An 85447-nucleotide genomic window follows, 5' to 3' on the forward strand; every position below is an offset into this window, starting at 1 on the left:
GGCCCGAGCCGCCGGACGGACCCCGGCCCGCCGCCTCCCCGCTCCCGCCGTCAGCGGCCGTGGCGGGCGCCGCCGGCCGCCCGGCGCCGGACCGAGGCGAACAGCGCCGCCGCGCCGACGGCCAGGGCGGCCGCCCCGCCGACCGCGACGTACCGGGTGCCGGCGTCGCCACCGGTCTCGGCGAGGTGCTGCGAAGCACCGTCCGCCGCGGGCGTGTTGGCCGTGTCCGCGACGGGCTCGGCGTCGTCCGCGCCGGCGGCCGCGGTCGGCTCCGCCGACGTACCGGCGTCGTCGTCGCCGTGACCGCCGTGCTCGACGGTCGACTTGTCGGCACCGTCCTCGATCTGCTCCTCGGAAGGCGCGGACGCGCTCGGGGCGGGTGCGGAGCCGCCACTGCCCGCGGAGCCGTCGTCCGCGCCGCCGCTTCCGCCACTGCCGGTGCCGGTGCCGCCGAACGCGACGTCCGAGCAGGAGTAGAAGGCCTCCGGGCTGTCCGAACGCTGCCAGACCGCGTACAGCAGCTGCTTGCCGGAGCGCTGCGGGAGCGACCCGGAGAAGGTGTAGAAGCCGTTCTCCGCGGCCGGGTCGGTCTTCGTGGCCACCGGGTGCTCCAGATCCAGGTCGCCCCAGCCCAGCGGCTTCGACGGGTCGTAGCCCGCCTTCGTGATGTACACCGTGAACGTCCCCTTGTGCGGGGCGGTCACCCGGTACCTGAACGTGTACGAGCCACTGCTCACGCCCGTCGCGGGCCAGTCGGCCCGGGCCAGGTCCAGGCCGTTGAACTCCTCGTTGCCCGCGCTGCACAGCTCGCCGTCCGCGATCAACTCCCGGTGCCGGCCGTTCGCGTCGCCGATCCGGATGCCGTTCCAGTCGTACAGGGCCTGCGTGCCGCCCGCCGCCACCGCCGCCTTGCACGCGGCCGACTTCGGGCTCTCCGGACCCTCCGCGTAGCACTGCGACACCCGGCTCACCGGATCGCCCATCGTGCCGTGCGCGACGGCCGGCGCGGTGCCGAGCGCGGTCAGGGCGAGCGGGACGGCACCGACGGCGGCGAACACGGCGGCCTTGCGGCGAGCGGGCATGGAGCACTCCTCGAAACGGTTCCTGAACGCTGGGGGCGATCAGCAAGCTAGCCCGGGAAATCCGCGAAATCGCCTGCTGGGAGCGGGGGCGGGCGATCTTTATGGTGCGGTTAAGGGAGTGCTCAGGCTGCGATCAGGTAGGTACCGTCTCCGGCATGGCTGACGAGGCGAACGGTGCCGGGGCGTGGGAGATCCGCAGGGCGGGGATCGCGGACGTGGAGGCCGTCGAGTCCGTGACCGATGCCGCGTACCGGCCGTACATCGAGCGCATCGGGGTGGTGCCGGCGCCCATGCGGGCGGACCACGCGGCACAGGTGGCGGCCGGGCGGGTCTTCGTCACCGGGGAGCCCGTCACGGGACTCGTCGTGATCGAGGCGCGCGCGGACCATCTCTTCCTCGACAGCATCGCCGTCCACCCCGACGCCCATGGGAAGGGCGTGGGGGGACGGCTGCTCGCCTTCGTCGACGCACACGCGCGTGCGCTCGGGCTGTCCGAGGTCAGGCTCTACACCAACGCCATGATGTGGGAGAACCAGAAGATCTATCCGAGGTTCGGCTACGAGGTAGTGGAGCGCCGTGTCGACGGCCCCTATGACCGCGTCCACTACCGAAAGCGGCTGCTCTGACGCTCTGCGGAGTCAACGGGGGCGGTCGACGGTGGATGGTCTCGCGGGTCGGAGGGGGCGACGGCGCGGCTCAGCCGTCCGGCCACCAGGTGCGGTGGATGTCCTTGCGGACCTCCGGGCGCTCTCGCGGGCGCTCGTCGGCCTCGTCCCGCACACGACGGGAGTCCGACCTCTTCAGGGGCTTCTGCACGGTCACACGGCGCATGGCTGCCTCCTTGTGCCTACCGGGTTCCGCGATTCCACGGAGGTAGACCCTTCTGGGGAGCGTTCCTCATCGGTCGGGATCTGTCAGTGGCGGTGGTCACGATCCGACGGTCCGTCGGACTGTCAGTGGTGGGTGTCACCCTGGCCACATGACCATTAACAGCGACAGCCAAACGTCCGGCGTCGATTGGGAAGCGGAGTCCGCCACCTTCGACGACGAGCCGGATCACGGTTTGCGCGATCCTCTGGTGCGCGAATCCTGGGCCGCCCGGCTGCGGGGGTGGCTGCCGGAGCGGGCCTCGGACGTCCTCGATCTGGGCTGTGGCACGGGCAGCCTGTCACTCCTGGCGTCCGAGCAGGGGCACCGGGTCACCGGTGTCGACCTCTCTCCGTCCATGGTCTCCCATGCCCGCGCGAAACTCGCGGGACGTGACGCCGCGTTCCTGGTCGGTGACGCCGCGTCCCCGCCGGTCGGCGAGGAGCGGTTCGACGTCGTCCTCGTCCGCCACGTGCTGTGGACCCTGCCGGAGCCCGGCCGGGTACTGCGTCACTGGCGCGGCCTGCTGCGTCCCGGCGGCCGGCTCGTGCTGGTCGAGGGCGTGTGGGGGGCGGTCGACCCGGTGGGGATACCCGCCGACCGGCTGACCGCGCTGCTCCAGCCGCTCGCCGAGGACATCCGCGTCGAGCGGCTGTCCCAGGACGCCCGGCTCTGGGGCCGCGAGGTGAACGACGAGCGGTACGCGGTGGTGGCGGTGCCCCGGTAGCTCCGAGGCGCGCCCCGAGGGCTCGTCCAGTGGGCGTCGAGCGGACGTCGAGCGAGCGTCGAGTGGTTCCCGTGTGCTCCTCCGGTGACTCCGGTGGGAGCGTCGAGTGAGCCCCGAGTCGCCGTCGAGTCGTTCGTTGCGGCGCGGCGCGGCGCGGCGCGGGCCGGGGCGGCACGCACGGCACGGGCTGCGGCTGCGGCCAAGGCCCGGTGCGGGTCCGGGTGTGGACTCCGCGCGCGTCGGCGTGCACCCGGCGGTGTCCCGGACCCGGGCGTCACGCCCCCGCGAGCAGCCCCTCGAAGTCGCCCTCGCGCGCGAGGTGTTCGAGTGCGTCGAGGGCTTCCTCCGCCGCCGCCGCGGCCACCGGGTCCGTCGTCGTGAGACCGCTCGCCGCGAACTCGTCCTCGTCCAGGCGCAGTACGGCCGTCCCGTCGGCCGAGCGCCACAGGTCCAGGTCGAGATCCTCCACGACCAGTTCGCCCTCCCGGACCACCGCCGGACGCGTGACGTCGCAGTACCAGCCCTTCAGGGCGCCCCCGGCGTCGCGCACCTCCTTCACGGCGTACCAGCGGTCCCGCCAGTAGTACTCGGTGAAGACGTCGCCCGGCTCGAACCGTACGAAGCCGAAGTCGCGCACGCCCTCGCCCGCCCAGGGCGCGCGCACGGTGACCCGGGTGCCGTCGTCGCCGAGCAGCTCGGCCGGGTAACGGACCTTCACCCGGCCCGACTTGACGAGGACGACCTCCACCTGGCGTCCCGGTGCCGCGGGGCGCGGGTCAGCCGAGGTCGCGGACATGGTGCACCTCCGTCGCGCAGATCTCGTAGCCGAACCACCTGTTGATGGCCAGCATCGGCTCGTTGCCGCTGTCGTTGCCCGTGAACGCCTGCGTGAAGCCGGCGGCGCGGGCGCGGTGCAGCGAGTCGTTCTTGGCGAGCTTGGCCAGTCCGCGCCCGCGGTGGGCGCGGCCGGTCCCCGTCATCGCGGTCCCGTAGCGGGTGTTCCCGTCGGTGCGCGCCGCGCTGAACGCCGCCGGACGGCCGTCGACGACGGCGACCGAGGTCAGCTCGGGACTGAACAGGGGGTGGTTCCAGGTCTCCGCGAGCCACGCGTCGTAGTCCGTGAACTCGTGCGCGATGTCGCCGGGCTCGTCGGTCATCGTCTCCGCGTCCAGCAGGAAGAGGGGCCGCGGGTCGTCGGCGTAGTCGGCGCCCCTGCGCAGCTCGACGCCCGGCGGGGGCTCCTGGAGCGGCGGCAGAGGGGCCTTCGCCAGGTCGAGCCGGAGGAAGTGCGCCGAGCGGCTCGCGCGGTAGCCGTGCCGCTCGGCGAACGCGCGGTTCGCCGGTTCGTCCAGCACCCAGGCGAACAGCCGGGTGGCGCCCAGGGACGCCAGATACTCCTCGGCGGTGCGCACCAGCAATGAGCCCGCTCCGCGCCGGACGTGCTCCGGGTGCACGTACACGTTGACGTAGCCCTGCCCCGGCTGCGGGCTGTCGTGCACGAGGCCGACCTGGGCCGTGCCGACCGGCTCGCCGTCGACTTCGGCGAGCAGGGGCCGGAAGTGCGCGTCGGGATGCACATGGACGGCGTCATGGGCGACGGACTCGGCGGTGGACAACATGTAGGGGAGTGCGAGACTCCGGATCCGGGCGAAGGCCTCGGTGTCCCGACGGTCGTCCGGGCGGACGTCGCGAACGATCACTGTCATGGAGCCGCACGCTACGCGCGGGAGGGCCGGGCTGCCTCTCATTTTCCGCGCCGGGGCACACCACGCGGCGAGCGGCCGCCGGTCACACGCCGGGGCGACCGGACCCGTACGCGGCGCCCGTGCGCGACAATCACCCCGTGACCCTGAAGATCCATATCGATGCGGGGGCCGCGCCCTACGAGCAGGTGCGCGCCCAGATCTCCGAGCAGGCCAGGTCGGGCGCGCTGCCGGTCGGCTACCGGCTGCCCACGGTGCGCGGTCTCGCCGAGTCCCTCGGCCTCGCGGCCAATACGGTCGCCAAGGCGTACCGGGCCCTGGAGGCGGACGGGGTGATCGAGACCCGCGGGCGCAACGGCACCGTCGTCGCCGCCGCGGGGTCCGCCGCCGAGCGGGAGGCCGCCGCGGCGGCGCAGACCTACGCCGAGCGCGTCCACCGCCTCGGACTCGCCGAGGACGCCGCCCTCGCCGCCGTACGGGACGCCCTGCGCGCGTCGTACGCCGACCGCGGCCAGGGCGGCTAGCGCGGGACGACCGGTTACCGGCTCGGGACCGGGGCGGCCGGCAACTGCCGGGGCGTGCGCGTGACGGTCAGGCCCGCCGCCGTGGCCGCCCTCGCGAACACCACCGCGTCCAGGACCGCCGCGGCGTGCGGGTCGTTGTTGAAGTAGGCGAACACGTCGTGGTCGTCTCCCCAGGTCTCCGCGATCCGCCGTGCCCACGTCATCAGGGACTGCCGTCCGTAGTGCGGCCACTGCCGGGTACGTCCGACGTGGAAGCGCACATAGCCCCAGTCGGCGGTCCGCCACAGCGGCGTGACCGGCCGGGCCAGTACGTCGGCCCAGCAGAGCGCGGCGCCCCGGGACTCCAGGACCTCGCGCACGGCGGGGGTCCACCAGGAGTCGTGCCGCGGTTCGACGGCGACGCGGGTCCCGGCGGGGAACCGGGCGAGGCAGTCGTCCAGGAGGCCGGCGTCGCAGCGCAGCGTGGGCGGCAGCTGGAGCAGCACCGGGCCGAGCCGGTCGCCGAGTCCGGCGGCGTGGCTCATCAGCCGCTCGACCGGCTCCTCCGGGTCGCGCAGCCGCTTGATGTGGGTGAGGAAACGGCTCGCCTTGACGGCGACGACGAAGTCCTGCGGAGTGCGGTCCCGCCAGTTCTCGAAGGTCTCGCGGGCCGGCAGCCGGTAGAAGGCGTTGTTGATCTCGACGGTGGCGAAGCGGGCCGCGTACGCCTCCAGCCAGAGCCGCGTGGGCAGCCCGGCCGGGTAGAGGACCTCGCGCCAGTCCTTGTACTGCCAGCCGGACGTGCCCAGGAACACGGTCATACACCCATGAAAGCACCCGCCGCTGCGGGAGACCCGTGCACGGACAGGCCCCGTGAGCCGTCCGGACGGAGCGGCGGGCCCGCACCCCGGCCAGGGGCACGGGCCCGCGTCCGGGTCACAGATACAGGCCCGCGTCCGCGCCCTCCCGCTGGTCCGGCACCGACGTCGGTGACGTCCCCCGGCGCAGCGCGTACAGCTCGGCCAGCGTCGAGCCCTCGCGTCCGACGCCCTCCTCGGTGCCCAGCCAGCCCACGGCCTCCCGGCGGGTCAGCGGTCCGACCTCGATACGGGCGAGGCACCGGCCGGGGCGGACGACGGCGGGGTGCAGCCGCTCCAGGTCCTCGTTCGTCGTGACGCCCACCAGCACGTTGCGGCCCTGGCCGAGCAGGCCGTCGGTCAGGTTGAGCAGACGGGAGAGGGCCTGGCCCGCGGTGTGCTTGGCCTCGCCGCGGATCAGCTCGTCGCAGTCCTCCAGCAGGAGCAGCCGCCAGCGGCCCTTGCCGGTGCCGTCCTCCTCGCCGATCGCGATGTCCATCAGATAGCCGACGTCGCTGAACAGCCGCTCGGGGTCCAGGACGCAGTCGACCTGGCACCAGTCGCGCCAGGAACGGGCCAGCGTGCGCAGCGCGGACGTCTTCCCCGTGCCGGGCGGGCCGTGCAGCAGCAGCAGGCGCCCCGCGATGTCCTCCGGCGTCGTCTTCATCAGCTGGTCCATGGCGTCCGCCACCGGCGCGGTGTAGTTCGGCCGCACCTCCTCCCACGTGCCCGCGGAGATCTGGCGGGTGGTGCGGTGCGGGCCCCGCCTCGGGGACACGTACCAGAAGCCCATGGTCACGTTCTCCGGCTGCGGCTCGGGCTCGTCGGCGGCGCCGTCCGTGGCCTGGCCGAGGATCTTCTCGGCCAGCTCGGGGCTGGTGGCGGTGACCGTGACGTCGGCGCCGCGGTTCCAGCGGGACACCAGCAGGGTCCAGCCGTCGCCCTCGGCGAGGGTCGCGCTGCGGTCGTCGTCGCGGGCGGAGCGCAGCACCCGGGACCCCGGCGGGAGCAGGGTCGCCCCGGAGCGGACGCGGTCGATGTTCACCGCGTGCGAGTGAGGCTGCTCGCCCGTAGCGAAGCGGCCGAGGAACAGCGCGTCGACGACGTCCGACGGCGAGTCGCTGTCGTCGACGTTGAGCCGGATCGGCAGAGCGTCGTATGGGTTGGCAGACATGCCGCCATGATCCGTCACGCGGACCCGCCGTGCACCCGCTTTCCGCAGTGCGCCCCGAGTGCCGGGTCCGCCCGCTCCTTCCGGTGTGTCCCCTCCGTCCTGTCGCCGGACCGTGTGCCGACGCGCCTGGCCCCATCTGTCGCTGCCACTCCTGATGGAACGTCAAACAAGCGTTCCCTCAAGTCCGTCACCCGCCCGGCTCAAGAGGTCAGGGCCGCGAGGTGTCCGCGCAGCGGTAGTTGATTGCCCGTCAGGTGAACGGAGGCCGCCGTTTCTCGCAAGGGCCGAAAAGCATTGGCATGGACACTTCCTGTCAACACGCGTAGCTGCTACCAAAGTCATGGCAGAGATCCTGCTAAACGGAGGTTCCATGAGACGTTCCCGAATTACGGCATACGTGACCTCACTCCTCCTCGCCGTCGGTCTCGCCCTCACCGGGGCAGCGACGGCGCAGGCGTCCCAGACCGCGGCGGCCACCGGGTATGTGGCCCTCGGCGACTCCTACTCCTCGGGCGTCGGCGCGGGCAGCTACCTCAGCTCCAGCGGCGACTGCAAGCGCAGCACGAAGGCCTACCCGTACCTCTGGGCGGCCTCCCACTCACCCTCGTCGTTCGCCTTCACGGCTTGTTCCGGCGCTCGTACGGGTGATGTTCTGGCCAACCAGCTGACCCCCCTCAACACCGGCACGGGACTCGTCTCGATCAGCGTCGGCGGCAACGACGCGGGATTCTCCGACGTCATGACGACCTGTGTCCTCCAGTCCGAGAGCTCCTGCCTGTCCCGGATCGCCACGGCCCGCGCCTACGTCGACTCCACGCTCCCCGGCAAACTCGACAGCGTCTACTCGGCGATCACCGCCAAGGCCCCGTCGGCCCACGTGGTCGTCCTGGGCTACCCCCGCTTCTACCAGCTGGGCGGCAGCTGCATCGCCGGCCTCTCCGAGACGGAGCGGTCCGCGATCAACGGTGCCGCCGACTACCTGGACAGCGCGATCGCCAAGCGTGCCGCCGCGCACGGTTTCACGTTCGGCGACGTCAGGACCACCTTCACCGGCCACGAGATCTGCTCGGGCAGTGCCTGGCTGCACAGCGTCAACTGGCTGAACATCGGCGAGTCGTACCACCCGACCGCGGCCGGCCAGTCCGGCGGCTACCTGCCGGTCTTCACCGCCGGGGCCTGAGCCCCCGGAGTCCGGCCCGGCGGCGCCGCCCGGCGCCGCCCTAGGGAGAAGCGGAAGAGGAGGCCCCGCCCGTCGGGGTCTCCGTTTCGCACGTCACCGAGAACGGCACCCAGCCGGACGTCGTGTGCACGGGGTCGCGGACCTCCACCCTGATCGCGTTCTCGTACGTGCTCCCGGCCTCGTACGCCGTCACCACCACCGACCTCTGCCGGGTCTTCCCGCCGTCCGCGGGGAACGAGAGGGTCTTCCAGCCGGGATCGGACACCTCGCCCTTCCTGGTCACCCACCGGTAGTCGACCTCCACCGGCACGACGCCCACCGTGAACGTCGCGGTGAACGCGGGCGCCTGCCCCGCGGGCGGCGGGCAGGACCCGGAGTAGTCGGTGTGCGCGCCGGTGACGGTCACCCGGACCGACTGGGCGGGCGGCGTGGTCGTGTGCTTGCCGCTCGGTGTGTCGCCGGGGGAGCCGGTCCCGCCCGTGCCGCCCTCACCCTCACCCTCACCCTCGCCGGTGCCGCCGTCGTCCTCCCCGCTCTGCCCGCTGGTGCCGCCGGAATCGCCGCTGCCGCTGCTCGACCCGGCCGAGCCGCCGCCCCCGCCTCCGTCGTCCCGCTGGTACAGCGCGTACAGCAGACCGGCCAGCGCCAGCGCCAGCGCGGCCAGGCCGGCGATCACGGCGAAGGCGGCCCGGCGACCGCGCTCGGGCCGCGCCCCCGCCGCCGTACCGGTCGTGGACGCCGTCGTGGCCCCCGCCGGGCGGGCGGGCACCGGCCGGGGCGGCGGGCCGGGCGCGTCGTACGGCAGGGTGGCGACGGTCGGCGCGTAGGGCGCCGGGGACGAGCCGGTCCGGGGGGTGCCGCCCGCGCCGACCAGCCGCAGCTCCTGCTCGGCCCGCTCGGCGGGCATACGGTCCGCCGGGTCCTTGCGCAGCAGCTGCTCGATCACCGGGGCCAGCGGACCCGCGCGGCGCGGAGGCGGCAGCTCCTCGTCCACGACGGCCCGCAGGGTGCTCAGCGGAGTGTCGTGCCGGAAGGGCGAGTTGCCCTCCACCGCCGCGTACAGCAGCACCCCGAGGGACCACAGGTCGGACTCGGGCCCGGGGGTGCGGCCCAACGCCCGTTCCGGGGCGAGGAATTCCGGCGAGCCGATGACCTCGCCGGTCATGGTCAGCGCGGAACTGCCCTCGACGGTGGCGATGCCGAAGTCGGTGAGGACCACCCTGCCGTCGTTCGACAGCAGCACGTTCCCCGGTTTCACGTCGCGGTGCAGGACCCCGGCCGCGTGCGCGGCCCGCAGCGCGGACAGTACCTCGGCGCCGATGAACGCGGCGCGCTTCGGCGGGATCGGGCCCTCGGCGTCCAGGAGGTCAGAGAGGGCCAGCCCGCGGATCAGCTCCATGACGATCCAGGGTCGGCCGTCCTCGGTCGCCACGTCGTAGACGGTCACCACGTTGCGGTTCGCGACCCGGGCGGCGGCCCATGCCTCCCGCTCCAGGCGCGCGTACATCCGCTCGACGTCGCTCGACGGGATCCCGGCCGGGGCCCGCACCTCCTTGACGGCGACCTCGCGGTTCAGCACCTCGTCGCGGGCCCGCCAGACGGTGCCCATCCCGCCCTCGCCCAGGGGGGACAGCAGTCGGTAGCGACCCGCGATCACCCGTTCACCGCCGGACACCTCGGACACGGGCGTTCCCCCTTCGGATCCGCACGATCTCCTCCCAAAAGTAGCTCAGCCGAGTGCGGATGCCGCCCCCTTGAACACCAATCCGGCTCCGAGGGCCACGACGACGCACGCCGAACCGAGGGGCGCCGCCCTGCGCATGAGGGCCGCCGCCGGGCCGCCCGTCCACCGAGGGCGCCGCGCCAGCATCCGGGCGACCCCGCCGCCGAGCCTGACCACGGCGAAGCCCGCCGCCGTGAGGGTCAGGGCGAGCCCGGCGCCGTAGGCCAGGACGAGCAGGAGGCCGAACCATGCCTTGCCGAGCGCCGCCGCCCCCACGAGCACGACGACGGCGGACGGACTGGGCACCAGCCCGCCGGCGAAGCCGAGCAGGATCGTGCCGCGCAGGGTGGGGGCCGTGGGGTGCGTGTGGGTGAAGCCGCCGTGCGTGTGCTCGTGACCGGGGGCGGGCCCGTGCTGCGGGGAGCCGTCGTGCTCGTGGTGCCCGTGGGGGTGCTCGTCCGGGTGCCCGTGACCGGGGGAGTCGTCGTGCCTGTGGTGGTGCCCGTGGGCGAGCGCTTCCGGGTGGGTGTGGTCGAGGGAGTCGCCGTGCTCGTGGTGGTGCCCCTTGGTGTGCTCCTCCGGGTGCGCGTGACCAGAGGAGTCGTGGGGCCCGTGATCGTGCCCGTGGCCGTGCGCGGGTGCGTGGTTGCGCCAGGCGCGGCGTACGAGGGAGGCGCCCGCGAGGGTCACCAGGACGCCGCTGGTGACGCCGAGCCAGGCGATCACGGACGGCGCCGCGGCCGAGCCCGCGGTGATCAGGAGCCCCAGCGCCACCACGCCCAGGGTGTGGGTGACCGTCACCGACGCCGCCAGCGGCAGCACGTCACGCAGGGTGGCCCGGCCGCGCGCGGCGGCGGTCGCGGCCATCAGCGTCTTGCCGTGCCCGGGCGCCAGCGCGTGCAGCGCGCCGAGGGCGAGGGCGACGACCAGGGCGAGCCCGGCGAAGCCGAGGGTGAGGTCGTGCCGGGCCACGAGCCCGTCCAGGGCCCGCGTCCAGCGGTCGGCCCCGCGCGGCAGCACGGAGGCGGCGGGCGCGTCCCGCTCGTCGCCCCCCGCGAGGGCCGGGCCCCCCGGGCGGACCCGCAGCGACGCGGACGCGGTGTCCGCGGGCGACGACAGCAGCCGCTCCGGGTACTCGGTCAGCCGCCGGGACAGGGAGCGCGTGGGGACGTCGGACCGGGTGAGCGTCGTGCGGTCGCCGCGCGCGGTGACCTCGCGCCAGCCGGGTCCGGAGCCGACGGCGGCTTGGAAGCGCACGGCGACGGCCCGCCCGGGCAGGGGCGCCGTCAGCCGGCACTCCACGCGCAGGGTGTCGAGCCCCGCCTGCCCGGGCCGCACCCGTGCCCCACTGCCCTCGACGGTCAGCGGGACTCCGCGTCCGCCGACGGTGACGCGGCTGTCCCGGGCCGCCGTCGCGCACCGCTGCCGCGCCCACGCCGTCCTGCCCAGCCGCTCGATGTCCGGCCCGGCCTGGGTCGCGGGGATCTCGGCGAGGTCCTCGACGTGGTCGATCCGCAGCAGTCCGGGGGCGGTGACGAGACCGTCGTAGCGGTTGACGGTGAAGTTGCCCAGCGGGTGCGCGCTCGCGCTCGTGCCGCCGGCCAGCACCAGCGCGCAAGCGGCGGTCAGGACGGCCGCGCCGGAGGCGAACGCGCGGCGGAGCGCCGTACGGGAGGTCACCGGGCCTCCCCGAGGGCCTTCAGGGCCGCGCGCGCCTCGCGGGCACCCGAGGGCGAGAAGCCGGGGTTGAGCTCCAGGGCCCGGGACAGCGTGGACCTGGCCTGTCCGGGGTGGCCGGTCGCCCGCTCGATGATGCCGCGGTGGTGGAGGAAGGCGGCGTTGCGGTAACCGGTGGCCGTGGCCCGGCGGGCGTAGGGAAGGGCCTCCTCGTCACGGCCGTTGACGTGCAGGGCCCAGGCGAGAGCGTCCGCGGTGTGCACGGTACGGCGGCGGGACCACTCGGCGCGGGCCGCCGTGAGGGCGGCGGCGCGGTCGCCGTGGTCGGCTGCGGCGAGGGCGGTGTCGAGATCGGCGTTGACGCCGTTGGCGCGGGCCAGCGCGGTCCAGGCGTCGACGAGGCCGTACTGCTCCCGGGCCCGGCGCGCGTCGCCCTTCCCGCCACGTGCCTCGTACAACTCGCCCAGCAGGGTCAGGACTTGCGGCAGTGGTGAGCGCGCCACGACGTCCTCCATGCCCCGGATCGCCTGCTCGTTCTCGCCCGTGGCCGCCAGGGTGCGGGCCCGGCCCTCCAGTGCGGGCAGGTACGCCTCGTCGGCGGCCAGCGCCCGGCCGTAGTAGGTCAGCGCGGGACCGTATTCGCCCTGGTTCCAGCGGAGTTGGCCCAGTGCCGTGGCCACGTACGCCACGTCGCCGCGCGACGTCGCCGTGCCCAGGGCCTGTTCGAGGACCCGGCGGGCGGTCTTCACGTCCCCGCGCAGCTCGTGCACGTACGCGTAACGCGTGAACACCGGTACGCCGGGGCGACGCGAGTCGGCCAGGTCGGCGGCCTCGGACGCCTCGTCGTAGCGGCCGAGTTCGACCAGCGCGTCGATCCGGGAGGACAGCGCGCGCTCGCTGTACGGGTTCTCGGCGAGTGCCCGGTCGGCCCACTTCAGAGCCTCGGGGAAGCGGTGCCGGGCGGCGGCGAGGGCGGCGCGGCCCGCGAGCGCCGGGTCGTTGTCCGGGCGCAGCCGCAGGGAGCGGTCCAGGGCGCGCTCGGCCTGCGGGTAGCGGGAGGGGTCGCCCTTCGTGCGGGCCTGCTCCACGTAGGCGAGTCCCAGGGTCGCCCAGGAGCCGAAGTCCCTTGGCTGCGCGCGGAGATGGGCCTGGAGGGAGCGGATCCCCGCGTCGAGGTCGGCGCTCGCGAGCAGCTGGGGCGAGACCCCGGTGCCGGGTACGGCCGCCACGGGCGCCGTACGGTCGTCGCGGGCGCCCAGGACCACGCCGCCCGCGGTGAGGGCCACGGCGAGCGCGACGACGCAGCCGGTGAGCTGCGCGGCCCGCCACCGCCGTCCCGCCGCGGCCACCCGCCGCACGGCCGCCACCCGGTCGTCGGCCACCCCGGCCCCCGCGGCGACACCCGCCGGCACGGTGGGCGCTCCGCCAGTACCGGTATCCGCCGCCTGCGGGCGACCGGACCCGGCTTCAGTACGGGTACCGGCATGGGCCGCGTGCGCGTGACCGGGCCCGGCCTCGGTACCGGTATCCGCCGCGTGCACGTCACCGGACCCTGGCTCGGCACGGGTACCGGCGTCCGCTGCCGGCGGGCCATCGGGCCCGGCCTCGGTACCGGTATCCGCCGCGTGCGGGCGACCCGACCCGGCCTCGGTACCGGTACCGGCATCTGGCGTGTGCCCGTCACTGTGCCCTGGACCGGCGCCGGTACCGGTATCCGCCGCCTCCGGCGCACCGTCAGCCGGCTCGGCGTCGGTGCCCGCGCGTGTCGCCTCGGCGGGCCGCGGCTCCGCGTCCGCCGGGGCACCGGCGGTGCCGCCGCTCGCGGGGAGGCCGTCGCCGCCGACGTCCGTCGGCGCGCTCTCGTTCGTACCCGGGGACATGCCCTCTCCTGGAAGTCCGTGGCCGTGACGGTCGTCGTGGGGGTGGGAGGGCGCGGCCCGCGCCGTGGGGGATGGGTTCACGCGGGCCGCGCCGGTCGGTGTGCCGGGTCAGTAGGCCCGGTGGTGCATGCGGCGGCGCCACCACAGCAGCCCGGTGCCGATGAGCAGGAAGCCGGCCGCCCCGGCCGCCGCGGAACCCGCGATCAGCACGGTGTCGGTGCCGCCGTCCGCGCCCGCCGGGACCAGCCCGCCGCCGAGCTGGTTGCGCACGCTGTTGCCGCCCTTGGCGGTCGCCCCGCGGGAGCCCGACGTCGGCTGGGCCAGGTACGGAAAGGAGTGGCCGAACTTCTTGTCGTTCTTGTCGACCGCGTCGCCCAGGTCGTTCTTGGAGCCGACCAGCTCGCCCTCGACCACCTGGAGCGCGGCGTCGATCACGTCGTCGGTGAGCCGGCGCCCGTTCGGGAAGCCCGCGTTGTCGCCGTCGAGGACACCGAGCCGCTTGGGGTGCTCGGCCGGCTTGATCGACGTGTTGAGCCGCAGCTCCTCCGCGGGCCGGACGTGCGGGGGCTGGTTGAGGCCCTCGACGCCCTTCAGGAACACGTCGACCAGGTCGTTCCTCGGCTCGGCCGGTGCCTTGATCTTGTAGATGCCCTCGATGAGCTTGGGGAGTTCGGGGTTGGTCACGTTCTTCAGGAAGTCGGCGTCGTTCCAGGGCGCCGACGCGTTGAACTTGTCCTTGTCCTTCTGCGGGTTGACGACCTCGTTCACCAGCGGCATGCCGAGCCGGGAGACCTGGGTCCAGTGCCCGCGGGCGTCCCTGCGCTGCGTGGTGGACCAGATCCCGACGATCGGCTGCTCTGCCGACTCCTGGATCGTCTCCGTCGGCACCTGGAGGGCGATGGAGTTGACGTTGTAGCCCTTGAGCGTGTCCCGGCCCACCTCGGACAGGTCGCCGCCGTACAGCAGGTCGAAGACGCGCAGGTCCAGGAAGAACGGGTCGTCCGCCTGGCCGGCGAACGTGGTGGAACCGCCGGCGAGCTTGTACACCGCCTGGTCGCGCAGCTTGCGGTAGTCCGGCATGGACGCCTTGCCGACGTTCGACGGCGCCACCGGTATGTCGTCGGCGACCTTCGTGCGGGAGACCAGCTTCTGGTCGTCGAGACGCAGCAGGTCGATGTCGTACGTCTGCGTGATGTTCAGGTCGGGGTCGTCGAGGCTGGTGACCGGACCCGTGTTGTAGAGGAAGGTGTCGCCGTTCTTGCGGTGCGTCCTGAAGGTGTAGCGGTAGACCAGTTCGCCCTGCGCGTCGCCGTCGCTGTCGATGTGGAGGTCGTACTGGGCGTCCTCGGCGAACGTGAAGAAGTTGGGTCCGCCGGCCGGTTCCTCGAACGGGATCCAGTTCGCCACGATCGTCGTGGTATCGGGCTTGTCCGGGCTCACGAACGCGTACACGTCCGTGTTGTCGTACTGCGGCTGCCCCGAGATCAGCGGGGCCTCCCGGTGACTGGAGGCGGCGGCCGCCCCCGGTTCCAGCACGGTCGCACCGGCGGCTGTGAGCCCCCCGGCGGCCAGTGCGCCACAGACGAGGGCCGCGAAACTCCTGCGTCCCGCGCCACTCCTGGAGATAGGTGTCATGCCGTCCGTCCTCAAGTCCAACTTGCCTGACGCACGCCATTCGGAGCGCTCGCCGGGGTGGATTGGTCGAATCCCAAACGTTCTTACGTGGGCTTTCGCCACTCGACTCAGCGGGCCGCCCGCGCATCGCGCTCGTTTCGTCGGCCGGGGACCCGCGTTTTCACCCCGGCGATCCGTAACCCATCCGGAGGCGCGCGCGCCGCGAACACATGGGTCAAGTGACGGGCCGTACACGGCCGGAGAGGGGGAGGGGTGGAGGCGGACGAACTTCTGGTGCTCGTGGCCGGAGGTGATCAGCGGGCCTTCGAGGAGCTGTACGGACTGGTGTCCGGGCCGGTGTTCGGTCTGGTGCGCCGGGTGGTGCGGGACCCGGCCCAGACCGAGGAGGTCGCTCAGGAGGTGCTGCTCGAACTCTGGCGCTCCGCGGGGCGGTTCGACCCCCGCCGGGGCAGCGCCCTCTCCTGGATCCTCACGCTCGCCCACCGCCGCGCGGTCGACCGGGTACGCAGTGCCCGCGCCGCCACCGAGCGCGAGCAGCGCGAGGGACGGCGCTCGCACGCGCCCGCCTTCGACCAGGTCGCCGAGGAGGTCGAGGCCGGACTCGAACGGGAGTGGGTGCGCCGCTGCCTCGACCGGCTCACCGCCCTGCAGCGCCAGTCCGTCACCCTCGCCTATTACGACGGCTACACCTACCGTGAGGTCGCCGAACGGCTCTCCCTGCCGCTCGGCACCGTCAAGACCCGTATGCGCGACGGACTGACCCGGCTGCGCCACTGCCTGGGAGGTGCCGCGTGAGCGACCTGATACCCGTCGGCGACACCCCGGCCCGTCCGGGAGGCGGCGCATGAACCTCCTCGACCGGCTGTTCCGCCGCGACCTGCACTCCCTCGCCGCGCCCTACGCGCTGGACGCCCTCGAAGCCGGTGAACGGCGCCGCTTCGAACGCCATCTGCGGCACTGCGACCGCTGCTCCGCCGAGGTGCGCGCGCTGACCGAGGACGCCGTCCGCCTCGCCTGGTCGACGGCTGCCCCGGCGCCGCCCGCGCTGCGGGACCGGGTCCTCGCGGCCGTGCGCACGACCCCGCAGGAGGCGCCGGGCGGGCACCCGGACACCGGCCCGCAGCGAGCGCGGCCGGCCCGCCGGCCCACCCGCGCGCGGACCCCCGGCTTCCGCCCGCTGCTCGCCCCGTTCGCCACCGCCACGGCCGCCGCCGCGCTCGTCGTCGCCTCCCTCTTCGCGGTCCAGGCGGCGCGGACCCAGGACGAACTGGACCGGGAGCGCGCCCAGGCACGTGAGATCGCGCACGTTCTCGCCGCTCCGGACGCCCGTGCGACCGGTGACCTCGACGGGCGGGGACGCGGTATCGGCGTGGTCGCCTCCGCCGCGCAGCGGCGCGCGGTCGTCACCGTGAGCGGTCTCGGCACACCCTCCGGAGGGCGCGTGCATCAACTGTGGCTCATGCGCCCCGGCGTGCGACCACGCTCCCTCGGGCTGCTGCAAGGCGACACGCCCTTGGTGGCGAGCGGTCTGAACACGGCTGCTTCCTCACTCGCTGTGACCGTCGAACCGGACGGTGGATCAGCGCAGCCCACGACAGAGCCAGTTGTCCAACTCGCCCTGGAATCTGTCGGATTCGGAGAGTAATCGTCAACGCCCTTACGGGGTAGGTGAATCCTGTGCCCGCGATACACGAGTGCCATGAGGGAGCGATAGGGTTAGCCTGCCCGGGCCGGGTGCCCTCGTACGGGTGGGGAGTGACATGGAACAGATAACAGTGCGCAGCAGGGCTCGAGTCCCTGCGATCACGTGTGGGAGCAGCGCGACCAGCTCGCGCCTCGACCGCCATCTCGCGGTGCTGGGTGGTCCTGCCATCCCGCAGCGGGAGACGCTCGAGGCGACGTCGCTGATGCGTGAGCTCACCGCGCGTGACACCGCGCACGACCGCAGTGGTCTGGGCGCACGGGTGAGGCGGGTCTCGCTCTTCGCCCCGCTGCGGCGGCTCAGCCGTTCACTGTTCGGCGGTCGCTGAGCAGCGCGGGTCAGGCGGTTCCCGACCCGCGCTCAGGCGGTCACACCGTCCCGGCGCAGTGCTGCGATCTCATCGTCCGCCATCCCCACGGCACGCAGCACCGCCTCGGTGTGCTCCCCGAGCGCGGGTACGGCTCCCATCCGTGCGTCGTCCCCGCCCGGCAGCTCGATCGGCGGCAGCAGCGCCCGCAACGGCCCCACCGGTGACTCCACTTCCCGCCACCGGTCCCTGGCCGCCAGCTGCGGATGCTCCGCCACCTCCCGTACGTCCCTCAGGCGTGCGCACGCGATGCCCGCCTCCTCCAGCCGGGCCACCGCCGCGTCCGCCGTCAGCGCGGCCAGCGCGGTGCCGACCAGCGCGTCCGTCCGCTCCCGGTGCGCGACCCGCGCCGCGTTCGTCGCGTACGCCGGATCGGTCCCCAACTCCGGCCTCCCCAGCACCTGTTCCGCCAGCCTGCGCCACTCCCGGTCGTTCTGCACCGACAGCAGCACCCGCCCCCCGTCCGCCGTCGGATAGGCGTCGTACGGGGCGATGACGGCGTGCGCCAGACCGCTCCGCGCCGGGGGCGTACCGCCGTGCATCGCGTGGTGCAGCGGGTGTCCCATCCACTCCGCGAGCGCCTCCAGCATCGACACCCGGACCGGACCGCCGCGCCCCGTCGTGCCGCGCCGCACCAGCGCCGCGAGCACCCCGGAGAAGGCGTACATGGCCGCCGCGATGTCGGCGGCCGGGATGCCCGCCTTCACGGGCTGCTCCGGCGTCCCCGTCACCGACACGAGGCCCGCCTCGCACTGCACGAGCATGTCGTAGGCGCGCTTGCCCGCGTACGGGCCCGACGCCCCGTATCCGGAGACGTCCACGGCGATCAGCCGCGGGTGCGCCGCGCACAGCGTGGCGGCGTCCAGGCCGAGCCGGGCCGCCGCCCCCTGCGCGAGGTTCTGCACGAACACGTCCGCGTCCGCGACCAGCCGCCGCACCACGTCGAGGCCCCGCGGGTCCTTGAGGTCGAGGGCGATGGACTCCTTGCCCCGGTTGCACCATACGAAGTGCGAGGCGAGACCGGCCGCCGCGGTGTCGTAGCCGCGGGCGAAGTCCCCGCCGTCGATCCGCTCGACCTTGATCACCCGGGCGCCCAGGTCGGCGAGCTGGCGGGTCGCGAAGGGGGCCGAGACGGCCTGCTCCACGGCGACGACGGTGATGCCTTCCAGAGGCAGGGGGAGTGGCTGCATGCCGTGGATCATGTCCTGGCCACCACGCCTTTGTCATGCGCGGTGCGACGGCAGGCTCCGGCGCGGCACGACCACGCGGACGCACCGCACCGCACCGCGCCGCCCCGCCCGTCCCGGACGCACCGCGCCGCCCCGCCCGTCCCGGACGCACCGCGCCGCCCCGCCCGTCCCGGACGCACCGCGCCGACCCGCCCGTCCCGGACGGCCCGCGTCAACCCGCCTGTCGGCAGGGCTCCTACGGTGCCGCAGTGCTCGTACGCGGTGCGGCCGGGCTCCTGTGCAGTGCCGCAGGGCTGCTCCTGCGTAGTGCGGCAGGGCTCATGCGCGGTGCGGCGAGGCTCCGCGGTGCCGCAGGGCCGGGCGGGGGCGTGGACCGGCCGGTGCGGGGCCCGGTCACCGGCCGCCGGTCGCGTACCGCCGGACGGCGAGCGGCAGGAACACCCCTATGAGGACGGCGCACCAGATCAGCGACCCGGCCACGGGATGGGTGACGGGCCAGGCACCCTCGCTCGGCGCCGGCGCGTTCCCGAACAGGTCCCGCAGCGCGGTGGTCACGGCGCTGACGGGGTTCCACTCGGCGAGCGTGCGCAGCCACCCCGGGAGGCCGCCGGTCGGGATGTACGCGTTCGACAGCAGCGGCAGGACGAAGGTCGCGCCGCCCAGCTGGCCGGCCGCCTCCTCGCTGCGCGAGACGAGACCCAAGAGGATGCCGACCCAGCTCATCGCGAACCGGAACAGCAGGAGCAGTCCGAGGGCGCCTGCCGCGCCGAGCGCCGACCCCTCGATCCGCCAGCCCACGGCCAGGCCCACCAGCAGCAGCGGCACCGTGCCCCCGGCCGTGACGACGAGGTCCGCGCCCGCCTGCCCGAGCGGTACGGCCGCGCGGCTCACGGGCAGCGTGCGGAAGCGGTCCGTCACCCCCCGGTGCGAGTCCTGGGCGGCCTGGAACATCCCGGTCATGATCCCGTTGGCGGCCGTCGCCACCAGGAGCCCCGGCACCAGGAACGCGCGGTACTCCTGCCCGGGGTGGGCGAGGGCGCTGCCGAAGACGTAGCCGAAGAAGAGCAGCATGGTGACCGGCATGGACTGGGTGAGGATCAGCAGGCCGGGGTTGTGCCGGATCCGCCGGAGGTGGCGGCCCGCCATCGCCGTGCCGTCGTACGCCAACGCGCTCATGTCACCAGCTCCTTGTCGCCGGCCGGGTGTCCGGTCGTGCCGTCCGCCGGGGTGTCCGGGGGATCGGCGGTCAGCCGCAGGAAGACGTCGTCCAGCGTCGGCGCCCGCAGGCTCGCGTCGACCAACGGGACGCCCGCGGAGTCGAGTTCGCGGACCAGCCGCGGCAGCGTCAGCGTCCGGTCGGTGGTGACGGCGCCGACGGCACGCCGTTCGCGGTCGAACGCGGGCTCGCCGCCCGTCAGCCGGTCCAGCACGGCCGCCGCGCGGGTCATCGCCTCCTCGTGGGCGACGACGACCTCCGCGTACGCGCCGATCAGTGCCTTGAGTCCGGCGGGCGTCCCCGTGTGGGCGACCCGGCCCCGGTCGACCACCACGATCTCGTCGGCCAGCCGGTCGGCCTCCTCCAGGTACTGCGTGGTCAGCAGCACGGTCGTGCCCTCCTGCCTGAGGGCGCGCACCGCTTCCCAGATCCGGTTCCGGCTCGCCGGGTCGAGGCCGGCGGTGGGCTCGTCGAGGAAGAGCACCTCGGGGCGGCGGATCAGACTGGCCGCCAGGTCGAGGCGGCGGCGCATGCCCCCCGAGTAGGTGGAGGCCGGCCGGTCGGCGGCGTCGGCGAGACCGAAGCGGTCGAGGAGTTCGCCCACCCGGTCCGCCGGGCCGCGCACCCGGTACAGCCGGGCGAACAGCCGCAGGTTCTCGCGCCCGGTGAGATCGCCGTCGACGGAGGTCCGCTGCCCGGTGACGCCGATCGCCCGGCGGACGGCGGCGGCCTCCCGTACGAGGTCGTGTCCCGCTACCCGCGCGGACCCGGCGTCCGGGCGCAGCAGGGTCGTCAGCAGTCGTACCGCCGTCGTCTTGCCCGCTCCGTTCGGCCCCAGCACCCCGCACACGGTGCCCTCGGCCACCGCCAGATCCAGGCCCCGCACGGCACGGACGTCCCCGAAACGTTTCTCCAGACCCTCACTAAGTACAGCGTACGTAGTAGTCATGGGGTGACCATAGCGCACTACGTACGGTGTACGTAACTAGGATGGTCGAGAGGTGATCGACCAATGGCAGGGCGCAGCGCCGTACCCGAAGTGATCTGGGCTCGTCCCGAGCGTGCGGGCCGCGGCCCGCGGCCCGCGTACAGCCGCACGGACATCGCGGCGGCCGCCGTACGGATCGCGGACGCGGAGGGACTCGACGCGGTCTCGATGCGGCACGTCGCGGCCGCACTCGGCTGCGGCACGATGTCGCTCTACAACTACGTGCCGCGCAAGGAGGACCTGTACGAGCTGATGTTCGACACCGTCAGCGGCGAGCACGACCTGCCGGAGCCCTCCGGCGACTGGCGCGCGGACATGCTCCGGGTCGCCCGTGACACCCGCGCCCTGATGCACCGCCATCCCTGGGTGCCGCGCCTGATGTCACCCGTCTACGGCTTCAGCCCCAACGCCCTGCGGTTCCTCGAACACTGCCTCGCCTGCCTGGACCCGCTCGACGTGTCCTACGGCACCCGCATGGAGCTGGTCGCCATGCTCAACGGCGTCGTCACGACGTACGTCGCGAACGAACTGGCCACCGCCGAGCGGACCCGCTCGCTGCCCTGGTCCGAGGAGCAGGAGAACGCCGTCCGCATCGGCTACCTGGGGAGCCAGGTGGCGAGCGGGGCCTACCCGCGCCTCGCCGCCGCCTTCATGGAGGACTCCGGGCCGATCGACCTGGAGGCGGTCTTGGAGCGGGCGCTGGAGCGGGTGCTGGACGCCTTCGACCCCCGGGTGTGAAGGACCTCCGGAGCCGGGCCCGGGGAACGAGCCGGCGCGCCCGCCGGATCAGGGCCGACCGCCCGTCAGATCAGGGCGAACTGCCCGTCGGGGCCCTCCTCGTGGTGGTCCAGGACCGACGCGGGCCTGCGTGCCGCGTCCGGCACGGGGAGCACGCCGGCCCCGCGCAGCTCGGTCCGGGTGACCGGTGACTCCACGGTCAACTCGGCGAGCTGCGGCCGCAGTTCCGCGAGCAGCGCCAGGACGGTGATGAGCTCCAGCAGCTCGGACGTCCAGGCCTGCGGCCAGGCGGTGGGCCGGATCGCCTCCAGAGTGCCCGGCTCGGGCGGCTCCGTCCTGACCGTGAACCACCGCTCCAGCACCCGCACCCCGCCCGCCTCGAAGTCCCATGCCTCGGGCGGGACCGGCGAGATCCGGCCGTCGTCGACGTGCAGGACCTCCTCGTCGCGGTCGTAGCGCAGGTCGAGGACGGGCGTCGCGGTGCCCGCGCGGACCCGGGCGCGGGGGAGCCCGGGAAGGGGGGCGCGCACGTAGGGGCGACGGCCGCCGGGAAGCCGGGGACGCTCGCCGTCGCGGCGCATCAGCCACAGCATCCGGCGTCCCAGCTCCACACCCCGCTCCCACAGCTCGGCGTCACCGGTGAGCGGCACCGCGCAGCCCTCGCGGCCGGGACGGGCCACCACCACCGACCAGGCGAGGACGTCGACGGCGCCGGGGGAGCGGCCGAGGCGGGAGCCGAGGTGGTCCAGCAGGCCCGGCGCCAGATTCGGTTCTAGACCGCCGGGGCGGCGGAACAGCGGGCGGACGCGCCCGCCGCGTCCGGCTCCCACCGGCAGCGCGGAGGACACCAGCAGGGCCGGACCCGACGGCTCGGGCACGGCCGGCTGCTCGACGGCGAACAGCTGCCGCTCGTCGGCGACCCGCCACAGCTCGGGGCGCGCCGCGTCGATCAGCCGGTGGTCCGGTATCAGCCACTGCTCGTCGAAGGGGCCGCTGAGCACCCGTACGGGCTCGGGGCAGGGCGCCGTCTCCCGCGCCAGCCGGCCCGTTCCGCTGGACTGCCCCGGCAGCTGGGCCACCGCCGAGTGCAGGGTGCGCGAGCGGGTGGGCCCGAACAGCGCCTCGCGGTCCGGCCCCTCGGCCTTCAGCAACGCGTTCCACCGGGCCTTCAGGGACGCGGGATCGGGCGCCGTCGGCCACCCCCGGCCCGGCCGCACGGGTGCGACCGACCACGGCATGAGGTCCGCGAGCAGCGGAGCGTCGTCGTGCGTCACGCACCGCATCGTACGACGTGGCCCCGCGGTGCCGTCCGTACACGGAGGACGGGGCCGGTCAGTGGGCGTCCAGGGTGACCGTGAAGGAGAAGCGGTCGCCCCGGTAGTGGATGCGGGCCACGTCCAGGGCGCGCCCGTCCTCACCGTGGACGACACCCGTGTAGTGCAGGATCGGGCTCAGCAGCGGCACCCGCAGCAGCCGCGCCGTCTCCGGGTCCGCGAGCCGGGCCTCGACGGTGTCGGTGATCCGGCTGATGCGCACGCCCACCACGTCGCGCAGCACCTTCGTCATCGGCCAGCGGACCAGGTCCTCGGGGTCGATGAGGGCCGCCAGCTCCGGACGGACGTAGTTGCGGGCGTGGTTGGTGGGCTCGCCCGTCTTCTCCTCGCTGCGCAGCCGGTGGTACGCCGTCACCTCGGCCAGGTCCGGGAAGTGCTCGGCGAGTCCGGCCGGCACGGCTTCCGGGCCGTGGGCCAGCAGCTCCGTCCGCATCCCCGACTGCTGGGCCACGATCGCGTCCACCGAGCCGAGCAGCCGCACGGGAGCGCCCCGCCGCGCGCTCGGCTCGATGAACGTGCCCCGTCTGCGGTGCCGGGTGATGAGCCCCTCGGTCTCCAGCTCCTTGAGCGCCTGGCGCATGGTCAGCACGCTCACCCCGTAGTGCACCGCCAGTTGCTCCTCGGTGGGCAGCCGGAGCGGGTCCTGCGCGGACCGCCCGAGTATGGAGGCGCGCAGGGACTGCGACACCTGATACCAGAGCGGCAGCTTGCGGTTCAGGACGATCGAGTCCGGGGCGAAGGAGGTCACGAGGGTATCCGTACCGGTCGCGGGCGTTCAGTGCAACGGGCGGTGGCGCTCAGTCCGCCGGGCGGAAGTGGCGTTCGAGGCCCTGCCACACGTCGTCGTAGCCGCGTTGCAGGTGCTCCGCGCGGGCCGCCTGTGCCGTCGCGGTCACCGGCCAGCGCGTCTCGAACATGAAGGCGAGGCCGTCGTCGATCTTCTGCGGGCGCAGCTCGGCGGCGCCGGCCCGGTCGAAGGTCTCCCGGTCCGGGCCGTGCGCCGACATCATGTTGTGCAGCGAGCCGCCGCCCGGCACGAAGCCCTCGGCCTTCGCGTCGTAGGCGCCCTCCACGAGCCCCATGTACTCGCTCATCACGTTCCGGTGGAAGTACGGCGGCCGGAACGTGTCCTCGCCGACCAGCCAGCGGGGCGCGAAGACCACGAAGTCCACGTTGGCCAGGCCGGCCGTGTCGGTCGGCGAGGTCAGCACCGTGAAGATCGAGGGGTCCGGGTGGTCGTAGCTGATGGTGCCGAGCACATTGAAACGGCGCAGGTCATAGACGTACGGCACATGGGTGCCGTGCCAGGCGACCACGTCCAGCGGCGAGTGGGTGTATGTCGCCGTCCAGAGGTTGCCGCAGAACTTGTTCACCACCTCCACCGGCCCCTCCACGTCCTCGTACGCGGCGACCGGGGCGAGGAAGTCACGGGCGTTCGCCAGCCCGTTGGCGCCGATCGGACCGAGGTCGGGCAGCTGGAAGGGCGCCCCATAGTTCTCGCACACATAACCTCGCGCGGAACCGTCCAGCAGCTCCACACGGAAGCGGACACCACGCGGGATCAGCGCGACATGGCCGGGCTCCACATGCAGCAGCCCGAACTCGGTGCGCAGCAGGAGTCCGCCGCGTTCGGGCACGATCAGCAGCTCGCCGTCGGCGTCGCTGAACACTCGCTCCATCGAGGCGTCGGCGTGGTAGAGGTGCACGGCCATGCCGGCGCGCTGGGTCGCGTCGCCGTTGCCGCCGAGGGTCCACAGGCCGGCGAGGAAGTCGGTGCCCTCGGCGGGCGCCGGCAGGGGGTTCCAGCGCAGCCGGTTGGGGTCGGGGACGGTCTCGGTGAAGGGGGCCGAGCGGATCGTGCCGTTGTCCGTGCGGGTGAACGCGGGGTGCGCGGCCGAGGGCCGGATCCGGTACAGCCACGAGCGGCGGTTCTGCGCCCGCGGCTCGGTGAACGCCGTACCGCTCAGCTGCTCCGCGTAGAGCCCGAGCGGCGCCCGCTGGGGGGAGTTGCGGCCGTGCGGCAGTGCCCCCGGGACCGCCTCAGAGCTGTGCTCGTTGCCGAATCCGGAGAGATACGCCAGCCCCTCGGCGGTCTTCCGCGCTCCCTCACGCTCGAACCCGCTCGCGTGGGCGGTGCCCCCATCGGTCATGTTCGCTCCCTCGTTCCCGATTCCTATGCATCACCGTAGGATTCGCGCTTTCCCCGCGCAAGGGGCAGCGGACGCCCGGCAGGACGTACTCCTTCCGGAACCGGCCGGGGTCCGCCCGGCGCCCGGACCCGCTCCGGACCCCCGCAGGGAGTACGTCCTGGGACCTGCGGACGACTCGAGAACCCGACTTCAGGGGGATCCGGCGGGCGGAGCGCGTGTTCTAACCTCCCGGCATGTCGTGGACGCGCGGACTGCTCGCCGCGCTCGCGGTCTGCGCGCTGCTCGGCGGATCGGCGAGCTGCGGCACCGGCGACGCGCACGGGCGTGGAGGCGGGGTGTCGGCCTCGCCCGTGGGCACGGTGCTGGACGACACCGACGAGAAGGGACGGCACTACCGTGAGATCGACAAGGACGGCGCGCCGCGGGTCGCCATCGAGGTGCAGCCGGCCGCCGACGACGGCTGGGACGTGCGGCTGACCGTGCGGAACTTCCGGTTCTCGCCCGCCGGCACGCGCGCCGTCGCCGTGCCCGGACGCGGCAGCGCCGTGCTCTTCCTTGACGGGCGCACCCTCACCGGGCTCCGCACCGCCGGGTACCACGTCTCCGGCGAGCTGATCCCGCGCGGCACCCACCACCTCACGGCCCGCCTGTACGCGGACGACCGCACGGTGTGGGCGGTCGACGGGGAGCCCGTGGAGTGCACGGCGGACATCACGGCGTCGGGCGCCCGCTGAAGCCGGACGGCACGACCGGGCCCGCCCCCGGGGCGGGCGACGGCACGCGGCCCGCGCCGCGAACGGACGGTCGCGTCGGGCCGCGGCGCGGACGGGCGGCGGGACCGGGTCGGCCCCCGAGGCGGGCGACGGCAGGCGGCCGGCGCCGCGAACGGACGGTCGCGTCGGGGCGCGGCGCAGACGGGCGGAGACGCCGGTCCCGGCCCTGGGGCAGGGGCTGCCGATGACGCCGGGGTGGCTGCGGAGCTGGGCGCTGGTACCGGGCCGTGCCGGGACGGAGGGAGCGGACCGGTTCCCCCAACGAAGAAGGGCAGGACCCCGCGGAAGCGCACGGTCGGACCTGTGTGAGCCACCGGCGGGAAGGGGCGGCGGACCCCGCCGGAAGCGGACCGCCGGACCGGTGTGCCCCACCGGCGGAAAGGGGCGGCGGACCGCGCCGGAAGCGGACCGCCGGACCGGTGCCGGCCCCCGGCGGTGAGTGTCAGGGGCACCGATTCGCGTACAGACGGGCAAGGTTCACCGGACCCCGGCGGAAAGGCATCATGAACACCGTGCCCCAAGCGACCCCGCTGCGCCGTGCGCCCGTCCAGCGGCGCAGTGCCGAACGACTGACGAGGATCCTCGACGCCTGCGCCGAACTGCTCGACGAGGTCGGCTACGACGGCCTCAGCACCCGGGCGGTGGCCCAGCGCGCGGGTGTCCCGATCGGTTCCGTCTACCGCTTCTTCGGCAACAAGCGGGCCATGGCCGACGCGCTGGCCCAGCGCAACCTCGACCGCTACGTGGAGCGCGTGACGGCGCGTCTCCAGGAGGCGGGAGCTGCCCGTGCCCCCGGCGAGGACGCGGGCGGCGCGGGGGTCCCGGCCGGGGGCGGCTGGCGCGCGGCCATGGACGCCGTCCTCGACGAGTTCCTCGCCATGAAGCGCACCGCGCCCGGGTTCACGCTGGTCGACTTCGGCAACCAGATCCCGGTCGGCTCCGGGTGCGCGGAGCCCAACACCCGAGTCGCCGACCGCCTCACCGAACTGCTCTCGGCGTTCCTCTCCCGGAAACCCGACGACGACCTGCGCCGGGCGTTCCTGGTCGCCGTGGAGACCGCCGACACGCTCGTCCACCTCGCCTTCCGCCTCGACCCGGCCGGTGACGAGCGGATCATCGAGGAGATCCGGACGCTCCTGCGCGCCTATCTGTCCCGCGTCCTGGACTGACCCGGCGCCCGGCCCCGCCCCACGGCGCCCGGCCTCCGAGCCCGGCGGCGGCGGACGGTTCCGTGTCCGAGCGCGGCCCCGGTCTGCCGCGTCGAGGCGTCGCGGATTTCCGCCCCGACCCCGTCAGCCTCTCCCGGAGATGCATACCGGTCGGTATGCTCGGCGCAGCCCCTGCGTCACCGCTGCCGCCGCAACCCGGGAGGACCCCGTGTCCCGCACCACCGGTACCACCCCAGACTCCCGCACCGCCCTGCGGATCTGCCCGCTCTGCGAGGCGACCTGCGGGCTGACGCTCACCATCGAGGGCACCCGGGTGACCGGCGCGCGCGGAGACCGCGAGGACGTCTTCAGCCAGGGCTTCATCTGCCCCAAGGGCGCCTCGTTCGGCGCGGTCGACGCGGATCCCGACCGGCTGCGCACGCCGCTCGTGCGCAAGGACGGAGAGCTGCGGGAGGCCACCTGGGAGGAGGCGTTCGACGCCGTGGCCGCCGGACTGCGGCCCGTGGTCGAGCGGCACGGCCCGCACGCCGTCGGCGTCGTCCTCGGCAACCCGAACGTGCACACCATGGCCGGGGCCCTCTACCCGCCCGTCCTGCTCTCCGCGCTGGGTACGCACAGCCTCTTCACCGCGTCCACGGTCGACCAGATGCCCAAGCACGTGTCGAGCGGTCTCCTGTTCGGCGACGCCCTGGCCATCCCCGTACCGGACCTGGACCACACCGACCATCTGCTGCTCATCGGCGCCAACCCCCTGGAGTCCAACGGGAGTCTGTGCACCGCCCCCGACTTCCCCGGCAAGCTGAAGGCGCTGCGGGCGCGCGGCGGCACCCTCACCGTCATCGACCCGCGGCGCACGCGCACCGCCCGGCTCGCCGACCGGCACGTGCCGATCCGCCCCGGCACCGACGCCCTGCTGCTCGCCGCCATGGCCCACGTCCTCCACGAGGAGAAGCTCGTCGACCTGGGCGACCTGGCCGACCGGGTCGAGGGAACCGACGAACTCGGCTCCGCCCTGCGGGACTTCACGCCCGAGGCGGCCAGCGGGGCCTGTGACGTGCCCGCCGCCACCATCCGGGAGCTCGCCCGGGAACTCGCGGCCGCGCCCACCGCCGCCGTCTACGGCCGCATCGGCAGCTGCACCGTCCCGCACGGCACCCTCGCCAGCTGGCTGGTCGACGTCCTGAACATCCTCACCGGCAACCTCGACCGGCCTGGCGGCGCCCTGTTCCCCCAGGCCGCCACCGACCGCGCACCCCGGCCCGCGGGACCCGGCCGCGGGTTCGACCTCGGACGCTGGCACAGCCGGGTCGGCCGCCACCCCGAGGCCAAGGGCGAGCTGCCGCTGTCGGCGCTGGCCGAGGAGATCGACACCGCCACGGACGAGGGCACCCCGGTCCGCGCCCTCATCGCCGTCGCCGCCAATCCCGTACTCTCCGCCCCGGACGGCGACCGCCTCGACAAGGCCCTCGGCACGCTGGACTTCATGGTCAGCGTCGACCCGTACCTGAACGAGACGTCGCGCCACGCGCACGTCGTCCTGCCGCCGCCCCCGCCCTCGCAGAGCGCGCACCACGACTTCGCCTTCAACACGTTCGCCGTGCGCAACCAGGTGCGCTACACCCGCGCGGCGATCCCGCTGGAGCCGGGCCGCATGGCGGAGACCGAGATCCTCGCGCGGCTCGTCCTCGCCGCGACCGGCATGCACGGCGCCGACCCGTCCGCCGTGGACGCGATGGTCGTCGACAGCACCCTGGCCAAGGCCGTCGCCGACCCGAACTCCCCGGTGCACGGCCGTGATCCGGGAGAACTCGCCGCCGCGCTGACCGGGCTGAACGGTCCCGAGCGCCGCCTGGACATGATGCTGCGCCTCGGCCCGTACGGCGACGGCTTCGGCGCCCGGCCCGACGGCCTGCACCTGGAGAAGCTGCTCGCCCACCCGCACGGCATCGACCTCGGCCCGCTGCGCCCGCGCCTGCCGCAGGTGCTCAAGACCCGCAGCGGGCGCGTCGAGCTGCTGCCGGGCCCCATCGCCGGGGATCTGCCGCGGCTGCGGGACGCGCTGCGCGAGCGCCCGGACGGGCTGGTGCTCGTCGGCCGCCGCCATCTGCGGTCCAACAACAGCTGGATGCACAACATCCCGGCCCTCACCGGCGGTTCGAACCGCTGCTCGCTGCACGTCCACCCCGAGGACGCGGCCCGTCTGGGGATCACCGACGGAGCGCCCGTACGCGTCAAGGGCGCCGGGGGAGAGGTCACGGCCCCGGCCGAGATCACCGACGGTGTGCGGCGCGGGGTGGTGAGCCTGCCGCACGGCTGGGGGCACGACCGGCCGGGCGCCCGCCTCGGCCACGCCGCGCTGGACCCGGGCGTCAACGTCAACCAGCTGCTCGACGGCAGCCTGCTCGACCCGCTGTCGGGGACCGCCGTCCTGAACGGCATCGCGGTCGAGCTGACGCCCGTGCGCTGAGCAAAGCTGTGACCTGGAGTTTTGCGCTTATTGCTCGCACGTCAACATCTTGTTAACGCTTGTGGGATCGACCTAACGTCACTCGCACCGCCGGCCCTGGCGGGAGTTCAAGGGCGAACGTTAGGTGTCCCTCCATGCTGACCATCCTCGGCTTCGCCATGATCGCGACCTTCCTGGTCCTGATCATGCTGAAGAAGATGTCGCCGATCGCGGCGCTCGTGCTGATACCGGCACTCTTCTGTGTCTTCGTCGGAAAGGGCGCCCGGCTCGGTGACTACGTCATCGACGGCGTCACGAGCCTCGCCCCGACGGCGGCGATGCTGATGTTCGCGATCGTCTACTTCGGGGTGATGATCGACGTCGGACTCTTCGACCCGATCGTGCGGGGCATCCTGCGCTTCTGCAAGGCCGATCCGCTGCGGATCGTGGTCGGCACGGCCGTGCTCGCCGCGATCGTCTCGCTCGACGGCGACGGCTCGACCACCTTCATGATCACGGTCTCGGCGATGTACCCGCTGTACAAGCGCCTGAAGATGAGCCTGGTCGTGATGACCGGCGTCGCCGCGATGGCCAACGGCGTCATGAACACCCTGCCCTGGGGCGGACCGACCGCCCGCGCCGCCACCGCCCTGAAGGTCGACGCCGCCGACATCTTCGTGCCGATGATCCCGGCTCTCGCCGTCGGACTGCTCGGCGTCTTCGTCCTCGCCTACGTCCTCGGCCGCCGCGAGCGCACCCGGCTCGGGGTGCTCGCCCTGGACGAGGTGCTCGTCGAGGAGAAGGAGCCGAAGTCGCAGACCGTGCTCGTCGGTTCGGGCGGCTCCGCCGACGCGCCCCGCCCGGCCGGAAAAGCGGGCGGCGCCGGGACCGGCACGGATGCCGAAGGAACCGGGCGCCCCGAGAACCCCGGGACCGCCGACGAGGACGACGACAAGGGACTCCAGGTCCTGGACCCGACCCGCGCCACCCTGCGCCCGCGCCTCTACTGGTTCAACGCGCTGCTGACGGTCGTCCTGCTCACCGCCATGATCATGGAGTGGCTGCCGATCCCGGTGCTGTTCCTGCTCGGCGCCGCGCTCGCCCTGACCGTCAACTTCCCCAAGATGCCGGAGCAGAAGGCCCGCATCGGCGCCCACGCCGAGAACGTCCTGAACGTCGCCGGCATGGTCTTCGCCGCGGCCGTCTTCACCGGCGTCCTCCAGGGCACCGGCATGGTCGACCACATGGCCGAGTGGCTCGTCGGCAACATCCCCGACGGCATGGGTCCGCACATGGCCTTCGTCACCGGCGTCCTGAGCATCCCGCTCACGTACTTCATGTCGAACGACGGCTTCTACTTCGGCATCCTCCCGGTCCTCGCCGAGGCGGGCCAGGCCCACGGCGTCTCGACCCTGGAGATCGCCCGCGCCTCGATCGTCGGCCAGCCGCTGCACATGTCGAGTCCGCTCGTGCCCGCCGTGTACGTCCTGGTGGGCATGGCCAAGGTCGAGTTCGGCGACCACACCCGCTTCGTGGTCAAGTGGGCGGCCCTCACCTCGCTGGTGGTGCTCGCGGCCGGGATCCTCTTCGGCATCATCTGATGCCCGGTACGTCCAACCGCGAGCGGCCCGGCAGGAGTTGGCTGCTGCGCCTCGTCATCGCCTTCGGCTTCGCGCAGGGGGCCGTGTCGATGGCGCGGCCCGCCGTCTCCTACCGGGCCCTCGCCCTGGGCGCCGACGAGCGCGCCGTCGGGGTGATCGCGGGCGTCTACGCGCTGCTCCCGCTGTTCGCCGCGGTGCCGCTGGGCCGCCGCACCGACCACGGCCGCTGCGCGCCCCTGCTGCCCCTCGGGGTGGTGTTGATCGCCGGCGGCTGCGCGCTGAGCGGTACGGCCAACTCGGTGGCGGTGATGGCGGCGTGGAGCGGTGTGATGGGACTCGGCCATCTCTGCTTCGTGATCGGCGCCCAGTCGATCGTCGCCCGCCAGTCCGCGCCGCACGAACAGGACCGCAACTTCGGGCACTTCACCATCGGCGCGTCCCTCGGCCAGCTGGTCGGGCCGATCGCCGCGGGCGCCCTGATCGACGGCCGCGACATGGCGGGCAGCAGCGCGCTGGCCCTGCTCGTGGCGGGCGCGGTCGCGGCCGTCTCCTGCGCCTCGCTGTGGCGCATCGAGCACCGTACGGCGCCCAAGTCCCGTACGGAGCAAGGTGATCGCGTACCGGTCCGGCGCATCCTCGGCGCCCGGGGCGTGCCCGCCGGCATCTTCGTCAGCCTCGCCGTGCTGTCCGCGACGGACATCCTCACCGCGTACCTGCCGGTCGTCGGCGAACACCGGGGCATCGCGCCCTCCGTGATCGGCGCGCTGCTGAGCCTGCGCGCCGCGGCCACCATCGCCTGCCGCCTGGTGATGACGCCGATGCTGCGCCTGCTCGGCCGGACCGCGCTGCTCACCGCGACCTGCCTGCTCGCCGGCGTGCTGTGCGCGGGCATCGCCCTGCCGGTGCCGGTGTGGGCGCTGGCCGTGATGCTCGCGGTGCTCGGCTTCTGCCTCGGTGTCGGCCAGCCCCTGTCGATGACGACGGTCGTCCAGGCCGCCCCGGACGGCGCCCGCTCCACCGCCCTCGCCCTGCGGCTGACCGGCAACCGGCTCGGCCAGGTCGCCGCGCCCGCCGCCGCGGGACTGGTCGCCGGCCTGTCGGGGGTCGCCGCGCCGTTCGTGATGCTCGGCGCGCTGCTGCTGCTGTCGTCGGGGATCGCGCTGCGCGCCCCGGGGAGACCCGCGCCGCCTCCGGACCCGGGCGGCGCGCCACGGCGGTCCCGGGCGCGATTGGGCCGGGCGAGGGATATCTGACGCGCCGTCCGGCGCTGCTCACGTGTCCGGTGGTGCGGATGTGAAAGAGAGTCAGGAGAAAGAGCGATTTGTATGAAAATCGTCTCGTCTGACTCGGAGGAAACGCATGCCCACCACGACCGTCCCACGCCGTGCCGCCGTCCTCGCGGCGCTGACCCTTGCCGGCTCCGCCCTGGCCGGTGCGCAGGCCGCCACCGCCGCTCCCGCCCCGGCTGTCCCCGGTGCCGCCGGTGACGTCAAGATCCACAAGGTGGGCACGCCCTTCAGCGACCCGCGCGACGAGCCGAAGGTGTGTGAGTTCTACCTCGACGCCACGAACTTCGACGTGGCCCCGAGCCTCACCTACACCATCCAGTCGCAGCCGCCGTCGGCGAGCGGCGCCACCCTGAACGGCACCGTCCAGCTCGCCTCCGGCGGCGGCCACAGCGACCCGCTGGCGCTGCCGGACGGCCAGTACAAGGTCACGGTGACGGGTGGCACCGGCGCACCCAAGGAGAAGGTGTTCCGCGTGGACTGCGACAAGGACGCGTCGCCGGCGCCGTCGAAGGCCCCGCACGGCGGTGTCCACGCGGGCGGCGGCGGCCTCGCCGAGTCCAGCGCCATCTCGCCGTTCGCCGGTGCCGCGGCCGTCGGGCTGGTCGTCGCCGGTGGAGTCGTGTACTTCCGCCTGCTGCGCCGTCGCCCCGATGGTGCGGCGTAGGCGCCGCAGGCCCTGGTACCGGACGCGCGCGTACCGTCTCACCAGGACGACGGTGCTCACCGTCGTCCTGGTGACGGTCGGCATCCAGTGCGCTCAGGACGACGAGCCCACGGAGCCGGCCACCGTCGGCGCGGCGGGGCACGGAGGCGCCGAGGCGTCCTCCCGCCCCGCCCCGGCCGCCCCGGACGCGCGCGGCGCGGCCCGGCCTCGTCCCGAGCAGCCCCGGCAGACCCGGCAGGCCCCCGCACCCCGGCCCACCCCCAGCCCCACCCGGACCCCCGCGGCCAAGCCCACGCCCACCCCCAAACGCACCGTCGCCCCCCGGCCGGCCCCCGCGCCCCGGCCGCTGCCCCGGTCGCGGCCGACCACGCTCGACATCAGGTATCTCCGGCTGCACGCACCGGTCATGGACCTGCGGCTCGACCGCCGGGGACAGCTCACCACCCCGCCGGTCGACAACCCGAAACTGGTCGGCTGGTACGCGGGCGGACCCTCGCCCGGCGAACCCGGCACCTCCGTCGTCGTCGGCCACCGCGACACCAGGACCGGCGCCGCCGTCTTCGCGGGGCTCGCCGCGCTCCGGCCGGGCAAGGTCGTCGAGCTCCGCCGCGCGGACGGGCGGACCGCCGTCTACACGGTCGACGAGGTGCGGACGTACGAGAAGTCGCGCTTCCCCGACCGCAAGGTCTACGGGCCGAGCAGGCGTCCGGAGCTGCGCCTGATCACCTGCGGCGGCACGTACAGCGCGAAGACCGGCTACGCGAGCAACGTCGTCGTCTTCGCCCACCTCACCGCGACGCGCTGACCGCTCCCGGGCGGCCCGGAACCGGCCGCCCGCGCCCCGGCCGGGGACGGGCCGGCGGCCGGCGCGCCGGGCGCGGGGCCCGGCCGGCAGTGCGCGGACGCGGGCCCGCGCACCGGGGCCGAACCGGAACGTCCGGTTTCTCCTCTGTCGAACGGTCCGTCAGATCCGCCGCACATCTTCCCCTGGGCGTGTGCGGTCCGTTAACTTCCGTGACTCATACGTCCCGTACGACCCGCACGGGACGTTCCGCCGCGGAGCACCAGCGCCCTGTGAGCCCCCGGGGGCACCAGTCATGACACGCGCCATCTCCCTGCACCAGGTCAGCAAGTCGTACACCCGCGGCGTCCGCGTGGTGGAACGGCTGTCGCTCGACATCCGTCCCGGCGAGTTCCTCGTCCTGCTCGGTCCGTCCGGCTGCGGCAAGTCGACGGTCCTGAGGATGATCGCCGGACTCGAGGAGGTCACCGAGGGCGAGATCCGGCTGGACGGCGAGTACGCCAATGAACTGCCGCCCTCCGGACGGGACATGGCGATGGTCTTCCAGAACTTCGCCCTCTACCCGAGCATGACCAGCCGCGACAACATCGGCTTTCCGCTGCGCATCGAGAGCCCGGGCGCCGACCACCGTCCGCGCGTCGACGCCACCGCCCGGATGCTCGGCATCGAGGACCTGCTCGACCGCTTCCCGAGCCAGCTCTCCGGCGGCGAGCGCCAGCGGGTCGCGATGGGACGCGCGATCGCCCGCCACCCCTCCGCCTTCCTGATGGACGAGCCGCTGTCCAACCTCGACGCCAAACTGCGCAACCACCTGCGCGCCGAGATCGCCAAGCTCACCCGGGACCTGGGCGTCACCACCGTCTACGTCACCCACGACCAGGCCGAGGCGATGTCGCTCGGCGACCGCGTCGCCGTCCTGCGCGGCGGTGTCCTCCAGCAGCTCAGCACACCGCGCGACGTCTACGCCCTGCCCGCCAACGTCTTCGTGGCCGCCTTCATCGGCACACCGCGCATCAACCTGCTGCGCGGGTTCGTCCGGGCCCCGCTCGACGGCGCCATGTCGATCAGCCTCGGCCGGCAGTACCTGCGGCTGCCCGAGCCCCTCTCCCTCGACCACCAGTTGCTGCGCGTGCAGCAGGGGCGCGAGGTCATCGTCGGACTGCGCTCCGAGGCCGTACGGATCGCCAAGCCCGCCGCGGCCCGCCCCGGCGAGGTGGCGATCACCGGACTGGTCGAGCACGTCGAGTTCCAGGGCCACGAGGTCCTCGTCCACTTCAACACCGGCTCCCGGCCCGCCGTCGTACCGGAGCTGGAGGCGCCGCGCCCGCTCCGGCCGGTGCGGCGCCGCCGCCGGGACGGCACCGTCCTGACCCGGCTGCGGGAGCGGGCCGGTTCGCTGCGCGCCGGGCCCGTCGTGGTCCTGGAGCACCCCGGGGACGCCGATCCCGTGACCGCGGAACCCGCGCCGCCCGACGGACGGCTGCCCGGTGACCTCGTCGTCCGCACCACCCCGGACATCGAGCTCCGGCACGGCATGCAGGTGCCGCTCCTCGTGGACCTCGCGCACCTGTTCGTCTTCGACCAGCACGGGGAACGGATCTGCCCCGCCCCGGCACGGCTGCCCGACCTGGAGGAGTGAGTCCCGCCGGGGGACGCCCCGCCCGCTCACGCCAACCGCGTCGGGCCCCGCGGCACCCGCGCGCGGGGACGCGGCCGGTTCCCTGATCCCCGCGGACGGCGACCCGGTCCGGTCCCGCGATGCCCGCCCCCGGGAACCCGGTCCGGACCCGTCGTGCCCGCACACGGAACCCGCGATGCCGGGACGCGGGAGCCCGGTCCGATGCGCGATGCCCGCGCCGACGAGGTCCGACGGCGTCCGCCCCGTGCGACGAGTGCCGCGCGGGGCGCCTTCACGTGCCGGGGCGGGCCCGGCGCGGGCCGGCGCGGGGCGGCACCGGGCGGGATGAGTCGACATGCCGGGCCTTCGCGGCCGAGGATGCCTGTGGGGTCCGAGGGGTCCCGGGGCAGGATCCCTCTGGCGCCCGAAAACTATCATCGCTAGTTTAGGGTGCGGACGACGCGGCCCCTCCCGGGAGGAACACGATGAAGGCACATGACGGCATGTACATCGACGGTGCCTGGCGCCCCGCCGCCGGCGCGGACACGATCGAGGTCGTGAACCCCGCCGACGAGCAGGTCGTCGGCCGGGTCCCGGCGGGCACCGTCGAGGACGTCGACGCCGCCGTACGCGCCGCGCGCGCCGCCTTCCCGGGCTGGGCGGCGACGCCCCCGGCCGAGCGGGCGGCCCGCTTGGCGGCCCTGCGCGACGTGCTCGTGGCCCGCAAGGACGAGATCGCCGAGACCGTGACGACCGAGCTGGGCTCGCCCCTGCCGTTCTCGCAGGCGGTCCACGCGACCGTGCCGATCCTCGTCGCCGGCTCCTACGCCGAGCTGGCCGCCACGTACGCCTTCGAGGAGAAGGTCGGGAACTCGACCGTCTACCAGGAGCCGGTCGGGGTCGTCGGCGCGATCACCCCCTGGAACTACCCGCTCCACCAGATCGTCGCCAAGGTCGCCCCGGCGCTCGCCGCGGGCTGCACCGTGGTGCTCAAGCCCGCCGAGGACACGCCGCTCACCGCCCAGCTCTTCGCCGAGGCCGTGCACGAGGCGGGCGTACCGGCCGGCGTCTTCAACCTCGTCACCGGCCTCGGCCCGGTGGCCGGCCAGGCCCTCGCCGAGCACCCGGGCGTGGACCTCGTCTCCTTCACCGGCTCCACGGCCGTCGGCCGGCGCATCGGCGCCACCGCGGGCGCGGCGGTCAAGCGGGTCGCCCTGGAGCTCGGCGGCAAGTCCGCCAACGTCATCCTGCCGAGCGCCGACCTCGCCAAGGCCGTGAACGTCGGCGTCGCCAACGTGATGTCCAACTCCGGCCAGACGTGCAGCGCCTGGACCCGGATGCTCGTGCACACCTCCCAGTACGAGGAGGCCGTCGAGCTGGCCGCGGCCGCCGCCGCGAAGTACGGCGAACGCATCGGCCCCGTCGTCAACGCCAAGCAGCAGGAGCGCGTGCGCGGTTACATCGAGAAGGGCGTCGCGGAGGGCGCGCGGCTCGTCGCGGGCGGTCCCGCATCCCCGCGCGAGCAGGGCTACTTCGTCCAGCCCACCGTCTTCGCCGACGTCACCCCCGACATGACCGTCGCGCAGGAGGAGATCTTCGGCCCGGTGCTCACCGTCCTGCGGTACGAGGACGAGGCGGACGCCCTGCGGATCGCCAACGGCACGGTGTACGGGCTCGCGGGCGCGGTGTGGGCCGGCGAGGAGTCGGAGGCCGTCGCCTTCGCCCGCCGTCTCGACACCGGCCAGGTCGACATCAACGGCGGACGCTTCAACCCCCTCGCGCCCTTCGGCGGTTACAAGCAGTCCGGAGTGGGCCGCGAACTGGGCGCGCACGGATTGTCCGAGTACCTCCAGACCAAGTCCCTGCAGTTCTAGTCGAGATCCGGGAGCCTTCCTCATCATGGTCCGCGCCGCTGTACTGCCCGCCGTGGGTGCTCCGCTGGAGATCACCGAGATCGAGCTGCCCGACCCCGGGCCGGGCCAGGTCCGCATCCGGCTCGCCGCCGCCGGGGTGTGCCACTCCGACCTCTCCCTGTCCGACGGCACCATGCGGCTGCCGGTCCCGGCCGTCCTCGGCCACGAGGGCGCCGGCACCGTCGTCTCCGTCGGCGAGGGCGTCACCCACATCGCCCCCGGCGACGGCGTCGTCCTCAACTGGGCGCCCTCCTGCGGGATCTGCCACGCCTGCTCCCTGGGCGAGGTCTGGCTGTGCGCCGACGCGCTGGCCGGCGCCGCGCACGTGTACGCGCACCGCGCCGACGGCACGGAGCTGCACCCCGGCCTGAACGTCGCCGCGTTCGCCGAGGAGACCGTCGTCTCCGCCGCCTGCGTCCTGCCGCTGCCCGAGGGGGTGCCGCTCACCGACGCGGCCCTGCTCGGCTGCGCCGTGCTCACCGGCTACGGCGCCGTCCACCACTCCGCGAAGGTCCGGCAGGGCGAGACGGTGGCCGTCTTCGGCGTGGGTGGCGTCGGCCTGTCCACGCTCCAGGCCGCCCGGCTGGCGGGCGCGTCGAAGATCATCGCGGTGGACGTCTCGCCCGAGAAGGAGGCGCTGGCCCGGGAGGCCGGGGCCACCGACTACGTCGTCGCCTCCGACACCACCGCCCGCGAGATCCGGGGCCTCACCGGCAAGCAGGGCGTCGACGTGGCCGTGGAGTGCGTGGGCCGCGCCGTCACCATCCGCACCGCCTGGGAATCCACCCGCCGCGGCGGGCGCACCACGGTCGTCGGCATCGGCGGCAAGGACCAGCAGGTCACCTTCAACGCCCTGGAGATCTTCCACTGGGGCAGGACGCTGTCCGGCTGCGTCTTCGGCAACTCGGACCCGGCGAGGGACGTGCCGGTGCTGGCCGAGCACGTGCGCGCGGGCCGCCTCGACCTCGGGATGCTGGTCACCGAGCGGATCGCCCTCGACGGCATCCCGGCCGCCTTCGACAACATGATCGCCGGCAAGGGCGGCCGGGCGCTGGTGATCTTCTAAGGGAGACGGGGGCCGGACCGATCCCGGCCCGCCGGTGCCGGCCGCCCGCTCGACGCCGGGCCGCGGCCTCCGTCCCCGCTCCCTCAGGCCCGCTCGTTCCCGGCCTCCGTGCCCCGGTCCGGCCGCGCCGTGGCGGCCGGCTCCGGGGACGGCGCCGTGGCGGCGGCCGCCGCGGCCCGCGAACGCGGCCGGGACCGGGAGACCGCCACGCCCGCCAGGCACAGCAGTCCGCCGCCGAGGGTGAACAGGCCCGGGACCTCGTCGAGGAACAGCCAGGACATCAGCACGACCAGGGCGGGCACGGCGTACGTGGTCGCGCCCATCCTGCTGGCCGTCGTACGGGCCAGCGCGTAGGCCCAGGTCGTGAACGCCAGCGCGGTCGGGAAGACGCCCAGGTACAGCATGTTGAGGGTGGCCGAGGCGGGGGCGTCGGCCGCGTCCCGCACCAGCTGCCCGGCGAACGGCAGACACACGACGGCTCCGACCAGGCACCCGAAGGTCGTCACCTGGAGGGGGCTGCCGCTGCCCAGCGCGGGCTTCTGCGCGACCACGCCGGCCGCGTACGCGCCCGCGGCCAGCAGGCACAGCACGACGCCCAGCACCGACGAGCCGCCGCCGCCCGACATGGACAGCCCGACCGTGACGGCACCCGCGAAGGACACCGCCATGCCGGCGAGCAGCCGCGGCGGCATGGCGTCACCGAGCAGCCGCGAGCCGAGCAGGGCGATCAGGATCGGCCCGATGTTCACCACCAGCGCCGCCGTGCCCGCGTCCACCTGCTGTTCGCCCCAGTTGAGCGCCACCATGTAGAAGCCGAACCAGAGCAGCCCGGATATCGCGATCCCGCGCCAGGCCGCCCGCGGCGGCAGTCCCTCCCCGCGGACGAGCCACAGCACCCCGAGGGTGAGGGCGCCGGCCAGCAGCCGTCCGAGGGCCAGTCCTCCCGGCGCGTACGCGGCACCCGCGCTGCGGATGGAGACGAAGGCGGAGGCCCAGAGGACGACGGTGACCGCGGCGGCACCGGCGGCGAGCAGCTCCGCGCGGCGACCGGGGGCGGCGGACGGGGAAGTGGACATCATGCTCCTGAGGCTAGGGACGACGGCGGGAAAGGGCTCGCGGATTATGGCCCTCGTGGTCATGAGGGGGAGGGGCGACGGAAGTTCTCGGGCGGGTCCGGCAGGGGCCAGGGGTGACGCGGGCCTCCGTTGTCTCCGAGGTGCGGGGCGCCTCCGCCCTCGTACGGCCGTCCCGGAGCCGGACATCGGGGAGTGCGGCGTGGACGCCCGGGGGCCGGTGCTCGGCGGGCGGTGGTCAGCGCAGGGCCGTCGGGGCGATGCCCAGCAGCTGCGCCAGCATCCGCTCGCCCCGGTCCGTGACCTTCACCGCCCGTTCCGAGCCGATGCGCACGCACCAGCCCGCGTCCAGGGCGTGGCGGCACAGCGCGGCGCCCGCGACACCCGCCAGGTGGGGGCGCCGCTCGGTCCAGTCGAGGCAGGCCCGCGCCAGTGGCCGGCGCCCGGTGCGGGCGAGGCCGATGCCCGCCGCCGCGAACCAGTGCAGTCCGGCGTCCGTGAGCGCGAACCCGGTGTCCTGGCGCAGCAGCCGGCGCTCCGTCAGCGCGTCCGTGACGGCGATGCCGAGCCGCCCGGCGAGGTGGTCGTAGCAGGTGCGGCCCCGCGCCATCGCGGCCCCGGCACCCGCCTGCCCGAGGGTGCGCGGCGGTTCGGCGGGGCCGGGGGCGACCTGGGCGGCGAGGTCCTCGACGAGCTGCGCCACGCGCGCGTCGGCGAGCCGCACGTAGCGGTGCCGCCCCTGGCGTTCCTCGGTGAGCAGGCCGCCCGCGACGAGCTTGCCGAGGTGCTCGCTCGCTGTGGACGCGGCGACCCCGGCGTGCCGGGCCAGCTCGCCGGCGGTCCACGCCCGCCCGTCGAGCAGTGCCAGCAGGCACGCGGCCCTCGTCTCGTCGGCGATCAGCCCGGCGAGCCGGGCCAGCCCCGGTGCCTGGGCGTCCCGTGACCCGCGTCGGCCTGTCGTCGTCATGCGCTCCAGCATCCCGCACGGACGGTTCGGCGGGCACCGAACCGTGCCCTACGCGCCTCTTCCCACCTGCTCGTACTGCTGCGACAGCCCGTCCAGCAGCGCGGTGAGGCCCGTCTCGAAGGCCCGCTCGTCGATCTTCTCCTGCTGCTCGGCGAGGAGGTGGGCCTGCCCGAGGTGCGGATAGTCGGCGGGGTCGTAGGCGGTCTCGTCGTCCACGAAGCCGCCGGCGAACGAGCCGAGCGCGGAACCCATGATGAAGTACCGCATCAGCGCGCCGATCGAGGTCGCCTGGGCGGGCGGCCAGCCCGCGTCGACCATGGCGCCGAAGACGGCGTCCGCGAGACGCAGCCCGGCGGGCCGGCGGCCGGGCCCGCGGGCCAGCACCGGGACGATGTTGGGGTGGTCGCGCAGGGCGGCGCGGTAGGAGACGGCCCAGTCGTGCAGGGCGGTCCGCCAGTCCCGCCCGTCCTCGAACATCGACAGGTCGACCTGGGCGCTCACCGAGTCCGCGACCGCCTCCAGGATCTGGTCCTTGGTGCGGAAGTGGTTGTAGAGCGAGGGGCCGCTCACCCCGAGCTCGGCGGCGAGCCGGCGGGTGGAGACGGCCGCGAGACCCTCCGCGTCGACGAGCGCCCGCGCCGTCTCGACGATGCGGTCGGTGCTCAGCAGGGGCTTGCGCGGTCGGGCCATGGCGCACATAGTAGGGCTGCGGACGGAAACTAGCAGTGCTAATTTAAATGTCCGGTATTCAAGCTCGGTAGCCGAGTACGGCCTTCCATGTGGGGTGACGCGTCATGAACCTGGAGCTCAGTGAGGAGCAGACCGCGGTCCGGCGGCTCGCCAAGGACTTCGTGGACCGCGAGATCGCCCCGAACGTCATCGCCTGGGACCGCGCCGAGGAGGTCGACCGGTCCCTCGTGAAGAAGCTCGGCGAGGTCGGCTTCCTCGGGCTCACCGTCGACGAGGAGTACGGCGGCTCAGGCGGCGACCACCTCGCCTACTGCCTGGTGACCGAGGAGCTGGGCCGGGGCGACTCCTCGGTCCGGGGCATCGTCTCGGTCTCCCTCGGCCTGGTCGCCAAGACGATCGCGCACTGGGGGAGCGAGGAGCAGAAGCGGCGGTGGCTGCCGGGACTCACCTCGGGCGACCTCGTCGGCTGCTTCGGCCTCACCGAGCCGGGCACCGGCTCCGACGCGGGCAACCTGACCACGAGGGCCGTACGCGACGGCGACGACTACGTCATCGACGGCACCAAGATGTTCATCACGAACGGCACCTGGGCCGATGTCGTCCTCCTCTTCGCCCGCTCCACCGACGCCCCCGGCCACAAGGGCGTCTCCGCCTTCCTCGTCCCGGCCGACACCCCCGGCCTCACCCGGCGCACCATCCACGGCAAGCTCGGCCTGCGCGGCCAGGCCACCGCGGAACTGGTGCTGGAGGGCGTGCGCGTCCCCGCCGACGCCATGCTCGCCCCGGAGGGCAAGGGCTTCTCCGTCGCCATGTCCGCGCTCGCCAAGGGCCGCATGTCGGTCGCCGCGGGCTGCGTCGGCATCGCCCAGGCCGCGCTGGACGTGGCGGTGAAGTACGCGACCGAGCGCGAGCAGTTCGGCAAGCCGATCGCCCACCACCAGCTCGTCCAGGAGCTGCTCAGCGACATCGCCGTGGACGTGGACGCCGCGCGCCTGCTCACCTGGCGGGTCGCGGACCTCATCGACCGGGGGCAGCCGTTCGCGCCCGAGGCGTCCAAGGCCAAGCTGTTCGCCTCCGAGGCGGCGGTGCGGGCCGCGAACAACGCCCTGCAGGTCTTCGGCGGCTACGGCTACATCGACGAGTACCCGGCGGGCAAGCTGCTGCGCGACGCCCGCGTGATGACCCTCTACGAGGGCACCAGCCAGATCCAGAAGCTGCTCATCGGGCGCGCGCTGACGGGCGTCTCCGCCTTCTGAGTACGCCCTCGCGGATCCCGTGAGTATCTCGGCGGATGTGGCCCCGGCCGCGTCCGCCGAAGCTGTTCCCATGAGTGAGACACCGGTCAAGCAGCAGTCCACGGCGGCCTTCTACGGCCAGGCCGTGGCCTCTTTCGCGGTCGCCATCGCGGCCACCGCCCTCGGGATCTACCGTCTGGAGGCCAACGCCTGGGTGCGCGGCTTCCTCGGGATCGCCGTCCTGTACCTCGTGACCTCGTCCTTCACCCTGGCCAAGGTGATCCGCGACCGCCAGGAGGCCGGGCAGATCGTCAGCCGCGTCGACCAGGCGCGGCTGGAGAAGCTGCTCGCCGACCACGACCCTTTCGAGCAGCGCTGAGCGGCGCTGGGCGGCGCTGACCATTTCGCGCACCGCTGAGCGGGCACTCTAAGCGCCCGCTCAGCTTCAGGGGTATGGTGTTCGTCCTGCCACTGGAAGGGGCGCGAGCGATGACTACGGCGGAGGAGACGGCCGGCGGCGAGACGCAGCCGTGGGGCGAGGTCACCCCGGACGCGGCCCGGCGGCTGCTCGTGGCCGCCGTGGAGGCCTTCGCCGAGCGCGGTTACCACGCGACGACCACCCGGGACATCGCCGGCCGCGCGGGTATGAGCCCCGCCGCGCTCTACATCCACTACAAGACCAAGGAAGAACTGCTCCACCGGATCAGCCGGATCGGGCACGAGAAGGCGCTCGCCATCCTGCGGGCCGCGGCCGACGGCGAGGGCGGCGCGGCCGAGCGCCTGGAGGTGGCCGTGTCCTCCTTCGTCCGGTGGCACGCGGCCCAGCACACCACCGCACGGGTCGTGCAGTACGAGCTCGACGCCCTCGGCCCCGACGCCCGCGCCGAGATCGTCGGCCTGCGCCGTCAGGTCGACGCCCAGGTCCGCGGGATCATCCAGGACGGGGTGGCGGCGGGCACCTTCGACGTGCCGGACGTGCCGGGCACCTCGCTGGCGGTGCTGTCGCTCTGCATCGACGTGGCCCGCTGGTTCAACGTGAACGGTCCGAGGACGCCCGACGAGGTCGGCGCGCTCTACGCCGACCTCGTGCTGCGGATGGTGGGCGCCAGGAAGTGACCGGCTGGAGCCGCCGGGCACCCGGTCCGCTCACGGGTCAGAAGTAGTAGCGGGAGACCGACTCCGCGACGCACACCGGCTTGTCGCCGCCCTCGCGCTCGACCGTCACCACGGCCGTGAGCTGGACACCGCCGCCCGCTTCGGTGACCTCCTTGAGGACCGCGGTGGCGCGCAGCCGCGAACCCACCGGCACCGGCGCGGGGAAGCGCACCTTGTTCGCGCCGTAGTTGACGCCCATCTTCATGCCCTCGACCCGCATCACCTGGGGTACCAGGGCGGGCAGCAGCGACAGCGTCAGATAGCCGTGCGCGATGGTGGTGCCGAAGGGGCCCGCCGCCGCCTTCTCCGGGTCCACGTGGATCCACTGGTGGTCGCCCGTGGCCTCCGCGAACAGATCGATCCGCTTCTGGTCGACTTCCAGCCAGTCGCTGTGGCCCAACTGCTCGCCCACGGCCGCCTTCAGCTCGTCGGCGGATGTGAAGATCCTCGGCTCTGCCATGTCCCTGGCCTCCCGCGCGTCAATGTCTAAGCGACTGCTTAGCATGGTCGGGCTCGGGCCTCATGTCAACGGACCGGCCCGGCGAGCGGGTCGGTAGGGTTCGAGGGGTGCCCCAGATTTCCGAGAAGATCCACGAACTCACGGTCGGCCAGCTGTCGGCCCGTAGCGGCGCCGCCGTCTCGGCCCTGCACTTCTACGAGTCCAAGGGCCTGATCAGCAGTCGCCGCACCGCGGGCAACCAGCGCCGGTACCACCGTGACGCCCTGCGCCGGGTCGCGTTCGTGCGGGCCGCCCAGCGCGTCGGCATCCCGCTCGCCACGATCCGCGAGGCGCTGGCCGAGCTGCCCGAGGAACGCACGCCGACGCGTGCGGACTGGGCCCGGCTCTCCGAGGCGTGGCGGTCGGAGCTGGACGACCGCATCGCGCAGCTGAGCCGGCTCCGCGACCATCTGACGGACTGCATCGGGTGCGGCTGCCTGTCGCTGGAGAACTGCGTGCTCTCCAACCCCGACGACGTCTTCGGCGAACGCCGGGCCGGCTCCCGCCTCATGGTGGAGCGCCCCCGCACCCCACAACCCCGCGAGCCCCGCGGGGAGGCCACCGAGGAGTGCCGCTGAGCGCTCCTACGGGCGGGGGCGTGGCCCCGGGGTTCGCCGGCCCCCGCTTCCCGGGGCCGGTCCTGTGCGCCGGCGGTGAAGGCGCGGGCCGACGCCCCGGCGCACCTGCGTACAGCCGGAGCGGCTGCTCAGCGGACGCGCCCCGACCCGCCTGCGTGCCCAGGGGCTGATGGGCGGGGCGCCCCCGACCCGGGTGCGTGATGGCGCGCCTTCACCCGCGGGCTCGCCGGTGGGCGCCGGTGCGCTTCGGCGCACCTGCGCAGCGCCGAAGGCGGATGCCGGGGCGTTACGCCCGACGCCCTGCGTGCCCGAGGCGGACAGGGGGGCGACGCCGGCCCCGCACCCCCGCCCCGGCCCCCTGCGCGCCGGTACGTACGCGCAACGCCCGCCGTCCCGCGTGGGGCAGCGCCCCCGCAACCGCCCGCGCCGCCCAGGTGCGTTACGCCCTGCGCCCCGAGGCGGCGGCGGTACGCCCGACGTCACCTCGGGGGCGCGTGCCCGACGCGGGTACGGCGGGCGGCGCCCTCCGTACCCCCGCCCGCCCTCGCGCCCCCGGAGGCCCGCCTCCGAGCCGCGCCTCCGGCCCCCGGTCGGACCGAGGGGCCGGAGGGCGTATCCGGCGCCGTCGGGCGGCTACTCGTACTCCGTGCCGCCCTTGCGGGTCAGGTACGCCGGGCTCACCGCCTTCGCGATGGCGCGGCCGCCCGTCACCGGGCTGTGGCGCTCGGTGGCCGGGCGGATCACCACGCCCTCGCGCAGGTGCAGTGCGCGGCCGGACACGGTCTCCCGGCCCGAGGCGAACTCCAGGACGCGCGCGATGTCGTACGGGCCCGCGTACAGCCGCGGCACCAGCGGCAGTTCGCCGTCCAGCAGCGCCGCCGCGTCCAGCCAGCGGACCTGGCCGTCGATCTCCGCGCAGACGTCGAAGGCGGCGTAACCCAGCGTCTCGCGGCGGCCGTCGGCGCCGTACGACAGGTCCTGCACGCCCGCGCCGTACACCTCCCCGAAGATCCCGACGCGGGCCGCCCCCAGCCGCCCGGCGAGCCGCGCCGCCGCCTCCGCGACCCCGTGGCCGCGGACCGCGCGCCAGTACAGGTTGCGCGGGTCCTCGGTCAGCGCCAGCGACTTGGCGCCGAAGCCCTTGGAGGACACGTGGACCCGGCCGTCGGCGGCGCAGTACGTCAGCAGGCACGCGGAGCCGTGCAGCTTCTCGGTCAGGACGACCGGCTCGCCCGGCGTGAAGATGTCCGGGTGGCGCTGGATGTTCTCGATGTCGACCCAGGGCAGCAGGCCCGGCGCCGACTCGACCTCGCCGCTCATCGTGGGCGGGATCGGAGGCACCCACTTCACGATGCCGAGTAGGCCGGCGAAGTCGGTGCCCTCCGCGGCGGCCCGCGCCAGGTCGACGCCCGCGAGCGCCTTCGGGCGGCACACGATGCCCTGCGACAGCTCGCCGCGGAGCCGGACCGCCTTCACCCGGTCCGCGCCGCTGCCCGCCAGCCGCCCGGTCAGCCCCAGCTCGTCGATCAGCCCGGCCGGGAGCACGGACTGCTCCGGGATGTAGACGGCGGTCTCACCGGTGCGGAAGGCACCCTTGGCGACGACGGCCCGGTACAGGCCCACCTGGGCCAGTTCGAGCGCGTCCGCGTTCGGGTGCTCGTGGACGGTCAGGACTTCGGCGGTGACGCGCAGCGTCGACATCGTGGGCTCCCCGGTCGCTCAGCCGTGTCTCATCGCCCCCAACTCTCCGTGCGCATAAGGGGTGGAGCGAGCGAATTCGGGGCTGCTAGCGTCGTGGGGATCCGCACGCCCGCGCGCTGTGCCGGCGGTGCGGTGACCGGCTACGGCGTCCGCCGGTCCGGCCCGTGGAGCCGCAGCGCCCGCGCCACCAACTGGGCGTTCGACACCGCCCGTTGTCCGTCCGGCAGGGTCAGCGTGTCCTCCAGGCCGATCCGGGTCGCGAGCCCCAGCCGCCCGGCGAGGCGCAGGACCGGCCAGGCGCCGCCCTCCTCGCCGTGCAGCAGCACCGGCCGGCCGTGCGCGTCGTCCAGCTCACGGAGCAGCGCCCGGGCCGTCTCCTGCGCCGTCGCGGGGGAGGGGTCGGTCACCTCGGCCAGCACCCGCAGCACCCGCCCGGCCAGGGGCGACGCCGTGAACCGCGCGGCGCCCTCCGTGCCGGACCAGACGCCCGCCTCCACGTCCACGCCCCGGTCGAGCAGCGCGGCGGCGACCTCCTCGGCGCCCGGCTCGTGCCAGTTGACCGAGGCGTGGTCAGGCAGCACCGTCCACGCGCGGATCCGGGCCACCCGGGCCGCCGGGTCCGGCTCGGCCCACGCCCCCGTGGTGACGCCGACCGGGACCCCGACCCGGGAACGTATCGCTTCCAGCACGGCCGCAACCGCCTCGGCCGACAATGTGTCCTGACCACAAGGGGACTTGGGGTGAACATGGACGTCCGACGCCCCGGCCGCGACGGCCTCGGCGGCGGAGTCGGCCAGTGCACCCGGCGACATGGGTACGACCGCGCCGTCGGCGGCCCCGCGGGTTCCGTTCACACACACCTGCACCATGCCCCGATGGTGCCGGAGGCCACCGACAACCGCCGGGTCCCGCGCGGAATCCGCACCGCGAGGAGGAACACGGATGAGTGTCGTCGTCAGCTCGCTGAAATGGGACGCCAAGCGCTCGGGGGCCCAGCGGATCACGTACGACCCGGACGGCTACCACCTCGTCCGCTTCCCGTACGAGACGACCGAGGAGTCCTACGACCCGTGGAGGATGCACGACCCGGCGAACGGCGGCCCCGCCGAATCCGTGTACCCCGACGCACGCTCGGGGCTGATCTGGCCGAGCCACGACGGCTGGGGCGTGCTCTCCGCGATGGTCTTCTGGGAGGCGGACACCCGTGCGCTGGAGTACCGGGCACGCTTCGTCCGCGACCCGCTGAACGCCTCCACGGGGTACGACTCGACCGCCACGAACGACACGATGCTCACCCGGGGCGGGCAGTTCCGCACCTATCTGTGGCAGATGTTCGTACGGCCCGGGACACCGGTCGGCCTGAAGATCTCGGCGCGCGGAGCGGGGGACGCGAGGATCGCCACCCGGATCACACTCGCCGAGTTCAAGCTCGCCATCCACACGGACGTGCTGACGCCGTAGGCACGTGCACGGGGGTGCGTCCCCAGGCGGCGCACCCCCGCCGCCTCACGCCGACATGAGCAGCAGCCGTCCGCGCCTGGTCTCCGCCAGCGCCTCGGGGGTCAGGACCGGCCGCGGCACGACGATGCCGCAGTGCGTGCACACCGGACCCGAGGACGGTTCGTGGGCCAGGTCGTACTTCCAGACGAGGCTCTCCCCGGTGCACACCGGGCAGACCGTGCCCGGTTCGCGCTCCAGGGCGGCGATCAGGCGCCGCAGCACCTCGGCGAGCGGCTCATGCGGGTGGACACCCGGGTCGTCGCACCACGCGACCCCGAAGCCGCCCCAGGTCAGCCGGTGCCAGTCGTCCACGGTGCCCGGCCTGCGCAGCCCGTCGTGCTTCTCCTTCTTGCGGCGCTGCGCGAACGCGACCTCGTAGGCGAGCCAGACCTTGCGGGCCTCTTCGAGTTCGTCCAGCGCGGCCACGAGCCGCGCCGGGTCGGGGGACCGGTCCTCGGGGCCGAAACCGGCCCTGGAGCACAGATGGTCCCAGGTCGCCCGGTGGCCGTACGGGGCGAACCTCTCCAGGCACTTGCGCAGTGAGTAGCGCCGCAGTGCGAGATCGCACCGCGGGTCGCGCACCTGTCTCGCCAGACTCCGGAAACCGGCCATCGCCCTGCACCTCCGTCACATCTGCACCTGAACTTCGGTCACTTCGGCGTCGTCGTCCTGCGGACGTCGCCGAGTAGACGTATCGACAAGCGATTCGGCTCCATCCGATCTCCGATGACTGCCATAAGCCGTCCACCGATCCCTTCACGGCCCGTCTCCCGCCGCTGTCAGTCGCCTGCCGAAGTCGGTTGTGCACAAGGCCACTTGACCGGACCGCCGCCCGCGCGGCGGGTTTCCCGAAAGTGACGCATGTTCACCTTCCAACGCGGAGATACCGGCGGTAACCTCCGGCACACCCCCGTCGGGAGGAGCTGCCATGCCACGGCGTACCCCACGCACCGTCCTCGACAGACTGAGAACTCCTCGCAGATTCCCCAAGTTCCTCAAGAGCGCATCCGTATGCGTCCTCATTGCCGGTCTTTTGTCCCCCATTACCCAAGCGGCCGCCGCGCCGGCGGCCGTCACCGCAGCCGAGGACCACTGCGGAGGCCGGTGTTCGGACATCCTTCCGCCCGGTGAGAACGGCAACGCCACCCTCGCGGAGATCCTGCTCAACCAGGCGTTCGGCACCCAGCCGAGCCATGCCGAGGACCAGCTCGCGCCCTACGGCAAACTGCCCTCGGGCTACTCCGCGCTCACCGACGCGAAGATCAACGACTTCTTCAACAACGCGTCGTTCGGCGTCCCCGCCGACCAGGTCGCCTCGACCACGAGGCCCGCGGGTCGCAGCGACGTGACGATCGTCCGGGACAAGAAGACGGGCGTACCGCACATCACGGGCACCACCCGCTACGGCACGGAGTTCGGCGCCGGGTACGCCGCCGCCCAGGACCGGCTGTGGCTGATGGACGTCTTCCGGCACGTCGGACGCGGCCAGCTGACCTCCTTCGCGGGCGGCGCCCCCTCCAACCAGGGCCTGGAGCAGGAGTTCTGGCGCAACGCCCCGTACACCGAGGCCGACCTGCAGGCCCAGATCGACGACGCCACGGCGGGCAACGGCGCCCGCGGCCGGCAGGCCCTCGACGACGCCAAGGCCTACCTGGAGGGCGTCAACGCCTACATCGACGCCTCCGACAAGGGCCGCTACTTCCCCGGCGAGTACGTCCTCACCGGCCACAAGGACTCGATCACCAACGCCGGCACCATCGAGCACTTCAAGCTCACCGACCTGGTCGCGCTGGCCTCCGTCATCGGCGCGCTCTTCGGCTCGGGAGGCGGCGGCGAGGTCGGCAACGCCCTCTCCCTGCTGGCCGCCCAGTCCCGCTACGGCGTGGCCGAGGGCACCGAGGTCTGGGAGTCCTTCCGCATGCGCAATGACCCCGAGGCCGTACTCACCGTCCACGACGGACAGAGCTTCCCGTACGCCACCAGGCCCGACGACCCGAAGGGCCGGGCCCTGCCCGACGCCGGCTCGGTGACGCGGGAACCCCTCGTCTACGACCGCACCGGCGGCGCCACCGCGTCGGCCGCCACCGCCGCCACGGCCCGGACCACCGCCACCGCGCTCTCCGCGGCCCGGCGCGGCATGTCCAACGCCCTGGTGGTGAGCGGCGAGCACACCGCGAGCGGCCATCCGATCGCCGTCTTCGGCCCCCAGACCGGATATTTCGCACCCCAGTTGCTCATGCTCCAGGAGATCCAGGGGCCGGGCCTCAGCGCGCGCGGAGCGTCCTTCGCGGGCCTGAGCATGTACGTCGAGCTGGGGCGCGGCCAGGACTACGCGTGGAGCGCCACGACCTCGGGCCAGGACATCATCGACACCTACGCGGTCGAGCTGTGCCAGGACGACTACCACTACCTGTACCACGGCACCTGCACCGCCATGGAGAAGGTCGAGCGGACCAACACCTGGAAGCCGACCGTCGCCGACTCGACCCGGGCCGGCTCGTACCGCATGCAGGTCTACCGCACCAAGTACGGGCCGGTGGAGTACCGCGCGACGGTGGACGGCAAGAAGGTCGCCTACACCACGCTGCGCTCCTCGTACCTGCACGAGGCCGACTCGATCATCGGCTTCCAGATGCTCAACGACCCGGACTTCGTGAAGGACTCCGCCAGTTTCCAGAGCGCCGTCCAGCACATCAACTACACCTTCAACTGGTTCTACGCCGACTCCGCGCACACCGCCTACTACAACAGCGGCGACAACCCGGTGCGCGCCGACGGCGTCGACCCCGACTACCCGGTGCGGGCCGAGGCGGCGTACGAGTGGCGCGGCTGGAACCCGGGCCCCAACACCGCCGACTACACCCCGGCGTCCGCCCACCCGCACTCCGTCGACCAGGACTACTACGTCTCGTGGAACAACAAACAGGCCAAGGACTACTCCACGGCGTCCTGGGGCGACGGCTCCGTGCACCGGGGCGACCTGCTGGACGACCGGGTGCGGAAACTGGTGTCCGCCGGCGGTGTCACGCGGTCCGCGCTGGTGAAGGCGATGGCCGACGCGGGCCTGGCCGACCTGCGGGCCGAGGACGTGCTGCCCGATCTGCTGAAGGTGGTCGGGAGCCGGCCGGTGACCGACGCCACGGCCGCGGCGGCCGCCGGGAAGCTGTCGGCCTGGGTGGCAGCGGGCGCGCGGCGCACCGAGACCTCGGCCGGTTCGAAGACGTATGCGAACGCCGAGGCGGTCCGGATCATGGACGCCTGGTGGCCGCTCCTCGTGAAGGCCGAGTTCGAACCGGGGCTCGGCAGCGACCTGTACACCGCCTTCACCGGCAACCTGCCCGTCGACGAGTCGCCCTCCGCGGCGCACGGGCCGACCGGGGCGCACGCCGGCAGCGCCTTCCAGTACGGCTGGTGGAGCTACGTCCACAAGGACATCCGCGCGGTGCTCGGCGAACCCGTGCGCGGCGGACTGCCGAAGAAGTACTGCGGAGGCGGCGGCCTCGACGCCTGCCGGGACGTCCTCATCAGCACCCTGAAGGAGGCGGCGGGCAGGACGGCGGCCCAGGTCTACCCCGGTGACGACCAGTGCTCGGCGGGCGACCAGTGGTGCGCCGACTCGATCGTCCACCGCACGCTCGGCGGCATCAAGCACGGCCCCGTCAGCTGGCAGAACCGGCCGACGTACCAGCAGGTGGTGGAGTTCACGTCGCACCGGTGACGCGGTGACGCGGTGACGCGGTGACGTGAACTCCGGTGCCGGCGGCGGGCCACAGGACCCGGCCCGCCGCCGGCACCGGCCGGTCACCCGGCGGGCGGGGACACATCGGCCCCGGCGGCTACCGGTAGAGGAGGTACTCCGCGCGGACCCGTCGGAACGCCGCCAGTTCGTCCTGCCAGGCGGCGACGACCTCGTCGGCCGTCGCGCCCGCGTCGGTCATCGTGCGTACCTGGGTGGAACCCGTCAGCTTGTCGATCCAGTTGTCCGGACGCCAGGCGAAGCCGCTCCAGACCTTCTTCGCGGTCACCAGGAGGGCCACACCGGTGCGCACGGGGTCGAAGGCGGCCCGGTCGTGCACGTGGACCTGCACCCCGCCGACGGTCTTCCCCTGGAACTTGGAGAAGGTCGGCGCGAAGTACGCCTCCCTGAAGTGCGCTCCGGGCAGGCCGAGTTGCTCGACGGCGGCGGCCCACCGGCCGTCCAGGCCCTCCGCGCCGAGCAGTTCGAACGGCCGGGTGGTGCCCCGCCCCTCGGACAGGTTCGTCCCCTCGAACAGACAGGTGCCGGGGTAGACCAGCGCGGTGTCGGGAGTGGGCATGTTCGGGCTCGGCGGCACCCACGGCAGTCCCGAGGCGCCGTAGAACTCCGACCGCCTCCAGCCCGTCATGGGCACCGTCTCCAGCGGCACCGGCGCGGTCAGGAACTCGCCGTTGAACAGCCGCGCCAGCTCCGCCACCGTCATCCCGTGCGCCTGCGCGATGGGCCGGCGCCCCACGAAGGTCGCGAACTCCGGGTGCAGGACGGGTCCTTGGGCCGCGCGCCCGGTCAGCGGGTTCGGCCGGTCCAGCACCACGAAGCGCTTGCCCGCGAGCTGCGCGGCCTCCATGCAGTCGTAGAGCGTCCAGATGTACGTGTAGAAACGCGCGCCCACGTCCTGGATGTCGAAGACGACGGTGTCGACCCCGGAGGCGGTGAAGACGTCGGCCAGGGCCCGGCCGCTCTTCATGTAGGTGTCGTAGACGGGCAGCCCGGTCGCCGGGTCGTCGTAGCGGCCCTCGGAGCCACCCGCCTGGGCGGTGCCGCGGAAGCCGTGCTCGGGCCCGAAGACGGCGGCCAGGTCCACGCGGCCGTCGGCGTGCATCACGTCCACGATGTGCCGCACGTCCCGGGTGACGCCCGTCGGGTTGGTGACGACGCCGACCCGCCGCCCGTCGAGCGGCGCGTAACCGTTCGCGGCCAGGCGCTCGAAGCCGGTGCGGAGCCGTCGGCCCCCGGTGGCGGCGCCGGCCGGTGCCGCGGACGCCGCGACGGTGGCCGTGGTGGCGGCGAGCAGACCGCGTCTGGACAGCTTCATGCGGTGACCTCCGTGATCGACGGAACTGTCATGGTCACGCACGCTAGCGGTCGCCGGGGCGCCGCGGAACGAACCGGACCGGCCTCGTCGGGGCCACCCCTTCCGCCACTACATACCGACTGGTTAGTCTGACGCGAGCAGGAGCCGATTCGCGTCGCGTCGAAGGAGACCGATGGTGGAAGCCGTGCAGGATGCGGGAGTGGTCGTCACCGGAGCGGGAGGCGGCATCGGGGCCGCGCTGGCCCGCCGCTTCGCCGCCGAGGGCGCCCGGGTCGTGGTCAACGACCTCGACGCCGACAAGGCGAAGGCCGTGGCCGAGGAGATCGGCGGGATCGCCGTCCCCGGCGACGCGTCCACGATCGTCGCCGAGGCGCGGGACGCCCTCGGCGGCACCGTCGACGTCTACTGCGCCAACGCGGGCCTCGGCTCCGGCGGCTCGGAGGCGGCCGGCGAGCAGGTCTGGGCGCTCGCCTGGGACGTCAACGTGATGGCCCACGTCCGCGCGGCCCAGGAGCTGATCCCGGGCTGGCTGGAGCGCGGGAGCGGCCGTTTCGTCTCCACCGTCTCCGCCGCCGGACTGCTCACCATGGTGGGCGCGGCGCCGTACAGCGTCACCAAGCACGGGGCGTACGCCTTCGCCGAGTGGCTCTCGCTCACCTACCGCCACCGCGGGCTGAAGGTCCACGCCATCTGTCCCCAGGGCGTGCGCACCGACATGCTCGCGAACACCGGCAGCGCGGGCGACCTGGTGCTCCAGCCGACCGCCATCGAGCCCGAGGACGTCGCGTCCGCGCTCTTCGAGGGAATGGCCGAGGACCGCTTCCTGATCCTCCCGCACCCCGAGGTCGCCGGGTACTACCAGGCCCGGGCCGCGCAGCCGGACCGCTGGCTGACCGGCATGAACCAGATCCAGCAGAAGTGGGAGGCGTCCCGGTGACCGGGTCCCCCTACGCGGCCAAGCCGTGGCTGTCCCAGCTGAACGAGGCGCAGCGGGCCCCGATCGACCCCCTCGACTCCCTCGTGCACGTCCTGCGCCGGGCCGTGGAGAGCACCCCGGACCGGACCGCCCTCGCCTACTTCGACGGGCGCCTCGACTACCGCGAGGTCGACGAGCTGAGCGACTCCGTCGCCGGGCACCTCGCCGCCCGCGGCATCCACCGCGGCGACCGGGTGGCGATCCTGCTCCAGAACTCCCCGCACTTCGTGCTCGCGCTGCTCGGCGCGTGGAAGGCGGGCGCGGTCGTCGTCCCGGTCAACCCGATGTACAAGTCGGGCGAGGTCCGCCACGTCCTCCAGGACGCCGAGGTGAGCGCCCTCGTCTGCGCCGACCGCGCCTGGGAGTCCTACCTGCGGGAGACCGCGGCCGACTCACCGGTGCGCATTGTGCTCACCGCCTGCGAGCGGGACCTGCAGACCCGCGACGACGCGCGCGTGCTGGACTTCGAGCGGCTGCCCGTCGCCGCGGACGCCGACGACCTGCTGGCCGTGGCCCGCGCGGGCCACCGGGCGCCCGGGGACCGCGACGCGGCCCCGTCCGACATCGCGCTGATCAGCTACACCTCGGGAACCAGCGGCGCGCCCAAGGGCGCCACCAACACCCACGGCAACCTGATGCACAACGCCGAGCGGCAGCGCACCGGGCTCGACCTGCCCGGGACACCCGTGTACTTCGCGATGGCACCCCTGTTCCACATCACCGGCATGGTGGCGCAGTTCGCCGGCTGCCTGAACAGCGCCGGCACCCTCGTCCTCGCGTACCGCTTCGAGGCGGGCGTCGTCCTCGACGCGTTCCTGGAGCACCGCCCCGTCTACACGGTGGGACCCTCGACCGCGTTCATGGCGCTGGCCGCGCACCCCGCCGTCACCCGCGACCACTTCTCCTCGTTCCGGATGATCTCCTCGGGCGGGGCCCCGCTGCCGCCCGCCCTGGTGGAGAAGTTCCGTGCCGGCTTCGGCCCGTACATCCACAACGGCTACGGGCTCACCGAGTGCAGCGCGCCCTGCGCCTCCGTGCCGCCCGGCAAGGAGGCCCCGGTCGACCCCCTGTCCGGGACCCTGGCCGTGGGCGTGCCCGGCCCCGACACGGTCGTGCGCATCGTGGACGACCTCGGCCGGGAAGTCCCCTTCGGCGAGCAGGGCGAGATCCTCGTCCGGGGCCCGCAGGTCGTCCCCGGCTACTGGCGCCGGCCCGAGGCCACCGCCGAGACCTTCCCCGACGGCGAGCTGCGCACCGGCGACATCGGCTTCATGGACGCCGACGGCTGGCTCTACGTCGTCGACCGCAAGAAGGACATGATCAACGCGTCCGGCTTCAAGGTGTGGCCGCGCGAGGTGGAGGACGTCCTCTACACGCATCCCGCGGTGCGCGAGGCGGCCGTCGTCGGCATCCCCGACGGCTACCGCGGAGAGACCGTCAAGGCCTACATCAGCCTGCGTCCCGGCAGCGAGGCCGACCCGGACGGGCTCGCCGCCTACTGCAAGGAGAGGCTGGCCGCGTACAAGTATCCGCGTCAGGTGGAGATCCTGCCGGAGCTGCCGAAGACGGCGAGTGGGAAGATCCTCCGGCGGGAACTGCGTTCCCGCAGGGACGACGCCTCACAAGCGCGCAACGCGTGACGACGGTACAGCGATTCGGAAGGCAGGTGGCGGCAGTGCCCAGGACGACGGACGGGGACGGGCCTCCTGTTCCGCAGCGGCTGCTCGCCGCCGCCACCCGGCTCTTCGCGGAGCAGGGCTACGACCGGACCTCGGTGCAGGAGATCGTCGAGGCGGCGGGCGTCACCAAAGGCGCCCTCTACCACTACTTCGGCTCCAAGGACGACCTCCTGCACGAGGTGTACGCGCGCGTGCTGCGCGTCCAGCAGGAGCGCCTGGACGCCTTCGCGGGCGCGGACGCCCCCGTCGAGGAGCGGCTGCGCGGAGCCGCGGCCGACGTCGTGGTGACCACGATCGACAACCTGGACGACGCGTCGATCTTCTTCCGCTCGATGCACCAGCTGAGCCCCGAGAAGAACAAGCAGGTGCGCGCCGAGCGCCGCCGCTACCACGAACGCTTCCGCGCGCTCATCGAGGAGGGCCAGAAGGAGGGCGTCTTCTCCACGGCCACCCCCGCCGACCTGGTCGTCGACTACCACTTCGGGTCGATCCACCACCTGTCGACGTGGTACCGCCCCGACGGCCCCCTCACCCCCCAGCAGCTCGCCGACCAGCTCGCCGACCTGCTGCTGCGCGCCCTGCGCCCCTGAGGACGCACGGTGCCCCGGCGGCGGGCGAACCGCCGCCGGGGCACCGGCACGTCACACGTACTTCTTGATCTCCCGGCGCGCCAGCGACCGCTGGTGCACCTCGTCCGGCCCGTCCGCGAGCTTCAGCGTGCGGGCGCTCGCCCACAGCTCCGCCAGGGGGAAGTCCTGGCTCACACCGCCGGCGCCGTGCAGCTGCACCGCCTTGTCGAGGATGTCCACGACCGTGCGCGGAGTGGCGATCTTGATGGCCTGGATCTCCGTGTGCGCCCCCTTGTTGCCCACGGTGTCCATCATCCAGGCCGTCTTCAGGACCAGCAGCCGGAGCTGCTCGACGGCCACGCGGGCGTCGGCGATCCAGTTCTGCACCACGCCCTGCTGCGCGAGCGGCTTGCCGAAGGCGTCGCGGGCCACCGCGCGGCGGCACATCAGCTCGATCGCCCGCTCGGCCATGCCGATCAGCCGCATGCAGTGGTGGATGCGCCCCGGACCGAGCCGCGCCTGGGCGATGGCGAAGCCGCCGCCCTCCTCGCCCACCAGGTTCGACACCGGCACGCGCGCGTGGTCGAAGACGACCTCCGCGTGCCCGCCGTGCGAGTGGTCCTCGTAGCCGTAGACCTGCATGGCGCGCCGGATCTCGACGCCCGGGGCGTCGCGCGGGACGAGCACCATGGACTGCTGGCGCCGGATGTCGGCACCGTCCGGGTCGGTCTTGCCCATCACGATGAAGATCTTGCAGTCCGGGTTCATCGCCCCGGAGATGTACCACTTGCGTCCCGTGATGACGTAGTCGTCGCCGTCCCGCTCGATCAGCGTGGTGATGTTCGTGGCGTCGGAGGAGGCCACCTCGGGCTCGGTCATCGCGAACGCCGAGCGGATCTCGCCCGCGAGCAGCGGCTCCAGCCACTGCTTCTTCTGCTGCTCGTCGCCGAACTGCGTCAGCACCTCCATGTTGCCGGTGTCCGGCGCCGCGCAGTTCAGCGCGGTGGGTGCCAGGTGCGGGCTGCGGCCGGTGATCTCGGCGAGCGGCGCGTACTGCAGGTTGGTGAGCCCGGCGCCGTACTCGGAGTCCGGCAGGAAGAGGTTCCACAGCCCCTGGCGGCGCGCCTCGGCCTTCAGCTCCCCGACGACCGCCGGGGTGTCCCACGGCGAGGCCAGTCGCGCGCGCTGCTCCTCGGCGACGGCCTCCGCCGGATAGACGTACTCGTCCATGAAGGCGAGCAGCTTCCGGCGGAGCTCCTCGGTGCGGGCGTCGAATGCGAAGTCCATGGCGGTTCAGCCTTCCTGAAGGGTGGTCAGGCCGTGCTCGATGAAGAAGGGGACCAGCTCGCCGATGCGGTCGAAGCCCGCGCCGACCGTCTGGCCGAGGGTGTAGCGGTAGTGGATGCCCTCCAGGATCACGGCGAGCTTGAACCACGCGAACGCCGTGTACCAGGAGACGGCGGACACGTCGCGCCCCGAGCGCGCGGCGTACCGCTCGACGATCTCGGCCGCGTCCGGGTGCCCGGGGGCCGAGGCCGTCGTACTGATGGGGGAGTCGGGCAGATCCAGCGGCGCGCTGTACATCACCAGCAGCCCCAGGTCGGTGAGCGGATCACCGAGCGTGGACATCTCCCAGTCCAGGATGGCCTTGATCCGGTCGTCCGTGCCGATCAGCACGTTGTCCAGCCGGTAGTCGCCGTGCACGACGGCCGGGGCGGGGGAGGCGGGCAGGTTCCGGCCGAGGGCGGCGTGCAGTTCGTCGATCCCCGCCAGCTCGCGGTTCCTGGACGCGTCCAGCTGCTTGCCCCAGCGCCGCAGCTGCCGGTCGAGGAAGCCCTCGGGCCGGCCGAAGTCCGCGAGGCCGACCTCGGCGGGGTCCACGGCGTGCAGCTCGACGAGGGTGTCGACCAGGCCGAGGACCGCGCCCCGGGTGCGCTCCGCGCCGAGCGGGGCCAGCTGCCCGGCGGTGCGGTACGGGGTGCCCTCGACGAACTCCATGACGTAGAAGGGCGCGCCGAGCACGGAGTCGTCCTCGCACAGCAGCACGGGCCGCGGCACCGGCACGGCGGTCGGATGCAGGGCGCTGATCACCCGGTGCTCGCGCTTCATGTCGTGCGCGGTGGCCAGGACGTGGCCCAGCGGGGGCCGGCGGACGACCCACTTCGTGGCGCCGTCCGTGACCGCGTACGTGAGGTTCGACCGTCCCCCCTCGATGAGCCGGCCGGACAGCGGGCCGTCCACCAGTCCGGGCCGCTCGCCGTCGAGCAGGTCACGCAAACGGTCGAGATCGAGACCCGGGGGGTGGTCTGGGCTCATCATGGCTCCTACGCACACGGAAAACAGGACGCCACACATGATGCCGACCGGTCGGTATGTCGTCCAGTGCCCGCGCAAAACGTGATCGGCGTCTCCCGTCCCCGAGGGAGCCGGAAAGACGCCGATCGGGCCGCCCGCGGCCGCCGTCCGGACGGTGACGACCGATCCGGACGGGACGACTAGTGGTCGTCCCAGTGTCCGTCGTGCTCGGCGTGCCGGTGGCCGTCGTGCAGGTAGTCGACGTGGTCGCCGTGCTGGACCCGCTGGTGTCCGCAGTCCTCGCCGTGCCGGTGCTCGTGGCCCTCGTGCGCCGTGTGCCCGCCCGGCTCGCACTCGTCCCAGTGGCCGCCGTGCTCGCGGTGCAGATGCCCGTCGTGCAGGTAGTCGACGTGGTCCCCGTGCGGCACCTCGGTGTGCCCGCAGGCGGGACCGTGGACGTGCTCGTGGGCGGCGTGCTCCTGGTGGAGGGTGGTCATGGTGCTCACCTTCGACGTGGCGTGGAATGACGGCTCAGGCTATCGGTGCAAACCATCCGAATCCGCCCGTACGCGGTGTGATCGGCCCGTTCGGTCCGGGTGCCGTACGGGTTCCCCGGACGGCGGGTGCCCGCAGCGCCGGGCGCCGGGCGTGCCAGGGACCACCGTCAGAACACCAGCGCCACCGCGCACACCGCGAGCGCCACCGTGCACAGGGTCGCCGCCGTCGCGTCCCGGGGCGTGAGCGCCTTCGTGCGGCCGGCGCCCGAGGCCAGGGTGGTGATGCGGCGGTGGGCCACCGCCAGGAAGCCCAGCCAGAGCGCCCAGCACAGGGCGCAGGCCACGATCCCGAGAGGCGAGGCCCCGCCGTGCAGGGCCGTCTTCACGGCGAGCACGGCGGCCACGGTGCTCGACAGGGTCGTACGCCGCCAGGCCAGCCGCGTCCGCTCCGGCTGGAGGCCCGGGTCGCGTTCCCGGGCGGGCGCGCTCACCCTTCCCAGCCGACGAGCACGACGAGCACCATCGCGACGGCGACGACCGCGACGGCGATGCCGAGCAGCGCGGGGAAGCGGGACACCGGCAGGTCCTCGCCCCGCCGCATGGCGCGCTCGCAGCGCACCCAGTGGTTGACCGCGCGCAGGGAGCACAGCACGCCCGCGGCGAGCAGCGCGAGGGCGAGCCCGACGCGCCAGCCCCACCGCAGGTCCGGCAGGAACTGGTCCACGGCGAAGCCGCCGCCGATCAGCGCCAGCGCGGTCCGCAGCCAGGCGAGAAAGGTCCGCTCGTTCGCCAGCGAGAACCGGTAGTCGGGAGTCCCGCCCTCCTGCCGGATCTCCTCGGGGACGAACCACAGCCGGACGTTCCGTACGAATTCGATCACGCGAGGGACCCTACCGGGGCGCCGTCGGGGCACCCTGGACCGGGCCGCGGGGCCGGCTCGCCCGGCGGTCCGCACACAAGATCAGCCCAGGTCGGCCAGGTCAGCCCATCGAGCGGTAGGCCTTCAGGCGTTCGTACGCCGCCAGGCCGTCCGGGACCCACGTCCAGTCCGTCAGGCGCCGCTCCACCTCGTCGTCGGGGAGGAAGTCGTGCCAGGCGACCTCCTCGGCCTGGGGCTGCACGGGCAGGTCGCAGCGCACCTCGTACACGGCGGACCACCAGCTCTTCCCGGCCCCGTCGTCGTACAGGAACGTGAACAGCCGGCGCGGTCGCGGCAGGCCCCGCACGCCCAGTTCCTCCTCGGCCTCCCGCAGGGCCGCGTCGTCGTACGACTCGCCGGCCCCGACGACCCCGCCCACGAACATGTCGTACAGCGAGGGGAAGACCAGCTTGTCCGGGGTGCGGCGGTGGACGAAGACCCGGCCCTCGGCGTCCCGCGCCTGGATGAACACGCAGCGGTGACGCAGACCGCGCGCGTAGGCCTCCCCGCGCGGCGACTGCCCGATGATCCGGTCGTTCTCGTCCACGATGTCGAGGATCTCGTCGGCGGCGCTCATGGCCCCCATCCAAGCATTCCCCGCGCGGCCCGGTCCGCCGGTCCGGTCACAGCCGTGGGCTCAGTGCGTCTGGAGGTCCTTGGCCCGCCGGGCGTACTCCGACCCGCGCGGCATCGCAGGATGCAGGCCCAGCAGCACGATGCCGGCCACCACGGCGGCGAGTCCGGTCGCCTGCCAGGCGAGGGCGCCGGTGTCCGTGCGCAGCCGGTCCCCGAGGAAACCCACTCCGCAGACGATCCCGGCGAGCGGCTGGGTGGCCGTCAGCGCCGGCAGCGACATCCGCAGCGGTGCCGTCTCGAAGGCGCTCTGCACCAGCACGAGCCCGGTGACGCCGAGCACGAGGACGCCGTACGGCTGCCAGCCGGTGACCACCTCGGACCAGCCGCCCGCGGCGAACCGCTGCCCGGTGACCCGGGTCAGCGCGTCCTGCACGCCGTACAGCAGCCCCGCCGCGACGGCCAGCAGCAGGGGCGCCGCGCTCAGCCGGGACCGCTTCGCGTACGCGGTGAGCAGCAGCGCGAGGCCGATCATGATCCCGATGATCAGCCAGTGCCGCAGCGGGTCGGTGATCGCGTCGCCGCCCCGCGGCTGACCGGCCACGATGAACGCGGTGACGCCGCCGGCGAGCAGTGCCAGGCCGGCCCAGCCCTGCCGCCCCAGCGGCTGCTTCGTCTGATGGCGCGAGAGCGCCATCGCGAACAGCAGGTTCGTCGCGAGCAGCGGCTCCACCAGGGACAGCTCGCCGCGGCTCAGCGCGATCGCGCCGAGCACCTGGCCGACGACCATGAGCCCGATGCCGCCCAGCCAGGTGGGGACGCGGACGAGGTCGACGAGCAGGCGGGGGGAGAGGAAGTCGCTCAGGGGAGCGTGCGAGGCGGCCTTCTGCTGGAGCACGAAGCCGAAGCCGAGACAGCAGGCCGCACTCACGGAGAGGACCAGAACCAGAACCGACACGCTGTGTACCTCGATAACTCGGGCGGGCCACGGGGTGCGTATCTGGACTGTAGCGCCCCGGGCTGTGACCCGCCCACGAGAGAACCCGGAACCGGGCAGTTGACTCGGTCAGCCATCTGCCGAAGGATCTGACCGACCAGTAACGATGCCTTCGGGGCTCCTGGCCGACTGTTACCACTGTCTCACCAACCGGCGACGAGCCGCCGTCTCCGCCGGCGCCGTCCGACCGGTCGGAATGCCGAGAGGACGCGTACATGGCCCACGACGCAGACGTGATCGTGATCGGAGCCGGCCTCGCGGGGCTCGCGGCGACCGCGGAGCTCGTCGACGCCGGCCGCCGGGTGATCCTCCTCGACCAGGAGCCCGAGCAGTCGATCGGCGGCCAGGCGCACTGGTCCTTCGGCGGGCTGTTCTTCGTGAACTCGCCCGAGCAGCGGCGGATGCGGATCAAGGACAGTCACGCCCTCGCGCTCCAGGACTGGATGGGCACCGCCGGTTTCGACCGTCCCGAGGACCACTGGCCGCGCCGCTGGGCCGAGGCGTACGTGGACTTCGCGGCCGGTGAGAAGCGGCCCTGGCTGCACCGGCAGGGCGTCCGCTTCTTCCCGGTCGTCGGCTGGGCCGAGCGCGGCGGCTACGACGCCAACGGCCACGGCAACTCCGTACCGCGCTTCCACATCACCTGGGGGACCGGCCCGGGCCTGGTCGCCCCCTTCGAGCGCCGGGTCCGCGCCGGCGTCGACCGCGGCCTCGTGGAGCTCAGGTTCCGCCACCGCGTCACCGGCCTGTCCCGCAGCGCGGGCGCCGTCGACACGGTGACCGGCGAGATCCTGGAGCCGTCCGGCGTCGAGCGCGGCGAGGCCAGCAGCCGCACGGTCACCGGCACCTTCGAGCTACGGGCCCAGGCGGTGATCGTCACCTCCGGCGGCATCGGCGGCAACCACGACCTGGTCCGCGCCAACTGGCCGGAGCGGCTGGGCAGCCCGCCCGAGACGATGGTCGCCGGGGTGCCGGCGCACGTCGACGGCAAGATGCTCGCGATCGCCGAGGACGCGGGCGCGCACCTCATCAACCGCGACCGCATGTGGCACTACACCGAGGGGATCCGGAACTGGAACCCCGTCTGGGAGAACCACGGCATCCGCATCCTGCCCGGCCCGTCCTCGCTCTGGCTGGACGCCCGCGGCAACCGGCTGCCCGTGCCGCTCTTCCCCGGCTTTGACACCCTCGGCACGCTGGAACACATCATGCGGACCGGGTACGACCACACCTGGTTCGTCCTCGACCAGAAGATCATCGGCAAGGAGTTCGCGCTCTCGGGCTCGGAGCAGAACCCCGACCTCACGGGCAAGTCGGTGAAGGGCGTCTTCCAGCGGGCCCGCGCCGACGTGCCCGGCCCGGTCAGGGCGTTCATGGACAACGGCGCGGACTTCGTCGTGGAGAAGGACCTCAGCGCGCTCGTGCGGGGCATGAACGCCCTCACCAAGGAGCCGCTAATCGACGAGGCGGCGCTGCGCCGCGAGATCGTCGCGCGGGACCGGGAGATCGCCAACCCGTTCACCAAGGACCTCCAGGTGACCGCCATCCACGGGGCCCGCAGGTACCTCGGGGACAAGCTGATCCGGACGGCGGCCCCGCACCGCATCCTCGATCCCGCGGCCGGCCCGCTGATCGCCGTGCGCCTGAACATCCTCACCCGCAAGACGCTCGGCGGCCTGGAGACCGACCTCTCCTCCCGGGTGCTGACCGACGGCGGCGACCCGCTGGCCGGGGTGTACGCGGCGGGGGAGGCCGCGGGATTCGGCGGCGGCGGGGTGCACGGCTACCGCTCGCTGGAGGGCACCTTCCTCGGCGGCTGCCTCTTCTCCGGCCGCACCGCCGGCCGGGCGGCCGCGGAGGCCGTCGGCTGAACCGCCCGGAGGGGCGCGCTCCGGGCGGCGTGAACACCACCCGGAGCGCGGCCTTTCGGCCCGTATCCGCAGGCAGCGGGGTCAACCTCGCTTTCGGATGCGAGAGTTGACACGTGTAGCAGTTCGGGTGGCCCTTGACGCCAACCATTGGCTGACGGTTTGCTTTGCGTGATCAGGCCCGGACGGGCCCCGCTCTGTACGGACCACCCGCGTAAGGACCGCCCGCGGTGCCCCCACCCCCGCCCCCTCTAGGCCGCGGCCGCAAGCGCGCGGCCCAGGCCTTCGACGCCGCCCTCGACGACGTCGAACTGGTCACCGCACGCGCCGCGTTGGCCCAGGGCCGCTGGGCCGGGGTCCGCTCCCTGCTCGGCGCGACGGGGGACGACTGGGACCGCCGCGGCCACCGGGTCACCGTCCTCGCCCTGGAGCCGACCGCCCTCACCTGGGCCCGCGACTGGCTGCTCGCCGAACCCGAGTCGAGCTGCGCCTCCGTACTCCTCGCGGTCGCCACCGTGCAGCGCGCGCTCGACGGCAAGGAGCGCCCGGAGCGCGCCCGGGAGGCGTGCCGCGACGCCGCCGCCCTCGCGCCCGCAGACCCCACCCCGTGGCTCGGCCTGCTGATGCTGGAGCGCTCGATGGGCAGCGAGGAGGACGTCGTCCGGCTCTTCGACGAGGTCCGGCACCGCTACCCCGACCACCACCACGCGCACCACCTGATGGTCGCGCGCCTCGCCGAGCGCCGCGCCGACGCCGGGCAGGACCCGCTGCACGAGGTGTACGACTTCGCCAACTGGGCCGCCGAACAGGCGCCCGCCGACTCGCCCCTGGCCATCCTCCCGGTGGTCGCGCACGCCGAGCGCTTCCGTGTGCTGGCCGCGGCCGGCCTCGAACCGGCCGACCCCGTCGCCTCCGGCCACTGGGTCGGCCGGCGGGCCCGCCAGGTGATGAAGGCCGCCTTCGACTGGTGGCTGGAGTGGGAACGCGACGACCACCCGCGCCGCCACGTCGACCTCAACTTCCTCGCCCACGCCAAGTACTGCGAGGGCCGGGGCGCCGAGGCCGCCGCCCTCTTCCACCGCATCGGAGCGCACGCCACCCCGGCGCCTTGGTCGTACCCCGACCGCGATCCGCACCAAGCCTTCCGTGCCGCCCGCGACAGCGCGCTGGGCACGGCCTGATCCCACCACCGGAGAGGACAACCCGCCATGACGACGGGCAGTTCGAGCACGAGCAAGAGCGCCAGACCCACCGCCGGGTCCGGCATCAGCACGTTCAAGGGACAGGACCGCGCCCTGCGCGCCGACCGCCTCGGCACGGCGGGCCTCCTGCTCTCCGTGCTGGCCGCGACCGGGCCCCTCATGGTCGTCGCGGGTGTCATGCCCACCACATTCGGGGTGATGGGGATCGTCGGACAGCCGCTGCTGTTCGTCATCCTCGGCGTGGTCCTCGCCCTCTTCTCCCTCGGCTACGCCGAGATGAGCCGCCACGTCCACAACGCGGGCGCCTTCTACGCGTACATCTCCCGCGGCCTCGGCGGCACCGCGGGCGCGGGCGCCGCCCTCGTCGCGCTGGTCGCCTACAGCGCCCTTCAGGTCGGCATCTACGGCATCTTCGGCTTCGAGGTCTCCGGCCTCTGCGCCACCTACCTCGACCTCGACATCGCCTGGTGGATACCGGCACTGCTCTCCGTGCTCGTCGTCGGGGCGCTCGGCTGGCTGAAGATCGACGTGAACGCCCGCGTGCTGGGCGTGCTGCTGCTGATCGAGGTCGCCCTGGTCGTCGTCTTCGACATCGCGGCCGTCGCCGACCCCGCCCGGGAGGGCCTGTCGCTGCACGCCTTCAACCCGGACACCCTCACCGGCGCCGGCGTCGGCACCGCCCTGTGCTTCTGCATCGCCGCCTTCACCGGCTTCGAGCAGGCGCCGGTGTACGCCGAGGAGACCAGCCGCCCGCACATCCTCGTACCGCGCGTGATGTTCCTGGCCATCTCCTTCGTCGCCGTGTTCTTCGCGATCAGCTCCTGGGCGCTCACCGTCGCCGCCGGCCCCTCCGCGATCGTGCCCGCCGCCCAGAAGCAGAGCGCCGGGCTGCTGTTCTTCCTCACCGAACCGCGCCTGGGCACCACCTTCACCGACGTCATGCACGTCCTCTTCGTGACCGGCATGTTCGCGGCGATGCTCAGCTTCCACAACGTCGTCGCGCGCTACGCCTTCGCCATGGGCCGCGAGGGACTGCTGCCGGCCACCTTCGGACGCACCACGGGCGCGAGCGGCGCCCCCGGCACGGGCTCACTCCTGCAGACGGTCGTGTCCGTGCTGATCGTGGGCGCCTTCGCGGTGGCGGACGACAAGCCGTCCGGCGACCCGACCGCGCCCGTCCTGCACCTCTTCACCTGGGGCGGCAACGTCGGCGCCCTCGGCGTCATCCTGCTGATGGCCGCCGCGTCCTTCTCCGTGGTCGTCTTCTTCGCCCGCCGCGGCGCCGCCCGCGCCCAGGCCTGGCGGCTGGTCACCTCCGTGCTCGCGGGCCTCGCCCTCCTCGTCATCGCGGGCTACACGGTCAAGGACTTCGACGTCCTCGTCGGCACCGGCCCGGACTCCGCGCTGAACTGGATGCTGCCCGGCATCATCGGGCTCGCCCTGGTCGTCGGGCTCGTCCAGGGGCTCGTCCTGCGCTCCCGCAAGCCCGAGGCGCACGCCAGGATCGGACTCGGCAACGAGGCGTTCCAGCTGGACAAGGCGGCGGAGTCGGCCGGCTGAGCACCCCAGGGGAAGTGGTTACGTATTTCTGACGGGCACCCGTGGCCCCTGGCCCCGAGGGGGTCGCGGGTGTTCGAATCGATACGTGAACTCAGAACGGCCCGAAGAACGGGGCACGCCCATCGGGCGGCGGGTCCTGCTCGGCACCCTCGGCCTCGGCGCCCTCGGCGTGGTGACCGCCCCCGTGCTCCAGCGCGGCCTGGAGGGCTTCCTCGGCGGCGCCGCCGACAAGGACCCCACCGGCCTGACCGGGCTCCTGCCCAACGGCGGCGGCTTCCGCTACTACTCCGTGACCTCGTCGGTGCCGCACAAGGACGCGCGCAGCTACCGGCTCACGGTGGACGGACTCGTCGACCGCCCCGGCACGTACACGCTCGGCGAACTGCGCGCCCTGCCGCAGACCCGGCTCGTCCACGACGTCCAGTGCGTCACCGGCTGGCGGGTGCCCGGCACCCCCTTCGAAGGGGTGCGCCTGTCCCGGCTGCTGGACGCCGCGGGGGTGCGGCCGTCCGCCCGCGCGGTCCGCTTCACCTGCTTCGACGGCGCCTACAGCGAGAGCCTCACCCTCGACCAGGCCCGCCGCCGGGACGTCATGGTGGCGCTGCGCATGCAGGACAAGGACCTCGGCCACGCGCACGGCGGCCCCGTCCGCCTGTACGTGGCCCCCATGTACTTCTACAAGTCGGCCAAGTGGCTCTCCGGCATCACCGTGACCGACGAGGTCCGCCCCGGCTACTGGGAGAAGCGCGGCTACGACGTCGACGCCTGGGTCGGCCGCTCGAACGGACGCGACGATGAACCCACCGGCTGAGGCCCCGCCCCGCACCACCCGCGTGCGCCGCTTCACGCCCGCCGAGCGCTGGATCCACCGCACGACGGCCGCGCTGACGGGCGTGTGCGTCGCGACCGCCGCCTGCCTGTACCTGCCGACGTTCGCCGAACTCGTCGGCCGGCGCGAACTCGTCGTGCGGGTCCACGAGTGGGCGGGACTCCTGCTGCCCGTCCCGGTGCTGGCGGGCCTGGCCTCGCGCGCCTTCCGGGCGGACCTGGGCCGGCTCAACCGCTGGGGCCCGCACGACCGGCAGTGGCTGCGTGCGGCGCTGCGCCGCGCGACCCGCCACGGCGAACGGCCCGCCGACAAGTTCAACGCGGGCCAGAAGACCTACGCCGCCTGGATCGCCGGCGCGAGCCTGGTGATGCTCGGCACCGGACTGCTCATGTGGTTCACCCACCTCACCCCCCTGATGTGGCGCACCTCGGCCACCTTCGTGCACGACTGGCTCGCCCTGACGATCGGCGTCGTCCTCGCCGGCCACATCGGGATGGCCCTCGCGGACCCGGAGGCCCGCCGCGGGCTGCGCACGGGCTCGGTGAGCCGGGAGTGGGCGGAGCGCGAGCACCCGCTCTGGCGTCCGTGACGCACCGCCGCGCCGCCCGGAGGACCGGGCGGCGCGGCGGTGCGTACGGGTGGGGCGCCTAGATGACGAGGGACAGCAGCAGGACCAGTGCGCCGGCGACCACGGAGATGATCGTCTCCATGACCGACCAGGTCTTGATCGTCTGCCCGACGTTCAGGCCGAAGTACTCCTTGACCAGCCAGAACCCGGCGTCGTTGACGTGGCTGAAGAACAGCGAGCCCGCGCCGATCGCCAGCACCAGGAGCGAGGCGTGCGTGGTCGACATGTCGGCGGCGAGGGGCGCGACGAGACCGGCGGCCGAGATGGTGGCCACGGTCGCCGAACCGGTCGCGAGCCGGATCGCCACCGCGATCAGCCAGGCCAGCAGCAGAGCCGGGATCGACCAGTCCTTCGAGATGTCCAGGATCATCTGGCCCACCCCGCAGTCGATCAGCGTCTGCTTGAAGCCGCCGCCCGCGCCGACGATCAGGAGGATGCCGGCGATCGGGGCGAGGGACTTCTCGACGGTCGTCGACAGCCGCTCCCGGGTGAACCCGGCCGCCCGGCCGAGCGTGAACATGCCGACGATGACGGCCGCGAGGAGCGCGATCAGCGGCGAGCCGACGACGTCGAAGACGCGCTGGACCATGTGCGCGGGGTCGTCCACGACGATGTCCACGAGGGCCTTGGCCAGCATCAGCACGACGGGCAGCAGCATGGTGAAGAGCGTGGCGCCGAACCCGGGACGCCGGTCCAGGTCCTCGGAGGCGCGGGCGGGGATCATGCGGTCCGGCGCCGGGACGTCCACCCAGCGGGCCGCGTACTTGGAGAAGACGGGACCCGCGATGATCACCGTGGGGATGGCGACCAGGACGCCGAGCGCCAGGGTGACACCGAGGTTGGCCTTCACCGCGTCGATCGCGACCAGCGGGCCGGGGTGCGGCGGGACCAGTCCGTGCATCACGGACAGGCCGGCGAGGGCCGGGATGCCGATGCGCATGAGTGAGTAGTTGCCCCGCTTGGCGACCATCAGCACCACGGGGATCAGCAGGACGATGCCGACCTCGAAGAACAGCGGCAGGCCGATCACCGAGGCGATCAGCACCATCGCCCACGGCATGGCACGGCCGCCCGCCTTGGCGAGGATCGTGTCGACGATCTGGTCGGCGCCGCCGGAGTCGGCGAGCAGCTTGCCGAGGATCGCACCGAGCGCGATGAGGACGCCCACACCGGCGACGGTCGAGCCGAGTCCTCCGGTGAAGCTGAGGATGGCCTTGTCCAGCGGCGCCCCGGCGAAGGCGCCCAGCGCGAGCGAGCCGATGGTCAGGGCGAGAAAGGCGTGCAGCTTGAACTTCGTGATGAGCAGGACGATGACGGCGATGCCGGCCAGGACGGCTATGCCCAACTGGGCATGGCCGGCCGAGGTGATCGGCTCCACGGCGTCCGCTGCCAGCATCTCGACGCTGAGTCTGGTCACGGGTGCTTCCCTTGCGTGTACGTGTCTGTCGGGGAGACCCCGGGGGCTCCGCGAAGCCCCCGGGGGACTTACTGCGGGTCTTCGGACAGGCCGTGCAGAGCGGCCACGGCCCGTTCGGTGATCTCGCCGGGGCTGCCGGAGACGTCCACCGCGACCCCGGCCTCGTCCGCCTGGAGCGGCTGGAGGGTGGCGAACTGGGAGTCCAGCAGCGCCGTCGGCATGAAGTGCCCCTGCCGCTGCGACATCCGGCCCTCGATGAGCTCGCGATCACCGGCGAGGTGCACGAAGACCACGTCGGGCGCGGCGGCCCGCAGCCGGTCCCGGTAGCTCCGCTTGAGCGCCGAACAGCTGACGACCCCGCCGAGTCCGGCCCGCTCCTGCGCCCAGGCGCCGATCGCGTCCAGCCACGGCCGGCGGTCCTCGTCGGTCAGCGGATCCCCGGCCGTCATCTTGGCGATGTTGGCCGGGGGATGGAAGTCGTCGCCCTCGGCATAAGGAACGCCGAGCCGGGCAGCGAGCAAGGGACCGATGGTGGTCTTGCCGGTCCCTGCCACGCCCATCACCACGAACACGCGGGGGGTACGCGTCTGCTGCATCATGCTCTCGCCGTCTTCGTCGACACCGGATGTCGACGACACTGAAACCCATTAGGTACGACGAATTCAAGAGTCTGTGACATATAAGTCTGACTTTTTCTCCGGGCCCGGATCCTCGTACGCTGGCGGCATGAGCACACGGGGCCGGGGACTGCACGGACACGTACTGGACACCCTCGGGCCGGCCATCACGGCGGGGGAGTACCCGCCGGGCAGCGTGCTGCGTACGGACGAGCTCGCGCAGCGCTTCGACGTCTCACGCTCCGTGATGCGCGAGGCGGTCCGGGTCCTGGAGTCCATGTACCTCGTCGAGTCCCGCCGCCGCGTCGGCGTGACGGTACGCCCCAGGGCCGAGTGGAACGTCTACGACCCGCAGGTCATCCGGTGGCGCCTGGCCGGCGCCGACCGCCCGGCCCAGCTCCGCTCGCTCACCGTGCTGCGCTCCGCCGTCGAACCCGTCGCCGCAGGGCTGGCCGCGCGGCACGCCACGGCCGGCCAGTGCGCCGAACTCACCGAGTGCGCCCTCGGCATGGTCGCCACCTCACGCGGCCGGCAGCTGGAGAAGTACCTCATCCACGACGTCGCCTTCCACCGCGTGATCCTCAACGCGTCCGGCAACGAGATGTTCGCCCGCCTCGGCGACGTGGTCGCGGAGGTCCTCGCGGGCCGCACCCACCACGAGGTCATGTTCGAGGACCCCGACCCGGCCGCCGTCACCCTGCACGTCCAGGTCGCCGAGGCGGTCCGCGGCGGCGACACCGTCCGTGCGGAGGCGCTCACCCGCCAGATCACGGTCGGCGCCCTCCAGGAACTGGACATCCTGGCCCCCTGATCCATCCCCGCCGCCGGATGCCCGGCGCGGGACGTCACTCCATGAAGTCGCCGTCCACGTACACCCAGGCCCCGTCGACGCGCGTGAACCGGCTGCGCTCGTGCAGTACGCCCCCGGAGTGGCTCGCCCGGAACGTCACGGTCCCCGCCGAGTGGAACGCGGACCCCTCCGACGTCTCCAGGATCTCCAGGCCGGTCCAGCGCATCCCGGGCTCGAACTCCACCCGCGCGGGTCGCGTCCCGGGATGCCAGGTCCGCAGCAGATAGCCCTCGTCGCCCTTCACGAAGGCGCTGTACCGCGAGCGCATGAGCGCCTCAGCGGTGGGTGCGGCGGCCTCGCCGCGGTGGAAGCGGCCGCAGCACGCGGCGTAGGCCTTCGGGAGCCCGCACGGGCAGGAACGCGTGGTCATGCGGCCCATTCTCCCGCGCCACGGATGTCCATCACGCCGTGTCCGGCGCACAACGAGCGAGGCCGTGACCTCGCGGTCACGGCCTCGCTTCTTCGTGTGTCCGAGGGGGGACTTGAACCCCCACGCCCGATAAAGGGCACTAGCACCTCAAGCTAGCGCGTCTGCCATTCCGCCACCCGGACAAGGTGTCTGTCGCGCGTGGTTTCCCTCGCGGCGACAGAGGAAACATTACCAGGCTTCCGAGGGCGCCCCGATCACACCCCGTTCACGCGTGAACGGGGTGTGACGGGCCGGGCCCGCCCTTGGGGCGCGCGGGGTGCCGGGGAGAGGATGAGGGGGACCACCAGCAGTGACAGTGGGAGGAAGCAGCGTGAGCGAGTCGAACACGGCCAGGGGTGTCTCTGGCGAGGACGAGGTCGTCGACCTCTGTCGCGAGCTGATCCGGATGGACACCAGCAACTACGGAGACCACTCGGGTCCGGGCGAGCGCAAGGCCGCCGAGTACATCGCCGAGCAGCTCGCGGAGGTGGGGCTCGAACCGCAGATCTTCGAGTCGCACCAGGGGCGGGCCTCCACCGTGGCCCGCATCGAGGGAGAGGACCCCTCGCGGCCCGCGCTCCTCATCCACGGCCACACCGACGTCGTCCCGGCCAACGCCGCGGACTGGACCCACCACCCGTTCTCCGGCGAGATCGCGGACGGCTGCGTCTGGGGCCGGGGCGCGGTCGACATGAAGGACATGGACGCGATGACCCTCGCGGTCGTCCGCGACCGCATGCGCAGCGGACGCAAGCCCCCGCGCGACATCGTCCTGGCCTTCCTCGCGGACGAGGAGGCGGGCGGCACCTGGGGCGCGCGGCACCTGGTGGACAAGCACCCGGGACTCTTCGAGGGCGTCACCGAGGCGATCGGCGAGGTCGGCGGCTTCTCCTTCACCGTCAACGAGAACCTGCGCCTCTACCTCGTCGAGACGGCCCAGAAGGGCATGCACTGGATGAAGCTGACCGTGGACGGCACCGCGGGCCACGGTTCCATGATCCACCGGGACAACGCGATCACCGAGCTGTCGGAGGCGGTCGGGCGGCTGGGCCGGCACAAGTTCCCGGTGCGGGTGACCAAGACGCTGCGGCACTTCCTGGACGAACTCGGCGACGCGCTCGGCACCGAGCTGGACCCGGAGAACATGGACGAGACGCTCGCCCGGCTCGGCGGCATCGCCAAGCTGATCGGCGCCTCCCTGCAGAACACCGCCAACCCGACCCAGCTGGGCGCCGGCTACAAGGTGAACGTCATCCCGGGTCAGGCCACCGCGCACGTCGACGGGCGCTACCTGCCGGGGTACGAGGACGAGTTCCTCGCCGACCTCGACCGGATCCTCGGCCCGCGGGTCAAGCGCGAGGACGTGCACGCGGACAAGGCGCTGGAGACGACCTTCGACGGCGCGCTGGTCGACGCCATGCAGACCGCCCTGTCCGCCGAGGACCCGATCGCACGCGCCGTCCCCTACATGCTCTCGGCGGGCACCGACGCCAAGTCCTTCGCCGACCTCGGCATCCGCTGCTTCGGCTTCGCGCCCCTGAAGCTGCCGCCGGAGCTTGACTTCGCCGGCATGTTCCACGGGGTCGACGAGCGGGTGCCGGTGGACGCCCTGCGGTTCGGCGTGCGGGTGCTGGACCGCTTCATCGACGCGTCCTGAAGGGCCGGCGCCGCCGGCCGCGTACGCCGCGTCGGGGATTGCGCAGGTAAAACGACACTCCAATAATCGCCAGCGCGTGCGGGGCCGACTGAGAAGAGTGAATGCGACCATAAGCTCGTAGCTCGATTACTCCCTCCTCGTTACAGGTGGTGTGACCCGAAGCTGGGGTCGCATTTGCCTACGAGGAGGAATAATGATCAAGAAGATCGTCGCCGCCGCCGTTGCCACCAGTGGTCTGGTTCTCGCCGGTGCGGGCATGGCTGCCGCGGACTCGGGTGCCCAGGGTGCCGCCGTGAACTCCCCCGGTGTCCTGTCCGGCAACGTTGTCCAGGTGCCCGTTCACATCCCGGTGAACGTCTGCGGCAACACGGTCTCCGTGATCGGGCTGCTGAACCCCGCCTTCGGCAACACCTGCATCAACAAGTGACGTTGCGCCTCGTTCCATGAGGCTCTGAGCCCTCGTCGGCCCCGCAGCGCGTGCCACGCGCTCCGGGGCCGACCGGGCTTTCGGTGTCCGCGCGCCCGCCGCGCGGACACGTTCCGCAAGGTCCCAGGCAAGGTCGAAGGCAGGTAACAGCAATGCGACAGGTCACCCGCAAGGGCCTGATGACGATGGCGGCCGCGACCGGCGTACTCGCCGCCGCGGGCGGCTACGCGCAGGCCGACTCGGGGGCGCACGGCTCCGGTTCGAACTCGCCCGGCGTGCTGTCGGGCAACACGGTGCAGGCTCCGGTGCACGCGCCGGTGAACGTCTGCGGCAACACCGTGAACGTCGTCGGTCTGCTCAACCCGGCGATGGGCAACAAGTGCGCCGACCAAGGCGGGCGCACCTCCGGCGGACACGGCGGCGGCTCGCACCAGGGCGGCGGCTCGCACCACGGCGGCTCGCACGCCGGAGGGCACGCCGGCGGTTCGCCGGGCGTCGGCTCGGGCAACCACGTCCAGGTGCCGGTGGACGTGCCGGTCAACGTCTGCGGCAATAGCGTGAACGTGGGCGGCGTCGGCAACCCGGCGGCCGGCAACGCCTGCGGCAACGACGGCGGCCGCTCCACCGGCGGTCCGGGCGGCGGCCACTCCACCCCGCCCTCGGGCCGGCCGCACCACCCCGGACACCCGGGCGACCGGAACGTGCCCCCGGGGCAGCCGGGCGGATCCGGGCACCACGGAGAGCCCGGACAGAAGGGCGAGCCGGGCGGGAACGGCCACCCGGGCACGCCGTCCGGACACGGCGACGTGGTCGGCGCCTCGCAGGTCGGCCCGGCCGGAGCGCGGGCCGCCGGACAGCCGCAGGGAGGCGGACAGCTCGCCCACACCGGCAGCGAGCTGCCCATGGGCCTGCTCGTCCCGGCGGGAGCGGGCGCGCTGCTCGGGGGCGCGCTCCTCTACCGCAGGGCACGCTCGGCGGCATGAGGCCCGTCACTCGGGTCAGGGCATGACGACATGCCCCGGAGAGGGGGAGAACGGAGCGGGACCGCACGGCGGACCCGCTCCGTCTCAGCCGCCTTCGCTCACCACGTGGCGCGTACCTGGCGGATGATCCGGCGGCGCAGCCGCACTCTGCGGCTGCCGTCGCGGTGAAGGCTCAGGCGGTCCAACTCCCAGTGTCCGTACTCCGCATGGTCCGTCAGCAGACGTGTGGCTTCCTTGCGGGAGACCCCGCGCGGTACGTACACGTCGACAAATTCGTATTCCGGCATCGCATCTATTGTGCGGGCACGGGCCCGGTACGGATAGCGTCTGCACTATGTCTGATGCTGCGCAGCCCACCGCTGCCGAGGTACGTGCCGCCGCCGAGGCGGTCAAGACCGCACTCGACCGCCACCTGGCCGCGGTCGAGCGCAGGACGGGTGAGGACGACCCGGCCGTGTACGAGGCGTTCAACGAGCTGGCCGCTGCGGCCGAGGAATACGACGAACTGCTGTACGACCGCTATGACGAGGTCACGCCCTTCGAGATCCCCGGCACGGACGACACCCTGCCGCCGTACACGGGCCCCGAGGAGCCCAACGCGCTGAGCGTGCTGATCCGCCGCGACTACTCGGTGGTCGAGCCGCAGCGCCTGCTGGCCCACGCCCGGCGCATCGAGGCCGTCGAGGACGACGCGGGCGTGGAGGCCACCGCCTCCGGCACGGTCCACGGGGCCCTCGGCCTGCTGTTCGGCGAGTTCGAGCCGGACGAGATCGCCTCGCGGCACAAGGAGTTCGGACTGGAGGAGGGCGACTCCACGCTCTGGGTGACCGCCGCGGACGAGCCGGCCGAGGCGGGCGAGTGGCTGGACGCGCCGTTCGAGCAGGCCGACCCCCAGAGCATCGTCTGCCGCTTCGACGTCAGCGCCGTCTTCGACGACGAGGCGGACGACGACCTCGACGACGACCTGGGCCCCGCCGAGGGCCCCCGGCCGGGCACGGTCCTGGACGACGACGAGGACCTGGAGCCGCTCGACGCGGACCGCTGAGCCCTCGCGGCTCGTGGGCTCTGCGCACGCACGAGGTGGCGGTCACCGGACTCCGGTGGCCGCCACCTCGCATGTCCGCCCCCAGCTCAGCCGGCGGCCGGGACCTGGGCCCTGAGCAGGGCCGGCAGACGCGTGGTGCGCGCCTTCTGCGGGACCTCCGCCACCGCCCGCGGCAGGGCCGCCTCGACGCCGTGCACGACCGAGAGGTGACGGGCCGCCCGGCCGAAGGCCGTGTAGACCCACGGGCGGGTCAGCGACCCCGCGGCGTCGCCCGGCAGCACCACGACCGCGGCAGGCCAGCGGTGCCCCACCGCCTGGTGCGCGGTCAGCGCCCACGCGTGCCGCACGGACTGCTCCACCCGCTCCTTCGGTACGACGACGGGGGCGCCGCCGCACTCCAGGTGCAGCCCCTCGGCGTCGGCCTTCACGACGTGACCGGGCACCGTACGTCCCGGGGCCGGGGAGTGGACGATCCGGTCACCGGGATCGAAGCCGCCAAAGCGGCCCGGACCCGGATTGAGCCGCTCCTTGAGCACGGCGTTCAACGCGCGCGTCCCGGCCGCGCCCCCATGGCCCGGGGTGATCACCTGGGTCTGCTCGGCCGGGACCCCGATGGCCCGGGGCACCGAGTCCGCGACGAGCTGCACGGTCCGGTGCACCGCCTCCCCGGCGTCCCGCACCGGCACGATCACGACCTCCTTGCCGGGCGCCTCCACCTGGTTCAGCTCACCGATGCCGATACCGGAGACCAGCTCCCCGAGGGGACCGGGGTCGGGGGTCCGCGAGGCGACCTGCGGGCAGACCCGGGCGGCCAGCAGATCGGCGAAGACGCGTCCGGGCCCGGCCGACCACAGCACGCCCGGGTCGCCGCTCAGCACCAGCCTGGCGCCGTCGGGCAGCGACTCCACGAGCACGGCGGCGGCCTCGACGTCCAGCTGCGGGGCGTCGAGGAGCACCAGCAGGTCCAGCGCGAGAGCCCCCTCCCCGTCCCGGCCGGGGCCCTCCGCGCCGGAGAGCAGCCCGGCGACGGTCACGGCAGTGGCCGTGACGTCACCGTGCCCGGCGTCGAGCGACGACGCGAAGCGGTCGCGGCCGTCCGCCGTGTGCGCGGCCGCGACGGCGCGCAGCCCCGTCGCCGAAGCGGCGCCGACCAGTTCCGCCGCCTCCGCGCGGGAGGCCTCGCCGCCCGTGTGCAGCACCAGCCCGTGGCCGGCGACGGCGCGGATCAGCTCCGCGGCCGAACGGGACGCGGCCGCGGCGGGCGCCTCCCACTCCCGCGCGGACTCCTTGGGCACGGCGTTGACCACGCGCGCGAGGCCGTCGGCCAGGCTCTCCTCGGCGAGCGCGTACCGCTCCAGGCCGATCAGGACGCGTACCGGGCGCTCCTCGGCCTCCTCCTCGCCCGCGTCCGGCTCCCGGGCGGGAGCGGTCGTCTCCAGGGCGTCCTGGAAGACCAGGGCCTCGCCCTCCGCGATGCTGCTCTGCACGGCGGCGTCCGGATCGTGCACCGCGCGCTGGGCGAGCGCGGCGGTCAGGGCCGGGGCCTCCAGGGCGGTGTGCCCGGCGAGAGCCGCCTGCTCCAGCAGCCACACCGTCACCGCCCGGCCGCGCCGCTCGTCGTCCGGGCCGCACTCCGCGCCGAGCAGCGCCCGCGCGAAGCCGTCGGCCTGCTCGGGCCGGACACCGGCGACCCGCAGGAGCTGCCACGGGTCCTCGCGCAGCCGGCCGTCCGCGCCCTCCCCGAGGGCGGCGGCGACCTGAGGGGCGAGCGCGTCGGGAGCCCCGCCCTCGGTCAGTACGGCCCGCACCGCGTCCACCGTCTCGGCGGCGGGCGCTCCGGCGACCGGCACGACCGGCTGCGGGCGCCGCACCGGCTCGGGAGCGGACCTGCGGGGCGTCGGTTCCGGCTCGCGGAACGCGGTGGCCACCGGCTTCTCACCGCTCTCCACGGCGCGGACCGCCGCGAGGAGGTCGGCCGCCGTCCCGCTCAGCTTGGTCCCGGCCGGGATCGGCCCCTGCTTCTCGGCCTTGCGCCGCTCGATCCGCTCCCGCAGCTCGCGCTGCGCCGCCAGCTCAGCCTCGGTTTCGGACAGGGCCGCGGCGGCGTCCGCACCCTCGCCCGCCGTGCCCACCGCAGCGTCCGCGTCCTCGGCGTCCGTGCCCTCGCTACCCGCGCCCTCGGCGGAGTCCGCGCCGGCCTCGGCTTTCGTGTCCTTCGCGGAGTCCGCACCCTCGGCCTCCGCCGCCGTGCCGTCATCCGCGAAGTCGCCCGAAGCGGCCGGGCCGTGCTCTCCCTCGGCGTCCGCCGCGGCGGAGTGCCCCCCGCCGTCACCGCTGCCGTCACCGGACGGCTCGGCGTCGTCACCGCTCCCCGCACCGGCCTCCGGGGCGTCGACTCCCGCACCCGCCTCCGGGGCGTCCGCCTCCGCACCGGCCTCCGGGGCGTCGACTCCCGCACCCGCCTCCGGGGCGTCGACTCCCGCACCGGCACCCGTCTCCGCACCGGCACCCGTCTCCGCACCGGCATCGTCGGCCTCGGGCCCGGGCTCCGGAACCCCGGGGCCGTCCGCGTCGCCGGACGAGGGCTTCGCGGCGCCTTCCGCCGCGCCCGCGCCCGTGCCCGGGGCCCCCGGCTCCGCTTCCTCCGTGGTCTCGGGCTCCGTGCTCACAGCGTGCTCCAGTCGTGATCGGGATAGTGGTGCACCGGCGCCGACACGTCGTCGAGCGCCCGGCAGATCTCGTCAGGAAGACTAAGGGTCTCCACTGACAACGCGGCCCTGAGCTGCTGCGCGTTGCGCGCGCCGACGATCGGGGCGGTGACGCCCGGCCGATCGCGGACCCAGGCGAGCGCCACCTGGAGCGGCGTCACCGCGAGCCCGTCGGCCGCGGTCGCCACGGCGTCGACGATGCGGCCGGCCGCGTCGTCCAGGTACGGCGCGACGAACGGCGCGAGATGCTCCGTGCCGCCCCGGGAGTCGGACGGGGTCCCGTGCCGGTACTTGCCCGTGAGCACGCCCCGGCCGAGGGGCGAGGAGGGCAGCAGACCGACGCCGAGGTCGAGAGCGGCGGGCAGCACCTCGCGCTCCACCCCGCGCTGGAGCAGCGAGTACTCCATCTGCGTACTGGCCAGCCGGGTCCGGGTGCCGGGCACCGCGAGCTGCCACGTCGCCGCCTTGGCCAGCTGCCAGCCGCAGAAGTTCGACACCCCGGCGTACCGGGCGCGGCCGCTGCTGACCGCCAGGTCCAGGGCCTGGAGCGTCTCGTCCAGGGGTGTCACCGGGTCGTAGGCGTGCACATGCCACACGTCGACGTACTCGGTGCCGAGCCGCTTGAGGGAGGCGTCCAGCGCGGAGAGCAGATGCCCGCGCGAGCCGTCGAAGCGCCGGTCGGGATCCGGCACGCTCCCCGCCTTGGTCGAGATGACCAGGTCCCGGCGCGGCACCAGGCCTTCTATGAGACGTCCGAGCAGGTACTCGGACTCGCCGTCCCCGTACACGTCGGCGGTGTCCACGAGGTTCCCGCCCGCTTCCCAGAACGCCTTCAACAGGTCGGCGGCGTCGTGTTCGTCGGTGTCCCGGCCCCAGGTCAGGGTGCCGAGTCCGATCCGGGACACGCGAAGGCCGGTACGGCCGAGATGCCTCTGCTCCATGGACGCCGAGATTACTGGCCTGAACTCGGTGTGTGGGGCCCTGTGGACAACCGGCGCCGGACGGGGCCGCGCCCGTCCCTGCCGCCGCGCCCACCAGCGCGCTAGTGTCTCCGGGACAAGGGACGTTACTGATCGGTAAGGGGAAACGGCCATGCAGCTCGGGATCAACCTCGGCTACTGGGGTGCCGGAATGGACGCGGACAATCTCGCCGTCGCCCAGGAGGCCGACCGACTGGGATACGCCGTCTGCTGGGCCGCCGAGGCCTACGGCTCCGACGCGGCCACCGTGCTCAGCTGGGTCGCCGCCAAGACCGAGCGCATCGACGTGGGCTCGGCCATCTTCCAGATCCCCGCCCGCCAGCCGGCGATGACGGCGATGACCGCGGCCACCCTCGACTCGCTGTCCGGCGGCCGCTTCCGCCTCGGGCTCGGCGTCTCGGGGCCGCAGGTCTCCGAGGGCTGGTACGGCGTCAAGTTCGACAAGCCGCTGGCGCGCACCCGGGAGTACGTGGAGATCGTGCGCAGGGCGATGACCCGCGAGCGCCTGTCCTACGAGGGTGAGCACTGGACGCTGCCGCTGCCCGGCGGCCCGGGCAAGCCGATCAAGCTGACGGTGCACCCGGAGCGCGAGCACATCCCGCTCTACATCGCCGCCATCGGCCCCAAGAACCTGGAGCAGACCGGCGAGATCGCCGACGGCGCCCTGCTGATCTTCCCGTCGGCCGAGAACCTGGAGGACACCGCCATCGCGCATCTGCGCGCGGGCCGGGAGAAGGCCGGGAAGACGATGGAGGGCTTCGACGTCTGCCCGACACTGCCCCTCGCGCTCGGCGACGACAAGGACGTGACCGCCCTCGCCGACATGTTCCGCCCGTACACCGCCCTGTACGTCGGTGGCATGGGCAGCCGCAAGCAGAACTTCTACAACCAGCTCGCCCAGCGCATGGGGTACGAGAAGGAGGCGGCCGAGATCCAGGACAAGTACCTGTCCGGGGACAAGGAGGGCGCGGCCGCCGCCGTACCGCACGAGCTGATCGACCGGACGACCCTGCTCGGTTCCGTGGACCGCATCGCGGACCGGATGCGGGCCTACGCGGCCGCCGGTGTCACCACGCTCACGCTGGCTCCCGCGGGCTTCACCCTGGACGAGCGGATCGCCTCGCTGCGGGCCGGCTGCGACGCCCTGGAGCGGGCCGGACTCGCCTGACGCGGGCGAGCCCGGCGGGGCGCCGGGGGAAGTTCTGCGGCCGTGGTGGGGGCTCGGGGGTCTTCCCCGCCACGGCCGTCACCGGAACAACGCGCCACCCGCCTCTTCGGTTACGCCCCGGAACCGTCCGCATCGTCCTTCGTTCGGCCGAGTCGCCCGGCGCAGGTGTTGCCGCCCGCCGCCGACGGCACTTGACTCGTTCTTTGCGGAGTCCCGCAGAGAGGTGGGCAGTGATGCTTTCGGCCAGGAGTCTCTTCCAGGAAATTCTCGACCACGACGAATCGTTCCGGCTCTTCTGCTCCATCGCTGCCGGCGGCGAGGCGCAGGGGGGCTGGGAGAACGCCCGGATCGCCGCCCTCGTGCCCCCGGGCGAGCGGGAGCTCGCCCCCAGGATCGCCCGGCACGGCGCCGACGAGGACAAGCACGGGCGCATCTTCAACGCCCTCATGAAGAAGCGCGGCCTGACGCCCGTCGAGGTCCCGCCCGACACCGACTACACGATGCTGCTGGAGCGGCACGGCATCGGGCTCGCGCACGACAGGCTCAGGGACGACGAGCCCCTGACCGTCCAGGACATCGTCACCTACCTCGCGCACAGCAGGGTCACCGAGCAGCGCGCCTCCGAGCAGATGGAGCTGCTGCGCAGGCACTTCGCCGACGACCCCGACATCGGCCGCGCCGTGCGGATGATCTCGGCCGACGAGGACAACCACCTCGCCTACTGCCACGAGGAACTGCTGCGCTTCGCGTACGCCGGACACGGCCGCGCCATCCAGCGGACGCTGCGCGCGTGCGCGCTCGCCGAGATCCGCGTCTACCGGGACGTCAGCCTCGCCGTGATGAACCACATGGGACGCATCCTGGGCTGGCCGAAGGCCAAGTCGGCGACCCTCGCGGCGGGCATCCACGCCGTGTACGCGTACGAGCGGCTGGCGGGCTGGCGGCGGATGGTGTCCCTGACGATGCCCGAGCGGCGGGGCGCGCTGAACGGGCCCGCCACCACGGCACCCGAGTTCGCCTGAGCCGCCGGACACCCGACCGTGCGGGCACGGCCCCGCCCGCACGGACAGGGGGCCGCTACAGCCAGCCCCGCCGCTTGAACATGCGGTACAGCCCGACCTCCAGGACCGCCATCAGCAGGATCACGGCCGGGTACGACCACACCCAGTGCAGCTCGGGCATGTGGTCGAAGTTCATGCCGTAGATCCCCGCGATCATCGTCGGGATCGCGGCCATGGCGGCCCAGGCGGAGATCTTCCTCATGTCGTCGTTCTGCCGGACGCTCATCTGCGCGAGATGCGCGGAGAGGATGTCCGACACCAGCCGGTCCAGGCCCTCCACCGACTCGTTCACCCGGGTCAGGTGGTCGCTGACGTCCCGAAAGAAGGGCTGCGTCTCGGTCGCGACGAACGGCAGCCCGGTGCCGAAGGAACCGGTGCCCGCGAGACGGGTCATCGGGACCGCCAGCGGACCGGTGGCCCGGCGGAACTCCAGGATCTGCCGCTTGAAGGTGTAGATGCGGGACGCCGTGTGGCGCGAACCCCCGCCGACCGGCGAGAAGACCTCCGTCTCCAGCTCCTCCAGGTCGGTCTGCAGCTCGGTCGCCACGTCCAGGTAGTGGTCGACCGTGGCGTCCGCGATGGCGTAGAGCACCGTCGTCGGACCGTGCCCGAGCATCTCCGGGTCCTGCTCCAGGCGCTGCCGCACCTCCTTCAGGGGCGCGCCCTCGCCGTGCCGCACGGTGACGATGAACGAGTCGCCCAGGAAGATCATGAGCTCGCCCGAGGAGACCGCGTCGCTCTCCGGCTCGTAGAGCACCGGCTTCAGCACCATGAAGAGCGAGTCGTCGTACACCTCCAGCTTGGGGCGCTGGTGCGCCTTGAGGGCGTCCTCGACGGCCAGCGGATGGAGCCCGAACTCGCGGGTGACGTGGTCGAACTCCTTGGCGGTCGGCTCGTGCAGACCGATCCAGAGGAACGTGTCGTCCCGGGCGCGTGCCTCGTCCAGGGCGTCGGAGAGGTCGTCGGGGCCCTGGGTCCGGCGGCCCTCCCGGTAGATGGCGCAGTCGACGATCACAGCACGTATTCTCCCGCCCTCGAAATCCGGCCACACACGGGCCCGGGCCTAGGCTGGGCGGCATGCCCACCCTCATCCTCGTCCGGCACGGACGTTCCACCGCCAACACCGCGGCAGTGCTCGCCGGCTGGACGCCCGGCGTCACCCTCGACGAGCGCGGTACCGCACAGGCCGCCGCGCTGCCCGGACGGCTCGCGGGCCTGCCGATCTCCGAAGTCGTCGCCAGCCCGCTGGAGCGCTGCCAGGAGACCGTGCGCCCGCTGCTCGACGCCCGCCCCGGTCTGCGCCTGCACAGCGACGACCGGATCGGGGAGTGCCACTACGGCGACTGGTCCGGCCGCAAGCTCGCCGAGCTCAAGGACGAACCGCTCATGGAGGTGGTGCAGTCGCACCCCTCCGCGGCGGCGTTCCCCGGTGGGGAGTCCATGCGCGCGATGCAGACACGCGCCGCCGAGGCGGTGCGCGAGTGGAACGCGCGCGTGGAGCGCGATCACGGCAGCGACGCCGTCTACGTCATGTGCTCGCACGGAGACATCATCAAATCCCTTGTCGCGGACGCGCTCGGACTTCATCTCGACCTCTTCCAGCGGATCTCTGTCGAACCTTGTTCCATCACCGCGATCCGTTACACCCGCTTGCGGCCCTTTCTCGTCCGGCTCGGCGACACCGGCGATCTCACCTCGCTGGCCCCGCGCGAGGAGGCGGCGGCCGGTGACGCCACGGTCGGGGGCGGTGCGGGCGCACCGTGATCGTCGGCCGCAGTAGGGTGAAGCGTTCGAAGCAGCGCAGTAGTTGTCAGCGACCGAAGCGGACCGACGACTGATCCGGTCGCCGGGTCCCGGTCCCGACGCCGATCCCAATGGAGACAGGACGTGTCCCGTCAGGTGTTCCTCTACGACCCACCGGACCGCTTCGTGGCCGGCACGGTCGGGCTGCCCGGACGCCGTACCTTCTTCCTGCAGGCCACCTCGGGTCCCCGGGTGACCAGCGTGGCCCTGGAGAAGACCCAGGTGGCAGCACTCGCCGAACGCATGGAAGAGCTGCTCGACGAGGTCGTACGGCGGACCGGGGGCAGCGCACCCGTCCCCGCCGTCGCCCCCACCGAGGTCTCCGACACCGCCCCGCTGGACACCCCCGTGGAGGAGGAGTTCCGGGTCGGCACCATGGCCCTCGCCTGGGACGGTGACGAGCAGCGCATGATCGTCGAGGCGCAGGCCCTGGTGGAGCTGGACGCCGACTCCGAGGAGGACCTCGCGGAGGCCGAGGAGCGGCTCCTGCAGGACGAGGAGAACGGCCCGCCGATGCTCCGCGTCCGGCTCACCGGCGCGCAGGCCCGGGCGTTCGCCAAGCGCGCCCTCGACGTCGTCAACGCCGGCCGGCCGCCCTGCCCGCTGTGCAGCCTCCCGCTCGACCCGGAAGGACACGTATGTCCGCGCCAGAACGGATACCGCCGCGGAGCGTGACCACGACCGAGCTGCTCGCCCGGGGCGAGCTGACGGTGCGCGGACAGATCCGTGAGGCCTCGAACGCGGTGCTGTACTGCTCCGTCTCCCTCGACGGGCAGGAGGCGTCCTGCGTCTACAAACCCGTCGCCGGGGAGCGGCCCCTGTGGGACTTCCCCGACGGCACCCTGGCGCAGCGCGAGGTGGCGGCGTACGAGGTCTCCGAGGCGACCGGCTGGGGGCTGGTGCCGCCCACCGTGCTGCGGGACGGGCCGTACGGCGAGGGCATGTGCCAGCTCTGGATCGAGGCCGAGCCGGACTCCGAGCTCCTCGCCCTCGTGGAGGGTGAGGAGCCCGAGGCGGGCTGGAAGGCGATCGGGTTCGCCGATGTCGGCGAAGGGCGCACGGCCCTGCTCGTGCACGCCGACGACGAGCGGCTGCGGCGGCTCGCCGTGCTCGACGCGGTGATCAACAACGCCGACCGCAAGGGCGGCCACCTGCTGCCCGCGGGCGGGGGCCGGCTGTACGGCATCGACCACGGCGTCACCTTCAACGCCGAGAACAAGCTGCGGACGCTGCTCTGGGGCTGGGCGGGGGAGCCCCTCACCCCCGAGGCCGTCGAGGCGCTCACCTCGCTGCGCGGTTCCCTGGCGCCCGGCGCCCCGCTGGCCACCCGGCTGGCGGAACTCGTCACACCCGCCGAGACGGACGCCACCCGGGCACGCGTCGACGCCCTCCTCGCCTCGGGACAGCACCCCGAGCCGAGCGGGGAGTGGCCGGCGATCCCGTGGCCGCCGGTGTGAGCGGGCCCGGAACGGCAGACCGACGGGCCGCGGGCCCACGTACGCCGCCGGGGGCCTCCGATGGCCCGTGGCCCGCCCCAGCCACTCACGAGGCCGTCCGGCGAGACCGTCCGCCCGGCCCCGGGACCTGGTCCGGTTCGTATACGGAACATCCGTCCGGTTAGGCTCAAGGCATGTATGCCTGGCCCGCTTCTGAGGTCCCCGCCCTGCCCGGTGAGGGCCGCGACCTCCGGATCCACGACACCGCGACCGGTGGGCTCGTCACCCTCGACCCCGGTCCCGTCGCCCGAATCTACGTCTGCGGCATCACGCCGTACGACGCCACCCACCTGGGACACGCGGCGACCTACAACGCGTTCGACCTCGTGCAGCGCGTGTGGCTCGACACCAAGCGGCAGGTTCACTACGTCCAGAACGTGACCGACGTCGACGACCCGCTCCTGGAGCGGGCGCAGCGCGACGGGGTCGACTGGGTGGGCCTCGCCGAGAAGGAGACCGCCCTCTTCCGTGAGGACATGACCGCCCTGCGGATGCTCCCGCCGCGGCACTACATCGGTGCCGTCGAGGCGATACCGGGCATCGTCCCGCTCGTCGAGCGGCTGCGGGACGCCGGTGCCGCCTACGAGCTGGAGGGCGACGTCTACTTCTCCGTCGGGTCCGACCCGCACTTCGGGGAGGTGTCCAACCTGGACGCCGCCGCGATGCGGCTGCTCTCCGCGGAACGGGGCGGCGACCCCGACCGGCCGGGCAAGAAGAACCCGCTCGACCCGATGCTCTGGATGGCGGCCCGCGAGGGCGAGCCGAGCTGGGACGGCGGCTCGCTGGGCCGAGGCCGACCCGGCTGGCACATCGAGTGCGTGGCCATCGCTCTCGACCACCTCGGCATGGGCTTCGACGTCCAGGGCGGCGGCTCCGACCTGGCCTTCCCGCACCACGAGATGGGCGCCTCCCACGCCCAGGTGCTGACCGGGCAGTTCCCCATGGCCAAGGCGTACGTCCACGCCGGCATGGTCGCGCTGGACGGCGAGAAGATGTCGAAGTCCAAGGGGAACCTGGTCTTCGTCTCGACGCTGCGCCGCGAGGGCGTCGACCCGGCGGCCATCAGGCTCGCGCTGCTCGCGCACCACTACCGGGCCGACTGGGAGTGGACGGACGGCGTCCTCGAAGAGGCGGTCGCCCGGCTGGACCGCTGGCGCGCGGCGGTGTCGCGGCCCGACGGCCCGTCCGCCGACGCACTCGTCGAGGAGATCCGCGCCGCCCTCGCCGACGACCTGGACGCGCCCACCGCGCTCGCCGCGGTCGACCGCTGGGCCGCGGCCCAGCAGGAGCGGGGCGGCACGGACGAGGGCGCCCCTGGCGTCGTCTCGCGCGCCGTGGACGCGCTCCTCGGCGTCGCGCTGTAGCCGAAGCGCCCGCGCGCACCGGCCCCGCCCGGTGAGGCGGCGCCCGGACGCGGCGGGCGCACTCGGCCCGGTGCCGGACGGAGACCTCTCCGCCCGGTGCCGGGCCCGAGGCGTCTGCCGGGGGAGATCGTTCGGCCCGGCACCGGGGCCCGAGGCGTCTTCCGGGGGAAATCTCCCCGCCCGGCACTTGGGCCCGAGACGTCTGCCAGGGGGAGACCTCCCCGCCCCGGCGCCGGTCGCGAGACGTCGAGCCCACGCCGGACGCGGAGTTCGACATGGCGGCGGTCGGGCGGGGGCGCCGGCCCCGCCCAAAGCCCCCGGGGGGGGGGGGTGGTGGGCACCCCCCCGCGGGGCGTGAGTACGCGG

General features: G+C 73.3%; 81 protein-coding genes and 1 tRNA gene. 43 read left to right on the plus strand and 39 right to left on the minus strand.

The window, feature by feature from the left end; translation table 11 throughout:
* Window positions 1-50 precede the first annotated feature (50 nt).
* Window positions 51-1082: a lytic polysaccharide monooxygenase auxiliary activity family 9 protein gene (locus ACWGIS_RS25520; protein WP_453364768.1), complete on the minus strand. Its 1032-nt coding sequence runs from the start codon at window positions 1080-1082 to the stop codon at window positions 51-53.
* A gap of 155 nt (window positions 1083-1237) precedes the next feature.
* Between ACWGIS_RS25520 and ACWGIS_RS25525 the strand changes: the two genes are divergently transcribed.
* Window positions 1238-1708: a GNAT family N-acetyltransferase gene (locus ACWGIS_RS25525; protein ID WP_453364769.1), complete on the plus strand. Its 471-nt coding sequence runs from the start codon at window positions 1238-1240 to the stop codon at window positions 1706-1708.
* Window positions 1709-1778: 70 nt separating this feature from the next.
* On the opposite strand, the gene ACWGIS_RS25530 is transcribed toward ACWGIS_RS25525, so the two are convergent.
* Window positions 1779-1913, minus strand: coding sequence for a hypothetical protein (locus ACWGIS_RS25530; RefSeq protein ID WP_355780997.1), 135 nt, complete (start codon window positions 1911-1913; stop codon window positions 1779-1781).
* A gap of 148 nt (window positions 1914-2061) precedes the next feature.
* Here ACWGIS_RS25530 and ACWGIS_RS25535 point away from each other — a divergent pair, with 148 nt between their 5' ends.
* Entirely contained in the window at window positions 2062-2676 is a 615-nt protein-coding gene (locus ACWGIS_RS25535; protein ID WP_453364770.1) for a class I SAM-dependent methyltransferase, read from the plus strand.
* Window positions 2677-2950: 274 nt separating this feature from the next.
* Here the strand turns inward: ACWGIS_RS25535 and ACWGIS_RS25540 are convergent, their stop codons facing one another.
* Both ACWGIS_RS25540 and ACWGIS_RS25545 read right to left on the minus strand, forming a co-directional pair.
* Complete coding sequence (locus ACWGIS_RS25540) at window positions 2951-3472, minus strand: DUF402 domain-containing protein (protein ID WP_453364771.1); 522 nt, start codon at window positions 3470-3472, stop codon at window positions 2951-2953.
* The gene (locus ACWGIS_RS25545) at window positions 3453-4382 is read right to left on the minus strand and encodes an N-acetyltransferase family protein (RefSeq protein WP_453364772.1); all 930 of its coding nucleotides are present in this window, start codon (window positions 4380-4382) and stop codon (window positions 3453-3455) included. The genes ACWGIS_RS25540 and ACWGIS_RS25545 overlap by 20 nt, the downstream gene beginning before the upstream one ends.
* A gap of 137 nt (window positions 4383-4519) precedes the next feature.
* Between ACWGIS_RS25545 and ACWGIS_RS25550 the strand changes: the two genes are divergently transcribed.
* Complete coding sequence (locus ACWGIS_RS25550; protein WP_453364773.1) at window positions 4520-4903, plus strand: GntR family transcriptional regulator; 384 nt, start codon at window positions 4520-4522, stop codon at window positions 4901-4903.
* Window positions 4904-4917: 14 nt separating this feature from the next.
* On the opposite strand, the gene ACWGIS_RS25555 is transcribed toward ACWGIS_RS25550, so the two are convergent.
* Both ACWGIS_RS25555 and ACWGIS_RS25560 read right to left on the minus strand, forming a co-directional pair.
* Window positions 4918-5703 (minus strand): DUF72 domain-containing protein, encoded by a 786-nt coding sequence (locus ACWGIS_RS25555; RefSeq protein ID WP_453364774.1) that lies wholly within the window; start codon window positions 5701-5703, stop codon window positions 4918-4920.
* A 115-nt stretch (window positions 5704-5818) separates the two neighbouring features.
* Window positions 5819-6913, minus strand: coding sequence for a DUF5925 domain-containing protein (locus ACWGIS_RS25560; protein WP_389390931.1), 1095 nt, complete (start codon window positions 6911-6913; stop codon window positions 5819-5821).
* Window positions 6914-7283: 370 nt separating this feature from the next.
* Here ACWGIS_RS25560 and ACWGIS_RS25565 point away from each other — a divergent pair, with 370 nt between their 5' ends.
* The gene (locus ACWGIS_RS25565) at window positions 7284-8093 is read left to right on the plus strand and encodes an SGNH/GDSL hydrolase family protein (RefSeq protein ID WP_453364775.1); all 810 of its coding nucleotides are present in this window, start codon (window positions 7284-7286) and stop codon (window positions 8091-8093) included.
* A 40-nt stretch (window positions 8094-8133) separates the two neighbouring features.
* Here the strand turns inward: ACWGIS_RS25565 and ACWGIS_RS25570 are convergent, their stop codons facing one another.
* The 4 genes from ACWGIS_RS25570 to ACWGIS_RS25585 form a co-directional block, all read right to left on the minus strand.
* Window positions 8134-9777, minus strand: a complete 1644-nt coding sequence (locus ACWGIS_RS25570) for a serine/threonine-protein kinase (RefSeq protein ID WP_453364776.1) — start codon at window positions 9775-9777, stop codon at window positions 8134-8136.
* A gap of 45 nt (window positions 9778-9822) precedes the next feature.
* Window positions 9823-11496, minus strand: a complete 1674-nt coding sequence (locus ACWGIS_RS25575) for a nickel transporter (RefSeq protein WP_453364777.1) — start codon at window positions 11494-11496, stop codon at window positions 9823-9825.
* Complete coding sequence (locus tag ACWGIS_RS25580; RefSeq protein ID WP_453364778.1) at window positions 11493-12905, minus strand: tetratricopeptide repeat protein; 1413 nt, start codon at window positions 12903-12905, stop codon at window positions 11493-11495. Before ACWGIS_RS25580 ends, ACWGIS_RS25575 begins: the two co-directional genes overlap by 4 nt.
* A 576-nt stretch (window positions 12906-13481) precedes the next feature.
* Window positions 13482-15008 (minus strand): DUF4331 domain-containing protein, encoded by a 1527-nt coding sequence (locus ACWGIS_RS25585; protein WP_453364779.1) that lies wholly within the window; start codon window positions 15006-15008, stop codon window positions 13482-13484.
* 252 nt (window positions 15009-15260) lie between these two features.
* Between ACWGIS_RS25585 and ACWGIS_RS25590 the strand changes: the two genes are divergently transcribed.
* From ACWGIS_RS25590 to ACWGIS_RS25600, 3 genes are all read left to right on the plus strand, one after another.
* The gene (locus tag ACWGIS_RS25590; RefSeq protein ID WP_453364780.1) at window positions 15261-15803 is read left to right on the plus strand and encodes a sigma-70 family RNA polymerase sigma factor; all 543 of its coding nucleotides are present in this window, start codon (window positions 15261-15263) and stop codon (window positions 15801-15803) included.
* Between the two features lie 49 nt (window positions 15804-15852).
* Window positions 15853-16653, plus strand: a complete 801-nt coding sequence (locus tag ACWGIS_RS25595; protein ID WP_453364781.1) for an anti-sigma factor — start codon at window positions 15853-15855, stop codon at window positions 16651-16653.
* A gap of 115 nt (window positions 16654-16768) precedes the next feature.
* Window positions 16769-17038: a hypothetical protein gene (locus ACWGIS_RS25600; protein WP_355793693.1), complete on the plus strand. Its 270-nt coding sequence runs from the start codon at window positions 16769-16771 to the stop codon at window positions 17036-17038.
* Window positions 17039-17070: 32 nt separating this feature from the next.
* Here ACWGIS_RS25600 and ACWGIS_RS25605 read toward each other — a convergent pair whose 3' ends face one another.
* From ACWGIS_RS25605 to ACWGIS_RS25615, 3 genes are all read right to left on the minus strand, one after another.
* Window positions 17071-18279 (minus strand): CaiB/BaiF CoA transferase family protein, encoded by a 1209-nt coding sequence (locus tag ACWGIS_RS25605; RefSeq protein ID WP_453364782.1) that lies wholly within the window; start codon window positions 18277-18279, stop codon window positions 17071-17073.
* A 381-nt stretch (window positions 18280-18660) separates the two neighbouring features.
* Entirely contained in the window at window positions 18661-19443 is a 783-nt protein-coding gene (locus tag ACWGIS_RS25610) for an ABC transporter permease (protein ID WP_453364783.1), read from the minus strand.
* Window positions 19440-20432: an ATP-binding cassette domain-containing protein gene (locus ACWGIS_RS25615; RefSeq protein ID WP_453364784.1), complete on the minus strand. Its 993-nt coding sequence runs from the start codon at window positions 20430-20432 to the stop codon at window positions 19440-19442. Before ACWGIS_RS25615 ends, ACWGIS_RS25610 begins: the two co-directional genes overlap by 4 nt.
* Before the next feature lie 63 nt (window positions 20433-20495).
* Here ACWGIS_RS25615 and ACWGIS_RS25620 point away from each other — a divergent pair, with 63 nt between their 5' ends.
* On the plus strand, window positions 20496-21209 hold the full coding sequence (locus tag ACWGIS_RS25620) for a TetR/AcrR family transcriptional regulator C-terminal domain-containing protein (RefSeq protein WP_453364785.1): 714 nt from the start codon (window positions 20496-20498) through the stop codon (window positions 21207-21209).
* Window positions 21210-21274: 65 nt separating this feature from the next.
* Here the strand turns inward: ACWGIS_RS25620 and ACWGIS_RS25625 are convergent, their stop codons facing one another.
* The 3 genes from ACWGIS_RS25625 to hmgA are packed head-to-tail and all read right to left on the minus strand — an operon-like array spanning window position 21275 to window position 24693.
* On the minus strand, window positions 21275-22492 hold the full coding sequence (locus tag ACWGIS_RS25625; RefSeq protein WP_453364786.1) for a type ISP restriction/modification enzyme: 1218 nt from the start codon (window positions 22490-22492) through the stop codon (window positions 21275-21277).
* Window positions 22493-22541: 49 nt separating this feature from the next.
* Window positions 22542-23291 (minus strand): GntR family transcriptional regulator, encoded by a 750-nt coding sequence (locus ACWGIS_RS25630; protein ID WP_453364787.1) that lies wholly within the window; start codon window positions 23289-23291, stop codon window positions 22542-22544.
* A 49-nt stretch (window positions 23292-23340) separates the two neighbouring features.
* Window positions 23341-24693 (minus strand): homogentisate 1,2-dioxygenase, encoded by a 1353-nt coding sequence (gene hmgA, locus ACWGIS_RS25635; protein WP_453364788.1) that lies wholly within the window; start codon window positions 24691-24693, stop codon window positions 23341-23343.
* A 233-nt stretch (window positions 24694-24926) separates the two neighbouring features.
* Here hmgA and ACWGIS_RS25640 point away from each other — a divergent pair, with 233 nt between their 5' ends.
* The 10 genes from ACWGIS_RS25640 (at window position 24927) to ACWGIS_RS25685 (ending at window position 38034) form a co-directional block, all read left to right on the plus strand.
* The gene (locus ACWGIS_RS25640) at window positions 24927-25427 is read left to right on the plus strand and encodes a hypothetical protein (protein WP_453364789.1); all 501 of its coding nucleotides are present in this window, start codon (window positions 24927-24929) and stop codon (window positions 25425-25427) included.
* 542 nt (window positions 25428-25969) lie between these two features.
* Window positions 25970-26635 (plus strand): TetR family transcriptional regulator, encoded by a 666-nt coding sequence (locus ACWGIS_RS25645; RefSeq protein ID WP_453364790.1) that lies wholly within the window; start codon window positions 25970-25972, stop codon window positions 26633-26635.
* 139 nt (window positions 26636-26774) lie between these two features.
* Window positions 26775-29102 carry a molybdopterin oxidoreductase family protein gene (locus ACWGIS_RS25650; RefSeq protein ID WP_453364791.1) on the plus strand — a complete coding sequence of 776 codons (2328 nt, stop codon included), beginning with the start codon at window positions 26775-26777 and terminating at the stop codon, window positions 29100-29102.
* Window positions 29103-29236: 134 nt separating this feature from the next.
* Complete coding sequence (locus ACWGIS_RS25655) at window positions 29237-30682, plus strand: CitMHS family transporter (protein ID WP_453364792.1); 1446 nt, start codon at window positions 29237-29239, stop codon at window positions 30680-30682.
* On the plus strand, window positions 30682-31935 hold the full coding sequence (locus ACWGIS_RS25660) for an MFS transporter (protein ID WP_453364793.1): 1254 nt from the start codon (window positions 30682-30684) through the stop codon (window positions 31933-31935). The genes ACWGIS_RS25655 and ACWGIS_RS25660 overlap by 1 nt, the downstream gene beginning before the upstream one ends.
* Window positions 31936-32041: 106 nt before the next feature.
* The gene (locus ACWGIS_RS25665; RefSeq protein WP_453364794.1) at window positions 32042-32635 is read left to right on the plus strand and encodes a hypothetical protein; all 594 of its coding nucleotides are present in this window, start codon (window positions 32042-32044) and stop codon (window positions 32633-32635) included.
* On the plus strand, window positions 32622-33440 hold the full coding sequence (locus ACWGIS_RS25670) for a class F sortase (RefSeq protein ID WP_453364795.1): 819 nt from the start codon (window positions 32622-32624) through the stop codon (window positions 33438-33440). The genes ACWGIS_RS25665 and ACWGIS_RS25670 overlap by 14 nt, the downstream gene beginning before the upstream one ends.
* Window positions 33441-33732: 292 nt before the next feature.
* On the plus strand, window positions 33733-35076 hold the full coding sequence (locus tag ACWGIS_RS25675; protein ID WP_453364796.1) for an ABC transporter ATP-binding protein: 1344 nt from the start codon (window positions 33733-33735) through the stop codon (window positions 35074-35076).
* Window positions 35077-35540: 464 nt separating this feature from the next.
* Entirely contained in the window at window positions 35541-36929 is a 1389-nt protein-coding gene (locus ACWGIS_RS25680; RefSeq protein ID WP_453364797.1) for an aldehyde dehydrogenase family protein, read from the plus strand.
* Window positions 36930-36954: 25 nt separating this feature from the next.
* Window positions 36955-38034 (plus strand): Zn-dependent alcohol dehydrogenase, encoded by a 1080-nt coding sequence (locus ACWGIS_RS25685; RefSeq protein ID WP_453364798.1) that lies wholly within the window; start codon window positions 36955-36957, stop codon window positions 38032-38034.
* Between the two features lie 83 nt (window positions 38035-38117).
* Here ACWGIS_RS25685 and ACWGIS_RS25690 read toward each other — a convergent pair whose 3' ends face one another.
* From ACWGIS_RS25690 to ACWGIS_RS25700, 3 genes are all read right to left on the minus strand, one after another.
* The gene (locus ACWGIS_RS25690) at window positions 38118-39113 is read right to left on the minus strand and encodes a DMT family transporter (protein ID WP_453364799.1); all 996 of its coding nucleotides are present in this window, start codon (window positions 39111-39113) and stop codon (window positions 38118-38120) included.
* Between the two features lie 232 nt (window positions 39114-39345).
* The gene (locus tag ACWGIS_RS25695; protein WP_453364800.1) at window positions 39346-40086 is read right to left on the minus strand and encodes an ArsR/SmtB family transcription factor; all 741 of its coding nucleotides are present in this window, start codon (window positions 40084-40086) and stop codon (window positions 39346-39348) included.
* A gap of 36 nt (window positions 40087-40122) precedes the next feature.
* Window positions 40123-40764 carry a TetR/AcrR family transcriptional regulator gene (locus tag ACWGIS_RS25700; RefSeq protein ID WP_453364801.1) on the minus strand — a complete coding sequence of 214 codons (642 nt, stop codon included), beginning with the start codon at window positions 40762-40764 and terminating at the stop codon, window positions 40123-40125.
* 104 nt (window positions 40765-40868) lie between these two features.
* Here ACWGIS_RS25700 and ACWGIS_RS25705 point away from each other — a divergent pair, with 104 nt between their 5' ends.
* The 3 genes from ACWGIS_RS25705 (at window position 40869) to ACWGIS_RS25715 (ending at window position 43115) form a co-directional block, all read left to right on the plus strand.
* Window positions 40869-42020, plus strand: a complete 1152-nt coding sequence (locus ACWGIS_RS25705; protein WP_453364802.1) for an acyl-CoA dehydrogenase family protein — start codon at window positions 40869-40871, stop codon at window positions 42018-42020.
* 70 nt (window positions 42021-42090) lie between these two features.
* Window positions 42091-42378, plus strand: coding sequence for a YiaA/YiaB family inner membrane protein (locus ACWGIS_RS25710; RefSeq protein WP_453364803.1), 288 nt, complete (start codon window positions 42091-42093; stop codon window positions 42376-42378).
* 110 nt (window positions 42379-42488) lie between these two features.
* Entirely contained in the window at window positions 42489-43115 is a 627-nt protein-coding gene (locus ACWGIS_RS25715) for a TetR family transcriptional regulator (protein WP_453364804.1), read from the plus strand.
* A 37-nt stretch (window positions 43116-43152) separates the two neighbouring features.
* Here the strand turns inward: ACWGIS_RS25715 and ACWGIS_RS25720 are convergent, their stop codons facing one another.
* Window positions 43153-43614: a MaoC family dehydratase gene (locus ACWGIS_RS25720; protein ID WP_453364805.1), complete on the minus strand. Its 462-nt coding sequence runs from the start codon at window positions 43612-43614 to the stop codon at window positions 43153-43155.
* Between the two features lie 62 nt (window positions 43615-43676).
* Between ACWGIS_RS25720 and soxR the strand changes: the two genes are divergently transcribed.
* Window positions 43677-44231, plus strand: coding sequence for a redox-sensitive transcriptional activator SoxR (gene soxR, locus ACWGIS_RS25725; protein WP_453364806.1), 555 nt, complete (start codon window positions 43677-43679; stop codon window positions 44229-44231).
* A gap of 633 nt (window positions 44232-44864) precedes the next feature.
* On the opposite strand, the gene ACWGIS_RS25730 is transcribed toward soxR, so the two are convergent.
* Complete coding sequence (locus ACWGIS_RS25730; RefSeq protein ID WP_453364807.1) at window positions 44865-45932, minus strand: RNA ligase (ATP); 1068 nt, start codon at window positions 45930-45932, stop codon at window positions 44865-44867.
* Between the two features lie 140 nt (window positions 45933-46072).
* Window positions 46073-46801, minus strand: a complete 729-nt coding sequence (locus ACWGIS_RS25735) for a 3-keto-5-aminohexanoate cleavage protein (protein ID WP_453364808.1) — start codon at window positions 46799-46801, stop codon at window positions 46073-46075.
* A 73-nt stretch (window positions 46802-46874) separates the two neighbouring features.
* Between ACWGIS_RS25735 and ACWGIS_RS25740 the strand changes: the two genes are divergently transcribed.
* Window positions 46875-47393: a hypothetical protein gene (locus ACWGIS_RS25740; RefSeq protein WP_453364809.1), complete on the plus strand. Its 519-nt coding sequence runs from the start codon at window positions 46875-46877 to the stop codon at window positions 47391-47393.
* Between the two features lie 45 nt (window positions 47394-47438).
* Here ACWGIS_RS25740 and ACWGIS_RS25745 read toward each other — a convergent pair whose 3' ends face one another.
* A complete protein-coding gene (locus tag ACWGIS_RS25745; RefSeq protein WP_453364810.1) occupies window positions 47439-48044 on the minus strand; it encodes a hypothetical protein in 606 nt (201 codons plus the stop codon).
* A gap of 316 nt (window positions 48045-48360) precedes the next feature.
* Between ACWGIS_RS25745 and ACWGIS_RS25750 the strand changes: the two genes are divergently transcribed.
* Complete coding sequence (locus ACWGIS_RS25750; protein WP_453364811.1) at window positions 48361-51150, plus strand: penicillin acylase family protein; 2790 nt, start codon at window positions 48361-48363, stop codon at window positions 51148-51150.
* Window positions 51151-51268: 118 nt separating this feature from the next.
* On the opposite strand, the gene ACWGIS_RS25755 is transcribed toward ACWGIS_RS25750, so the two are convergent.
* Window positions 51269-52504 (minus strand): exo-beta-N-acetylmuramidase NamZ family protein, encoded by a 1236-nt coding sequence (locus ACWGIS_RS25755; protein ID WP_453364812.1) that lies wholly within the window; start codon window positions 52502-52504, stop codon window positions 51269-51271.
* Between the two features lie 172 nt (window positions 52505-52676).
* Here ACWGIS_RS25755 and ACWGIS_RS25760 point away from each other — a divergent pair, with 172 nt between their 5' ends.
* Genes ACWGIS_RS25760 through ACWGIS_RS25770 form a run of 3 tightly spaced genes read left to right on the plus strand, consistent with a single transcriptional unit; the run spans window position 52677 to window position 55749 of the window.
* Window positions 52677-53441, plus strand: a complete 765-nt coding sequence (locus ACWGIS_RS25760) for an SDR family oxidoreductase (protein WP_453364813.1) — start codon at window positions 52677-52679, stop codon at window positions 53439-53441.
* Window positions 53438-55120 carry a class I adenylate-forming enzyme family protein gene (locus ACWGIS_RS25765; protein ID WP_453364814.1) on the plus strand — a complete coding sequence of 561 codons (1683 nt, stop codon included), beginning with the start codon at window positions 53438-53440 and terminating at the stop codon, window positions 55118-55120. Before ACWGIS_RS25760 ends, ACWGIS_RS25765 begins: the two co-directional genes overlap by 4 nt.
* Before the next feature lie 35 nt (window positions 55121-55155).
* A complete protein-coding gene (locus tag ACWGIS_RS25770; RefSeq protein ID WP_453364815.1) occupies window positions 55156-55749 on the plus strand; it encodes a TetR/AcrR family transcriptional regulator in 594 nt (197 codons plus the stop codon).
* Between the two features lie 51 nt (window positions 55750-55800).
* Here ACWGIS_RS25770 and ACWGIS_RS25775 read toward each other — a convergent pair whose 3' ends face one another.
* The 7 genes from ACWGIS_RS25775 to ACWGIS_RS25805 form a co-directional block, all read right to left on the minus strand.
* Window positions 55801-57015, minus strand: a complete 1215-nt coding sequence (locus ACWGIS_RS25775) for an acyl-CoA dehydrogenase family protein (RefSeq protein ID WP_453364816.1) — start codon at window positions 57013-57015, stop codon at window positions 55801-55803.
* 6 nt (window positions 57016-57021) lie between these two features.
* A complete protein-coding gene (locus tag ACWGIS_RS25780; RefSeq protein WP_453364841.1) occupies window positions 57022-58044 on the minus strand; it encodes a phosphotransferase family protein in 1023 nt (340 codons plus the stop codon).
* Window positions 58045-58223: 179 nt separating this feature from the next.
* Window positions 58224-58520, minus strand: coding sequence for a hypothetical protein (locus ACWGIS_RS25785; protein ID WP_453364817.1), 297 nt, complete (start codon window positions 58518-58520; stop codon window positions 58224-58226).
* A gap of 167 nt (window positions 58521-58687) precedes the next feature.
* Entirely contained in the window at window positions 58688-59011 is a 324-nt protein-coding gene (locus tag ACWGIS_RS25790; RefSeq protein ID WP_453364818.1) for a DUF202 domain-containing protein, read from the minus strand.
* Window positions 59008-59400 carry a YidH family protein gene (locus ACWGIS_RS25795; protein WP_453364819.1) on the minus strand — a complete coding sequence of 131 codons (393 nt, stop codon included), beginning with the start codon at window positions 59398-59400 and terminating at the stop codon, window positions 59008-59010. Before ACWGIS_RS25795 ends, ACWGIS_RS25790 begins: the two co-directional genes overlap by 4 nt.
* 100 nt (window positions 59401-59500) lie before the next feature.
* A complete protein-coding gene (locus ACWGIS_RS25800) occupies window positions 59501-60016 on the minus strand; it encodes an NUDIX hydrolase (protein WP_453364820.1) in 516 nt (171 codons plus the stop codon).
* A gap of 60 nt (window positions 60017-60076) precedes the next feature.
* A complete protein-coding gene (locus ACWGIS_RS25805; RefSeq protein ID WP_453364821.1) occupies window positions 60077-60970 on the minus strand; it encodes a DMT family transporter in 894 nt (297 codons plus the stop codon).
* A gap of 254 nt (window positions 60971-61224) precedes the next feature.
* On the opposite strand from ACWGIS_RS25805, the gene ACWGIS_RS25810 reads away from it, so the two are divergent.
* The 5 genes from ACWGIS_RS25810 (at window position 61225) to ACWGIS_RS25830 (ending at window position 67057) form a co-directional block, all read left to right on the plus strand.
* Window positions 61225-62880 carry an FAD-binding dehydrogenase gene (locus ACWGIS_RS25810; protein ID WP_453364822.1) on the plus strand — a complete coding sequence of 552 codons (1656 nt, stop codon included), beginning with the start codon at window positions 61225-61227 and terminating at the stop codon, window positions 62878-62880.
* Window positions 62881-63107: 227 nt separating this feature from the next.
* Window positions 63108-64058 (plus strand): hypothetical protein, encoded by a 951-nt coding sequence (locus ACWGIS_RS25815; protein ID WP_453364823.1) that lies wholly within the window; start codon window positions 63108-63110, stop codon window positions 64056-64058.
* 27 nt (window positions 64059-64085) lie between these two features.
* Entirely contained in the window at window positions 64086-65639 is a 1554-nt protein-coding gene (locus ACWGIS_RS25820; protein ID WP_453364824.1) for an APC family permease, read from the plus strand.
* Between the two features lie 85 nt (window positions 65640-65724).
* Window positions 65725-66450, plus strand: coding sequence for a molybdopterin-dependent oxidoreductase (locus ACWGIS_RS25825; RefSeq protein WP_453364825.1), 726 nt, complete (start codon window positions 65725-65727; stop codon window positions 66448-66450).
* Window positions 66434-67057 (plus strand): cytochrome b/b6 domain-containing protein, encoded by a 624-nt coding sequence (locus ACWGIS_RS25830; RefSeq protein ID WP_453364826.1) that lies wholly within the window; start codon window positions 66434-66436, stop codon window positions 67055-67057. The genes ACWGIS_RS25825 and ACWGIS_RS25830 overlap by 17 nt, the downstream gene beginning before the upstream one ends.
* 58 nt (window positions 67058-67115) lie before the next feature.
* Here ACWGIS_RS25830 and ACWGIS_RS25835 read toward each other — a convergent pair whose 3' ends face one another.
* On the minus strand, window positions 67116-68513 hold the full coding sequence (locus ACWGIS_RS25835) for a GntT/GntP/DsdX family permease (protein WP_453364827.1): 1398 nt from the start codon (window positions 68511-68513) through the stop codon (window positions 67116-67118).
* 68 nt (window positions 68514-68581) lie between these two features.
* Window positions 68582-69109, minus strand: coding sequence for a gluconokinase (locus tag ACWGIS_RS25840; protein WP_453364842.1), 528 nt, complete (start codon window positions 69107-69109; stop codon window positions 68582-68584).
* Between the two features lie 130 nt (window positions 69110-69239).
* Between ACWGIS_RS25840 and ACWGIS_RS25845 the strand changes: the two genes are divergently transcribed.
* The gene (locus tag ACWGIS_RS25845) at window positions 69240-69941 is read left to right on the plus strand and encodes a FadR/GntR family transcriptional regulator (protein WP_453364828.1); all 702 of its coding nucleotides are present in this window, start codon (window positions 69240-69242) and stop codon (window positions 69939-69941) included.
* A 34-nt stretch (window positions 69942-69975) separates the two neighbouring features.
* Here the strand turns inward: ACWGIS_RS25845 and ACWGIS_RS25850 are convergent, their stop codons facing one another.
* The gene (locus tag ACWGIS_RS25850) at window positions 69976-70350 is read right to left on the minus strand and encodes a YchJ family protein (protein ID WP_453364829.1); all 375 of its coding nucleotides are present in this window, start codon (window positions 70348-70350) and stop codon (window positions 69976-69978) included.
* A 97-nt stretch (window positions 70351-70447) separates the two neighbouring features.
* Window positions 70448-70532, minus strand: a tRNA-Leu gene (locus ACWGIS_RS25855).
* A 188-nt stretch (window positions 70533-70720) separates the two neighbouring features.
* Between ACWGIS_RS25855 and ACWGIS_RS25860 the strand changes: the two genes are divergently transcribed.
* The 3 genes from ACWGIS_RS25860 to ACWGIS_RS25870 all read left to right on the plus strand — a co-directional run bounded on the left by ACWGIS_RS25860 (window position 70721) and on the right by ACWGIS_RS25870 (window position 73456).
* Window positions 70721-72046 (plus strand): M20/M25/M40 family metallo-hydrolase, encoded by a 1326-nt coding sequence (locus ACWGIS_RS25860; RefSeq protein WP_453364830.1) that lies wholly within the window; start codon window positions 70721-70723, stop codon window positions 72044-72046.
* Between the two features lie 193 nt (window positions 72047-72239).
* Entirely contained in the window at window positions 72240-72473 is a 234-nt protein-coding gene (chpH, locus tag ACWGIS_RS25865) for a chaplin ChpH (protein ID WP_355791431.1), read from the plus strand.
* A gap of 152 nt (window positions 72474-72625) precedes the next feature.
* Complete coding sequence (locus tag ACWGIS_RS25870; protein WP_453364831.1) at window positions 72626-73456, plus strand: chaplin; 831 nt, start codon at window positions 72626-72628, stop codon at window positions 73454-73456.
* 98 nt (window positions 73457-73554) lie between these two features.
* On the opposite strand, the gene ACWGIS_RS25875 is transcribed toward ACWGIS_RS25870, so the two are convergent.
* Window positions 73555-73743 (minus strand): DUF5703 family protein, encoded by a 189-nt coding sequence (locus ACWGIS_RS25875; protein ID WP_005319466.1) that lies wholly within the window; start codon window positions 73741-73743, stop codon window positions 73555-73557.
* Window positions 73744-73790: 47 nt separating this feature from the next.
* Here ACWGIS_RS25875 and ACWGIS_RS25880 point away from each other — a divergent pair, with 47 nt between their 5' ends.
* Entirely contained in the window at window positions 73791-74501 is a 711-nt protein-coding gene (locus ACWGIS_RS25880; RefSeq protein ID WP_453364832.1) for a hypothetical protein, read from the plus strand.
* An 86-nt stretch (window positions 74502-74587) separates the two neighbouring features.
* Here the strand turns inward: ACWGIS_RS25880 and ACWGIS_RS25885 are convergent, their stop codons facing one another.
* Together ACWGIS_RS25885 and ACWGIS_RS25890 are read right to left on the minus strand one after the other, a co-directional pair.
* Window positions 74588-77170, minus strand: coding sequence for a helix-hairpin-helix domain-containing protein (locus ACWGIS_RS25885; protein ID WP_453364833.1), 2583 nt, complete (start codon window positions 77168-77170; stop codon window positions 74588-74590).
* A complete protein-coding gene (locus ACWGIS_RS25890; protein ID WP_453364834.1) occupies window positions 77167-78150 on the minus strand; it encodes an aldo/keto reductase in 984 nt (327 codons plus the stop codon). The genes ACWGIS_RS25885 and ACWGIS_RS25890 overlap by 4 nt, the downstream gene beginning before the upstream one ends.
* Before the next feature lie 151 nt (window positions 78151-78301).
* Between ACWGIS_RS25890 and ACWGIS_RS25895 the strand changes: the two genes are divergently transcribed.
* Complete coding sequence (locus tag ACWGIS_RS25895; RefSeq protein ID WP_453364835.1) at window positions 78302-79357, plus strand: LLM class F420-dependent oxidoreductase; 1056 nt, start codon at window positions 78302-78304, stop codon at window positions 79355-79357.
* A 233-nt stretch (window positions 79358-79590) separates the two neighbouring features.
* A complete protein-coding gene (locus tag ACWGIS_RS25900) occupies window positions 79591-80379 on the plus strand; it encodes a ferritin-like domain-containing protein (RefSeq protein WP_453364836.1) in 789 nt (262 codons plus the stop codon).
* 55 nt (window positions 80380-80434) lie between these two features.
* Here ACWGIS_RS25900 and corA read toward each other — a convergent pair whose 3' ends face one another.
* A complete protein-coding gene (gene corA, locus ACWGIS_RS25905; protein ID WP_453364837.1) occupies window positions 80435-81433 on the minus strand; it encodes a magnesium/cobalt transporter CorA in 999 nt (332 codons plus the stop codon).
* A gap of 62 nt (window positions 81434-81495) precedes the next feature.
* On the opposite strand from corA, the gene ACWGIS_RS25910 reads away from it, so the two are divergent.
* The 4 genes from ACWGIS_RS25910 to mshC all read left to right on the plus strand — a co-directional run bounded on the left by ACWGIS_RS25910 (window position 81496) and on the right by mshC (window position 85081).
* Window positions 81496-82182, plus strand: a complete 687-nt coding sequence (locus ACWGIS_RS25910) for a histidine phosphatase family protein (RefSeq protein WP_453364838.1) — start codon at window positions 81496-81498, stop codon at window positions 82180-82182.
* Between the two features lie 123 nt (window positions 82183-82305).
* Window positions 82306-82896 carry a DUF3090 domain-containing protein gene (locus tag ACWGIS_RS25915; protein ID WP_355793007.1) on the plus strand — a complete coding sequence of 197 codons (591 nt, stop codon included), beginning with the start codon at window positions 82306-82308 and terminating at the stop codon, window positions 82894-82896.
* Window positions 82860-83678: an SCO1664 family protein gene (locus ACWGIS_RS25920; protein ID WP_453364839.1), complete on the plus strand. Its 819-nt coding sequence runs from the start codon at window positions 82860-82862 to the stop codon at window positions 83676-83678. The genes ACWGIS_RS25915 and ACWGIS_RS25920 overlap by 37 nt, the downstream gene beginning before the upstream one ends.
* Window positions 83679-83851: 173 nt before the next feature.
* Window positions 83852-85081, plus strand: coding sequence for a cysteine--1-D-myo-inosityl 2-amino-2-deoxy-alpha-D-glucopyranoside ligase (gene mshC / locus ACWGIS_RS25925; protein ID WP_453364840.1), 1230 nt, complete (start codon window positions 83852-83854; stop codon window positions 85079-85081).
* Window positions 85082-85447 lie beyond the last annotated feature (366 nt).

The sequence above is a fragment of the Streptomyces sp. NPDC054842 genome (assembly GCF_053611025.1).

What these genes read in the sequence shown, in the direction of transcription:
- ACWGIS_RS25830 (WP_453364826.1), top strand. Translation starts at nt 66,434, where the DNA reads ATGAACCCACCGGCTGAGGCCCCGCCCCGCACCACCCGCGTGCGCCGC.
- ACWGIS_RS25845 (WP_453364828.1), top strand. Translation starts at nt 69,240, where the DNA reads ATGAGCACACGGGGCCGGGGACTGCACGGACACGTACTGGACACCCTC.
- ACWGIS_RS25565 (WP_453364775.1), top strand. Translation starts at nt 7,284, where the DNA reads ATGAGACGTTCCCGAATTACGGCATACGTGACCTCACTCCTCCTCGCC.
- ACWGIS_RS25710 (WP_453364803.1), top strand. Translation starts at nt 42,091, where the DNA reads ATGAGTGAGACACCGGTCAAGCAGCAGTCCACGGCGGCCTTCTACGGC.
- ACWGIS_RS25530 (WP_355780997.1), bottom strand. Translation starts at nt 1,913, where the DNA reads ATGCGCCGTGTGACCGTGCAGAAGCCCCTGAAGAGGTCGGACTCCCGT.
- ACWGIS_RS25640 (WP_453364789.1), top strand. Translation starts at nt 24,927, where the DNA reads ATGTCGTGGACGCGCGGACTGCTCGCCGCGCTCGCGGTCTGCGCGCTG.
- ACWGIS_RS25520 (WP_453364768.1), bottom strand. Translation starts at nt 1,082, where the DNA reads ATGCCCGCTCGCCGCAAGGCCGCCGTGTTCGCCGCCGTCGGTGCCGTC.
- ACWGIS_RS25525 (WP_453364769.1), top strand. Translation starts at nt 1,238, where the DNA reads ATGGCTGACGAGGCGAACGGTGCCGGGGCGTGGGAGATCCGCAGGGCG.
- ACWGIS_RS25840 (WP_453364842.1), bottom strand. Translation starts at nt 69,109, where the DNA reads ATGCAGCAGACGCGTACCCCCCGCGTGTTCGTGGTGATGGGCGTGGCA.
- ACWGIS_RS25785 (WP_453364817.1), bottom strand. Translation starts at nt 58,520, where the DNA reads ATGACCACCCTCCACCAGGAGCACGCCGCCCACGAGCACGTCCACGGT.
- ACWGIS_RS25665 (WP_453364794.1), top strand. Translation starts at nt 32,042, where the DNA reads ATGCCCACCACGACCGTCCCACGCCGTGCCGCCGTCCTCGCGGCGCTG.
- ACWGIS_RS25600 (WP_355793693.1), top strand. Translation starts at nt 16,769, where the DNA reads ATGGAACAGATAACAGTGCGCAGCAGGGCTCGAGTCCCTGCGATCACG.
- ACWGIS_RS25910 (WP_453364838.1), top strand. Translation starts at nt 81,496, where the DNA reads ATGCCCACCCTCATCCTCGTCCGGCACGGACGTTCCACCGCCAACACC.
- ACWGIS_RS25775 (WP_453364816.1), bottom strand. Translation starts at nt 57,015, where the DNA reads ATGGACTTCGCATTCGACGCCCGCACCGAGGAGCTCCGCCGGAAGCTG.
- ACWGIS_RS25745 (WP_453364810.1), bottom strand. Translation starts at nt 48,044, where the DNA reads ATGGCCGGTTTCCGGAGTCTGGCGAGACAGGTGCGCGACCCGCGGTGC.
- ACWGIS_RS25900 (WP_453364836.1), top strand. Translation starts at nt 79,591, where the DNA reads ATGCTTTCGGCCAGGAGTCTCTTCCAGGAAATTCTCGACCACGACGAA.
- ACWGIS_RS25755 (WP_453364812.1), bottom strand. Translation starts at nt 52,504, where the DNA reads ATGAAGCTGTCCAGACGCGGTCTGCTCGCCGCCACCACGGCCACCGTC.
- ACWGIS_RS25780 (WP_453364841.1), bottom strand. Translation starts at nt 58,044, where the DNA reads ATGAGCCCAGACCACCCCCCGGGTCTCGATCTCGACCGTTTGCGTGAC.
- ACWGIS_RS25555 (WP_453364774.1), bottom strand. Translation starts at nt 5,703, where the DNA reads ATGACCGTGTTCCTGGGCACGTCCGGCTGGCAGTACAAGGACTGGCGC.
- ACWGIS_RS25645 (WP_453364790.1), top strand. Translation starts at nt 25,970, where the DNA reads ATGAACACCGTGCCCCAAGCGACCCCGCTGCGCCGTGCGCCCGTCCAG.
- ACWGIS_RS25715 (WP_453364804.1), top strand. Translation starts at nt 42,489, where the DNA reads ATGACTACGGCGGAGGAGACGGCCGGCGGCGAGACGCAGCCGTGGGGC.
- ACWGIS_RS25810 (WP_453364822.1), top strand. Translation starts at nt 61,225, where the DNA reads ATGGCCCACGACGCAGACGTGATCGTGATCGGAGCCGGCCTCGCGGGG.
- ACWGIS_RS25595 (WP_453364781.1), top strand. Translation starts at nt 15,853, where the DNA reads ATGAACCTCCTCGACCGGCTGTTCCGCCGCGACCTGCACTCCCTCGCC.
- ACWGIS_RS25880 (WP_453364832.1), top strand. Translation starts at nt 73,791, where the DNA reads ATGTCTGATGCTGCGCAGCCCACCGCTGCCGAGGTACGTGCCGCCGCC.
- ACWGIS_RS25650 (WP_453364791.1), top strand. Translation starts at nt 26,775, where the DNA reads ATGCATACCGGTCGGTATGCTCGGCGCAGCCCCTGCGTCACCGCTGCC.
- ACWGIS_RS25610 (WP_453364783.1), bottom strand. Translation starts at nt 19,443, where the DNA reads ATGAGCGCGTTGGCGTACGACGGCACGGCGATGGCGGGCCGCCACCTC.
- ACWGIS_RS25705 (WP_453364802.1), top strand. Translation starts at nt 40,869, where the DNA reads ATGAACCTGGAGCTCAGTGAGGAGCAGACCGCGGTCCGGCGGCTCGCC.
- ACWGIS_RS25890 (WP_453364834.1), bottom strand. Translation starts at nt 78,150, where the DNA reads ATGGAGCAGAGGCATCTCGGCCGTACCGGCCTTCGCGTGTCCCGGATC.
- ACWGIS_RS25895 (WP_453364835.1), top strand. Translation starts at nt 78,302, where the DNA reads ATGCAGCTCGGGATCAACCTCGGCTACTGGGGTGCCGGAATGGACGCG.
- ACWGIS_RS25655 (WP_453364792.1), top strand. Translation starts at nt 29,237, where the DNA reads ATGCTGACCATCCTCGGCTTCGCCATGATCGCGACCTTCCTGGTCCTG.
- ACWGIS_RS25820 (WP_453364824.1), top strand. Translation starts at nt 64,086, where the DNA reads ATGACGACGGGCAGTTCGAGCACGAGCAAGAGCGCCAGACCCACCGCC.
- ACWGIS_RS25535 (WP_453364770.1), top strand. Translation starts at nt 2,062, where the DNA reads ATGACCATTAACAGCGACAGCCAAACGTCCGGCGTCGATTGGGAAGCG.
- ACWGIS_RS25735 (WP_453364808.1), bottom strand. Translation starts at nt 46,801, where the DNA reads ATGGTGCAGGTGTGTGTGAACGGAACCCGCGGGGCCGCCGACGGCGCG.
- ACWGIS_RS25870 (WP_453364831.1), top strand. Translation starts at nt 72,626, where the DNA reads ATGCGACAGGTCACCCGCAAGGGCCTGATGACGATGGCGGCCGCGACC.
- ACWGIS_RS25700 (WP_453364801.1), bottom strand. Translation starts at nt 40,764, where the DNA reads ATGGCCCGACCGCGCAAGCCCCTGCTGAGCACCGACCGCATCGTCGAG.
- ACWGIS_RS25750 (WP_453364811.1), top strand. Translation starts at nt 48,361, where the DNA reads ATGCCACGGCGTACCCCACGCACCGTCCTCGACAGACTGAGAACTCCT.
- soxR (WP_453364806.1), top strand. Translation starts at nt 43,677, where the DNA reads ATGTCAACGGACCGGCCCGGCGAGCGGGTCGGTAGGGTTCGAGGGGTG.
- ACWGIS_RS25760 (WP_453364813.1), top strand. Translation starts at nt 52,677, where the DNA reads ATGGTGGAAGCCGTGCAGGATGCGGGAGTGGTCGTCACCGGAGCGGGA.
- ACWGIS_RS25695 (WP_453364800.1), bottom strand. Translation starts at nt 40,086, where the DNA reads ATGCTGGAGCGCATGACGACGACAGGCCGACGCGGGTCACGGGACGCC.
- ACWGIS_RS25680 (WP_453364797.1), top strand. Translation starts at nt 35,541, where the DNA reads ATGAAGGCACATGACGGCATGTACATCGACGGTGCCTGGCGCCCCGCC.
- ACWGIS_RS25800 (WP_453364820.1), bottom strand. Translation starts at nt 60,016, where the DNA reads ATGAGCGCCGCCGACGAGATCCTCGACATCGTGGACGAGAACGACCGG.
- ACWGIS_RS25740 (WP_453364809.1), top strand. Translation starts at nt 46,875, where the DNA reads ATGAGTGTCGTCGTCAGCTCGCTGAAATGGGACGCCAAGCGCTCGGGG.
- ACWGIS_RS25605 (WP_453364782.1), bottom strand. Translation starts at nt 18,279, where the DNA reads ATGATCCACGGCATGCAGCCACTCCCCCTGCCTCTGGAAGGCATCACC.
- ACWGIS_RS25730 (WP_453364807.1), bottom strand. Translation starts at nt 45,932, where the DNA reads ATGTCGACGCTGCGCGTCACCGCCGAAGTCCTGACCGTCCACGAGCAC.
- chpH (WP_355791431.1), top strand. Translation starts at nt 72,240, where the DNA reads ATGATCAAGAAGATCGTCGCCGCCGCCGTTGCCACCAGTGGTCTGGTT.
- ACWGIS_RS25720 (WP_453364805.1), bottom strand. Translation starts at nt 43,614, where the DNA reads ATGGCAGAGCCGAGGATCTTCACATCCGCCGACGAGCTGAAGGCGGCC.
- ACWGIS_RS25850 (WP_453364829.1), bottom strand. Translation starts at nt 70,350, where the DNA reads ATGACCACGCGTTCCTGCCCGTGCGGGCTCCCGAAGGCCTACGCCGCG.
- ACWGIS_RS25560 (WP_389390931.1), bottom strand. Translation starts at nt 6,913, where the DNA reads ATGTCTGCCAACCCATACGACGCTCTGCCGATCCGGCTCAACGTCGAC.
- ACWGIS_RS25675 (WP_453364796.1), top strand. Translation starts at nt 33,733, where the DNA reads ATGACACGCGCCATCTCCCTGCACCAGGTCAGCAAGTCGTACACCCGC.
- ACWGIS_RS25545 (WP_453364772.1), bottom strand. Translation starts at nt 4,382, where the DNA reads ATGACAGTGATCGTTCGCGACGTCCGCCCGGACGACCGTCGGGACACC.
- ACWGIS_RS25690 (WP_453364799.1), bottom strand. Translation starts at nt 39,113, where the DNA reads ATGATGTCCACTTCCCCGTCCGCCGCCCCCGGTCGCCGCGCGGAGCTG.
- ACWGIS_RS25585 (WP_453364779.1), bottom strand. Translation starts at nt 15,008, where the DNA reads ATGACACCTATCTCCAGGAGTGGCGCGGGACGCAGGAGTTTCGCGGCC.
- hmgA (WP_453364788.1), bottom strand. Translation starts at nt 24,693, where the DNA reads ATGACCGATGGGGGCACCGCCCACGCGAGCGGGTTCGAGCGTGAGGGA.
- ACWGIS_RS25875 (WP_005319466.1), bottom strand. Translation starts at nt 73,743, where the DNA reads ATGCCGGAATACGAATTTGTCGACGTGTACGTACCGCGCGGGGTCTCC.
- ACWGIS_RS25685 (WP_453364798.1), top strand. Translation starts at nt 36,955, where the DNA reads ATGGTCCGCGCCGCTGTACTGCCCGCCGTGGGTGCTCCGCTGGAGATC.
- ACWGIS_RS25620 (WP_453364785.1), top strand. Translation starts at nt 20,496, where the DNA reads ATGGCAGGGCGCAGCGCCGTACCCGAAGTGATCTGGGCTCGTCCCGAG.
- mshC (WP_453364840.1), top strand. Translation starts at nt 83,852, where the DNA reads ATGTATGCCTGGCCCGCTTCTGAGGTCCCCGCCCTGCCCGGTGAGGGC.
- ACWGIS_RS25660 (WP_453364793.1), top strand. Translation starts at nt 30,682, where the DNA reads ATGCCCGGTACGTCCAACCGCGAGCGGCCCGGCAGGAGTTGGCTGCTG.
- ACWGIS_RS25625 (WP_453364786.1), bottom strand. Translation starts at nt 22,492, where the DNA reads ATGCGGTGCGTGACGCACGACGACGCTCCGCTGCTCGCGGACCTCATG.
- ACWGIS_RS25920 (WP_453364839.1), top strand. Translation starts at nt 82,860, where the DNA reads ATGTCCGCGCCAGAACGGATACCGCCGCGGAGCGTGACCACGACCGAG.
- ACWGIS_RS25670 (WP_453364795.1), top strand. Translation starts at nt 32,622, where the DNA reads ATGGTGCGGCGTAGGCGCCGCAGGCCCTGGTACCGGACGCGCGCGTAC.
- ACWGIS_RS25615 (WP_453364784.1), bottom strand. Translation starts at nt 20,432, where the DNA reads ATGACTACTACGTACGCTGTACTTAGTGAGGGTCTGGAGAAACGTTTC.
- ACWGIS_RS25540 (WP_453364771.1), bottom strand. Translation starts at nt 3,472, where the DNA reads ATGTCCGCGACCTCGGCTGACCCGCGCCCCGCGGCACCGGGACGCCAG.